At 71.9% G+C, this 115,343-nt stretch carries 100 protein-coding genes and 3 pseudogenes (2 of these 103 cut by a window edge); 65 read left to right on the top strand and 38 right to left on the bottom strand.

Annotated features, from left to right (window positions below):
* On the top strand, positions 1 to 246 hold the 3' end of the coding sequence (locus tag ACFFIA_RS26215; RefSeq protein WP_377255030.1) for a hypothetical protein. 309 nt of this gene lie to the left of the window's left edge; only the last 246 of its 555 coding nucleotides appear in the window; its start codon lies beyond the left edge, outside the window; the stop codon is at positions 244 to 246.
* 161 nt (positions 247 to 407) lie between these two features.
* Here the strand turns inward: ACFFIA_RS26215 and ACFFIA_RS26210 are convergent, their stop codons facing one another.
* Positions 408 to 1,094 carry an iron-dependent transcriptional repressor DtxR gene (locus ACFFIA_RS26210; RefSeq protein WP_377255028.1) on the bottom strand — a complete coding sequence of 229 codons (687 nt, stop codon included), beginning with the start codon at positions 1,092 to 1,094 and terminating at the stop codon, positions 408 to 410.
* Positions 1,095 to 1,181: 87 nt separating this feature from the next.
* Here ACFFIA_RS26210 and ACFFIA_RS26205 point away from each other — a divergent pair, with 87 nt between their 5' ends.
* The 4 genes from ACFFIA_RS26205 to ACFFIA_RS26190 all read left to right on the top strand — a co-directional run bounded on the left by ACFFIA_RS26205 (position 1,182) and on the right by ACFFIA_RS26190 (position 6,831).
* Complete coding sequence (locus tag ACFFIA_RS26205; protein ID WP_377255025.1) at positions 1,182 to 2,015, top strand: sulfurtransferase; 834 nt, start codon at positions 1,182 to 1,184, stop codon at positions 2,013 to 2,015.
* A gap of 293 nt (positions 2,016 to 2,308) precedes the next feature.
* Complete coding sequence (locus ACFFIA_RS26200; protein WP_377255022.1) at positions 2,309 to 3,490, top strand: acetoin utilization protein AcuC; 1,182 nt, start codon at positions 2,309 to 2,311, stop codon at positions 3,488 to 3,490.
* Positions 3,487 to 5,994: a bifunctional acetate--CoA ligase family protein/GNAT family N-acetyltransferase gene (locus ACFFIA_RS26195; protein ID WP_377255294.1), complete on the top strand. Its 2,508-nt coding sequence runs from the start codon at positions 3,487 to 3,489 to the stop codon at positions 5,992 to 5,994. Before ACFFIA_RS26200 ends, ACFFIA_RS26195 begins: the two co-directional genes overlap by 4 nt.
* Before the next feature lie 51 nt (positions 5,995 to 6,045).
* Positions 6,046 to 6,831 (top strand): methyltransferase domain-containing protein, encoded by a 786-nt coding sequence (locus tag ACFFIA_RS26190; RefSeq protein ID WP_377255019.1) that lies wholly within the window; start codon positions 6,046 to 6,048, stop codon positions 6,829 to 6,831.
* Between the two features lie 3 nt (positions 6,832 to 6,834).
* Here the strand turns inward: ACFFIA_RS26190 and sigB are convergent, their stop codons facing one another.
* A complete protein-coding gene (sigB, locus tag ACFFIA_RS26185; protein WP_377255016.1) occupies positions 6,835 to 7,800 on the bottom strand; it encodes an RNA polymerase sigma factor SigB in 966 nt (321 codons plus the stop codon).
* A gap of 252 nt (positions 7,801 to 8,052) precedes the next feature.
* On the opposite strand from sigB, the gene ACFFIA_RS26180 reads away from it, so the two are divergent.
* A complete protein-coding gene (locus tag ACFFIA_RS26180; protein WP_377255291.1) occupies positions 8,053 to 8,841 on the top strand; it encodes a sporulation protein in 789 nt (262 codons plus the stop codon).
* A 343-nt stretch (positions 8,842 to 9,184) separates the two neighbouring features.
* On the opposite strand, the gene dtd is transcribed toward ACFFIA_RS26180, so the two are convergent.
* From dtd to ACFFIA_RS26155, 5 genes are all read right to left on the bottom strand, one after another.
* Positions 9,185 to 9,607: a D-aminoacyl-tRNA deacylase gene (gene dtd / locus ACFFIA_RS26175; RefSeq protein ID WP_377255013.1), complete on the bottom strand. Its 423-nt coding sequence runs from the start codon at positions 9,605 to 9,607 to the stop codon at positions 9,185 to 9,187.
* 4 nt (positions 9,608 to 9,611) lie between these two features.
* Positions 9,612 to 11,075 (bottom strand): DUF7782 domain-containing protein, encoded by a 1,464-nt coding sequence (locus ACFFIA_RS26170; RefSeq protein ID WP_377255010.1) that lies wholly within the window; start codon positions 11,073 to 11,075, stop codon positions 9,612 to 9,614.
* Positions 11,076 to 11,495 carry a cupin domain-containing protein gene (locus tag ACFFIA_RS26165; protein WP_377255007.1) on the bottom strand — a complete coding sequence of 140 codons (420 nt, stop codon included), beginning with the start codon at positions 11,493 to 11,495 and terminating at the stop codon, positions 11,076 to 11,078.
* 77 nt (positions 11,496 to 11,572) lie between these two features.
* The gene (locus tag ACFFIA_RS26160) at positions 11,573 to 12,700 is read right to left on the bottom strand and encodes a PQQ-dependent sugar dehydrogenase (protein WP_377255004.1); all 1,128 of its coding nucleotides are present in this window, start codon (positions 12,698 to 12,700) and stop codon (positions 11,573 to 11,575) included.
* Positions 12,701 to 12,763: 63 nt separating this feature from the next.
* The gene (locus ACFFIA_RS26155) at positions 12,764 to 13,300 is read right to left on the bottom strand and encodes a helix-turn-helix domain-containing protein (RefSeq protein ID WP_377255001.1); all 537 of its coding nucleotides are present in this window, start codon (positions 13,298 to 13,300) and stop codon (positions 12,764 to 12,766) included.
* Positions 13,301 to 13,508: 208 nt separating this feature from the next.
* Here ACFFIA_RS26155 and ACFFIA_RS26150 point away from each other — a divergent pair, with 208 nt between their 5' ends.
* Positions 13,509 to 14,090: an HhH-GPD-type base excision DNA repair protein gene (locus tag ACFFIA_RS26150; RefSeq protein WP_377254999.1), complete on the top strand. Its 582-nt coding sequence runs from the start codon at positions 13,509 to 13,511 to the stop codon at positions 14,088 to 14,090.
* A gap of 9 nt (positions 14,091 to 14,099) precedes the next feature.
* On the opposite strand, the gene ACFFIA_RS26145 is transcribed toward ACFFIA_RS26150, so the two are convergent.
* Both ACFFIA_RS26145 and ACFFIA_RS26140 read right to left on the bottom strand, forming a co-directional pair.
* Positions 14,100 to 14,411: a YlcI/YnfO family protein gene (locus tag ACFFIA_RS26145; protein ID WP_377254996.1), complete on the bottom strand. Its 312-nt coding sequence runs from the start codon at positions 14,409 to 14,411 to the stop codon at positions 14,100 to 14,102.
* Positions 14,408 to 14,695 carry a hypothetical protein gene (locus ACFFIA_RS26140; protein ID WP_377254994.1) on the bottom strand — a complete coding sequence of 96 codons (288 nt, stop codon included), beginning with the start codon at positions 14,693 to 14,695 and terminating at the stop codon, positions 14,408 to 14,410. The genes ACFFIA_RS26145 and ACFFIA_RS26140 overlap by 4 nt, the downstream gene beginning before the upstream one ends.
* 78 nt (positions 14,696 to 14,773) lie before the next feature.
* On the opposite strand from ACFFIA_RS26140, the gene ACFFIA_RS26135 reads away from it, so the two are divergent.
* The gene (locus ACFFIA_RS26135; RefSeq protein ID WP_377254992.1) at positions 14,774 to 15,145 is read left to right on the top strand and encodes a DUF3099 domain-containing protein; all 372 of its coding nucleotides are present in this window, start codon (positions 14,774 to 14,776) and stop codon (positions 15,143 to 15,145) included.
* Between the two features lie 25 nt (positions 15,146 to 15,170).
* Here ACFFIA_RS26135 and ACFFIA_RS26130 read toward each other — a convergent pair whose 3' ends face one another.
* Positions 15,171 to 16,043 (bottom strand): carbohydrate kinase family protein, encoded by an 873-nt coding sequence (locus tag ACFFIA_RS26130; RefSeq protein WP_377254989.1) that lies wholly within the window; start codon positions 16,041 to 16,043, stop codon positions 15,171 to 15,173.
* Positions 16,040 to 16,945 (bottom strand): pseudouridine-5'-phosphate glycosidase, encoded by a 906-nt coding sequence (locus tag ACFFIA_RS26125; RefSeq protein ID WP_377254986.1) that lies wholly within the window; start codon positions 16,943 to 16,945, stop codon positions 16,040 to 16,042. Before ACFFIA_RS26125 ends, ACFFIA_RS26130 begins: the two co-directional genes overlap by 4 nt.
* A 22-nt stretch (positions 16,946 to 16,967) precedes the next feature.
* On the opposite strand from ACFFIA_RS26125, the gene ACFFIA_RS26120 reads away from it, so the two are divergent.
* The 3 genes from ACFFIA_RS26120 to ACFFIA_RS26110 all read left to right on the top strand — a co-directional run bounded on the left by ACFFIA_RS26120 (position 16,968) and on the right by ACFFIA_RS26110 (position 19,685).
* Positions 16,968 to 17,240, top strand: a complete 273-nt coding sequence (locus tag ACFFIA_RS26120) for a DUF3039 domain-containing protein (protein ID WP_377254984.1) — start codon at positions 16,968 to 16,970, stop codon at positions 17,238 to 17,240.
* A gap of 9 nt (positions 17,241 to 17,249) precedes the next feature.
* A complete protein-coding gene (locus ACFFIA_RS26115; protein WP_377254981.1) occupies positions 17,250 to 17,855 on the top strand; it encodes a trimeric intracellular cation channel family protein in 606 nt (201 codons plus the stop codon).
* 114 nt (positions 17,856 to 17,969) lie between these two features.
* Entirely contained in the window at positions 17,970 to 19,685 is a 1,716-nt protein-coding gene (locus ACFFIA_RS26110) for a DEAD/DEAH box helicase (RefSeq protein WP_377254978.1), read from the top strand.
* Between the two features lie 192 nt (positions 19,686 to 19,877).
* Here the strand turns inward: ACFFIA_RS26110 and ACFFIA_RS26105 are convergent, their stop codons facing one another.
* Positions 19,878 to 20,117: a DUF7455 domain-containing protein gene (locus ACFFIA_RS26105; RefSeq protein ID WP_173041975.1), complete on the bottom strand. Its 240-nt coding sequence runs from the start codon at positions 20,115 to 20,117 to the stop codon at positions 19,878 to 19,880.
* 246 nt (positions 20,118 to 20,363) lie between these two features.
* Positions 20,364 to 21,971 (bottom strand): RNA polymerase sigma factor, encoded by a 1,608-nt coding sequence (locus ACFFIA_RS26100; protein WP_377254976.1) that lies wholly within the window; start codon positions 21,969 to 21,971, stop codon positions 20,364 to 20,366.
* A 342-nt stretch (positions 21,972 to 22,313) separates the two neighbouring features.
* On the opposite strand from ACFFIA_RS26100, the gene ACFFIA_RS26095 reads away from it, so the two are divergent.
* Positions 22,314 to 23,129 carry an inositol monophosphatase family protein gene (locus ACFFIA_RS26095; RefSeq protein WP_377254973.1) on the top strand — a complete coding sequence of 272 codons (816 nt, stop codon included), beginning with the start codon at positions 22,314 to 22,316 and terminating at the stop codon, positions 23,127 to 23,129.
* Between the two features lie 2 nt (positions 23,130 to 23,131).
* Here ACFFIA_RS26095 and ACFFIA_RS26090 read toward each other — a convergent pair whose 3' ends face one another.
* The gene (locus tag ACFFIA_RS26090) at positions 23,132 to 23,653 is read right to left on the bottom strand and encodes a LytR C-terminal domain-containing protein (RefSeq protein WP_377255289.1); all 522 of its coding nucleotides are present in this window, start codon (positions 23,651 to 23,653) and stop codon (positions 23,132 to 23,134) included.
* Between the two features lie 311 nt (positions 23,654 to 23,964).
* On the opposite strand from ACFFIA_RS26090, the gene ACFFIA_RS26085 reads away from it, so the two are divergent.
* The gene (locus ACFFIA_RS26085) at positions 23,965 to 24,261 is read left to right on the top strand and encodes a DUF4193 domain-containing protein (RefSeq protein ID WP_173055318.1); all 297 of its coding nucleotides are present in this window, start codon (positions 23,965 to 23,967) and stop codon (positions 24,259 to 24,261) included.
* Positions 24,262 to 24,274: 13 nt separating this feature from the next.
* Positions 24,275 to 25,051, top strand: a complete 777-nt coding sequence (locus ACFFIA_RS26080) for a hypothetical protein (protein ID WP_377254970.1) — start codon at positions 24,275 to 24,277, stop codon at positions 25,049 to 25,051.
* A 178-nt stretch (positions 25,052 to 25,229) separates the two neighbouring features.
* Here the strand turns inward: ACFFIA_RS26080 and ACFFIA_RS26075 are convergent, their stop codons facing one another.
* The gene (locus tag ACFFIA_RS26075) at positions 25,230 to 25,688 is read right to left on the bottom strand and encodes a DUF3093 domain-containing protein (protein ID WP_377254967.1); all 459 of its coding nucleotides are present in this window, start codon (positions 25,686 to 25,688) and stop codon (positions 25,230 to 25,232) included.
* 107 nt (positions 25,689 to 25,795) lie between these two features.
* Between ACFFIA_RS26075 and dut the strand changes: the two genes are divergently transcribed.
* The 4 genes from dut to ACFFIA_RS26055 all read left to right on the top strand — a co-directional run bounded on the left by dut (position 25,796) and on the right by ACFFIA_RS26055 (position 28,183).
* The gene (gene dut / locus ACFFIA_RS26070) at positions 25,796 to 26,266 is read left to right on the top strand and encodes a dUTP diphosphatase (RefSeq protein WP_377254964.1); all 471 of its coding nucleotides are present in this window, start codon (positions 25,796 to 25,798) and stop codon (positions 26,264 to 26,266) included.
* Positions 26,263 to 27,024 (top strand): DUF3710 domain-containing protein, encoded by a 762-nt coding sequence (locus ACFFIA_RS26065; RefSeq protein WP_377254962.1) that lies wholly within the window; start codon positions 26,263 to 26,265, stop codon positions 27,022 to 27,024. Before dut ends, ACFFIA_RS26065 begins: the two co-directional genes overlap by 4 nt.
* Positions 27,025 to 27,146: 122 nt before the next feature.
* Positions 27,147 to 27,527: an OB-fold nucleic acid binding domain-containing protein gene (locus ACFFIA_RS26060; protein WP_377254959.1), complete on the top strand. Its 381-nt coding sequence runs from the start codon at positions 27,147 to 27,149 to the stop codon at positions 27,525 to 27,527.
* Positions 27,528 to 27,529: 2 nt separating this feature from the next.
* Positions 27,530 to 28,183 carry a DUF3159 domain-containing protein gene (locus ACFFIA_RS26055; protein WP_377254956.1) on the top strand — a complete coding sequence of 218 codons (654 nt, stop codon included), beginning with the start codon at positions 27,530 to 27,532 and terminating at the stop codon, positions 28,181 to 28,183.
* An 8-nt stretch (positions 28,184 to 28,191) separates the two neighbouring features.
* Here the strand turns inward: ACFFIA_RS26055 and ACFFIA_RS26050 are convergent, their stop codons facing one another.
* Both ACFFIA_RS26050 and ACFFIA_RS26045 read right to left on the bottom strand, forming a co-directional pair.
* Complete coding sequence (locus ACFFIA_RS26050) at positions 28,192 to 28,989, bottom strand: potassium channel family protein (RefSeq protein ID WP_377255286.1); 798 nt, start codon at positions 28,987 to 28,989, stop codon at positions 28,192 to 28,194.
* Complete coding sequence (locus ACFFIA_RS26045) at positions 28,884 to 29,549, bottom strand: potassium channel family protein (protein ID WP_377254954.1); 666 nt, start codon at positions 29,547 to 29,549, stop codon at positions 28,884 to 28,886. Before ACFFIA_RS26045 ends, ACFFIA_RS26050 begins: the two co-directional genes overlap by 106 nt.
* A 92-nt stretch (positions 29,550 to 29,641) precedes the next feature.
* On the opposite strand from ACFFIA_RS26045, the gene ACFFIA_RS26040 reads away from it, so the two are divergent.
* Positions 29,642 to 31,639 carry an APC family permease gene (locus ACFFIA_RS26040; RefSeq protein ID WP_377254951.1) on the top strand — a complete coding sequence of 666 codons (1,998 nt, stop codon included), beginning with the start codon at positions 29,642 to 29,644 and terminating at the stop codon, positions 31,637 to 31,639.
* Positions 31,639 to 32,877 (top strand): class I SAM-dependent RNA methyltransferase, encoded by a 1,239-nt coding sequence (locus ACFFIA_RS26035; protein ID WP_377254949.1) that lies wholly within the window; start codon positions 31,639 to 31,641, stop codon positions 32,875 to 32,877. Before ACFFIA_RS26040 ends, ACFFIA_RS26035 begins: the two co-directional genes overlap by 1 nt.
* A gap of 93 nt (positions 32,878 to 32,970) precedes the next feature.
* Here the strand turns inward: ACFFIA_RS26035 and ACFFIA_RS26030 are convergent, their stop codons facing one another.
* Positions 32,971 to 33,198, bottom strand: a complete 228-nt coding sequence (locus ACFFIA_RS26030) for a hypothetical protein (RefSeq protein WP_377254946.1) — start codon at positions 33,196 to 33,198, stop codon at positions 32,971 to 32,973.
* Between the two features lie 346 nt (positions 33,199 to 33,544).
* On the opposite strand from ACFFIA_RS26030, the gene dxs reads away from it, so the two are divergent.
* The 8 genes from dxs to ACFFIA_RS25990 all read left to right on the top strand — a co-directional run bounded on the left by dxs (position 33,545) and on the right by ACFFIA_RS25990 (position 43,480).
* Positions 33,545 to 35,512 (top strand): 1-deoxy-D-xylulose-5-phosphate synthase, encoded by a 1,968-nt coding sequence (gene dxs, locus ACFFIA_RS26025; protein WP_377254943.1) that lies wholly within the window; start codon positions 33,545 to 33,547, stop codon positions 35,510 to 35,512.
* Between the two features lie 162 nt (positions 35,513 to 35,674).
* Positions 35,675 to 37,000: a hypothetical protein gene (locus tag ACFFIA_RS26020; protein WP_377254940.1), complete on the top strand. Its 1,326-nt coding sequence runs from the start codon at positions 35,675 to 35,677 to the stop codon at positions 36,998 to 37,000.
* 137 nt (positions 37,001 to 37,137) lie between these two features.
* Positions 37,138 to 38,433, top strand: coding sequence for an outer membrane protein assembly factor BamB family protein (locus tag ACFFIA_RS26015; RefSeq protein ID WP_377254937.1), 1,296 nt, complete (start codon positions 37,138 to 37,140; stop codon positions 38,431 to 38,433).
* Positions 38,434 to 38,473: 40 nt separating this feature from the next.
* Positions 38,474 to 39,739, top strand: coding sequence for a PQQ-binding-like beta-propeller repeat protein (locus ACFFIA_RS26010; RefSeq protein WP_377254934.1), 1,266 nt, complete (start codon positions 38,474 to 38,476; stop codon positions 39,737 to 39,739).
* A gap of 2 nt (positions 39,740 to 39,741) precedes the next feature.
* The gene (locus ACFFIA_RS26005) at positions 39,742 to 41,082 is read left to right on the top strand and encodes an outer membrane protein assembly factor BamB family protein (RefSeq protein WP_377254931.1); all 1,341 of its coding nucleotides are present in this window, start codon (positions 39,742 to 39,744) and stop codon (positions 41,080 to 41,082) included.
* Positions 41,083 to 41,167: 85 nt separating this feature from the next.
* Entirely contained in the window at positions 41,168 to 41,827 is a 660-nt protein-coding gene (locus ACFFIA_RS26000; protein WP_377254928.1) for a response regulator transcription factor, read from the top strand.
* Positions 41,824 to 43,029, top strand: coding sequence for a sensor histidine kinase (locus tag ACFFIA_RS25995; protein ID WP_377254925.1), 1,206 nt, complete (start codon positions 41,824 to 41,826; stop codon positions 43,027 to 43,029). Before ACFFIA_RS26000 ends, ACFFIA_RS25995 begins: the two co-directional genes overlap by 4 nt.
* A 55-nt stretch (positions 43,030 to 43,084) precedes the next feature.
* Positions 43,085 to 43,480: a VOC family protein gene (locus ACFFIA_RS25990; protein ID WP_377254922.1), complete on the top strand. Its 396-nt coding sequence runs from the start codon at positions 43,085 to 43,087 to the stop codon at positions 43,478 to 43,480.
* Between the two features lie 93 nt (positions 43,481 to 43,573).
* Here the strand turns inward: ACFFIA_RS25990 and ACFFIA_RS25985 are convergent, their stop codons facing one another.
* The 3 genes from ACFFIA_RS25985 to ACFFIA_RS25975 form a co-directional block, all read right to left on the bottom strand.
* Complete coding sequence (locus ACFFIA_RS25985) at positions 43,574 to 43,990, bottom strand: NUDIX domain-containing protein (RefSeq protein WP_377254919.1); 417 nt, start codon at positions 43,988 to 43,990, stop codon at positions 43,574 to 43,576.
* 183 nt (positions 43,991 to 44,173) lie between these two features.
* The gene (locus ACFFIA_RS25980; protein WP_377254916.1) at positions 44,174 to 45,511 is read right to left on the bottom strand and encodes an amidohydrolase family protein; all 1,338 of its coding nucleotides are present in this window, start codon (positions 45,509 to 45,511) and stop codon (positions 44,174 to 44,176) included.
* A 25-nt stretch (positions 45,512 to 45,536) separates the two neighbouring features.
* On the bottom strand, positions 45,537 to 46,265 hold the full coding sequence (locus ACFFIA_RS25975; RefSeq protein ID WP_377254913.1) for an Atu4866 domain-containing protein: 729 nt from the start codon (positions 46,263 to 46,265) through the stop codon (positions 45,537 to 45,539).
* 130 nt (positions 46,266 to 46,395) lie between these two features.
* On the opposite strand from ACFFIA_RS25975, the gene ACFFIA_RS25970 reads away from it, so the two are divergent.
* Complete coding sequence (locus tag ACFFIA_RS25970; RefSeq protein WP_377254910.1) at positions 46,396 to 47,223, top strand: helix-turn-helix domain-containing protein; 828 nt, start codon at positions 46,396 to 46,398, stop codon at positions 47,221 to 47,223.
* Positions 47,224 to 47,245: 22 nt separating this feature from the next.
* On the opposite strand, the gene ACFFIA_RS25965 is transcribed toward ACFFIA_RS25970, so the two are convergent.
* Entirely contained in the window at positions 47,246 to 47,764 is a 519-nt protein-coding gene (locus ACFFIA_RS25965) for a nuclear transport factor 2 family protein (protein WP_377254907.1), read from the bottom strand.
* A gap of 14 nt (positions 47,765 to 47,778) precedes the next feature.
* Positions 47,779 to 48,237 carry an Atu4866 domain-containing protein gene (locus ACFFIA_RS25960; protein ID WP_377254904.1) on the bottom strand — a complete coding sequence of 153 codons (459 nt, stop codon included), beginning with the start codon at positions 48,235 to 48,237 and terminating at the stop codon, positions 47,779 to 47,781.
* 890 nt (positions 48,238 to 49,127) lie between these two features.
* On the opposite strand from ACFFIA_RS25960, the gene ACFFIA_RS25955 reads away from it, so the two are divergent.
* From ACFFIA_RS25955 to ACFFIA_RS25945, 3 genes and pseudogenes are all read left to right on the top strand, one after another.
* Positions 49,128 to 51,656, top strand: a complete 2,529-nt coding sequence (locus tag ACFFIA_RS25955) for an ATP-binding protein (protein ID WP_377254901.1) — start codon at positions 49,128 to 49,130, stop codon at positions 51,654 to 51,656.
* 111 nt (positions 51,657 to 51,767) lie between these two features.
* A pseudogene (locus tag ACFFIA_RS25950) lies at positions 51,768 to 52,031 on the top strand (VOC family protein); the annotation flags it as partial.
* A gap of 130 nt (positions 52,032 to 52,161) precedes the next feature.
* Positions 52,162 to 52,821: a hypothetical protein gene (locus tag ACFFIA_RS25945; protein ID WP_377254898.1), complete on the top strand. Its 660-nt coding sequence runs from the start codon at positions 52,162 to 52,164 to the stop codon at positions 52,819 to 52,821.
* Positions 52,822 to 53,470: 649 nt separating this feature from the next.
* Here the strand turns inward: ACFFIA_RS25945 and ACFFIA_RS25940 are convergent.
* The 3 genes from ACFFIA_RS25940 to ACFFIA_RS25930 form a co-directional block, all read right to left on the bottom strand.
* A complete protein-coding gene (locus tag ACFFIA_RS25940) occupies positions 53,471 to 54,508 on the bottom strand; it encodes a HEAT repeat domain-containing protein (RefSeq protein WP_377254895.1) in 1,038 nt (345 codons plus the stop codon).
* Complete coding sequence (locus tag ACFFIA_RS25935) at positions 54,502 to 55,173, bottom strand: HEAT repeat domain-containing protein (RefSeq protein ID WP_377254892.1); 672 nt, start codon at positions 55,171 to 55,173, stop codon at positions 54,502 to 54,504. The genes ACFFIA_RS25940 and ACFFIA_RS25935 overlap by 7 nt, the downstream gene beginning before the upstream one ends.
* A 197-nt stretch (positions 55,174 to 55,370) precedes the next feature.
* Positions 55,371 to 56,174, bottom strand: coding sequence for an alpha/beta fold hydrolase (locus tag ACFFIA_RS25930; RefSeq protein ID WP_377254889.1), 804 nt, complete (start codon positions 56,172 to 56,174; stop codon positions 55,371 to 55,373).
* A gap of 70 nt (positions 56,175 to 56,244) precedes the next feature.
* On the opposite strand from ACFFIA_RS25930, the gene ACFFIA_RS25925 reads away from it, so the two are divergent.
* From ACFFIA_RS25925 to ACFFIA_RS25915, 3 genes are all read left to right on the top strand, one after another.
* Entirely contained in the window at positions 56,245 to 56,892 is a 648-nt protein-coding gene (locus ACFFIA_RS25925) for a winged helix-turn-helix transcriptional regulator (RefSeq protein ID WP_377254886.1), read from the top strand.
* A gap of 199 nt (positions 56,893 to 57,091) precedes the next feature.
* Entirely contained in the window at positions 57,092 to 57,934 is an 843-nt protein-coding gene (locus tag ACFFIA_RS25920; protein ID WP_377254883.1) for an alpha/beta fold hydrolase, read from the top strand.
* A 279-nt stretch (positions 57,935 to 58,213) separates the two neighbouring features.
* Positions 58,214 to 58,942 (top strand): hypothetical protein, encoded by a 729-nt coding sequence (locus tag ACFFIA_RS25915; protein WP_377254880.1) that lies wholly within the window; start codon positions 58,214 to 58,216, stop codon positions 58,940 to 58,942.
* Positions 58,943 to 59,238: 296 nt separating this feature from the next.
* On the opposite strand, the gene ACFFIA_RS25910 is transcribed toward ACFFIA_RS25915, so the two are convergent.
* A complete protein-coding gene (locus ACFFIA_RS25910; protein WP_377254877.1) occupies positions 59,239 to 60,027 on the bottom strand; it encodes an alpha/beta fold hydrolase in 789 nt (262 codons plus the stop codon).
* Between the two features lie 6 nt (positions 60,028 to 60,033).
* Between ACFFIA_RS25910 and ACFFIA_RS25905 the strand changes: the two genes are divergently transcribed.
* Entirely contained in the window at positions 60,034 to 61,095 is a 1,062-nt protein-coding gene (locus tag ACFFIA_RS25905; protein ID WP_377254874.1) for an alpha/beta fold hydrolase, read from the top strand.
* A 237-nt stretch (positions 61,096 to 61,332) separates the two neighbouring features.
* On the opposite strand, the gene ACFFIA_RS25900 is transcribed toward ACFFIA_RS25905, so the two are convergent.
* The 5 genes from ACFFIA_RS25900 to ACFFIA_RS25880 all read right to left on the bottom strand — a co-directional run bounded on the left by ACFFIA_RS25900 (position 61,333) and on the right by ACFFIA_RS25880 (position 68,450).
* Entirely contained in the window at positions 61,333 to 62,946 is a 1,614-nt protein-coding gene (locus ACFFIA_RS25900) for a cation:proton antiporter (protein WP_377254871.1), read from the bottom strand.
* The gene (locus ACFFIA_RS25895) at positions 62,943 to 63,725 is read right to left on the bottom strand and encodes an ABC transporter substrate-binding protein (protein ID WP_377254868.1); all 783 of its coding nucleotides are present in this window, start codon (positions 63,723 to 63,725) and stop codon (positions 62,943 to 62,945) included. The genes ACFFIA_RS25900 and ACFFIA_RS25895 overlap by 4 nt, the downstream gene beginning before the upstream one ends.
* 49 nt (positions 63,726 to 63,774) lie before the next feature.
* On the bottom strand, positions 63,775 to 65,829 hold the full coding sequence (locus ACFFIA_RS25890) for a 3-hydroxyacyl-CoA dehydrogenase NAD-binding domain-containing protein (RefSeq protein ID WP_377254865.1): 2,055 nt from the start codon (positions 65,827 to 65,829) through the stop codon (positions 63,775 to 63,777).
* Positions 65,826 to 67,028 (bottom strand): thiolase family protein, encoded by a 1,203-nt coding sequence (locus ACFFIA_RS25885; protein ID WP_377254862.1) that lies wholly within the window; start codon positions 67,026 to 67,028, stop codon positions 65,826 to 65,828. Before ACFFIA_RS25885 ends, ACFFIA_RS25890 begins: the two co-directional genes overlap by 4 nt.
* A 102-nt stretch (positions 67,029 to 67,130) precedes the next feature.
* A complete protein-coding gene (locus ACFFIA_RS25880; protein ID WP_377254859.1) occupies positions 67,131 to 68,450 on the bottom strand; it encodes a ribonuclease D in 1,320 nt (439 codons plus the stop codon).
* Positions 68,451 to 68,744: 294 nt separating this feature from the next.
* Here ACFFIA_RS25880 and ACFFIA_RS25875 point away from each other — a divergent pair, with 294 nt between their 5' ends.
* Positions 68,745 to 69,893 (top strand): S1C family serine protease, encoded by a 1,149-nt coding sequence (locus ACFFIA_RS25875; RefSeq protein WP_377254856.1) that lies wholly within the window; start codon positions 68,745 to 68,747, stop codon positions 69,891 to 69,893.
* Positions 69,894 to 69,977: 84 nt separating this feature from the next.
* Positions 69,978 to 70,880 (top strand): hypothetical protein, encoded by a 903-nt coding sequence (locus tag ACFFIA_RS25870; protein ID WP_377254853.1) that lies wholly within the window; start codon positions 69,978 to 69,980, stop codon positions 70,878 to 70,880.
* Between the two features lie 60 nt (positions 70,881 to 70,940).
* Here the strand turns inward: ACFFIA_RS25870 and ACFFIA_RS25865 are convergent, their stop codons facing one another.
* Positions 70,941 to 71,507, bottom strand: coding sequence for a DUF3000 domain-containing protein (locus tag ACFFIA_RS25865; RefSeq protein ID WP_377254851.1), 567 nt, complete (start codon positions 71,505 to 71,507; stop codon positions 70,941 to 70,943).
* 193 nt (positions 71,508 to 71,700) lie between these two features.
* Between ACFFIA_RS25865 and hemE the strand changes: the two genes are divergently transcribed.
* Positions 71,701 to 72,771, top strand: coding sequence for a uroporphyrinogen decarboxylase (gene hemE / locus ACFFIA_RS25860; RefSeq protein WP_377254848.1), 1,071 nt, complete (start codon positions 71,701 to 71,703; stop codon positions 72,769 to 72,771).
* Here hemE and ACFFIA_RS25855 read toward each other — a convergent pair.
* The gene (locus ACFFIA_RS25855; RefSeq protein WP_377254845.1) at positions 72,745 to 73,506 is read right to left on the bottom strand and encodes an SDR family NAD(P)-dependent oxidoreductase; all 762 of its coding nucleotides are present in this window, start codon (positions 73,504 to 73,506) and stop codon (positions 72,745 to 72,747) included. The two genes, hemE and ACFFIA_RS25855, sit on opposite strands and share 27 nt — an antisense overlap.
* Positions 73,507 to 73,623: 117 nt before the next feature.
* Here ACFFIA_RS25855 and ACFFIA_RS25850 point away from each other — a divergent pair, with 117 nt between their 5' ends.
* Together ACFFIA_RS25850 and hemQ are read left to right on the top strand one after the other, a co-directional pair.
* A complete protein-coding gene (locus ACFFIA_RS25850; protein ID WP_377254842.1) occupies positions 73,624 to 74,967 on the top strand; it encodes an FAD-dependent oxidoreductase in 1,344 nt (447 codons plus the stop codon).
* Complete coding sequence (gene hemQ, locus ACFFIA_RS25845; protein WP_377254840.1) at positions 74,964 to 75,671, top strand: hydrogen peroxide-dependent heme synthase; 708 nt, start codon at positions 74,964 to 74,966, stop codon at positions 75,669 to 75,671. Before ACFFIA_RS25850 ends, hemQ begins: the two co-directional genes overlap by 4 nt.
* 67 nt (positions 75,672 to 75,738) lie before the next feature.
* Here the strand turns inward: hemQ and ACFFIA_RS25840 are convergent, their stop codons facing one another.
* A complete protein-coding gene (locus ACFFIA_RS25840) occupies positions 75,739 to 76,176 on the bottom strand; it encodes a GNAT family N-acetyltransferase (protein WP_377254837.1) in 438 nt (145 codons plus the stop codon).
* Positions 76,177 to 76,290: 114 nt separating this feature from the next.
* Here ACFFIA_RS25840 and ACFFIA_RS25835 point away from each other — a divergent pair, with 114 nt between their 5' ends.
* From ACFFIA_RS25835 to ACFFIA_RS25765, 17 genes and pseudogenes are all read left to right on the top strand, one after another.
* Complete coding sequence (locus ACFFIA_RS25835; RefSeq protein WP_377254834.1) at positions 76,291 to 76,566, top strand: isoamylase early set domain-containing protein; 276 nt, start codon at positions 76,291 to 76,293, stop codon at positions 76,564 to 76,566.
* Between the two features lie 262 nt (positions 76,567 to 76,828).
* Positions 76,829 to 77,170, top strand: a complete 342-nt coding sequence (locus ACFFIA_RS25830; protein WP_377254831.1) for a WXG100 family type VII secretion target — start codon at positions 76,829 to 76,831, stop codon at positions 77,168 to 77,170.
* 31 nt (positions 77,171 to 77,201) lie between these two features.
* Entirely contained in the window at positions 77,202 to 77,495 is a 294-nt protein-coding gene (locus tag ACFFIA_RS25825; RefSeq protein WP_377254829.1) for a WXG100 family type VII secretion target, read from the top strand.
* Positions 77,496 to 77,609: 114 nt separating this feature from the next.
* Complete coding sequence (locus ACFFIA_RS25820) at positions 77,610 to 78,593, top strand: hypothetical protein (protein WP_377254826.1); 984 nt, start codon at positions 77,610 to 77,612, stop codon at positions 78,591 to 78,593.
* A gap of 11 nt (positions 78,594 to 78,604) precedes the next feature.
* Positions 78,605 to 80,632 carry a hypothetical protein gene (locus tag ACFFIA_RS25815; RefSeq protein ID WP_377254823.1) on the top strand — a complete coding sequence of 676 codons (2,028 nt, stop codon included), beginning with the start codon at positions 78,605 to 78,607 and terminating at the stop codon, positions 80,630 to 80,632.
* Positions 80,629 to 81,192: a hypothetical protein gene (locus tag ACFFIA_RS25810; RefSeq protein ID WP_377254820.1), complete on the top strand. Its 564-nt coding sequence runs from the start codon at positions 80,629 to 80,631 to the stop codon at positions 81,190 to 81,192. Before ACFFIA_RS25815 ends, ACFFIA_RS25810 begins: the two co-directional genes overlap by 4 nt.
* Positions 81,193 to 81,226: 34 nt before the next feature.
* Positions 81,227 to 82,366, top strand: coding sequence for an HNH endonuclease (locus tag ACFFIA_RS25805; protein WP_377254817.1), 1,140 nt, complete (start codon positions 81,227 to 81,229; stop codon positions 82,364 to 82,366).
* Positions 82,367 to 82,460: 94 nt separating this feature from the next.
* Complete coding sequence (locus tag ACFFIA_RS25800) at positions 82,461 to 83,342, top strand: SseB family protein (protein ID WP_377254814.1); 882 nt, start codon at positions 82,461 to 82,463, stop codon at positions 83,340 to 83,342.
* 231 nt (positions 83,343 to 83,573) lie between these two features.
* Entirely contained in the window at positions 83,574 to 83,996 is a 423-nt protein-coding gene (locus ACFFIA_RS25795) for a YbaB/EbfC family nucleoid-associated protein (RefSeq protein WP_377254812.1), read from the top strand.
* A complete protein-coding gene (locus ACFFIA_RS25790) occupies positions 83,980 to 84,339 on the top strand; it encodes a hypothetical protein (protein ID WP_377254810.1) in 360 nt (119 codons plus the stop codon). Before ACFFIA_RS25795 ends, ACFFIA_RS25790 begins: the two co-directional genes overlap by 17 nt.
* Positions 84,340 to 84,343: 4 nt before the next feature.
* Entirely contained in the window at positions 84,344 to 85,258 is a 915-nt protein-coding gene (locus ACFFIA_RS25785; protein WP_377254807.1) for a hypothetical protein, read from the top strand.
* 20 nt (positions 85,259 to 85,278) lie between these two features.
* On the top strand, positions 85,279 to 85,947 hold the full coding sequence (locus tag ACFFIA_RS25780) for a hypothetical protein (protein WP_377254804.1): 669 nt from the start codon (positions 85,279 to 85,281) through the stop codon (positions 85,945 to 85,947).
* Between the two features lie 21 nt (positions 85,948 to 85,968).
* Positions 85,969 to 95,064 (top strand): annotated as a pseudogene (locus ACFFIA_RS42610) (toxin glutamine deamidase domain-containing protein); the annotation flags it as partial.
* Positions 95,065 to 95,461: 397 nt separating this feature from the next.
* The gene (locus ACFFIA_RS42605; RefSeq protein ID WP_512700724.1) at positions 95,462 to 95,773 is read left to right on the top strand and encodes an SUKH-4 family immunity protein; all 312 of its coding nucleotides are present in this window, start codon (positions 95,462 to 95,464) and stop codon (positions 95,771 to 95,773) included.
* Entirely contained in the window at positions 95,743 to 102,435 is a 6,693-nt protein-coding gene (locus tag ACFFIA_RS42600) for an ADP-ribosyltransferase (protein ID WP_512700723.1), read from the top strand. Before ACFFIA_RS42605 ends, ACFFIA_RS42600 begins: the two co-directional genes overlap by 31 nt.
* A 37-nt stretch (positions 102,436 to 102,472) precedes the next feature.
* Positions 102,473 to 103,348, top strand: coding sequence for a hypothetical protein (locus ACFFIA_RS25770; RefSeq protein ID WP_377254799.1), 876 nt, complete (start codon positions 102,473 to 102,475; stop codon positions 103,346 to 103,348).
* Positions 103,349 to 103,430: 82 nt separating this feature from the next.
* On the top strand, positions 103,431 to 104,408 hold the full coding sequence (locus ACFFIA_RS25765) for an ADP-ribosyltransferase (protein ID WP_377254796.1): 978 nt from the start codon (positions 103,431 to 103,433) through the stop codon (positions 104,406 to 104,408).
* Here the strand turns inward: ACFFIA_RS25765 and ACFFIA_RS25760 are convergent.
* Positions 104,392 to 104,898, bottom strand: coding sequence for a hypothetical protein (locus ACFFIA_RS25760; RefSeq protein WP_377254793.1), 507 nt, complete (start codon positions 104,896 to 104,898; stop codon positions 104,392 to 104,394). The genes ACFFIA_RS25765 and ACFFIA_RS25760 overlap by 17 nt on opposite strands.
* Positions 104,899 to 104,956: 58 nt before the next feature.
* Between ACFFIA_RS25760 and ACFFIA_RS25755 the strand changes: the two genes are divergently transcribed.
* The 6 genes and pseudogenes from ACFFIA_RS25755 to ACFFIA_RS25730 all read left to right on the top strand — a co-directional run bounded on the left by ACFFIA_RS25755 (position 104,957) and on the right by ACFFIA_RS25730 (position 109,874).
* Positions 104,957 to 105,517, top strand: coding sequence for a hypothetical protein (locus ACFFIA_RS25755; RefSeq protein ID WP_377254790.1), 561 nt, complete (start codon positions 104,957 to 104,959; stop codon positions 105,515 to 105,517).
* A gap of 61 nt (positions 105,518 to 105,578) precedes the next feature.
* Positions 105,579 to 106,838 (top strand): S8 family serine peptidase, encoded by a 1,260-nt coding sequence (locus tag ACFFIA_RS25750; protein ID WP_377254787.1) that lies wholly within the window; start codon positions 105,579 to 105,581, stop codon positions 106,836 to 106,838.
* A 96-nt stretch (positions 106,839 to 106,934) separates the two neighbouring features.
* Positions 106,935 to 107,060 (top strand): annotated as a pseudogene (locus ACFFIA_RS25745) (IS5/IS1182 family transposase); the annotation flags it as partial.
* A 99-nt stretch (positions 107,061 to 107,159) separates the two neighbouring features.
* Positions 107,160 to 107,867, top strand: coding sequence for a TetR/AcrR family transcriptional regulator (locus ACFFIA_RS25740; protein ID WP_377254785.1), 708 nt, complete (start codon positions 107,160 to 107,162; stop codon positions 107,865 to 107,867).
* On the top strand, positions 107,854 to 109,374 hold the full coding sequence (locus ACFFIA_RS25735; RefSeq protein WP_377254783.1) for an FAD-dependent monooxygenase: 1,521 nt from the start codon (positions 107,854 to 107,856) through the stop codon (positions 109,372 to 109,374). Before ACFFIA_RS25740 ends, ACFFIA_RS25735 begins: the two co-directional genes overlap by 14 nt.
* 254 nt (positions 109,375 to 109,628) lie before the next feature.
* Entirely contained in the window at positions 109,629 to 109,874 is a 246-nt protein-coding gene (locus ACFFIA_RS25730; RefSeq protein WP_377254780.1) for a hypothetical protein, read from the top strand.
* Positions 109,875 to 110,056: 182 nt separating this feature from the next.
* Here ACFFIA_RS25730 and eccB read toward each other — a convergent pair whose 3' ends face one another.
* Together eccB and eccD are read right to left on the bottom strand one after the other, a co-directional pair.
* Positions 110,057 to 111,454, bottom strand: a complete 1,398-nt coding sequence (gene eccB, locus ACFFIA_RS25725; RefSeq protein ID WP_377254777.1) for a type VII secretion protein EccB — start codon at positions 111,452 to 111,454, stop codon at positions 110,057 to 110,059.
* A 6-nt stretch (positions 111,455 to 111,460) separates the two neighbouring features.
* Positions 111,461 to 112,867, bottom strand: coding sequence for a type VII secretion integral membrane protein EccD (gene eccD / locus ACFFIA_RS25720; RefSeq protein ID WP_377254774.1), 1,407 nt, complete (start codon positions 112,865 to 112,867; stop codon positions 111,461 to 111,463).
* A gap of 456 nt (positions 112,868 to 113,323) precedes the next feature.
* Here eccD and eccCa point away from each other — a divergent pair, with 456 nt between their 5' ends.
* A protein-coding gene (gene eccCa / locus ACFFIA_RS25715; protein ID WP_377254771.1) for a type VII secretion protein EccCa crosses the window boundary here: on the top strand, positions 113,324 to 115,343 show its 5' portion. Its footprint extends 1,946 nt past the window's final position; only the first 2,020 of its 3,966 coding nucleotides appear in the window; the start codon lies at positions 113,324 to 113,326; the stop codon falls past the right edge of the window.

The following is a 115,343-nucleotide window of genomic DNA, read 5'->3' as shown; positions in this document are numbered from 1 at the left end:
TTCCAGGAGGAGCTGACGCCCGAGGGCGCGGCCGCCGTCAAGGGCCTGGGCAAGGCGGCCTACCGGCAGATCCGGGGCGCCGGCGGCACCGCCGGACCCGGCGTCGAGGTGGGGTGGCTGACCGCCGACGCGCGGCTGATCGTGCTGCGCTACACGTCCGCCCAGGGCGAGCCGAAGTCGACCGCCGACGCGCTCGCCCCCAAGCTGGTCGACCTCGCCAAGGAGATCAACCAGACCAGCGTCTAGCAAGATCCGTTTCACGAGATTTGAGCTGCCGCGATGCCCGTCGCGGTCCAGACCGCTGCTCCCGCAGCCTCGCCCTCCGCGGTTTCACGATCCACTAATGGCGGGCCGGGAGATACATCGGGCCGGCCCGAAGGCCGCCCCGAGGAGAGCTTGGCGAGCGGCTAGCGAGCCGCCACGAAGACGCGTGAGGCCACCTCGCGCGGGAGGCGGACCTTGTCGCCGGAGCGGTCGATGGTCACGCCGTCGCGCTCCTGAGCCACCGTCACGGTCACGCCGGGGTCGACGCCCGCCGCGTGGAGCTGGCGGAGCACATCGGCATCGGTCTGAACACTCTCGCAGATGCGCCGGACCACGACCTGGCCGGTGAGGCCAGGGAACGCGAGATTGCGCTCGCCACCGTCGTCACCGCCGACGGCCGGGAACGCGCCGTTGCCGAGTGCGTCGAGGCCCGGGATCGGGTTGCCGTAGGGGGAGCGGGTGGGGCGGTTGAGCAGCTCGTAGACCTTCTTCTCCACCGTGTCGCTCATGACGTGCTCCCACCGGCAGGCCTCCTCGTGGGCCTCCTCGTAGGGCATGCCGATCACGTTGACCAGCAGGAGCTCGGCGAGGCGGTGCTTGCGCATCACCGAGACGGCGTGGAGACGACCGGTCTCGGTGAGCTGGAGGTGGCGGTCGCCCTCGACGGTGAGCAGCCCGTCGCGCTCCATCCGGGCGACGGTCTGGCTGACAGTGGGGCCGCTCTGGTGGAGCCGCTCGGCGATGCGCGCACGCAGCGGTGGAACACCCTCCTCTTCGAGCTCGAGGATGGTCTTCAGGTACATCTCAGTGGTGTCGACCAAGTCGTTCACAGTGCAGCCCTCCCTGCACCATGCTACCCCTGCGCGACGGCGCAGCCTGTCCCGCAGCGCGGCACTCGCGGTGGTTGACTGGACCGCGTGACCGTACCCGAGGATCTTATCGCGGACCCAGCCCTCCTCGCGACGGAGCTGAGGTCCGATATTCCCCCAACGCTGATCGATGTCCGGTGGCGTCTGGCCGGCCCACCGGGCCGCGATGACTACGCCGCGGGCCACCTGCCCGGCGCCGTCTTCCTCGACCTCGACGCCGACCTGTGCGGCCCGCCGGGCGACGGTGGGCGCCATCCGCTGCCCGACCCCGCCAACCTCCAGCGCGTGCTGCGTGAGGCCGGGGTGCGCGAGGGTCACCCGGTCGTGGCATACGACCTCGGCGACGGCCTCTCCGCCGCCCGCGCCTGGTGGACCCTGCGCTGGGCGGGGCACGCGACTGTGCGGGTGCTCGACGGTGGCTACCCGGCGTGGGTCGCGGCCGGGCTGCCGGTGACCACCGAGGTGCCGAGCCCCGAGCCGGGCGACATCACGGTGCGCCCGGGCGGCCTGCCGGTGCTCGACGCCGAGGCGGCCGGGCGGCTGGCCAGCGAGGGCGTGCTGGTCGACGTACGGGCGGCGCCCCGATACCGGGGTGAGGTGGAGCCGGTCGACCCGGTCGCCGGGCACATCCCCGGCGCGGTCAACCTCCCGACCACCGACCATCTCGAGGCCGACGGCCGGTTGCGCGCCGCCGGCGCCATCCGGTCGCGGTTCGCCGAGGCCGGTGTCGACGAGGGGGTACGGGTCGGCGCGTACTGCGGCTCAGGGATCACCGCGGCGCACACCGTACTCGCGCTCCACCTGGCCGGTCGCACGGACGCCGCGCTCTACGTGGGGTCGTGGAGTGAGTGGATCACGGACCCCGACCGCCCCGTGGCCTGAATCCACGGGCGCTTTCGCCCGCGTCCGCGCTACGGGGTGCGGCTGCTCGTAGCCGTGCGACGATGAGCCGCATGAGCGGGAGTCGCGAGGCTACGGGCCTTGGGCGGGACGGTGGACGAGCGCCGAGCGACGGAGCGGGGTGGGCATGAGCGGGAGTCGCGAGGCTACGGGCCTTGGGCGGGACGGTGGACGAGCGCCGAGCGACGGAGCGGGGTAGGCATGAGCGGGAGTCGCGAGGCTGCGGGCCTCGGGCGGGACGGTGGACGAGCGCCGAGCGACGGAGCGGGGTGGGCATGAGCGGGAGCACGGTGGTGGTGTGGGACGAGGCCCTGCTGGGATACGACATGGGCGATCACCCGCTCGACCCGGTGCGCGTGGAGCTGACCATCGCGCTCGCCCGTGAGCTGGGCATCCTCGACCGCGCCGGCGTGCGCGTCGTGGCGCCCAAGCCGGCCGACGACGCCGCGCTCACCCGCGTGCACCGTCCGGACTACGTCGCGGCGGTGCGGGCCGCGCCGGACGACCCGTTCTTTACCGGCTGGGGGCTCAACACGCCGGACAACCCGATCTTCGACGGCATGCACGAGGCGAGCGCGCTGGTCTGCGGCGCCACGCTCGCGGCCGCCGAGGCGGTGTGGCGGGGTGAGGCGAAGCGGGCGGTCAACGTCGCCGGCGGGCTGCACCACGCGATGCCCGCGCGGGCGGCCGGCTTCTGCGTCTACAACGACCCCGCCGTCGCCATCGCCCGCCTGCTCGACCTGGGCGCGGAGCGGGTCGGCTACGTCGACATCGACGTACACCACGGCGACGGAGTGCAGGCGGCCTTCTACGGCGACCCGCGCGTGCTCACGGTCAGCCTGCACGAGACGCCACTCACGCTCTTCCCCGGCACCGGCTTCCCCGAGGAGACCGGTGGCGAGGGGGCCGAGGGCACCTCGGTCAACGTCGCCCTCCCGCCGGGCACCGCCGACCCGGGCTGGCTGCGCGCCTTCCACGCGGTGGTGCCGTCGGTGCTCCGCGCGTTCCGGCCGCAGGTGCTGGTGACCCAGTGCGGCGCCGACAGCCACCGGCTCGACCCGCTGGCCGACCTGCGCCTCTCCGTCGATGGGCAGCGCGCCGCCCACCTCGCGCTGCGCGAGCTCGCCGAGGAGCTGTGCGAGGGGCGGTGGGTCGCGACCGGCGGTGGCGGATACGCGCTGGTCGAGGTCGTCCCGCGGACCTGGACGCACCTGCTGGCCACCGCGACCGGCGACCCGATCGCGCCGGCGACGCTCACCCCGCTGGAGTGGCGCGCGCTGGCCAAGCGCCGGCGGCCGGAGCGCGAGGTGCCGCTGCGGATGACCGACGACGCCGACGTGTCGTACCTGCCGTGGCAGCCGGGGAGCGAGCCGGACGCGGTCGACCGCGCCATCGTGGCGACCCGCAAGGCGGTGTTCCCGTTGCACGGCCTCGACCCCCACGACCCCCGGGACTGACCACTGTGGACCGCGCCGCGGACGTGTTGCTGAGCGACGGCGGGGCCGTCCACCTGCGACAGATCCAGCCGGAGGACGCTCCCGCCATCGTCGCCATGCACTCGCGCTTCTCCGAGCGCACGCGATACCTGCGCTACTTCTCGCCGTACCCCCGGATCCCCGAACGCGACCTGCGGCGCTTCGTCACCGTAGACCACGACGCGCGTGAGGCCTTCGTGATCGAGACGGGCGACCGGATCCTGGCGGTCGGCCGGTACGAGCGGCTCGGCCCGGAGTCGCAGGACGCCGAGGTGGCATTCGTGGTGGAGGACGCACACCAGGGGCGGGGGATCGGCTCGGTGCTGCTGGAACACCTCGCCGCCGCGGCCCGGGAGGCGGGCGTGCGCCGGTTCGTGGCCGAGGTGCTACCCGAAAACTCGGCGATGCTCCGGGTCTTCGCCGACGCCGGCTACCAGATCCAGCGCCAGTACGCGGACGGCGTCGTGCACCTCGCCTTCCCGATCGAGCCGACCGAGCAGTCGCTCGAGGTGCAGTGGCGGCGGGAGCAGACGGCCGAGGCGCGGTCGATCGCGCGGCTGCTCAGCCCGCGCGGCGTGGTGGTCTACGGGGCCAGCGCGAGCGGCCACGGCATCGGCGCGGCGATCCTGGGGCACCTGCGCGACGGCGGCTTCACCGGTGCCGTACATCCCATCCATCCCACCGCCGACCTCGTCGGTGGCCTGCCCGCGCTCCGGTCGGCGCGGCTGGCCGAGGGCATCGACCTCGCGGTGGTGGCGGTGCCGCCGCCGGCGGTGCCCGGCGTGGTCGACGACGCGGCCGCCGCCGGCGTCCACGGCCTCGTCGTGGTCTCGGCCGGCTTCGCCGAGACGGGTACGGAGGGCGGGGCGGCCGCCGAGCGGGAGCTGACCCGGGCGGCGCACGCGGCGGGCATGCGGGTCGTCGGCCCCAACTGTCTCGGCGTGGCCAACACACACGAGCAGGTACGCCTCAACGCCACGCTCGCCCCGCGGCTGCCGCGGCCGGGGCGGGCCGGCTTCTTCAGCCAGTCGGGCGCGCTGGGCGTGGCGCTGCTGGCCGAGGCGGACCGGCGCGGCCTGGGGCTGTCGACCTTCGTCTCGGCGGGCAACCGCGCCGACGTCTCCGGCAACGACCTGATGCAGTACTGGGAGGACGACCCCGCGACCGACGTGATCCTGCTGTACCTGGAGAGCTTCGGCAACCCGCGCAAGTTCGCCCGGCTGGCCCGGCGGATCGGGCGTACCAAGCCGATCGTGGCGGTCGCCTCGCCGGCCCGGCCGCCCGGCGGGGCTGGTCCCGACCGGGCAGGTGTGGCGGCGCTCTTCGCCCACGCCGGCGTGATCCGCGTGGACACGGTGGTCGAGCTCTTCGACGTGGGCGTGCTGCTGGCGCACCAGCCGCTGCCGACCGGCCGCCGCGTCGGCATCGTGGGCAACTCGACCGCGCTGACCCAGCTCGCCGCGGCCGCCTGCGCGGATGGCGGGCTGGCGGTCGCTCCGGGCTACCCGCGCGACGTACCGCCCCAGGCCGGCGCGCACGACTTCGGCGACGTGCTCGCCGAGGCGGCCACCGACGGGGGAGTGGACGCGCTGGTGGTGGCCGTGGCGCCGCCCGTACCGGGGCAACTTTTCGATGAGGACGCCGACTTCGCCACCGCGCTGGCGAGCGTGGCGCTGGCCGGTGACAAGCCGACGGTGGTGACGTCCCTCGTCGACCGGATGCCGGCCGGCCTGCCCGCGTACGCCACCGTGGAGGAGGCGGTGCGCGCGCTGGCCCGCGTCTCCGCGTACGCCGACTGGCTGCGCCGTCCACCTGGGACGGTGCCCGAGGTGGCCACAGTGGACTCGTTCGACGTGCTGACCGCATACGGGATCGAGGTGGTCCCCTCGCTCCCGGCTGAGTCGGCGCAGGAGGCGGTGGCGGCGGCGGAGCGGCTGGGCTACCCGGTGGCGCTCAAGTCGGCGGGGGAGGCACTGCGGCACCGCCTCGACCTCGGCGCGGTGCGGCTCGACCTGGCCGACGGGTCAGCGGTCTCCCGGGCGTACACGGAGATGGCCGAGCGCTTTGGCAGCGGCGTGCTGGTGCAGGCGATGGTGCCGCCGGGCGTCGCGTGCGTGGTGGAGCTGGTGGAGGACCCGGCGTTCGGGCCGGTGGTGGGCTTCGGGCTGGGCGGCGTCGCCACCGAGTTGCTCGGCGACCGGGTCTGGCGGCCGGCCCCGCTGACCGACCGGGACGCGGCCGCGATGCTCGACGAGCCGAGGGCGGCGCCGCTGCTGCGCGGCTACCGGGGCGCGGGGCCGGTCGACCGGGAGGCGCTGGCCCGGCTGCTGATCCGCGTGGGCCGGCTGGCGGACGACCGGCCCGACGTACGCGAGCTGCGGCTCAACCCGGTACTGGCGCGGGTCGACGGGCTGTCGGTGCTGCACGCCGAGGTGGTGCTCGGGCCGCCCGCCGCGCGCCCCGACACCGCCCCGCGCCGTCTCTGATACTGAGACGGCTCTCCCAGATTCTGGGCGGGCGGCGATAGCGTGCTGGTCATGGCGACGTACACGCACGGCCACCACGAGTCGGTCCTGCGCTCCCACAAGTGGCGCACGGTGGAAAACTCCGCGGCCTACCTCCTCGACCACCTCGCGCCCGGGCTCGCCGTGCTCGACGTCGGCTGCGGTCCCGGCACGATCACCGCGGACCTGGCGAGGCTGGTCGCGCCCGGGCGGGTCACCGCGGTCGACACGTCCGAGGCGGTGCTGGACGAGGCGCGCCGGACAGCCGGCCTCGCCAACGTCGAGTTCGCCGTCGCCGACGTGCACGCGCTCGACTTCCCGGACGGCTCCTTCGACGTCGTACACGCCCACCAGGTGCTCCAACACGTCGGCGACCCGGTGCGCGCGCTGGCCGAGATGCGGCGCGTGTGCCGGCCGGGCGGGATCGTGGCCGCGCGCGACTCCGACTACGCGGCGATGACCTGGTATCCCGAGGTGCCGGAGCTGGACGCCTGGCTGGCCCTCTACCGCGACGTGGCCCGGCGCAACGGCGGCGAGCCGGACGCCGGGCGGCGGCTGCACGCGTGGGCGCGGCAGGCCGGCTTCCGCGAGGTGGCCGTGACGGCGTCGGTGTGGTGCTTCGCCTCTGACGAGGATCGCGGCTGGTGGGGCGGCATGTGGGCGGACCGGGTCACGCACTCGGCCATCGCCGGCCAGGCGCTCGCCGCCGGGTACTCGCGGGAGGAGCTGGAGCGGATCTCCAGCGGATGGCGGAAATGGAGCGCCGTGGAGGACGGCTGGTTTGCCATCCTCCACGGCGAAGTGCTCTGCCGGCCCTGAGGGTCAGCTCGCGTACGCCTCCAGGCGCTTGGCGCGCGAGGGGTGGCGCAGCTTGAGCAGCGTGACCTTCTCGATCTGGCGGATCCGCTCGCGGGAGAGGCCGAACTCGCGGCCCACCTCGTCGAGCGTGCGCTGGCGGCCGTCGTCGAGGCCGAAGCGGAGGCGGATGACCGCCTGCTCGCGCTGGGAGAGCGTGGCGAGCACGATCTCCACCTCGCTGCGCAGCTCGCCCTGCGCCACGCTGTCGGCCGGCTCCTCGCGCGGGTCGATGCCCGCCACGAAGTCACCGAGCGCGCTCTCGCCGTCTTCGCCGACCGCCTGGTCGAGGCTGACCGGCTCGCGGTCGTACGAGATCAGCTCGATCACCTGGAACTCCGGCACGCCCATCGCCTTGGCCACCTCGGCGATCGTGGGCTCGCGGCCGAGCGAGGTGCTGAGATCGCGGCGGGCGCGGACCATCCGGTTGACCTGCTCGACCATGTGCACTGGGATGCGGATGGTGCGGGCCTGGTCGGCCATGGCGCGGGTGATGGCTTGGCGGATCCACCAGGTGGCGTAGGTGGAGAACTTGTAGCCCTTGGTGTAGTCGAATTTTTCGACGGCGCGGATGAGGCCGAGGTTGCCTTCCTGGATGAGGTCGAGGAAGGCCATCCCACGCCCGGTGTACCGCTTGGCGATGCTGACCACCAGCCGCAGGTTGGCCTCCAGCAGGTGGTCCTTTGCCGCGCGACCCTCGACCGCGACGGTCGTCAGGTCTTCGCGTACGGCCGGCGGAAGCGCGACATCGGCGAGCTTTTCCTCGGCGAAGAGCCCGGCCTCGATACGCTTGGCGAGTTCGACTTCCTGAACGGCGGTGAGCAGCTTGGTGCGGCCGATTCCGTTGAGGTAGGCGCGGACCAGATCGGCCGAAACTCCCCGCTCGTCGGTGGCGTCGAGGTCGGTAACCAGGCTGAGCTCGTTGTCGTTCATTTGCAGGACCACCTTTAGTCGCCTCCCCGCGTCGACAAGTGGCACGCGTCCCAGCGGCCGGAGTGGCGCTGGTGGGAAAAGCTTGACGGTCGGGGCGTGAAGCGGGAGTGAGGCGAGCGTCCCGTGGCACTAATCCGGTAGTTGAATAGTCCCGTTTAACCCATTCGAGGGAAATGTCGACGGTTGCCGGGCCGGTCTACTGTGCTGGCGTTGCCATTCCCAATCAGCGATACCCCGGTCCGGGAGGACGACGTGGTCTTCAAGCGCATGTTGCAGGCGATGGGCGTGGGAGGCCCGTCCGTCGAGACGGTGCTCAGCAACCCCAACTGCCGTCCCGGTGGCTACCTGGAGGGCCAGGTGCACGTGGTGGGAGGCGACCACCCGGTCGACATCGAGTACCTGGCCGTGGGCCTGGTCACCCGGGTCGAGGTGGAGAGCGGCGACTCCGAGTACGAGACGAACCAGGAGTTCCACCGCCAGCGCCTGACCGGCTCGTTCCGGCTCAACCCGGGCGGGCGCCACGACGTGCCGTTCCGCTTCGACGTGCCGTGGGAGACACCGATCACCGAGCTGTACGGCCAGCACCTGCACGGCATGACGATGGGGCTGCGCACCGAGCTCGAGGTGGCCCGCGCGGTCGACAAGGGCGACCTCGACGCGGTGGCCGTGCATCCGCTGCCGGCCCAGGAGCGCATCCTCGACGCGCTGCTCCGCCTCGGTTTCCGCTTCAGCCGGGCCGACGTCGAGCGGGGGCGCATTTACGGGGTACAGCAGAGCCTGCCGTTCTACCAGGAGATCGAGTTCTATCCGGCGCCGCAGTACGTGCGGGCCTTCAACCAGCTCGAGGTGACCTTCCTGCCGACTCCGCACCAGCTCCAGGTGGTGCTCGAGGTGGACAAGCGGGGCGGGCTCTTCACCGAGGGGCGCGACGCGTTCGGGCGCTTCACCGTCGACTACGCCGGTGCCGAGCGGGCCGACTGGGCCGGCCAGTTGGACGCCTGGCTGCGCCAGTCAGCTCAGCGTCGCGGCCTGTTCTTCTAGGTCTTTTCGCGGTCGAGGTTCGCGCTTCGCGTTGGGGTCCGCGTTTGGTGTGACAAAAGGGGAGCTGCCGCGATGCCCGTCGTGCGCCTGACCGCTGCTCCCGCAGCCGCGTCCTCCGCGTCCCCACGATCACGACCCAGCCCGGCACGGGCCGCGATCGAGGCCGACCATTTCGTGGAAACGGTGTTGGTCGTGACAGGCAGCCCGCGAGGGTTGTGTCGGGGACATAGCCGCTCGCGGGCGGTTTGTACGGGCTGTGTCCCTGACGTTGCCCACTCGGCCCGCCCCGGCGCGGCGCCCCCGCCCGACCCTTGGCGCGGGATCGCGGTCGACCGGTCCGGGGTCAGAGTTCGAGCAGGATGGTGCGCGGGCCCACGTTGACGCTCTCCACGAGCATGTGGGCCCGAAACCTTCCGGTCGCCACCGTCGCGCCCCGGCCCTCCAGCGCCTTCACGAACGCGGTGACCAGCGGCTCGGCCACCTCGGCCGGGGCCGCCGCGCTCCAGGACGGGCGGCGGCCCTTGCGGGCGTCGCCGTAGAGCGTGAACTGGCTGACCACGAGCACCGGCGCGTCGGCGTCGGAGGCGGACCGCTCGTCGTCGAGGATGCGCAGCTCCCACACCTTGCGGGCCATGGTGTCGGCGGTCGCGGGCGTGTCGGAGTGGGTCACGCCGAGCAGCACCAGCAGCCCGTCTTCGACGGCGCCGACCACCTCGCCGTCGACCGTGACGCTGGCCCGCCCAACGGTCTGCACCACCGCGCGCACCGCGTCAGCTCCCCGCCGGGAGCAGCACGCCGCGCTCCACGAGGCGGGCCACGATCGGTACGGCGGCCTCGGCGAGATCCGCCTCGGGGACGTCGTGGGCCACCGCGAGCACGGCGACCTGGTCGCGCAGCGGCACCTGCCCGTCGCAGCCGCCCACCAGCGCGAGCACCAGCGGGTCGATCTCCTCGCTCCAGCGCAGCCCGCCCGCCATGGCCAGCACCTGCCGGTCGACCGCCCAGCCCTCGTCGCCCATCGTGGCCTCCTGCCGGAGCTGGAGGCCCTCGGCGGCCCGGTAGCGCTCGGCGAGGAGGCCGGCCGCGTCCCGTACCCGGAGGAAGCCCTGGCGGTCGAACCAGGCCGCGATCTGCGCGCCGAGCGACCCCGCGACCTGCTGGCGGAGGTCTTCGACCCGGACCACCTGGTCGTCGGCGCCGGACCGGCGGAGCGTGACCAGCCCGAAGCCCACGGCCTCGATCTTGTTGGCGTCGAACCAGTCGAGCCAGATCGCCTTGTCGGCCGGGTCGTGCGCGTCGCCCGCGTCGCTGAACCAAAGATCCACATAGGACACCGGATCGGCCACCTCGCGCTGGATGATCCACGCGTCCAGGCCGGTGCCGGCGACCCAACCGGCGACCCGGTCGGCCCAGTCTTCGCCGGCCACGTGCGCCCAGTTGGCGAGGTACTGCATCGTGCCGCCCTCGGTGAGCAGCGCGGGCGCGAGCGCGGCGAGGTCGGCGCTGATGGCGTCGCCCGGACGGCCGGAGTCGCGGTACGAGTGCGCGGTCGTGCCCGGGCCCACCACGAACGGCGGGTTGCTCACCACCAGGTCGAAGTGGCGCCCCGCCACCGGCGCGGTCATGTCGCCGTGGAGCAGCTCCCACTCCAGGCCGTTGAGCGCGGCGGTGGTGGCCGCGAAGCTGAGCGCCCGTTCGCTCACGTCGGTGGCGGTGACGCTGGTGGCGTGCTGGGAGAGGTGCAGCGCCTGTACGCCGCAGCCGGTGCCCAGGTCGAGCGCGGCGCCCACCGGCCGGCGGATCGTGGCACCGGCGAGCATGGCGGACGCCCCGCCGACGCCCAGCACGTGGTCGAACGCGACCGGCCGGCCGGGGTGGGCGGCGGCGGGCAGGTCGGCGAGGACCCACCACGCGTCGCCGTACGCCTCCAGGTCGAGCCCCTGCCGCAGCCCGTCGCCATCCGGCACCACCAGTTCGGCGGCCAGCGCCTCGGCGAGCGGCAGCGGCGCTAGCGCGGCCTCGACAGCCGCGGTGGGCTCGGTCTGCGCGCACACGAAGAGGCGGATCAGCGTCGCGAGGCGGTCACCGTCGGCGGTGGCGCGCAGCGCGGCCCGGAAGTCGTTGCGGGACAACGCGGCGGTGGCCGCCGGACCGAGACGGTCGGCGATGCCGCTGGCGGTGTATTCGGTCAGGGCGGAGCGCAGTTGCTCGACGCCCCTTTCGGTGAAGAGCATTCAGTCCATCCGGAAGTCGGCGAAGTCGAAGCCGGGCGCCACCACGCAGCTCACCAGCACGGGCTCGGCACCGGCCGGCGCGGCGGACTGCCACACCCCGCCCGGCACGAGCACCTGTGGCCGCTGACCGGCGGCGATGTCGTTGCCCAGGAGGGCGGTCTCCTCGTGCTCGCGGCGTGTGCGCAGCGCCAGCGGGCCGCCCGCGTGCCACAGCCACAGCTCGTCGGAGCGGACCACGTGCCACCGCGACTCCTCGCCGGGGTGGAGCAGGAAGTAGATCGCGGTGGCGGCCCGGCGCGGCCCGCCGTACCCCTCCGGCTCGAAGGCGTGTGCGCTGCGCCAGGTCTCCCGGAACCAGCCACCTTCCGGGTGGGGCGCCAGGTCGAGCCGCTCGGCGAGCGGCGGTCGCGGTGTGGCCACCGGGACATTCTGGCGGTTGGGCCCTGCCTCATGAGGCAGGACCCGGCCTTCGCTCGACCGACCGTGTGACATATGCCCTAACGCTGGGCGGGGTGGCGCAGGACGCGGTCGTCGCCGCCCCGTACGTCGCCTCGGCCGTCGCGGTTGGACGTGCTCAGCCACAGTGCGCCGTCGGGGGCGACCTCGACGGTGCGCAGGCGGCCGTACCGGTCGACCAGCTCCGCGCGCGGCTCGCCGGGCTCACCGTCGTTGAGCGGTACGGTCCACAGCCGCTCGCCGCGCAGCGCCGCCACGTAGAGCGTGTTGCCGGCGACCGTCGCGCCGGAGGGGGATGCCTCGTCGGTCGGCCAGGTGACGATCGGGTTGGTGTACCGCCCGCCGTCGGTGTCACCCTCGCCCTCCACCTCCGGCCAGCCGTAGTTGCGCCCCGGCTCGATGCGGTTGACCTCGTCGAGGCGGTTCTGGCCGAACTCGATGCCGTACATCCGCCCGCCGCTGTCCCACGCCAACCCCTGTACGTTGCGGTGGCCGAGCGTGTACACCGGCGAGCCGGCCCGGGGGTTGCCCGGCGCCGGCTCGCCCTCGGGCGTCAGCCGCAGGATCTTGCCGTTGGGGCTGTCGGCGTCCTGCGAGAGGTCGGTGTCGCCGGCGTCGCCCGTGCCGGCGTAGAGCATGCCGTCGGGGCCGAACTTGATCCGCCCTCCATTGTGGTTGTTGCCTTTGCGGATGCCGTCGAAGATGACCTCCGGGCGGCCGCCGCCGAGCTGGAAGCGGACGATGCGGTTGTCGGTGTCGCTGGTGTAGTACGCGTAGACCCAGCGGTCCTGGGCGTAGCCGGGGGAGACCGCCAGCCCGAGCAACCCGCCCTCACCGACCGCGTCCACGCCGGACACCTCGTACACCTCGCGGGCCTGGCCGCCGCCCGGTGACACCTGGACGACGCGGCCGGTTTCGCGCTCCGCGACGAGGGCGTCGCCGTCTGGCAGGAAGGCCATGCCCCACGGCACGTCCAGCCCGCTCGCCACCTCCTGCGGCGCACCGAGGTCGGGCGTGCCACCGGGCGTGCTGGTGGCGCCGCCGGAGGCGGTGGGCGTGGGCACGCTGGGCGAGGGCTGGACCGGGGTGCCGCCCTCGCCGTCGTCACCCGCGCCCGTGCAGGCGGTCAACGTCGCCACCAGGGCCAGTGCCAGCACGGTCTTGCGCACGCTTCACCCCTACTCGTCGGCTGTGCCGATCGCACCAGAGCGGGGCGAAAGGCCGAAGAAAGATTACTGCCGGCCGATGGCGTGTCCCTGCTGGCGCAGCCGCCGGGCCCATCCGGCGACCGTGTGCCGGGGTACACCGAAATGCTCGGCCACCGCGGTGATCGAGCCGGTCTGGCGGTAGACATCCATGACCTGGTCCGCCTCGGGCATCCGCCGGTACGCGCGCGTGCCCCCGCCCTCCGCGGCCTCCTTGGCGGCCCGGCGGCCGGTGGTCTTGGTGGCTTTCGCCGCGGCCTTCTTCGCGGCGGTCTTGCGGGGCCTGCGGCGTGCGGTCGGCACGGCCTCGACCTCTTCGACCGGCTCGGCCGCGGCCGGGAGCGCCGGCGGTGGCGTCGGGGCGGCGAGGGCGCGGACGAGCAGATCGAGATCCACGGGCGGCAGGTCGGCGGGGGCGAGCCCGCCACCGCTGGCTGCCCGTACGGTCAGCTCGGTGATCCGGGTCTGGCCGGTGGAAATGTCCACGTGCACCGTGGTGTGTGCCGTGTCGGCGCCGGCCGCGCCGTCATTGTCCGGCGTGATGGTGATGACGTATTTGCTCACGGGAGCCTCCTGTCCAGTGGTCCGCCATCCACACGTTTGACCGCCGCGCCCCCGCGCATCCGGCGCCCCGCAACCCCTTGGTGGGACGACCTGCCACATTTGTCGACTGCGTGAGATTACCTCTCCGAGATCGGTGGCTGTGGTCTCCTGGCGCTTTCCATAGTGGAGTGGGTCCCGATCGCCAAGAGCATCGGGCAGGATGGGGCGTATGACGCTGTCGCTGCCCATCGACCCCGAAGCCAACAACCTGCTCCAGCGCGACCCGTTGGCTCTGTTGATCGGCATGATCCTCGACCAGCAGTTTCCGCTCGAGCGGGCGTTCGCCGCGCCGTACGAGCTGACGAAGCGGCTGGGCCACGAGCCGACCGCGCGGGAGCTTGCCGACTTCGACCCCGAGGCGCTGACGGCCATCTTCGCCACACCGCCGGCGCTGCACCGTTTTCCGAAGGCGATGGCGGCGCGCGTGCAGGAGGCGTGCCAGATCCTTGTCGGCACGTACGACGGTCGCGCCGAGAAGGTGTGGCTCGACGCCGCCGACGGCAAAGACCTCCTGAAGCGGGTCGGCGCACTCCCCGGGTTCGGCAAGCAGAAGGCGCAGATTTTCGTGGCGCTGCTGGGCAAGCGCTTCGACGTGCGGCCGGAGGGCTGGCGTGAGGCGGCCGGTGCCTACGGGCCCGACGACGCCTACAAGTCGGTGGCCGACATCATCGATCCCGCGTCGCTGGTCAAGGTCCGCGAGTACAAGCAGGCGGCGAAGGCGGCGGCCAAAGAGGCCGCGGCGAAGAAGTAGCCCGAGCCTTCAGGCGGCGTGGGGGTGGGCCAGCGCCGCTATCGCCCGCCGCACGTCGGCGAGGGAGACGGTCGCCGACTCGTCGAGGTCGGCCAGGCCCGCCTCGATCCACTGGCGCATGAGCGTGGTGACGCCGATGCCGCGCGCCTCGGCGGCCTCGCGCACGCGCTCGTAGGTGTCTACCGGCAGCCGCACTGAGCGGCTCACCATCGGCACGTCACTGTCAGGAGTGGGCAACTCGGCGGGCTGTCCCTCGTCGATCAGCTCGGCGAGCCGCTCGCCGCCCTCGTGAAAATGCTTGATCGCGTCGCTTCTGTTCATCGTCGCCACCCCTGCTGTGCCTCGTCGTACCGCTTGGACTCGACGTCGGTCAGGTCGCGTGCGGACAGGACGTCCCAGTCGTTGTCGCCGCGGTCGGCCTCGACGAGCAGGATCGCCAGCCGCCGCCCGCGCCCGGTCGCCGCGTAGACCACCATGACGTCATCGCCCAGGTGCCGGATGATCCGGCGCGTGCTGTGCAGTGCCTCCCAGACCTCGCCGGGAGCCACCTCGTAGAGCCGCAGGTTGCTCAGGCCCTCCGCGGTGAAGCTGAACCTGCTTCCCACGCGGGCAGCGTACCACGCACGTAACACGACGGGCTGGGCGAAAGCGGGGGCCGTACGGGCGAGTGGAAGGATGGGCCGGTGAAGCGAAAGGCCCAACGGCCGATCCTGATCACCGACGCCGACCGCAGCCAGGCTGACCAGTTGCGCAGCCGCAAGGTGCGGTACGTCCTCATGATGTCCGTCCGTGGGGTCTGCCTGCTGCTCGCCGCGATCCTGGTGGGCGTCAAGGCGCCGTTGCTCTGGCTCTGGCTGCCGCTCTGCCTGCTCGGCATGGTGCTCGTACCCTGGCTCGCGGTGCTCCTCGCCAACGACCGCCCGCCCAAGGAACAGCACCGGTTCCGCCACAAACCGCAGGACTCGGAGCCCGTGCGCGAGTCGCTGCCGGCCGCGGCCCCGCCCCGCACCATCGACGCCGACCCACCCTCACCGCGTGACCCCGAGGTGAGCTGACCACCCGGCCTCTCGCGGGCGGGGATTAGGGCCGGGCGCCGAGCTGTCGTACCGCCTCGGCGCCCAGAGCCACCGCCCGGGCCAGCGCCTCCGCCGGGCTCGCGCCGCCGGTCCAGGCCGCGAGCAGGCCGGCTGCGAAGGCGTCGCCGGCGCCGGTCGGGTCGACCACCGTGGCGGGTCGGCCGGGCGCCTCGGTCACGCCTTCCGGCCCGGCCCACACGGCGCCCGCCGGGCCGCGTTTGACCACCGCGTTCGTCGCGACGGTGGCGAGCGTGCGGGCCTGCGCGACCGGGTCGGTGCCGCCAGCCAGCACCGCGGCCTCATCGGCGTTGGCGAGGACGAGGTCGGCGTGTCGTACCCAGTCGAGGAAGGCCGCGCCCGCGCGCCGCAACGGACCCGCGGAGGCCACGTCGACGCTGGTGGAGAGCCCATGTTCGCGGGCGGCGGCCAGCGCGCGCAGCCCGGCCTCGCGGGAGGCCGGGTCCAGGAGGGGGTACGCGGAGACGTGCACATGCCGCGCGGGCGGCGCGCCGGTGAGCGCGGCGTCGACGTCGGCGGGGGAGAGCAGCAGGCTGGCGCCGCGGTCGTTGATCATCGTGCGCTCGCCCGCCTGGGTGAGGACGATCACGGTGCCGGTGGCGGCGCCGGCGTGGGCGCGTACGGCGCAGCGGACCCCGGCGGCGGTCAGCTCGGCGACCCGGGCGGCGCCGGCGTGGTCGTCGCCGACCGCGGCGACGAGCGTGACGGGCGTGCCGAGGCGGGCCAGCCACGCGGCGGTGTTGGCGCCCTGCCCGCCGCCGGCGAAGCTGATCCGCGCGGCGGTGTCGGTGCCCGTGGTGGGCGGGCCGTCGAGCGCGGCCACGACGTCCGTGACCAGGTCGCCCACGACGACGATCAAGTGGCGGCCGCCACCGCGATCCGTGCGGCCAGGTCGGCGTTGCGCAGGATGATGCGGATGTTGACCGCCAGGCTCGCGCCCTCGGTCGCGGCGTGGAAGTGCGCCAGCAGGAACGGCGTCACCGCCTTCCCGGTGATCCCCTCGCTCCGCAGCCGCGTCAGCCCCTCGGCGAGCGTGCGGTCGTGCAGCTCGGGGTCGAGCTGCTCGGCGAGCGGGAGCGGGTTGGCGACCACCAGCCCGCCGATGTGCACGCCCTGGGCGCGCTGGGCGGCCATCACCGCGGCGACCTGCTCGGGCGTCTCGACCGACCAGTCGAGGTCGAAGCCGGCGTCGGTGATGTAGAAGCCGGGGAAGCGGCGCGTGCCGTAGCCGAGCACCGGCACGCCCAGCGTCTCCAGCCGTTCGAGCGTGGCGCCCACGTCGAGGATCGACTTCACGCCGGCACAGACCACGGTGATGGGGGTGCGGGCGAGCGTGATGAGGTCGTTCGACTCGTCGTACGCCTCGCGGTGCACCCCGCCCAGCCCGCCGGTCGCGAAGACCCGGATGCCGGCCGCGACCGCGACCGCGCTGGTGGCGGCGACCGTGGTGGCCCCGTCGACGGCGGCCGCGGCGGCGACCGGGAGATCGCGCACGGAGAGTTTGGCCACACCGTCTGCGGTGGCGAGGCGGGTCAGTTGGGCGTCGTCGAGCCCCACGAGCAGCTCGCCGTCGATCATGCCGATGGTGGCCGGCACGGCGCCTGCCGCGCGTACCGCCTCCTCGATCTCGCGCGCCACGCGAAGGTTTTCCGGGCGGGGCAGGCCGTGTGCGACGATTGTGCTTTCCAGGGCCACGACGGGCCGGCCGGCGCGCTGGGCCTCGGCGACCTCGGGGCCGACCCGGATGTGAAGGTCCGTCACGATCACTACCGTATGTGGCGCGATGGACCGCCCGGCGCCGAGGTGGGAAACTAGGCGGCTGGAGGTGTTTCCTGACGTGAGCACTGAGGTTCTTGAGCGTCCCGACCTGAAGGACGCCGATACTGGTCCTGAGATGTTCCACTATGTCCGTAAAGAGAAGATCGCCGAGAGCGCTGTGATGGGCACTTTCGTGCGGGCCCTCTGCGGCGAGACCTTCCCCGTCACAAAGTCGCCCAAGCCGGGCTCGCCGGTCTGCCCGCAGTGCAAGGAGATCTACGACTCGATGGGCGCGTGACGGCCCACCTTGCTCGTCGCTGACCTGGTCGGGGTGGCCGTCTTCGCCGCCTCCGGAGCGTCCGCCGGCGTGGCCAAGCGCCTCGACCTGTTCGGTGTGATCTTCGTCGGGTTCGTCGCCGCACTCGGCGGCGGGATCCTCCGCGACCTCGTGATAGGCGCGGTGCCACCGCTCGCGTTCGAAGACTGGCGATACGCCACCGTCGCCGCCGTGGTGGCCACCGCGACCTTCTGGCTCCATCCCCAGCTCGCCCGGCTCCGCCGCACCGTACTCGTGCTCGACGCGGCCGGGCTCGCGCTCTTCACCGTCACCGGCACGCTCAAGGCGCTCGACGCCGGCGTGCCCCCGGTGGGCGCCTGCCTCATCGGCATGCTCGTGGGCATCGGTGGCGGCCTCGGGCGCGACCTGCTCACCGGCGAGATCCCGGTCGTGCTGCGGCGCGAGATCTACGCGGTGGCCGCCCTCATGGGCGCGGTCGCGGTGGTCGCGCTGGAGCGCCTGGGCCTGCACCACGATCTGGTGCTCCTCGCGCCAGCCGTCCTCATCTTCGGCATCCGGCTGCTCGCGCTCCGCCGCAGGTGGTCCGCCCCGCTGGCCGCTCCCGACGCCCGTTGACCGCGGTGTGACCCGTGTGGCGAGTGGGGCGCGCAGGCCGCTCCGGAGGTTATGCTGAGGGTCGCCTTCGCGCCGTCGCGCGGGGGCGATTTCGTGTGTCAAGGGGGGTGTCGGGTGCGGCTGGCGTTGGACGACTTTCCACCGCTTCGGGCCTGGCAGCGCAAGGCGATGGTGGAGTACCTGCGCCGTCGCTCCGAAGATTTCATGGCCGTGGCGACGCCCGGCGCCGGCAAGACCACGTTCGCGCTGCGCATCGCGGCCGAGCTGCTGGTCGACGGCACGGTCGAGGCGGTCACCGTGGTGGCCCCGACCGAGCACCTCAAGACCCAGTGGGCGACCGCGGCGGGGCGCGTGGGCATCCAGCTGGACGCCTCGTTCCGCAACGCCGATGTGCACTCCTCGTCCGACTTCCACGGCGCGGTGGTCACGTACGCCCAGGTCGGGGTCGCGCCCCAGGTGCACCGCCGCCGCACCATGACCCGCCGCACGCTGGTGATCCTCGACGAGATCCATCACGCCGGCGACTCCCGCTCGTGGGGCGACGGCGTGCGAGCCGCGTTCGAGCCCGCTGTGCGGCGCCTGATGCTGACCGGCACGCCCTTCCGGTCCGATGACAACCCCATCCCCTTCGTGACGTACGAGCGGGGCGCTGACGGCCTCCAACGGTCCCGCTCCGACTCGGTGTACGGCTACTCCGACGCCCTCCGCGAGGGCGTCGTGCGGCCGGTGATCTTCCTGGCGTACTCCGGCGAGACCCGGTGGCGCACCAGCGCGGGCGACGAGTTGGCGGCACGGCTGGGCGAGCCGATGACCCAGGACCTCGTGGCGCAGGCGTGGCGCACCGCGCTCGACCCGGCCGGCGAGTGGATGCCCCAGGTGCTGCGGGCCGCCGACGCGCGCCTCCAGGTGCTGCGCGCGGGCGGCATGGCCGACGCGGGCGGGCTGGTGATCGCGACCGACCAGCAGGCCGCCCGGGCGTACGCGCGGCTGATCGAGCGGGTGACCGGCGAGAAGGCGGTCGTCGTGCTCTCCGACGACCAGGGCGCCTCGGCGCGCATCGCCGCGTTCTCGGCCTCTGAGCAGCGGTGGCTGGTCGCGGTGCGGATGGTCTCCGAGGGCGTCGACATCCCGCGGCTGGCCGTCGGCGTGTACGCGACAAGCGCCTCCACGCCCCTCTACTTCGCCCAGGCGATCGGCCGCTTCGTCCGCGCCCGCCGCCCCGGCGAGACCGCCACCGTCTTCCTGCCGAGCGTGCCCCACCTGCTGGGGCTGGCCAGCGAGATGGAGGCCGAGCGCGACCACGTGCTGGGCGAGCCCCGCTCCAAGGACGGCTTCGACGACGACCTGCTCGAGCGCGCCCAGCGCAACGAGCAGGCGAGCGGCGAGCTGGAGAAGCGGTTCGAGGCACTCTCCGCGACGGCCGAGCTCGACCAGGTCATCTTCGACGGCGCCTCCTTCGGCACGGGCGCGCAGGCGGGTACGCCCGAGGAGGAGGAGTACCTGGGCCTGCCCGGCCTGCTCACCGCCGAGCAGGTGGCGGTGCTGCTCAACAAGCGCCAGGCCGACCAGCTGGCCGCCCAGCGGCGGATGAAGGCGACCGCGCCCGCGGCCACGGTGCCGCCCCAGCCCGCCGGGCCGAGGACGGCGGGGGAGCGCCGGATCGCCCTCCGCCGCCAGCTCAACTCGCTGGTCAACGCCCACCATCACCGCACGGGCCTGCCGCACGGGAAGATCCACGCCGAGCTGCGGCGCCTGTGCGGGGGCCCGCCCAGCGCCCAGGCCACGATCGAGCAGCTGGAAGAGCGCATCGCGACGGTGCAGACCCTGTAGGTCGCCGCTCGCCGGCGCGCCTTAAGTGCGACGAGGCCGTGCCCGGCGGGACAAACGTGACGCGAGTGCCCAAAAGGACAATCTCGAGCCCGTGTTCGCTCCTAGCGAAACGGCCCCAGGGAACACAGAACCGGCCGGAGGCACACCTCCTCCGGCCGGTCTACGTCTGTGTCGTGCGGTTGTCGAACCTGGTCAGTTCGGGTTTGCCATGAGTTCAGCGCCGCGCCAGGTGAACTCGGGGTCGGACACGAACTGCACCGTGATCTTCACGAGATCCTCGGCGTACTTGTTCGCGTGGTGCCCGCAGAACACCAGCTCGCTCCCGCCGGCCAGGGTGATGCGCAGCTTGCCAGCCGCGTTGCAGCGGTCGCACCGTTCATCGGCGGCTGGCGGAGCCGCCGTTTCGGGCGGCGGCGTGAGGGTCGGGGTCATCGCCTTCCTCCTCTGGTCGTCACCGATGAACACTGTCTTCGGTCCTTGCTCACCTATCGTCCAACACCCACAGGGGGTGCTGCCTTCCCGGAGTGCCCTCTGGGGACCGAGGTCACACCTGGGTACCGACAGTGTGCCGTGCGACAAGGGTGCCACGTCAACGATCACAACGAGGCAACGGCGACATGACCACGTCGTGATGTACGCGTGGTGTTCAAAGCGACACGCTCTGTTGACGAATGTCCCTCAATCGAGGTAATCGCGGAGCACCTGGGACCGCGACGGGTGTCGCAACTTTGACATCGTCTTCGACTCGATCTGACGAATGCGCTCGCGTGTCACGCCGTACACCTGGCCGATCTCGTCGAGCGTGCGCGGCTGGCCGTCGGTGAGGCCGAAGCGCAGCCGGACCACGCCGGCCTCCCGCTCGGAGAGCGTCTGGAGGACCTGCTGGAGCTGATCCTGCAGCAGCGAGAAGCTGACCGCGTCGACCGCCACCACGGCCTCGGAGTCTTCGATGAAGTCGCCGAGCTGGCTGTCGCCCTCGTCGCCGATGGTCTGGTCGAGCGAGATGGGCTCCCGGGCGTACTGCTGGATCTCCAGCACCTTCTCCGGTGTGATGTCCATCTCCTTGGCCAGCTCCTCCGGGGTGGGCTCGCGGCCCAGATCCTGGAGCAGCTCACGCTGGATGCGACCGAGCTTGTTGATCACCTCGACCATGTGCACTGGGATGCGGATGGTGCGGGCCTGGTCGGCCATGGCGCGGGTGATGGCTTGGCGGATCCACCAGGTGGCGTAGGTGGAGAACTTGTAGCCCTTGGTGTAGTCGAATTTTTCGACGGCGCGGATGAGGCCGAGGTTGCCTTCCTGGATGAGGTCGAGGAAGGCCATGCCCCGCCCGGTGTACCGCTTGGCGAGCGAAACCACGAGCCGCAGGTTGGCCTCGAGGAGGTGGTTCTTGGCCCGCTCGCCGTCGCGCCCGATCCAGCTCAGGTCGCGGTGCATCTGGGTGGGGAGCTTCTCCTCGCCGTCCTCGGCGGCGCGCAGCCGCTCCGCCGCGTACAGCCCGGCCTCGATGCGCTTGGCGAGCTCGACCTCCTGCTCCGCGTTGAGCAGGGGGACCTTGCCGATCTGCTTGAGGTAGGCGCGGACCGAGTCGGCGGAAGCGGTGAGCTCGGCGTCGCGGCGAGCCTGCTTGAGCGCCTCGGACTCCTCGTCGTCCCACTCGAAGTCGTTGCTGTCGGCGGTGGCGTCGGCCTGCGCCGCCTCGGCGAGCTCGGCCGGCTCCTCGACCACGACGTCTTCGATCTCGGCGGCCAGCGCCTCGGGATCGATGTCTTCGACCTCGCCCTCGGGCGCGGCGCCGTCGGCGGGCTGCTCGCCCCCGGGCGCGGCCTTGGCCCCCTTGACGGCCTTCGCCGGGCCGTTCTTCGGGGCTTCGTCGGAAGCGGGCTTGGCGGCCTTTGCCGCTGGGCGGGCCTGGGCGTCGGCCGCGGGCGCGGCCTTCTTCAGCGGAGTCACGGTGGCCTCCTCGGCGGGTGCCGGCTTGGGCACCGGCGCCTTCTTGGCCGCCGTCTTCGTCGCCTTCGCGGTCGTCACCTTCGACGCCGGCGTCACGGACCGCGCGGCGGAGACGCGGCGGCGGGTGCTGACGGAGCCGTCCCACACCACGGTCACGCCCTTCTCGGCGAGGGCGCGCAAAATCTTCTTGGCCTCAGCCGGCGTCACCGCGGCGGCCTCCACGGTCTGCGTGACCTCAGCGGAGGTCAGCTGGCCGCCGGCGCGCTCGGCGTGGGCGATCAGTGAATCGGTGATCGAGCGAACGTCGGCGCCGGTGTGGCGAGGCTCTGTCACGAATGACCTTCCGGAGGCGATGAACGAACGCGGGCCGACCGGCCAGCACAGCACGACGTGACGAACTGGCCGGTTTGTGGGAGCCCCCGTCTCGCGGGCCGTCCGGGCGGTGACGGTCCGCGTCGCGGTGGGCAGCGTGAATTGTAACGCTGTCTGCGGCGATCATCCCGCGGCGCACGCCGGGGGAGCGGCTCCGGGGGCCGCCGCAAAGGGTCTTTTCGAGGCTCTGACAGGATGATACGGGCCAGGCAAGAATTTGTCGGGCCGGTCCCGCCGACCTTCCACGGTCGGGGGCGAGGCCCGGCCGTCGCCGCTGACGGAGATCCAGGTAGGGGGTAGGGGATGCCGGACGCGGCGCAGTTGCTGGCGATCGCCGTGGAGATCGTCCGGGAGGCGGGCGAGACCGCGCGCCGGATGCGCGCCGAGGGGGTCTCCGGCGTCGCCACCAAGAGCACCGACACCGATGTCGTGACCGCCGCGGACCGCGCCGTCGAGCGCCAGGTGGTCGACGCGCTCCGGGTACGGCGGCCGCGCGACGTGGTCCTCGGCGAGGAGTACGGGGCGAGCGGGGCGCGCGGCGAGGTGCGGTGGATCCTTGACCCGATCGACGGCACCGTCAACTACCTGTACGACATCCCGCAGTACGCCGTCTCGCTGGCCGCCGAGGTCGACGGTCGCGTGGTCGCCGGCGTTGTGCACAACCCCGCCACCGGCGTGGAGTGGACCGCGACGCTGGGCGGCGGCGCCTACCGGGCCGTAGCCGGGAGCGGCGCCCGGGAGCGGCTGGGCGGCTCGCCGCAGACCGACCTGGCCCAGGCGCTGGTGGGCACCGGCTTCGGCTACGACTCGAGGCGTCGTGTGTACCAGGCCGGCGTGCTGCACGGGCTGCTCGGGCACGTACGCGACATCCGCCGCTTCGGCTCGGCCTCGCTCGACCTGTGCGCGGCGGCGGGCGGGCAGCTCGACGCGTACTACGAGAAGGGGCTGAACCCCTGGGACCACGCCGCCGGCGGCCTGGTCGCGACCGAGGCCGGCCTGATGGTCGCCGGCCTCTCCGGTGCACCTCCGGGGCTCGACATGGTGGTCGCCGCCCCGCCCGCGCTCTTCAAGCCGCTGCACGACCGCTTGGTGGAGCTGGACGCGGCCGGCGGGCCCTGACCTCAGGCCCGCGCCTTCTCCGTGCAGGTGCCCGGCGGGAGCTGCGGGCTGCCCAGGTCGACCAGCGACTGGTTGACCTCGGTCGGCGTGGCCAACTGCTGGAACTGGGAGCCGAGCACCACGTCGACCACGTCGTCCTGACGGTTCGGGTCGTACTCCGTCTCGGCCTTGTCGAGGAAGAACGCCCGGATAACCTGGGACGAGCCGAGCCCTTTCGGCCCGTATCGGAGGAGGGCGACGCCGTCGACGCCCTTCTTCTTCGGGTCGTTGCCCTTCTTCTGCACCTGAAACTCGCGGCCCGCGAAGTCGTCCGCCACCGACTCGGCCAGGCCCTGCGTGTCAGTCGCGTTGTAGACGTTGATCTTGATGTCCTTGGACTCGCGGAGCACCATGTCAGCGCGGGGCCAACCCTCGGGGCAGTTGGCCGACGGTGCCTCGCCGCCCTGCGAGTCGCGCACCAGCGCGACCCCGACAAAGACCAGCGCGAACACGACCAGTACGCCGACAACGACGAGTGCTCGCACTCGGGCAAAGGTCATGCCGGTGAGGTTAGCGCCTGGTGGCCCATCCCGCGGACGGAGGCGCGCAAAGCCGCGAATCAGGTCGAGTCGCCGGTGTGTTGACGGTGTGCCGAAGCCGGGTACCCCTATCTTCGTGTCGCCTGAGTCACATTGGGAACAACTTCGCGCGCGGGGGCGTACATGCATCCCACAGGGGCGGTATACATGCCTCGCCTGCGGGGCGGTAAGGTACGCCGCCCACAGAGTTGGGCACAGAAACATCGTCGTCCGGGTTACAACCGGAAGCGACACCACGAACGGGAGAGTGACAACCGATGGCCACCGACTACGACGCACCGCGTCGCGACGAGGTCGACCTCGGCGAGGACAGCCTGGAGGAGCTCAAGGCACGGCGGGTCGACTCACAGTCGGGCGCTGTGGACGTGGACGAGGCCGAGGTCGCCGAGAGCTTCGAACTGCCTGGTGCCGACCTCGCCGACGAAGAGCTGACCGTCAAGGTGCTGCCGATGCAGCAGGACGAGTTCCGCTGCGCCCGCTGCTTCCTGGTGCACCACCGGAGCCAGCTGGCGTACGAGCGGAACGGCGAGCTGATCTGCACCGAGTGCGCCTGACCTGGGCTGTGCCGTGACCGACGGGCGGCCGGAGTCCGGAGTGGACCCCGAGCTGAGCAAGGCGATCGCCGAGCTCAGCGAAGACAGCGTGCCCACGGCCGAGCGAAAGCGGCTGCTCCGCCGCGTCGCCGGCCAGATGCCGTTACGCCGGATCGGGGCGATGTTCCGGCCGAAGGCGGTCGTCCGCTGGATGGCTGACACGGTCGCCGACGTGGCGCCGCACATCCCGGTCCGCGACCTGGAGACGCTGCGGCGGCACCACGGCGGCCTCGACGGTGAGGCGCTCGCCGACCGGCTCGTCCGCAACGCCAGCCGGGTCACGGCCGGCGTGGGAGCCGCCGGCGGCGGGATCGCCGCCGTCGAGTGGGCGGCGACGCCCACGCTGCTTACCGCGCCGGTGCTGCTCGCGGCCGAGACGGTGGCCGTGGTCGCCGTCGAGATCAAGCTGATCGGCGAGTTGCACGAGGTGTACCGCTTACCCGTGCCCGGTTCGGGCGCGCAGCGGGCGATGCACCTGGTCCACGCCTGGTCCCAGCAGCGCGGCTTCAACCCGCTGACGCCGGGCGTCGGCATCGGTGCCGTGCTCGGCACCGCCGCCCGCAAGGAGCTGCGCGACCGGCTGCTGCGCCGCTTCGGGCGCAACCTCACCACGCTCGGCCCGCTGCTGACCGGCGCGGCGGTGGCCGGCTACCTCAACCGGCGGGCGACCCAGTCGCTGGGCGACCGCATCCGGGTAGACCTGCGCCGCCAGGGGCGCCAGGCCATCGCGGGCGAGGTCGTCCCCGACTAGGGCCTGTTTTCTAAGGGCATGGCCGGCCTGCGGCGGGCCCAGACGATGCCCGGCGGCACCGGACGAAAGGCCACATACAACACCGGTATGCGACCTTCCGCCCGGCACCACCGGACTCCGCCTTGACTCCGCCTCGGCTCGACCGACGCTCATGAAACACGCCCTAGAGCCAGACCGCCTACACGCGGGCCGCGTCGCGGGCGGCCAGGAGCGCGGCGGCCAGCTCCACAGGGCGGCGGGAGCTGACCACCCAGTACGGCGTGGGGTCCTCCGGGTCGTCGAGCACCACCTGCACCGCGCCGCCGATCCACGGCCGCTGCACGACGAAGGCGAGCGGGTCGGCCCCCACGCCCAGCACCTCGCGGCGACCGGCGACGTCGAGCGGCACCACGTCGGCCACGAAGCGGACCGGCAGGTGGGCGTCGTCGACGTGCAACTCGTCACCGGCCACGCGGATCCTGATCCGGCCCAGCCACCACAGCCCAACGGCCGCGAGCGGCAGCAGCACGACGAACGGCAGCCACGCGCGCACCCCGTCGGAGCCCATCCAGATCTCGGCCGCGAGGAGGGCGGCGCCGCCCAGTCCCGGCAGCCACAGCCACCACGGGATGGTCAGGCGTTCGGCATACTCCTCCACGGAGGTGAGGGTACGTCCCCGCCGCCGAGCCGGACACGGCAGGAGGCAGGATGGAGGGACCACCCCGAGCCTCCCCCCGCATACCCACGCGAACGAAAGAGACAGACGTGACCGACGCTGTGCCCGTACCGGTGCGCCGGCTCGACCCGGACCTGCCGCTGCCCGCGTACGCCCATCCGGGGGACGCGGGCGCCGACCTCGTGGCGGCCGAAGACGTGGAGATCGCACCGGGCACCCGGGCGCTCGTCCGCACCGGCGTGGCTGTCGCGCTCCCGGAGGGGTACGTGGGGCTGGTGCACCCGCGCTCGGGCCTCGCCGTCCGGTTGGGCGTGACGGTGCTCAACGCGCCCGGCACGGTCGACGCCGGATACCGGGGCGAGATCATGGTCAACCTGATCAACCACGACCGCGTCGCCACCGCCAAGATCTCGCGGGGCGACCGGATCGCGCAGATGGTGGTGCAGCGGGTCGAGCGGGCCGCGTTCCAGCCCGTCGACGAGCTGCCCGATTCCAGCCGCGGCACCGGCGGGCATGGCTCCACCGGCGGCCACGCGGGCCTCGTAGAGGAGGTGCGTTGATGTTCTCGCGACGGCGAGAGGGCGGGCGCCACGCGCGCGACAACAGCCAGCGCCGCGCCCGCGTCGACCCGCAAGCCGACGTGCCGGCCGAGCCGGAGTCGGCGGCGCCGAGCGTCGGGCCGTACGACGTGGCCGACGCGCCCGCCGGCGTGCAGCGGCTCGACCTCGGCAGCCTGCGGATCCCGGCGGTCGACGGCGTCGAGGTGCGGGTGCAGGCAAACCCCGACGGGGTGGTGCAGCAGGTCGTGCTCGTACACGGCGAAAACGCCCTCCAACTGGGCGTCTTCGCAGCACCGCGCAGCGAGGGCATTTGGGACGAGGTGCGCGCCGAGATCCGAAAGTCGCTCTTCGACGACGGCGTGGCCGCCGAGGAGACCGAGGGTGAGTACGGCACGGAGCTGCGTGCCCGGGTCCGCACTCCGGAGGGCCTCACCGACCTGCGCTTCGTCGGCATCGACGGCCCGCGGTGGATGGTCCGCGGCGTCTTCCAGGGCGGCGCGGCGGCCGACCCGTCCGGCGCCGGCCCGCTGATCGACTGCCTGCACGGGCTGGTCGTCGACCGCGGCCAGGAGGCCAAGCCGGTACGCGAGGCGCTGCCGCTGCGCCTGCCGAAGGAGCTCGCCGCCCAGGCGCAGGCCCAGGGGGAGGCGACGGCGCAGCAGGAGGCCCCACCGAGCCCGCCCCAGCCGCCGGTCAACGGGGCGGGGCCGGAGCAGCCCTCGCGCCGCCGGCCGTCCCCCCGCCCGCGCCGCACCTGAGCGCACCGCGCCCGAGCAGCGCACGGAGAGAAACATCGATCGACGGGCCGGGCGCGGGCGCGTACCCTGGGACGGGTCGGCGCTTGATCGCCGGCCCGTCGAGGAGGCTGACACCCGAGGTCATGGCGACCGACCACACGGCATCACCAGTTCGCCGGTTCTTCCAGCGGCTGACGGCGAGCGAGGCCGAGCTCGACGCGGAGGAGCTGCAGCGGGAGAGCGCGGAGTCCGGTGCCACCCTGGCCGGCATGTGCCGTCGGGGGCAGCTCGCATCGGTGTCCGGCCGGTTGCGTACCGTGGTCTACACTCCACGGACCAACCTGCCCACCCTGGAGGCGGATCTGTACGACGGCAGTGACGTCGTGACGCTGGTGTGGCTCGGCCGCCGGCACATCGCCGGCATCGAGCCCGGCCGGCAGTTGACCGCGCGCGGTCGCATCGCGGTGCGCGATGACCGCAAAGTCATCTACAACCCGTACTACGAGCTGGAAGCGCCTCGATAAATATGCAGCCGCAGCCGGAGGACGACGAGGAACGCCTGCCCAGCTTCGCCGAGCAGATGGCCGACCAGCTGGGCGGCTGGCGGGGTCTGGTCGAGTCGAGCGTGCCGGTCGTGGTGTTCGTGGTCGTCAACATCGTCGGCGACCTCAACCCGGCCATCGTCGCCTCGGTGGGCGTGGCGGTGGCGATCGCCGTCCTCCGCCTCATCCAGCGCCGCCCCATCCGCCACGCGGTCAACGGGCTGTTCGGCGTGGGCATCGGCGCGTTCATCGCGTGGCGCACCGGCGACGAAAAAGACTTCTACCTGCCCGGCATCCTGTACGGCATCGGCTACGGTCTGGCGCTCCTCGCCTCGGTCGCGGTCCGGCAGCCGCTGGTGGGGTGGATCTGGTCGGTGATCGTCGCGGGCGGCAAGTCGGAGTGGCGCTCCGACCCCAAGCTGATCCGCCTGTTCAGCCGCCTCACCGTGCTGTGGGGCGTGGTGTGGCTCGCCAAGGTGGGCGTGCAGGCCGCGCTCTACCTCGCCGACCAGGACACCGCGCTCGGCGTCGCCCGGCTGGTGCTCGGCTACCCGCCGTACCTCCTGCTGCTCGCCCTCACGGTCTGGGCCGTGCGGCGCGCGACCAGGACGCCGGAGACAGAGGCCGCGCCCGCCTGACCGGCGGCTCAGTGCCCTTCGCGGGTGCGCTCCACGCTGTCCGGGCCGAGGATGACCGCGCGCACGGTGTCTTCCACCTCGGCCGTGCACACGAAGATCAGCTCGTCGCCGGCCTCGATCGGGTCGTCGGGCGTGGGCACGAGCACGCGCTTGCCACGCAGGATCGCCACCAGGGCGGCGTCGCGGGGAAGCGGGACCGCGTGCACGGGATGGCCGACGTAGGGCGCGGTGGGCGGGAGTGTGATCTCGACCAGGTTGGCCTCGCCCTGCCGGAACGTCATCAGCCGCACCAGGTCGCCGACCGTCACCGCCTCCTCGACCAGCGCGGCCATCACGCGCGGCTTGCTGACCGCCACGTCGACGCCCCACTGCTCGGTGAAGAGCCACTCGTTTTCGGCCCGGTTGACCCGGGCCACCACGCGCGGCACCGCGAACTCGGTCTTGGCCAGCAGCGACACCACCAGGTTGACCTTGTCGTCGCCGGTGGCGGCCACGACCACGTCACAGGTGGCGAGCGCCGCCTCCTCGAGGCTGGCCAACTCGCAGGCGTCGGCGAGGATCCACTCGGCGGCCGGTACGCGCTCCGGGCGGAGCATCTTCGGCTGGCGCTCGATGAGCATCACCTGGTGGCCGTTTTCGATCAGCTCCTGGGCGATCGAGCGCCCCACGTTGCCGGCTCCGGCGATCGCGACCCGCATGGCTACCGGCTCCCTTCCGGGGCGGTGCTGGCGATGGTGCTCACGTGCTCGGCGATGTCGTCGGTGACCAGCATGAACACCTGGTCGCCCTCCTGGAGGATGGTCGATGCGGTGGTGAGCGTGCCGATGCCGAAGCGGGTCAGGTAGGCGATCCTGGTGCCGGTGTTGGCCTCCAGCTCCTTGACCGGGTGGCCGAACCAGTCCTTGTGCAGCGGCACCTCGATGATCGAGACCGTGCTGGTGGGGTCGCGGAAGATCTCCAATGTGCCCTCGGGCACGAGCTGGCGCAGGATGCGGTCGGCCGTCCACCGCACGGTGGCGACGGTGGGGATGCCCAGCCGCTCGTAGACCTCGGCCCGCTTCTGGTCGTAGATGCGGGCGACCACGCGGGAGACGCCGAACGTCTCGCGGGCCAGCCGGGCGGAGATGATGTTGGAGTTGTCGCCGCTGGAGACCGCGGCGAACGCGTCGGCCCGCTCGATGCCCGCCTCGCGCAGCACGTCGCCGTCGAAGCCGATGCCGGTCACCGTGATGCCACCGAACTCCGGGCCCAGCCGCCGGAACGCGTCGGCGTTCTGGTCGATCACCGCGACGGTGTGGTCGCGTGCCTCCAGGTTGTGCGCCAGGGTCGAGCCGACCCGCCCGCAACCCATGATCACCACGTGCACCCCGTGACTCTCCTCTCGTTCCAAGGAGAAGGGTCGCACGTGATCGCCTTCGGCGCGGCGCCGACAACGTCGTCACCGTACGATCAGCGCTTGTGGCCCGTCCCACCTCACTGCTGAAAAGGCTGCTCGTCGGCCGGCCGTTCCGGTCCGACCGTCTTCAGCACACGCTTCTGCCGAAGCGCATCGCGCTGCCGGTGTTCGCCTCGGACGCACTCTCCAGCGTGGCGTACGCGCCGGACGAGATCCTGCTCACCCTCTCGATCGCCGGTGCCGGCGCCTACATCTACTCGCCGTGGGTCGCGGTGGCCGTGGTCGTGGTGATGCTGACGGTGGTGGCGAGCTACCGGCAGACCGTGCACGCGTACCCCTCCGGCGGCGGCGACTACGAGGTGGCGACCGTCAACCTGGGCCCGAAAGCGGGCGTGGGCGTGGCCAGCGCGCTGATGGTCGACTATGTGCTCACGGTCGCGGTGTCGGTCTCCTCCGGCGTGGCCAACCTCGGCTCGGTCATCCCGTGGGTCGCCGAGCACAAGGTGGCGGTCGCGGTCGGCGCCGTGGCGCTGCTCACCGCGATCAACCTGCGTGGCCTGCGCGAGTCGGGCAGGGCGTTCGCCATCCCGACCTACGGCTTCATGATCGTGATCATCGGCATGCTGCTCACCGGCGTGATCCGCATCTTCGTGCTCGGCGACGACCTGCGCGCGCCCAGCGCCGACCTGCTCATCGCCGCCGAAGACGACCATCTGACCGGCTTCGCGATGGTGTTCCTGCTCCTGCGAGCGTTCTCCTCGGGCTGCGCGGCGCTCACCGGCGTCGAGGCGATCTCCAACGGCGTGCCCGCGTTCAAGCCGCCCAAGAGCCGCAACGCCGCGACCACGCTGCTGCTGCTCGGCACCGTCTCGGTCACCATGCTGGTCGGCATCGTCTGGCTGTCCCGCCTGACCCACCTCCAGTTCGTGGAGGACCCGGCGTTGCAGATCGTCGAGGGCCCGCCCGGATACGAGCAGAAGACCGTCACCACGCAGCTCGGCGAGGCCATTTTCGGGTCGGGGATGCTGCTGTACGTCGTGGCCGCCGCGACCGCACTCATCCTCTTCCTCGCCGCGAACACCGCGTTCAACGGCTTCCCGGTCCTCGGCTCGATCCTCGCCCAGGACCGCTATCTGCCCCGACAGCTGCACACGCGGGGCGACCGGCTGGCGTTCTCCAACGGCATCATCCTGCTGGCGCTCTTCGCGATCGTGCTGATCGTGGCGTTTCAGGCAGAGGTCACGCGTCTCATCCAGCTGTACATCGTGGGCGTGTTCGTCTCCTTCACGCTCTCCCAGGTCGGCATGATCCGCCACTGGAACCGCCTGCTGCCCCGCACCCGCGACCCCGACCAGCGCCGCCGCATGATCCGCTCGCGGGCGATCAACGCCTTCGGCGCGGCCCTGACCGGCACCGTGCTGGTGATCGTGCTCCTCACGAAGTTTCTGCTCGGCGCGTGGATCGCGATCGCCGCGATGGCGGTCATCTACGTGACGATGCTGGCGATCCGCAGGCACTACGACACCGTCTCGCGGGAGCTCACGCCCGACGACGGCCGGCAGGTGCTGCCCGCCCGCAACCACGCGATCGTGCTGGTCAGCAAGGTGCACCTGCCGACACTGCGGGCGCTCGCGTACGCCCAGGCGACCCGCCCCGACACGCTCACCGCGGTCACCGTCAACGTCGACGACAAGGACACGCGGCGGATCCAGGAGGAGTGGGAGCAGCGGGAGATCCCGGTGCCGCTCACCGTCGTCGACTCGCCGTACCGGGAGATCACCCGTCCGATCATCGACTTCGTCAAGTCGGTCCGCCGCACCTCGCCGCGAGACGTGGTCACCGTCTTCATTCCGGAGTACGTCGTGGGAAAGTGGTGGGAGCACCTGCTGCACAACCAGAGCGCGCTGCGCATCAAGGGGCGGCTGCTCTTCGAGCCGGGCGTGATGGTGACGAGTGTGCCGTGGCAGCTCGCCTCGACCGCCGCCAAGGATCTCGACCGCCTCGACCGCGACCTGACCCGCGGGCCGGCGCGCGGTCCTCGTGATCGGACGACCCAGTGATGAGCACTCTCCACTCCGCACCGGGCGGAGCCTCGACGCGCAGCGACGGCGTTCCACAGGGTTCGTTGGTCTTCGAGCGCGTCACGCTGACGGTGGGGGCGGTGGCCCACGGCGGGCACTGCGTCGCGCGGATCGGCGACCCGCCGGGACGTGTGGTCTTCGTGCGGCACGCGCTGCCGGGCGAGCGGGTGATCGCCGAGATCACCGAGGAGCATCCGGGATACCTGCGGGCCGACGCGATCGAGGTGCTGGAGCCCTCGCCGGAGCGCGTGCCGGCGCCCTGCCCGTACGCCCGTCCCGATGCCTGCGGTGGCTGCGATCTCCAGCACGTGGCGCCGCCCGCGCAGCTGGAGTGGAAGGCCGCCGTCGTGCGCGAGCAGCTCGCCCGGCTCGCCGGGCTGCCCGATTTCCCGGTACGCGTGGAGCCGCTGCCCGGTGGCCCGCTGGGCTGGCGCACCCGGGTCCGGTACACAGTGGACGCCGCGGGGCGGCCGGGGCTGCTCAAGCACCGTTCGCACGAGGTGGTGCCGATCGACCGGTGCCGCATCGCCCACGCCGCGATCCAGGAGCTGCCGGTGACCGCGACCGCGTGGCCCTCGGCGTCCACGGTGGATACCGTGGCGCCCGCGGTGGGGCCGGCGCTGGTGGGCCCCGACGGCATCTTCGACAGCACGGTGGTCGAGCGGGCCGCCGGCCGGGAGTGGACCCTGCCCGCGGGCGCCTTCTGGCAGGTGCATCCCGACGCCGCCGACACGCTCGCCGGGGCGGTGCTCGACCTGCTCGAGCCGAGGCCGGGCGAGTCGGCCTGGGACCTGTACGGCGGCGCCGGCCTCTTCGCCGCCGCCCTCGCCACGAAGCTCGGCCCGGACGCCCCGATCACGCTGGTCGAGTCGGCGCCCGCGGCCGTGGCCGCCGCCCGTTCCAACCTCACCGACCTGGCCGGCCTGCGCGTGGTGTCCGCTCGCGTGGAGGCCGCGCTGGCCGGCAGGTTGCGCGGACCGGTCGACCTGGTCGTGCTGGACCCGCCACGCACCGGCGCGGGCGCGGCGGTGACCCGCGCGGTCATGGCCGCCGGGCCGCGGGCGGTGGCCTACGTGGCGTGCGACCCGGCCGCGTTCGCCCGCGACGTACGCACGTTTCGGGATGGGGGATGGCGGCTCGCGGCGCTACGGGCCTACGACCTGTTTCCGATGACGCACCACGTCGAATGCGTGGGGCTCCTCGTCCAGGAGGGCTGAGATTCAGGGGGCTCTGGGCGGTGTCCGCGGCCCAGGCAGCGTCGGCGCGGCCGGGCCGTCCGGTCCCGGCGCGGCGGATCGTGGAGGCGGGCCCTAGGCGGCCGGCGGCTGGACCATGGGCGCGGGCTGCGTGAGGCTCGCCGGCTGGTGGGCGGGCCGGTCGGTGGTGAGCCGGTCGCGCACGCGGACGACCGCGATGACCACGAGCACAAAGGGAAGAAGAGGGAGAAACAGCAGCAGAACAGCGAGCATCGCGATCGCCTGACCGGCGGCGAAACCGTCCGTGCGGAGCGCGCGATGTACTGCGGACGTGGCGGACATGTCACCGAGAGTACTCGGAATGCTGGCCAACCTGTCCGTTTCATAACTCTTATGGGGGAAAGTGTCCTGGTCACGACAGGCATCTACCCGTGACCAAACCGCGTGCATCGGTGTTGAGGACGCTCCTCGGGTCATGGGCGGCCGGGATCGCACGTCATCGATGGTTGTGGCCGCGCGGGCGGCGGACGGCGCATTACTCCCGGCGGGTGATCGCCGTACGCCGCACGGCTGACCAGCCAATCAGCGTCGGCGAGCCTCTGACCTTTGCAATCCACCCCGAAAGGCTTGTACTTCTTCACCACCGAGCCGGGCGCGGCGCTGTGCCGGCTCGATAGACTCGGCGGTCATGAGCGAGCGAAGCGAGCCAGTCAGGCGCAGTGCTGAGTCCGGTTTCCTACGCACGGTCCGTGGTCCCCAGGATGTCAAGCGCATGACGCCGGACGAGCTGGCGCTCCTCGCCGCCGAGATCCGCGACTTCCTGGTGGCGAAGGTCTCCCGGACCGGCGGCCACCTCGGGCCCAACCTCGGCGTTGTGGAGCTCACGCTGGCGATGCACCGGGTCTTCGACTCGCCGCGAGACAGGTTCCTCTTCGACACCGGCCACCAGGCGTACGTACACAAGGTGGTCACCGGGCGCCAGGCCGGCTTCGACCAGCTTCGGCAGCGCGGTGGCCTCTCCGGCTACCCCAGTCAGCAGGAGAGCGAGCACGACATCATCGAAAACTCGCACGCCTCCACCGCGTTGTCGTACGCGGACGGCCTCGCCAAGGCGTACGCCCTGCGAGGTGAGGCGCGGCACGTCGTCGCGGTGGTCGGCGACGGCGCGCTCACCGGGGGCATGTGCTGGGAGGCGCTCAACAACATCGCCGCCGCCAAGAACCCACTGGTGATCGTGGTCAACGACAACGGCCGCTCGTACGCCCCCACGATCGGCGGGCTTGCCGAGCACCTCTCCAGGCTGCGGCTCAACCCGGGCTACGAGAAGGTGCTCGACGCGGTCAAGGACACGCTCGGCGCGACCCCGATCGTGGGCCGCCCGGTGTACGAGGTGCTGCACGCGGTCAAAACGGGCATCAAGGACGCTGTGGCGCCGCAGGCGATGTTCGAAGACCTGGGGATCAAGTACGTCGGCCCGATCGACGGCCACGACGTCGTCGCGGTCGAGTCCGCGCTCCGCCGGGCCAAGGGCTTCGGCGGTCCGGTGATCGTGCACGCGGTCACCCGCAAGGGATACGGCTACCGCCCCGCGGAGGACGACGAGGCCGACTGCCTGCACGGGCCGAGCAGCGCGTTCGACGTGGAGACCGGCAAGCTGCTCGCCGCGCCGTCTTTGAAGTGGACCAACGTCTTCGCCGACGAGTTGGTCGCGATCGCCGACGAGCGGCCCGACGTGGTGGGCATCACCGCCGCGATGGCCGAGCCCACCGGCATCGCCACGCTCGCCCGCAAATACCCCGAGCGTGTGTACGACGTGGGAATCGCCGAGCAGCACGCCGCCACCTCGGCCGCCGGGCTGGCGCTCGGCGGGCTGCACCCGGTCGTGGCGGTGTACGCGACGTTCCTCAACCGGGCCTTCGACCAGGTGCTGCTCGACGTGGCGATGCACAAGCTGCCGGTGACGTTCGTGCTCGACCGGGCCGGGATCACCGGGCCGGACGGGCCGAGCCACTACGGCATCTGGGACATGTCGGTCCTCGGGGTCGTGCCCGGCCTGCGCATCGCCGCCCCCCGCGACGCCGCCACCCTCCGTGAGGAGCTGCGCGAGGCGCTCTCCGTCGACGATGGCCCGACGGTGCTCCGCTTCCCGACCGGCGCGGTCGCCCCCGACCTGCCGGCGGTCCGCCGCGTGGGCGTGGTCGACGTGCTTGTGGAGTCGCCCGCGCGCGACGTGCTGCTGGTCGCGGTCGGCGCGTTCGGCCAGCTCGGCGCCGAGGTGGCGACGCGCGTGGCCGAGCAGGGCTACGGCGTGACGGTTGTCGACCCCCGCTGGATCCGCCCGGTGCCCGCCGAGCTGGTCGCGCTCGCCCGTGACCACCGCCTCGTGGTGACCGTGGAAGACGGCGTACGCGCCGGTGGCGTGGGCGACGCGGTGGCCAAGGCGCTCCGCGACGCCGACGTCGACGTGCCGTTGCGCGACCTTGGCGTGCCGGTCGAGTGGCACGCGCACGGCAGCCGCGCCCAGATCCTGACCGACCTGGGCCTCACCGCGCAGGACGTGGCCCGCGAGGTCACCGGCTGGCTGACCCGTCTCGATGCGCCCGCCCCCTCGTTCGGCGCCGAGCGCGTGCTCGACCGCGAGTCCTCCGCCAACTGACCCGCCGTTCCGGCCGTCCGCCAGCTCCTACCGACCAGCGGGAACGCGTACCGTACGGGCGCCGTGACGGTCGGAGGTTGGCACGTCCTGATCGTGTCCCGTAACCACGGTCCGATCAATCGCCGGTAACGTCCTGGGCTGTCAACGGCGAGGGGAGGCGCGGTGGCGTACGAGCGGACTGTCGCTGGTGGTCGGGCGACGCTGGATGCCGCACTGGAGCGGTCGGTCCGGCGGGCCTCGGTGATGCGGCAGGGCTTCTACGTGGTGGTGCTGCTGGTCGCGCTGGCGGGCCAGGTCTCCGGCGCCGTCGAGGCGCTGGACATCCCGGTGGCCGCCGCGATTCCGGCCGTGGCCGCGCTGGAGCTGGGCGGCATCGTCGTGCTCGCCAACGCCGACGTCCGCCGGCGGTTGGGCGAGCGGGCGATCGGGTCCCGGCTGCTCTCGGCGGCGATCGCGGTGGGCGCGGTGGCGTTCAACTGGCTGGCCCACTCCGACCACCTGCTCGGTGGCTTCTTCGCCGGCATGTCCGCGCTCGGCTACCTCGTGTGGCTGACGCACACCGAAAACCAGCGGCGCGACCGGCTGCGCGCCATCGGCGACCTGCCGCCCACCACACCGGCGTACGAGGTCTTCGGCCACTGGCTGCGCCATCCGCTGCTGACCATGCGGGCGAAGTCGCTCGCCAAGGCCGAGCCCGCGCTGGGGCTGTACGGCTCGATCGCGGCCGCCCGGGCGGAGACCCGGCGCGAGCGGCGGCAGCGGGCCATCGCCAAGGTGCTGCACCGCAAGATCCGGTCGGCGATCGACCCGAAGACGGCGGATATCGCGCTCGCCGTGTACGACCTCGACGAGATCGCCGGCCGCCTCGCCCGCCGCGCCGACTACGACGGGCTGACCGACCTGATCGCCGCCGACCTCGCGCCCGCGCGGCTGGCCGGGCTGGGGCCGGGCGAGGAGCTGCCGGCGCGGCCGGTTCCCGAGCCGCTGGTCGAGGTGGCGCCCCCTGAGCCGGCGCTGGTCGAGCCCGTTCTGGTGGAGGTGGCCCCCGCGGAGCCGCCGGCCCGCCCCGCGGTGCCGTCCGCGGCGCTGACCGAGCCGAGCGAGGAGTTCCGGGTCATCGAGGCGGTCCGGCGGGAGTGGGAGGAGTTGCAGCGCCCCAGCCGGGCCGCGACCAACGAGGCGCCGCGCCGGCGTGCCCGGGCCAACACCGCCACGGCCCGCGTGCCGGTGCAGCCGGCCCAGGAGCCGGTCGCCGCCGTCGAGCCAGCGGCCACGACCGGGCGGCGCGACGGGTCGCTGCGCAGCCGCGTGCACGACGCGCTCGACCGCCACGCGCCCGCCGAGGCCCGCGACGACAGCAACCAGCTGGTCGACCTGGTCACCGATGTGCTCAAGCTCGACGACGTGGAGCGGATCTCGGCGGCGACGTACGTGCAGACCTGGCAGCGCGACAACGCACGCGTGCCGCAGCAGGCCGGTCGCCCATAGGGTCTGCTTCATAGGGACATGGCCGGCCCGCGGCGGGCCCAGACGACGACCGGCGGCACCGGCCGCCGCCTCGGCGCGGCCCTCATGAAACAGCTAGCCCGCCAGGGGTACGCCCGGGGCGTGGCAGGCTTGTCCGCATGGTGATCGATCTGGGGCTGGAGCGGGAGCCGCCGGTCCAGCGGTTGCGCGACTGGGGTCGCCGGCCCAAGCGGTGGCGCCCGCTCGCGCTCGCCCTGGTCGCGGCGCTGCTCCTGGCCGTCACCGGGTCCGGCCCCGCGCCCGCACCGCGGCTCGCTCTCAACGCGAGCCTCCCGCTCGACCGCCACACCGACTTCGTGGTGCTGGGCGACCGGCTGTACGTGTCGACGGCCGACCCCGAGCCGGACCGGTCGCCGGCGGAGCACCGCTGGCGGCTCTCCGCGTACGAGCTGCCCGGTGGACGTCCACTATGGACAGCACCGTACGCCTCCAGCGTCGAGCAGTTCGTCGACGTGCAGCACGCCGACGGCATGGTGCTGGTCACCGGCCTGGTCAGCGGCGACGGCATCGCCACGCCCACAACCGCCGTCGAAGCCGCGACCGGCCGACCACTGTGGACACTGCCGGCGCGTGTGGCCGTGGCGGACGACCGGCGCACCGGGCTGGTCAGCGGCTGGACGCGACCGGGCGAGCCACCGGGCCCCGCGGTCCGCGCGGTAGACCTGGCCACCGGGCGGGACCTGTGGAAGGCCGACTTCTCCCAGGCGGCGACCGTCCGGCCCGTACCCAATGGTCTGGCTCTTGTCGTGATCGGCGGTGACGCCGGCGGTCGCGCGGAGGTGCGCGACGTCCGGACCGGCGCGGTGCGGGCGTCGCGGGATGTGCCCACGCCGGCGAGCGGCCCGGCCATCGCCGTGTCGGTGGGCGACTCGCTGCTGCTGGGCTACCAGGACGGTGGTGGCGCGCGGGGGATCGCCGCGTACGCCGCCGAGACGCTGGAGCTGCGCTGGCGCCGCACGATCACCGAAGACGACGTACGCCGCTTCGGCCCCTGCGGCTCGCTGGTCTGCACGCCCGGCATCGGCGGCGTCCAGGCGATCGACGCGGTGACCGGCGAGCTGGTGTGGCAGACCAGGGGCGTCGAGCTGGTCGTCGACGTCGGCGGGATCCTGGTGGCGGACGGGCTCGTGGCCATCGACCCGGAGAGCGGGCGGACGCTCTTCGGGCTGGAGACGTTGCAGACAGGGCTGAGTCCGCGCCCGGAGCACGGCTTGGTATCGGTCGGCCGCGCGGTCGGCGAGGAGCGCAGCTGGCTCTCCATCGCCCGGCCGCACACGGCCGCGCCCCGCCCGCTGGGCGCCGTTCCCGTCCGGGTAACCGACTGCGCCGCCGGTGAGCGGAGCGTCGTGTGCCGCGTGCCGACCGATAGACTGAGCATCTGGACATACCGCTGATCAGGCGGAACTTTCGCGGGGCGCCGGGGATCGGCTTCGTATGGTGATCGACCTGGGGGAGTTGCGCGACGAGCCGGAGCTGCCCGCCCGGCCGTTGTCGCCGTGGCACCGGCGGGCGCTCGGTGGGGCGGTCGCGATGGTCGCGCTGCTGGCGTCGGGCGGCGCCGCGGCCCCGGCGCAGCCGCCGCTGGTCGCCCAGACCATCCAGGCGACCGCCGCCGACGAGATCGTGGTGGAGAGCGACGCGCTCTACCTCATGCGCCCGCACCGCGGAGTGGTCCGCGCGGGCCTGCGCTCCGTCACACGCTATCGCCTTCCGGAGGCGGTGCGGGAGTGGGAAGCCGAGCTCTACACGCCCGGCCCCGTGCACGCGATATCCATTGTGGACGGCATCCTGCTGGCAATCGCGGACGGGCCGGCGGTGCAGACCATCGCGGTGCGGACCGACACCGGGCAGGAGGTGTGGCGCCGGGCCGGCTGGTGGCAGCGGACCGCCGGCGGCCACGCACTGCTCTTCGACCATTCGCGCCCCGAGCGGCTGCAACTCTTCAGCGTCGCCCTGGAGACCGGAGACGTGCGCTGGTCGATGATGTTCGCGCCGGACGAGCCGGTGTATCTCGACCGAGGCCGGTTCGTCCACTGGAGGCACACCGGTCACGCCTTCGTCTACGACGAGGACACCGGCGAGTTGCGCGCGTCCGCCCAGGTGCCGGCCCCCGACCCGGAGCAGATGGGGCTGGTGGCGGGCGGGCTCCTGCTGGTGCCCGGTCGGGCGGCCGGCGGGCCGGTGCTCACCGCGTACGGCCTGGACCGCCTCGACCGCCGCTGGACCGTCGAGCTCGACCTGACCGTGGAGTACATCAACGACGGGTGCGGCGACGCCCTCTGCGTCGGCCGCGGCGACGGGGTGGACGGTACGCGGCTCATCGACATCGCGACCGGCCGCACGCGGTGGTCCGCGCCCGGCTGGGGCTACGTCTACCAGGTCGGCCCGCATCTGCTCGCGTACGGCCGGACCGAGCGGGACAGCAGCCCGCGGCTCGCCTTTCTCGACCCGGCCGACGGTCGCGTGATCGCCGACTTCGGCGAGTGGACCGGCTCGCTCGCCGGAGACGACGGGCGCATGCTGGCCGTCCGGGAAAACGGCCCGCGCGCCATCGTCGCCCGCATCGACCCGCTCGCCCTCGAACTGCGCGTGCTCGGTGTGGTCGACGGCGTATTCCAGTGCCAGCCCGGCCCGCTGGCGGTGGTCTGTCGCAAGGCCGGCGGATCTATCGGAGTCTGGTCACCGCGGCGCAGACTGTAACGGTGACGGTCACCGGCGTCATCGACCTCGGCGAGATGCGGCACGGTCCCGAGGCGGTCGTGCCGGAGCCGGTGCGCACGTCGTTCCGGTGGCGGTTCACCTGGGCGCTGGCCGGGCTGGCCGCGCTGGTCGTGACGCTTGGGCCGGCGATGCCCGAGCCGGTGGGACTGACCGAGAGCACCATCCCGGCCCGGCTGGGCGACACCGCCTTCGCGGTGGGCGATCGGTTCTACGTGGTCACCTCCGACCGCACGGAGCTGGCCGGGCCGCGCACCATCACGGCGTACGGGCTGCCCGACGCCACTCGCCTGTGGGAGGCGCCGCTGCCGCTGGTCGGGGCGCTGCGCGGGGTCGGCGCCACCGCCGGGCAGATGCTCATCAGCACGCAGCCGGAGCTGCTGGAGCAGGTTGAGAGCCTGTCGATCAAAGAGGACACCGGCCAGATCATGTGGCGGCGCCGGGCGCTCTTCGAGGGCGTGACGCCGGTCCGTGGCCACGTGCTGCTCTGGACCTCGCCGGACGGCACGCCCACCGCCAGCACCGGCCGGGAGGTGCTGGAGGCGGTCGACCCGGTGACCGGCGCGGTCCGCTGGTCCTACCGCGTGCCCACCGGGGCCTGGCTCTCCTACCGGTACGTGAGCCAGGCGCCGACCCACGTCGTCACGCTGCTCCCCTCCGGGCGGGTCGAGGTGCGCGACGCGGAAGACGGTCAGGTGCTCACCGCCGCCGACCTCCTGCCGGCCCGGCCGCCCGAGGTGCCGGCGAGCTACGTCCAGTTCGCCGGCGACCTGCTGCTGGTGCGGGGCGGGCCGACGGTCACCGCGTACGGGCTGGAGCGCCTCGACCGCCGGTGGACCGCCACCATCGACCTGGCGACCGAGTACGTCGCGCCGACCTGCGGCGAGACGCTCTGCGTGGTCTCGCACATCGGCGGCGTACGCGTGGTCGACCCGGCCACCGGGCGTGTGCTGTGGTCCGATCCGGCGCGTACGTTCGTCCGGCGGGCCGGCGACCTCCTGGTGGCGGAGGTCCGCGGGCGGGATGGCCTCACCGACCTCAGCGTGCTCGACCCGCGCACCGGCCAGCAGCTCAACGAGCTGGGCCAGTGGGCTCTGATCGCCCCGCCGGGCGACGGCGATCTGCTCGCGATGCGCACCGACCTGGCCACCTCGCGCGCGTGGCTGGCCCGTATCGACCCGGCCACCGGAGCCGTGCACTTTTTCGGCGTGGTCCGCAGCGTCGCCGGCGACTGCGAGGTGCGGGCGGGCGCGGTCCTCTGCCGCCGCCTCAACGCCACCATCGGCGTGTGGCGACCCGTCCCCGAGTCGGCGCGGAAGAGCTGACCTCGCAGGTTACGTTGGCCTCACGTCAGCTTCACGTGCCTCGGGGCAGGCTGGCGCCGGGCAGATGAACGGGAGGTGGGCCGCCGTGCGGGTCCTGGTGGTCGAGGACGAGCGCAACCTGGCCGACGCGATCGTGCGCGGGCTGCGCCGGCAGGGCATGGCGGTGGATGTGGCGTACGACGGCTCCACCGGCCACGAGATGGCGTTCGTGACCCGGTACGACGTGGTGGTGCTCGACCGCGACCTGCCCGGCGTGCACGGCGACCAGATCTGCGCCGACCTGGTCGCCTCCGGCGCCCTGACGCGAGTGCTGATGCTGACCGCCAGCGGCACGGTCGCCGATCGGGTCGAGGGGCTCCAGCTCGGCGCCGACGACTACCTGCCCAAGCCGTTCGCCTTCGACGAGCTGGTGGCCCGCGTGCAGGCGCTCGGCCGGCGGGCCACGCCCCCGGCGCCGCCGGTGCTCTCCGTCGCCGACCTGGTGCTCGACCCGGCCAAGCGGGTCGCGACCCGCGGTGGGTCGCCGCTCGACCTGACCCGCAAGGAGTTCGGGGTACTGGAGGAGCTGCTCAAGGCGCGCGGCGGCGTGGTCTCCAGCGAGGAGCTGCTGGAGCGGGTCTGGGACGCCAACACCGACCCGTTCACCACGACGGTACGGGTGACCGTGATGACGCTGCGGAAGAAGATCGGCGACCCGCCCCTGATCGAGACGGTGGTCGGCGCCGGCTACCGGGTGACTCAGTGACCGTGTACTCGGGGCGGCCCGGGCGCCACCGGCTCCGCCCCACGCTCCGCCTGCGCCTCACGCTGCTCAACGGCGTACTGCTGGTGGGCGCCGGCGCGATCCTCGTACTGCTCGCCTGGCTGCTGGTCGGCGACGCGCTGCACCCCGCCGACCAGCTCCGCATCGGCACCACCGTCGAGCTGGCCAACGGCACGCGGCTGGACGCCCGCGACTGGCAGGACCAGGTGGTCGAGGCCGCCTCGCGGGAGCTGCTCGCCAAGGGCCTGGTCGCGTTGCTCGCGATCAGCGTGGTCGGGGTCGCCGGGGCGTACGCGGTGGCCGGTCGCGCGCTCCGCCCGCTGCACCAGGTCACCTCCACCGCCCAGCGGCTCGGCGAGGAGACGCTCGACCAGCGCATCCGGTACTCCGGGGCGGACGACGAGGTGGCCGAGCTGGCCGCCACGTTCGACGCGATGCTCGACCGTCTGGGGGAGGCGTTCGAGACGCAGAAGCGGTTCGTGGCCAACGCCTCGCACGAGCTGCGTACCCCGCTGGCCGTCATGCGTACCGAGATCGACGTGACGATGGCCGACGACGAGGCGGACGTCGCGGAGTATCGGCGGATGGCGATTGTCGTGCGGGACGCCTCGGAACGCGCCAACGGCCTCGTCGACGCGCTGCTCGTGCTGGCCCGCAGCGAGGCCCAGTCCGGCCGGCGGCTGGCCCGCAAGGTCCCCACCGATCTCGCGACCGCGGCCACGACAGCCCTTTCGGCCGTACGCGGGGAAGCCGACCGCCTCAAGCTGACCGTGACCACGTCGCTCGAGCCGGCGCCGGTCGTCGGCGACCCCAGCCTGCTCGACCGCCTCGCCGGCAACCTCATCGAGAACGCGATTCGCTACAACCACCTGCACGGCAAGGTCTGGGCGCGCACCGGCTCCGACGCCGCGGCCGCGTGGCTGGTGGTGGGCAACACCGGCTTCGAGGTCGACCAGGCGGACGTGCCGGGGCTGTTCGAGCCGTTCCGGCGGGGCGGGCGGGAGCGCACCGGCGCCCGCGGCTCGGGGCTGGGCCTCTCGATCGTGCGGGCGGTCTGCGACGCCCACGGCGGCACGGTCACCGCGGCCGCCCAGCCCGGCGGCGGGCTCGAGGTCACCGTCACGCTGCCGGCGGCCGACACCACGCCGGTGGTGGCCGCCACGGCCGCCGTACCCACGCACTGATCACCGATTCCGGTGCCGGCCGGATATTGCCTTGATCGACGTGAGAGGTTGGGGCATGGCATCGAGAGTGCGGTGGATCGACTTCGACTGTGCCGACCCGGACAAGGTCGCCAATTTCTGGAGTGAGGCGCTGGGGCTGCGCCGCGACCCGGACGACAAGCCCGACGACGACGAGTGCGCGGTGCTGACCGGCACGGATCCGATCGAGGGCGGTCTGCTCTTCCAGCGCGTACCGGAGGGCAAGGTGGGGAAGAACCGTGTACACCTGGACCTCCAGCCGACCGACCGCACGCGCGACGAGGAGATCGAGCGGCTGAAAGGGCTCGGCGCGACCGAGTATGAGGATCACCGCAAGCTCGATGGCACGGGCTGGATGACGATGGCCGACCCGGAGGGCAACCTCTTCTGCGTCGAGCGCAGTGCCGCGGAGCGGGGTAGGCGGTCGTCCTAAACGTCCTTTGTTGATCAGTGTCCGCGCGGCAGGCCGACTGCGGACGTCCTCTCATGGCCGATGAGCGTGCACCCCCTGGCTTCCGGAGCAACGTCACGTGGCGAGCACGGCGGTGAGCATCGAGAGATAGGACTCGTGGGCGAGACGCAGGCTGTCAAGGTCGGACGTCTCGAACCACGCCACAGCGTCGTGCTCGTCCGGCGCGGCGTTGACGGGTATCCCGGTCCACCTGTCGACCAACCAGATCTGCATGTAGAACGTCGCGGTCCGGATCTCATGCATCGGCGGGCTGGGCGGCTCCGACGCCGTGATTCCCAACTCCTCCCGAAGCTCGCGGACAAGGCTCTCCTTCGGATCCTCCCCCTCTTCAACATGACCGCCCGGCAGGTCCCACACGTCGGGATACCAACGGCGTTTGGCGCTTCGATGACACAGCAACACCCGATCGCCGTCCCGAAGTATGGCCGTAACAATCCGGACCGGACTGGAGTCGTCAGCGGAGATCGTCATCGGCACATTCTGACCCATGCGGGTGCGTCAGTCGGAACGGCGACGCAGCTCAGCGGGGGATACGCAGCTCGACTGCACGACGGCAGGCGTGACGCTGCCCGCGAGAGGGCTGCGCCACGCTGTCCTGATCGCGTCGGCCAAGGCCATGCCTGCCGAGGGCACGAATCCGACGTACTGCCGAGATCAATCCTTGGCGACGGCCTTGCGGATCGCGTCGCGGGATTCGGTCACCTGCCGGCGCAGCTCGTCCATGTCCACGCCGACGAGCTGCCCGTTCCTCTTGCGCACCTGGCCGGCCACCACGACGGTCTCGATGTTGCGGGCGTCGGCCCCGAGCACCAGCGTGCCGACCGCGTCGTTGAGCGGCATCGTGTTGATGTCGTCAGCGGCGACGACCAGCAGGTCCGCCTGCTTGCCGGGGGTGAGGGAACCGGTGACGTCACCGAGTCCATTGGTCCGGGCGCCCTGCGCCGTGGCGAAGTCCAGCACGTCGCGTGAGGTGATCCGGTACGGCGTGGTGTCCGTGCCGTACGCGGCGTTCACCGCACGCATCCGCTGGATCGCGTGCAGGGTACGCATCTGCGTGAACATGTCGCTGGCCAGCGCCACCTCCACGTCGATGCCGAGTCCAGGGCGGATACCGACGGCCAGCGCCTCATCGATCGCGGGTACCGCCGTCTCCAGGCCAATCTGCGCCTCGGAGGTCGGCGCCAGCGACACGGTGACCCCGGCGTCGCCCATCGCCCGCCACGCCTGCGGGGTGAGGCCCGTGGCGTGGATCAGGGTCAGGTCCGGGCCGAGCAGCCCGTCGGCGGCCCAGCGCAGGATCGCCGCCGACGACGGCATACCGAACACCGCGTCCACGCTGACGCCGAGGTCGAGATCGCGGGCGACGGCCGCCAGCTCCGGCCCGTAGGCCAGGGCCGGGCCGGCGATCTCGTCGGTGGCCAACGCCGCCAGGCGCAGGGTCACCAGGCCGCCGTTCGCCCCCTGGTACGCCCCGCACAACCGCGCCAGGTCGCCGGGCCACTGGCGGTCCCACTCACCGAAGTGCGGCCCCATCGACGCGTGCACGCCCCGGATGCCGGTGTCGATCAGCGCCCGGATCGCCGCGTCAGAATGCGCCGCCGAGCGGGAGTTGTGCGAGAAGTCGAGCATCGTGGTGATGCCGGCGTCGAGGGCGGTGAGCGCGGCGAGCCGGGTGCCGACGTACATGTCGTGCGAGGTGTACGCGGGTGCGATCCCGGCCAGCGTCGACATCACGTACTCGCCGAGGTCGTTGACGTCCGGGATGCTGCGGCGCAGCTGCGCCTGCCAGGCGTGCCGATGCGTGTCGACGAATCCGGGGCTGACGATCCGGCCGGTCGTGTCGATCACGGCTGCGCCCGCCGCCTCCGGATGCGACCGCAGATCCGGGCCAACCGCGACGATCCGGTCCTCACGGACCAGCACGTCACCCCGATCCAGGTCACCGATGGCCGGGTCCATGGTGACGACCGTGCCGCCGCTGAACAGCATCATCGGAGGCTCCTCTCGCTGTCTGTGGTCACCGGCGCCGCAGGACGTAACCGGCGTGGTGAAGCACCCCGTCGACAAACCGGCCGTACGCCCAGAAACCCAGGTCGTCGCGGTAGACGATCCGGTCGCCGTCGATCCAGAACGCCCCCTGGTACGCGTGCGGCCGACCGCCCCGCGTCTCGTCGTACCGGCCGTCGGCGGTGAGTTCCTGGTGCAGGAAACCGGTCTCGTCGATCCACATGCCCAGATAAGGGCTCTCGACCGACCTCGGTCCCGGCTGGGGCTCGATCGGAGCGGGCGTGAGTCGGCGGCCGTTGACCAGCGCGATCTCGCCGTCGACGACAATCGCGGCGGCCTGCGCCGGACGCCAGACGATCATCTCCAGCACGGACCTGCCGGATGTCGGGCCGGCGACCAGGGCGAAGGTGGCCGGGTTTCCGGGAGTGAGCGCGCCGACCCGGTCGGCCGGACGAACACGCAGGCCGGCGACGGCGACACCGTCGACTACCGCGGGCACGATGGCCAGACCGGTGCAGTCGACCACGATCGCGCCGTCGTCCTCGGCTGCGGTGTGCAGGCCGGTGCCGACCGCGACGATCTCGTTCGTGCCGATCAACAGGTCGGCGGCGGGGAAGTCACCGATCACCGGGTCGAGCGTGTGGATGGCGGCGTTGACGAACATCAGTGGCCGGTGCCGGTCGCCGGTGTTCCCGGCGATCTCCGCCAGTACCGCCTCGTCGAGCATCGGGCTGCTCATGGCGTACCTCCCTGGGGTTGGGGTCTGTGTCTCCCACCGTCACCGGCGGCGGAGTCGGCAGCCAGGCCGGACCGAACCAGGGTGTGACGCACCCTGCCTGGCCGGAGCCCGCACGGTTACCGTTGGTGGCATGCCGACGACCGCGCTCGGGGCGTTCCTCACCGCCCGACGCGCCCGGTTGACCCCGGGCGACGTCGGCCTCGTCTCCAGTGGCACCCGGCGCGTCGCCGGGCTGCGGCGCGAAGAGGTCGCGGTGCTGGCCGGGGTAAGCATTGACTACTACACCCGGCTGGAGCAGGGCCGGGAGCGCAACCCGTCGGCGTCGGTGCTGGCCGCCGTGGCCCGGGCGCTCGACCTCGGGCCGGACGCCCACGACCACCTCTTCCGGCTGGCCGGAGTCTCGCCCGGCGCCGCGCCGACCCCCGGCCGGCCCCGGGTCGGGCAGAGCCTGCGGGAACTGCTCGACGCCTGGCCGGACACCCCGGCCGTAGTCATCGACCGGCGGCTCAACCTGCTGGCCGGCAACGCGCTGGCCGACGCGTTCTACGCGGACTTCACCGAAGCGGACAACCTCGTCCGGATGACCTTCCTCGACCCGGCCGGTACGACGTTCTTCGCCGACTGGCGTCGCGCCGCCGAGGCGTGCGTGGCGAACCTGCGCCTGGCCCTCGGCCATGACCCGCACGACCGGCGGGCGCGGGAACTGGTCGAGGAGATGGGCGCCGCGAGCGCGGAGTTCCGCCGGCTGTGGGGGCGGCACGACGTGCAGGGCAAGACGCACGAGGCGAAGACGTTCCGGCACGGCGCGGTGGGCGAACTGACGCTGGCATACCACGCGTTCGACGTACGGGACGCGCCCGGCCAGCAGTTGATCGTGTACCGGGCGGAGCCGCACAGCCGCAGCGCCGAGGCACTGCGGCTGCTGGGCACCCTGGCCGTCAGTCGCTGGCTCCGCTGACCCCCAGGCTCGTACCGCCGACTCAGGTCAGCTCGACGCGCTCGATGAGTTCCCGCACCGCGATCATGTCCAGGAAGGCGTGGCAACGCACGACCTTGCCGCCTCGCATCTGCCAGATCCAGCAGTACTCGTTGTGGTAGTCGACGCCGTCGGTGGCCGTCGCGTCACCGTCGAACCGGATGATCACGGTTTCACCGTCGGTCCACATATCCTTGATCGTCATCCTGAGGATCGTCGCCAGCCGGTCCAGGATCGGTGCCGACCCCTCCGCCAGAAACTCGGCCTTGGAGGTGTAGGTGCGACCGTTGACGATCGTCCATCGGACGTCGTCGTGGAGGATCTCGTAGATGTCGCCACCCGCATTCTGCCGCGCGAAGGCACGCAACACCGCCGCCCGGTTGCGGCCCTCCTCGCCCGGCTTCCCAGGGCCGCGCCCGCCGGCCCGTTCGGCAGGGGCCGCCGAGGCCGCGCCAGCCCCGGCCAGGGCCGTCAGCCCACCGGCGACTCCTGCGGTCAGGAGCACCCGCCGGCTGTGCTGCATGGCACTCTCCTTCATCATCGTTCCTCCCTGGCTTGCCGATGCGCGTCGCTGCCCTCGCGGTAGAAGACGTATCCCGCGTGGTGCAGCACGTCCTCGTCGAAGGTGCCGTCCGCGCTGAATCCGGTGTCGTCGACGTACTCGATCCGGGTCCCGAGGATTTGGTAGGAACCCGTGTAGGCGCTCTCCCGCTCGCCACGGGCCTCGTCGTACCGGCCGTTCGCCAGCAGCATCTGCCGGATGTGGCCGTCGGCCGTCACCCACATCCCGACGTACGGGTGCGGCGACACGTCACCGGCCCCCGTCGGTGGCGTCGCAGACTGTGTGGCAGTCGCCGACGGCGTGGACGTCGGACCCCAGTGCGGCGCCGCGTCGTCGGAAGCGGCACCACCGCTGCCTGCCTCGGCGGAACAACCCGCGAGCAACAGCACGCCGCACGCCGCGCCGAACAGAGCCCCTGGTCTCGAATTCGCCATGTCGACCACGGTAGGTATCCCGTCCGCCGACAGCCTGGTCCCAGTACTCCCAGGAAGAGGCCACCCTGCGTGCTCATCGCACGCCCTGGCGTCACGACGATCGCCCACAGCCCGGCGCGCGCGACCGGCGCCCGCCAGGTCTCCCCGGCGTCCTTGCTGACCAGGGTAAGCAGCGCGGCCTTCGGCAACCGCCACACCGCGTTGCGCACGATGACCCGCAGGATGCCTGTCGGTCCGATCGCGACAACAGGAGCTGGCGACAGGCGCCAGCCCTTGTTGCTGACGGTCAGCTCAGCTTGGCTTGGCGGTACGGGCTTGGTCGGCTTCGTTGACGCGGACGGCGAGTGCGGCAAGTTGCTCGGCGACGTACTCGCTGTCGTGCTCGTGTAGTCGACGTAGAAGCGGCGCGGGTCGTCAGGTGTCGCGTACCGACCCGGCCTGGTGGAACGGCACGCCGCCGGCCGCCAGTTTGCACCGCCACGACCAGCTGCCGTCCGCGACAGCTCGACTCAATCATCTCGCCGCGCTGATCGCGCCCTGTGGTTACTGATCCGACTCGGCGATGTCGCTCGCTCTCGGAAGTGAACCCGGGGTACGGGCGGGTTGGCCAGCGCTTCAGGAGACCGGGAGGTCGACCCGCCGTCCCGTTGCGTCCGGAGCGTCGTCAACGGTGACCATGGCGAACATCCCGGTCGGCATACCGCCGAGAGTCGCCGCCCGCGAAGCGGCGGCCAGTAAAGAGCGACCGGCGTCCTAGACATCGGTCTGACCCACCTGGTGGCCCGGCGGTTGGGCACAGCCGCCCAAGGCGTCAACTCGACGCGTGTCGCTACTGTCAACCTGTCGCCGCGTCTGGAGCGTCGGTCGTCGGGAGGCGCGAGGAGGTCGGCATGGACGGCGTGCGCCAGGGAGCAGGCGAGGCACGCGAACTGGTCATCGGGCTCAGGTCTGACGCCGGAGTTGACCCGGCCCTCGCGACAAGCCCTGAGCAGTACGTGATGCTGTTGCGGCGGGTCCGCGACCAGTCTGGACTTAGCTACCGGGCGATCGCGCGGCGAGCACGCGTACACGGGAGCGTCCTGCCGGCCAGCACGCTGGCCACGATGCTGAGCCGTGCCACGCTACCGCGACGTGAACTGGTGACCGCGCTGCTTACCGCCTGCGAGGTGCCGATCGACCGCCAGGCGGCCTGGCTGACTCAGTGGCATCGACTCGCCGGCGGACAGACCATCCCACCGCAGACCTTCACCCACGACCCGGGCCTGATCGCTAGTGCGGCTGCCTGGCCGGTAGCCGACGTCGCACCGGCGCGTGCGGTGTCGGTGCCCCGCCAGTTGCCGGCCCGGCCGGTACTGTTCGCTGGGCGGGACACCGAGTTCAGACACCTCACCGACCTGTTGGACTCGAGCGGCACGGTGGTGATCTCGGCGATCACCGGTACCGGTGGAGTGGGCAAGACCTGGCTGGCGTTGCGGTGGGCCCACGAAAACCTCGACCGGTTTCCGGACGGGCAACTGCACATCGGCCTGCGCGGGTTCGACCCGTCTGCTCGGCCGATGCGGCCGACGGAGGCGGTGCAGACGTTCCTCCAGGCGCTCGGCGTGTCACCCGCGGCGATCCCGGTCGGTCTGGACGCGCAGGTTGGCCTGTACCGCAGCCTGGTGGCCGGCAAGCGCATGCTGATCGTGCTGGACAACGCCCGCGACGCCGAACAAGTCCGCCCGCTGCTGCCCGGATCGGCCGAGTGCATGGTCATCATCACCAGCCGCCACCAGCTGACCAGCCTCGTCGCCACGGACGGCGCGCACCCCTTGACGCTGGACCTTCTCAGCCCCACTGACGCCCACCGGCTACTGGCGCGGCGCTTGGGCGAGGACCGCGTTACGGCCGAGCCCGCGGCCGCCGCCGACATCATCTCCCGATGCGCCCGGCTCCCCCTCGCCCTCGCCCTGGTCGCGGCCCGCGCCGCCATCCATCCCCGCCGGCGCCTCGCCGCTCTCGCCGACGAGCTGCGCGACGGCTACCACCGGCTCGACGCCCTCGCCGGCGACAGGGCCACCGACATGCGGGCCGTGCTCTCCTGGTCCTACCAGGCCCTCACCACGGACGCGGCCAGGCTGTTCCGGCTGCTCGGCCTGCACCCCGGCCCGGACATCAGCGTGCCGGCCGCCGCGAGTCTCGCCGGCGTGCCCGTCCGCCAGGCCCGGGAACTGCTGGCCGAGCTGACCTGCGCCCACCTCACCGCCGAACACCTGCCCAGCCGCTACACCCTCCATGACCTGCTGCGCGCGTACGCCACGGAGCAGACACACGCCCACGACAGCCACGAGCAGCGCCGCGCCGCCATCGCTCGCACGCTGGACCACTACGTGCACACCGCCAACACTGCCAGCCTCCTGCTCGGCCCACACCGGGATCCGATCACGCTCGCTCCGCCCACCCCCGGCGTCACGCCGGAGCCGCTCACCGACCACGACGAGGCGCTGGACTGGTTTACCCGGGAACATCCGGCAACGGTGGCGGCGATCCATACCGCTGGCGACGCCGGCTTCGAGACCCACACCTGGCAACTGGCCGACGCTCTCGGCCGGTTCTTCAACCGCCGCGGACACTGGCACGACTGGCACAGCAGCGCCCAAGCAGCGCTCTACGCGACGCAGCGCGTACACGACCACCGTGGGCAGGCCAGCGCGCACTGCTCGCTCGCCGAGCTCTACGCCTGGATCGGCCGCCACGACGACACCAACATCCACCTTGATCACGCCCGCCAGCTCTACGACCAGATGGCCGACACGGCCGGCCTGGCCTACATCCACCTCTGCCGCGGCTGGATCCACGAGCCTCAACACCGCTACCGGGAGGCACTCCACGACGCCCAACAGGCGCTGCACCTCTACACGGCCGCTGGACACCTACTCGGGCAGGCCAACGCCCTCAACAACATCGGCTGGTACCACGCCCAACTCGGCAACTACCAACAGGCGATCGCCTACTGCGAACAGGCCCTCACCAAGCAGCAACAACTTGGTAACCGCAGCTGGGAGGCCCGCACCTGGGACAGCCTCGGCTACGCCCACCACCACCTCAGCCAGTACCAACAGGCCACCACCTGCTACCAGCACGCGCTCAGGCTGTTCCGCGACCTCGGCAACCGCTACTACGAAGCCAAAGTCCTCAACCGCCTCGGCGACACCCAGCACGCCACAGGTAAACCTCACGCCGCGCACGACACCTGGCAACTCGCCTGGGGCATCCTCCATCAACTCGACCACCCCGACGCACCCACCATCCGTACCAAACTCACCCGCCACCACGAGCCTGAGCGCTTCACTCGTGATGAACAACCTCGAACAGGGGCGAACACTTGGTCCATTGCCGGCACCCCCTTTCACCGAAGTTGGCCAGACCCTGGCCGCTGAGGGTGAAGCTCGCGGCCTGGACGGCGGCGACGGTTGGCGGCAGCGGCGCCAGATCAGGGTCTGTGCGAGCGGTGCCGTCCGGTGGGCGGGGGTTGGTAGTGGTGGCGGCGCCAACGGCAGTGTGCACAGCACCGCCCAGCGCAGAAACGACTCCAGCGGCGCGGACAGATACACCGCCGCCGACACGCCGGCCAGCGCGGCGATGAACGAGCCGAGCAGGGGAAGAACCGCGTACACCTGGACCTCCAGCCGACCGACCGCACGCGCGACGAGGAGATCGAGCGGCTGAAAGGGTTCGGCGCGACCGAGTATGAGGATCACCGCAAGCCCGATGGCACGGGCTGGATGACGATGGCCGACCTCCGTCTCGGATGATCCTGGTCAGCGCGCCGCGACGTTTCCGAGCGGAGGACCAGTTCCGGAAAGGGCTCCAGCCAATTGTGGCGACGACGCTCATCCGTACAGCCGATCGACCGTCACCGGGCTCATTGCTAGCTTTTTGAACGTGCATGCTTCGGATTGGCTGGCCCTTGCTGCAATCGTGGTGGCGGTAATCTCGGCGATGTTTTCATTTGCGCAGGCTCGTTCTTCTCGCATTCAGGCTCACGCAAGCCTTGAGGCAATAAAACTGAGTGCGAAGTCCTTGGCGATCGAACGTAGACGCTTTCACCAAGAAATGAAACTGAGTGCGGAGGCCTTGGCGATAGAACGCAGGCGCCTTCGCCAAGAATCGATTCCCAAGATTGAGATGGTGGCTAGCGAAACGTCTCGCCGCTCCGCCCGGATCACGCTCCGTTTTGGCGGGCCTGTAGACTACTTGCGGAATGTCTCGTACTCACTTCTTCAACCCACTCTCTGGGAGATTGTAGAGGGTGCTCGCGTTGACAATATGAGTATCGGACATACTCATTCTTTGTGCCTCTCGCACCCAAGAGTAGGTCTTCGAAACGCGGCGCGAGCCTGGCGGGGCGATGCAGGACCGATGTGGCTGCGAGCTCTGCTCTGGTACACCGCTCCGTCGATGATCGTCCTCGACGCGCTGGAGATTAACACGCGGGCGGCAGGGTCGAGTCTTTTAATCGATTTCATTCTCAAGATCGACGCTGATACCCCTGATGGCTCGATCACGGTCGCGCTCCCTATTTCCCAGAGACCGGAAAAGTGAGTCATCTGTCATTCTGGTCGCTGTAGCCGGTATTCGTATTCTCCGCGATCGCGAGGAGTTCTTGAAGCGGTGCGGTGGGTTGTCCGACTCGATAGAATGTCGACGAACGTCCTTGATCTTGGCGGGAAAGACGGATCGGTCGCCAAAATCAGTGTCGCGATCAGTGCGGTGCTGATCGCGAGATCGGATTGCACGCTCATGCTGCCGACGACCGGCGCTGGCTAATTTGGCGCCGCGGTGTGGCTCACGAGGAGTCGAGATCACCGTGTTCCGAGAGCTGAGCTCGCGCCTCCTGCACTTCGCGCAAGGCCGTAGTCAGGGAAGATCGAAAGGGCGTCTGCCCGCGTCTCGGGCCGCGTTGCTCCCGTCTCAGTGAGGGGAGGCCCAACGAATCAAGAACCGATGTCGGGTTCCCGGCGGTGGCTGCGCAGCGGTGATTGGCACGCTGCGATGAATAGCAGGCGGTGTTGCCCACTGCGGGAGAAGATCATGCGTTCCTCGTGTCCTGGCTCGTTCGGATCGTCGGGGTTCTTGACACACCAGGACGGCGTGCCACCAGCGGGACGAAGCGTACGGGTCAGCGCAGTCCACGGTTGTGTCCGGATCGGCGGGCCGATCTCCGTGAAGACGCGGTGGACCGAGTCGACGTTCAACCCGTTCGCGGCGCCCTGGTTTCGTCGTTCGGCCGTTCTTGGAGCACCTTCACGAGGCCCGAAGCGATGAGGGCCACGGGCCGATGATCGTCGTGGGTCAGTTGCCGCAGGACGTTCAGCGCGATGGTCCCCGGCATCTCCGCGAGTGCCTGGGTCAGTCGCATCCGCACCGCCGGGTCTGCGGTGTGCGCGGCGAGTTCGTCGACCAGCGCACTCATGATCTGGCCTGCCCAGTCTGCGTTCCGCGCCAAGGCGCCCAGCAGTTCAGCCGCCTCGACGTCGTTCGGGCCCTCGACCACCATGCCGAGGAGCGTCGGCACGGCTTGGGTCACGCCGCGTGCGCCCAGTGTGAGAGCGGCATGTCCGCGGATCGTGGTGTCCGTGTCATCGAGCGCACCGGTGAGCATCGCGGTCGCCTCGTCGTCGGTTAGCTCGGCGAGCGCCAGGACCGCGCGGCGCCGGACGTCGACGTCGTCGGAGGCCATGCCGGACGCCAGGATCGCGATGCCGTCGCCGCCTCCCCGCGCGAGGGCCCACCGCAGGGCCCCGGCAACGTTCGGATCGGATTCGGTGAGGACCGCCCTGGCCAGCGCCTCGACGGGTATCGACGCGTGCTCGGCCTGGGCCAGGACGGCCTGCTGACGCCGCGCGGCACTTTGCGAACCGAGTCCGCGCAGGAGTTCGACGATGCGCGCGACGTCCTGCCAGCCGGCGGGCTCGGCCGCATCGACCGTTCGCAGCCGTTCGAGGAGTTCGTGCTCCCGGTTCAGTCGTTCCTCGGTCCCTCGGATGAGGTGGCCGACCAGTGTGGACGGGGTGAATCCGGGGTCGTCGAGCGTGCGTGCGATCTGGCGCAGCGACAGTCCCAGGGATCGCAGACCCTCCACGTAGAAGATTCGCCGGATGTCTTCGAGTGTGTACTCCCGGTAGCCGCCTACAGTGCGGCCCGTCGGCCGTGCCAGGCCGAGGGAGTCGTAGTGCCGCAGCATCCGGGCGCTCACCCCCGAGCGGCGCGCCACCTCGCCGATCAGCACCCGGTTTTCTCCTCCCGTTCCGGACCGAGCGCGACGACCCGTCTGGCTTCATTCAAGGCGAGATCGAACCCGGCATCTGGGTCGTGCAGGAGCCGCTCCGTGGCGCTGGCATGCGTACGCACCGCCGGGTCGTGGTGTGTCATCGCTGTTCGTAGGACCGGCTCGACCACGTCGCCGAGCGCGACTAGGGCACGGCTCAGACTCAGCCGTACTTCCCGGTCACCGCGAGCGAATTGCGTGGCCAGTTCCGTAGCCAGCGCCTGCTTCTCCCCGTCGGGCACGAGAACGACGGCAGCGCGCCACGCACTCCGTGCGACGTCATCGTCGGCGTCGTGCAGCAATGACCGCGTGATCGCCGGCCACGCGGTTCTGTCTCCGATCTTGGAGAGAGTATGCAACGCCTGGCTACGGGCTTGTGCGCTCCCGGAACGCAGTTCCATGCGCAGCCTCGGCACCGTGATCTGCGGCGGAAGACGGGTCAGCGCCCACGTGAGCATGTCGCGCACGAAAAAGTCCGGCTCGATCGCGCACCTGCCCACGAGCACATCGACGAAACCGGGCTCCGGATGCGTACCGATTGCCAGGGCCGCCTTCAGCCGCGTCGACGAGTTTCCACCCTCCAACGCGTCGAGCAGACGCGTGTCCTGCACATGTGCCGAACTCATGGGGCACCACCTCCGACACCCCAGTCAAAACCCTGTCACAGTGACAATGTCAAGCTCACGGGCCGACTCCGCGGACGGCGGGGCGACGTCGGTGACGGGGATCAAGGCGCTGCTGGCGGAGGTCGAGACGGACACGATGAGCGAGTGGCAGCCTTGTCAGGTGCGGATGGTGGTGGCGCGGCTGTCTGTGCTTGTGTTCAGCCCGTGTAGAACCTGGTGAGCATGGGTCCGAGCACGGCGGGGCCGGGGACATGCCCTGCGACATCGAGCGTCGCCCGTCGCCCGTTCGGAAGGCTGGCGGCTGCGGCGTCGGCAGCGGCACCGAAGAAGTCGGTGGGCAGTCCCGCGGAGTGGGCGTCCATCGTCACGCTGGTGGTCAGGAGCACCGGTTGGGTCACGGCGGCGAGTTGTGCGGCGGGAGGTCGGCCATCGCCGAGGCACGCGGCGTCGTAGCGCAGCGTGGGCGCGAGCGCTCGCAACTCCGACCAGACCGGTGCGGCCTCGGCGGCCGTGATCTGGTCGTCGGTGGAGCCGGCGAGGCGCATGAACAGTCGCAGCGCATGGTCCCGGTCGCCGGCGTCGAGCGCCGTCGCGAGGTCGGCCGTGTAGGCACGCCAAGCGGCGAGCATCTCGTCGCCGAGCAGATACGGGACCTCGTGGACGGCGACCCGGTCGACGGGCAGCCCGGCGGCGGCCGCTTCCAGGGCGAGCGCTCCACCAGAGGAGGCGCCGAACAGATGCGCCCGTCCGCCGGTCGCGTCGATGACGGCGGCGAGGTCCTCGACCTCGCGCTGCACCGCGTACGGCTGCGTGTCGCCGCTGTCGCCCCGCCCGCGCCGTCGGTAGGCGATGACGGCGAACGTGTCCGCCAGGTGCTGTCCCAAGGGGATGTTCTCGGTGCCGTCGTCCAGCCCGCCGCTGACGAGCACCACCACAGGGCCTTCGTCGCCGAGCCGGTCGTATCCGATGGCGGTGCCGTCGGCCGATGTCGCATGCGGCATGATCCACTCCTTCGCTTATCTACTCCTACTTTAGGAGTAATTAGTGTCGGAGGGGAAGTAGATTGAGTGGGTGCGTACCTATCGTGACCTGTGTGGGATCGCCCGGGCCCTCGACGTCGTCGGCGAGCGGTGGGCGCTGCTGGTGGTGCGGGAGCTGCTGTTCGGGCCGAAGCGGTTCGCCGACCTGCACCGTGGGCTGCCGGGCATGAGTCAGAACGTGCTGACCCAGCGGCTGCGTGAGCTGGAGGAGTCCGGTGTGCTGACCCGGCGACGTGGCCTGCCGCCGGTCACCGGGCTGGTTTACGAGTTGACCGGTCGCGGCCGGGATCTCGAACCGGTGTTGCTCGCGCTGGGCCGCTGGGGCAGCCCGCTGCGCCCCGGACCGGACTCGGCCAGCGAACTCAGCCCGGACGCCCTGGTGGTCGCGCTGCGCACGACCTTCGACCCGGACGCGGCCGTGGGCTTGCACGCGACGGTACAGCTTCAACTCCCCGGCGACGCCTTCGTTCTCACCGTCCACGATGAGCGCCTGGATGCCGCCCGAGGAAGTGGCCCGGCCGACGCCGCTCTCGCCGGCTCCGTCCGTACGATCCAGGATCTCGTCTTCGACAAGCGGCCCCTGGACGACGCCCTCCGAAGCGGCGATGCCCACGTCGACGGCGACACCGCCCTCCTGGCCCGCTTCATCGCGACCTTCGACGACCACCGCACACGCTAGTTACTGAGACACGGTGACATGTAGGTGGTCGAAGTGCCCGCCGGTGACGTCGCCGGCCCGCGAGTCAGCAATAGCGCTCCTTGTCGATATCGGTCGAGAGACAGGGCCAGGTCGTGATGTTCTTCCGGGGGTCGTCATAGCAGTGCGATGAGTTTCCGGGTGCTGATTCGTCTGAGTTGTTGACTCGGAAGGAGCGGGAATGCGGATCAAGGTCAACGGTGTCGAGTTGTGCGTGGAGACCTTCGGGGAGCCGGCGGATCCGCCGGTGCTGCTGGTTGGCGTCACCATGCTGAGCTGGCCGGGCGAGTTGTGCGCGGCGCTGGCCGGGCGGTATGTGGTGCGCTACGACCTGCGCGACGCCGGTCAGTCGACGTTTCTCGACCCGGACGCGCCCGGCTACGACCTGCGCGACCTGGTGACCGACGCGTCTGAGCTGTTGGTGGCGCTGGGTCTGGGGCGTACACACGTGGTCGGCATGGGCGTCGGCGGTTTCATCGCGCAGGTGCTCGCGCTCGACCATCCCGACCAGGTCGCGTCGCTGACACTGGTCTCCACCCGTCCGGTCGCGCCCGGTCCGGTCGATCCCGACCTGCCCGACCACGCGCCGGAGCTGATGGCGCAACTGTTCGGGCGTCCGGAGCCGGACTGGACAGACCGCGACAGCGTGGTCGACTACATGACCGGTACCGCGCGGCTGATGTCCGGGTCGCGGGGATTCGACGAGCAGGACGTGCGGGCGGCCGCCGGGTCGGTCTTCGACCGAGCGGGACGCACGGCGAAGGCTCAGCGTGCGAGCCACCTCGGCACCATGTTCGCGGCCATCAACTGCCAGCCGCGGTGGCGCGAGCGGCTCGGCGAGATCACCGCGCCGACGCTGGTGATACATGGAGACGAGGATCCGTTCTTCCCACACCGCAACGGAGTGGCGCTGGCCGCGGAGATCCCGGGCGCCACGCTGCTTACACTGCCCGGCATCGGCCAGAGCGTGCCGCGCGTGACGTGGCCGGCCGTCGTGGACGCCCTGTTACGCCACACCTCCTGACCGCCCAAGGGCGTGGGCGTCGAGGTGGTCGAGTGCGCCGTGATGACCGGGGCCGCCTCGGCCCGCGACCGGCCGGCATAAACGGCGCGATCACGGATGACCTCGCCGAGCATCGACCACCGGCGCCCCACCGGGCAGACGCTGGCGATGACACCTTCGTGGCTGTCAGAGCGGCTGATCAGCGCGTCGTCTCTTGAAGGGTGCGCGGATCTGCCGATGAGCGGATGTCGGTAGGACGCCAGTGGCCCTGCCCGGCCGTGGTGGCGGTAGGGTCCGGCCGTGGAGGTCGTGACTCGGGCGGACAGGCCGGATCTGCACGATACGGCCGCTGCCGTGTTCGAGGATCGTTGGCCGGAGTTCATATTCCACGACGAGATACCCAAGACGTACATGGGCCGGGTGAAGCAGTACTTCGGCCGTTTCGACGTCATGGTGATCGACCATGGCACGGTAGTTGCAGGTGGTTGGGGTGTACCGATTCCATGGAGCGGTGACACCGGCGATCTGCCGTCGGGCTATGACGATGCGCTGGTCAGAGCCGTACGGGCGTGGGAGGCAGCGATTCCGGCCACCACACTAAGCTTTATGGCCGTCGCTGTTGGATCAGCGTATGACAAGCGTGGGCTCGCCACTGTTGTCCTTCAGGAGCTGACACGGCGAGCCATCGAGGCCGACCTTGTCCATGTTGTTGCTCCGCTGCGGCCGACATGGAAGCACCGGTACCCAACGGTGTCCATGGAGGAATACGCCACGTGGGCACGCGCAGACGGGCTCTCGATCGATCCGTGGATCCGCACCCATCAGAGGATGGGCGCACGGGTGCTTGGCCCGGCACCAAGCTCGATGGTGATCGAAGGGACCGTCGCGGAGTGGGAGAGTTGGACCGGCATGGTGTTCCCTGTTACGCGAGAATACGTCGTCCCGGACGCGCTGAATCTGGTCTGGATCGACCGCGAGCGGGACCGCGGTGTCTACGTTGAGCAGAATCTCTGGGTGCAGCATCGCTGAATTCCAGCGTTGCCTACCGTAGTGCACGGGCCGCCGTCAGGAGCCATCTTTGGCCGTCATGGTCAAGTGCGCGGACCTGCCGCTGGTGCGAGCGCCCCGCGACGACGAGCATCCGCATGGCCACGGCGAGCGCGGCGCGAACGTCGGCTTTCGCTTATAGGTCCTTTACGCACGAGCCTGTGTTCGGCGCCACGGCAATGCCGTTTCGTATGCATGCCATGCCGGGAGGGGAGCGTTAGGGGTAGTCCGGCGGAAGCACCTCGCCCAACGCCGGCTGCTCGCGCCGAGGTTCACTGTCATCTGCGTGCTTGGCCCGCGGGCGTTGCGGTTCGGGTCTCGGCGGCGGTCTTGACGAACTGTGCCGCTTCGTCGGGGTGAGACACCATCGGGACGTGGCTGGCGGGGATTTCGATGGTGGTCGCGCTCATGCGGTTGGCGAACATGCGCTGTGCGTCCGGTGGGATCGCCTGGTCCTGCGTGGCGATCAGGTACCAGGACGGTAGTGATTTCCAGGCCGGGGCGCCCATCGGCTCGGTGAAGGCCGAGCTGGCGATTGGTTGCTGTGCGGCGTGCATCACCTTGGCCCGGACCGGGTCGACATCGGCGGCGAAGTGCTGGACGAAGTCCTCCTCCGGCTGCCACATGTAGCCCTCTTTGTCGGTGAACAGGTGCGCCAGCGCTGGCGGTGTGGGTCCTTGCGACAGCAGGGCGCTGAGCGATTCCCCTTGGTCCAGCCCGAAGGCGGCGATGTACACCAGCCCGACCAGGTTCGGTGCGTCGGTGCCGAGTGCGGTCATGATCTGGCCGCCGTAGGAGTGCCCGGCCACGATCGTCGGGCCGTCCTGCAAGGTCAGGACCTGGCGTAGGCGGGCGACATCATCGGCGGTCGAGGTCAGGGGGAATTGTGGCGCCGTCACGTGGTAGCCGTCGGCCTGTAGGCGCTCGATGACGCCGCTCCAGCTGGAGCCGTCGGCCCACGCGCCGTGGACGAGGACGACGTTCGGTCGGCTGTTCATGTGGCTTCCTTCCCTATCGGGTGAGGTGTTCGTTTCCGCCCATGCCGGACTGCGGGCGACGGCGAGCATCCGCACGTGACCGTGCCCGGCGTCATGACCATGTGCGGTCACGTTGCGGGGTACCAAATCGGCCCAGGCGTAAACATCTCGCCCCACAGCCTGGTCGCCCAGGCGACCCTGGTACGCACCGCGCGCTTTCAGGTGTACGAGCCCGGGGGTTGGGTAGCCCACGCATCGCGTGTGTCATCAGAGGGGGTGGCGATGGGCGGCGAGCGGATTCCGGGTTCCTTCACCGAGCAGACGGCGCGGGTCGGCGGCGTCACGATCAACTACGTCCGGGGCGGTCAGGGCAGCACACTGGTCCTGCTGCACGGCTATCCCCAGACGTGGTACATGTGGCGCAAGGTTCTGCCGGAGCTTGCCAAGCACTACACGGTCATCGCGCCTGACCTTCGGGGAGCCGGCGGCAGCGACGCCCCGGCCGCAGGCTACGACAAGAAGACCCTCGCCGGCGACGTGCACGGCCTGCTCACCCAACTCGGCCTCGACGGCGACGTCAGCATCGTCGGACACGACATCGGGACCATGGTCGCGTACGCGTATGCCGCCGCTCACCGCGACCGCGTGCGCAAGCTCGTGCTCACGGAAGCGCCTATCCCTGACCAGAGCCTGTACCAGGTTCCGTCACTGACGCCGAAGGGGCCGGGTTTCTGGAACTTCGGCTTCTTCAGCCTTCCAAACGGCCTGCCGGAACAGATCGTGGACGGTCGGGAGGCACTGTGGGTGGATCGGTTCACCGATTCGATGGAAGTCCAGAAGACCGGCATCGGCGATGACGACGTCCGCGAGTACGCCCGGTACCTGCGAGACGACGCTCACCTGCGGGCCAGCTTCGACTACTTCCGAGCACTGCCCCAGGATGTCGCCGACAACGCGGAGTACGGCAAGACGAAGCTGACCATGCCGGTTCTCGCACTCGGTGCCCGAGCCAGCCTCGGGGAGGCGGTACCTACCCAGGTCGCGCGGTACGCCACGACGGTAACTGGCGGCGTCATCGAGGACTCTGGCCACTGGATCTTCGAGGAGCAGCCGGCCGAACTCACCGCGCAGCTCATGCGATTTCTCCAACAGGCCTGAGCCGAACCGGCCTGCCTGTGGAAGGCGGGCCGGGGTTCCCCCTCAGCAGAGTCCGCCGCAGCCGCCCACCGGAGGTAGTGCGCGGTCACCGGGGTTGGGCATGCCGGGCACGTGCTCGGGCTGTGCGGTGGTGACCCTCGGCTCGGAGAAGTACGTGTTGTAGACGCCCGCCGTGTCGTCGACGTAGATGATGCCGCTGAGCCGGTCGAGGTTCGGCGCGACGCCGCCGGGGACGGCCTATGCGTCCACCGGGGTCGAGGCGCGGCGGGACAGTTCCCCGGCCAGATCCGGCGGTGCCGGCGGATGGAGGAGGGCGCCCTCCGGACCGCGGTACTCCAGCACCGGCGCGGGCGATGCCACGCCGGCGGTGCCCGACCACATCGGACCGTCGACGACGACGAGCGTGGCGAGGTGGGCCGCCGCGGCGTGGGCGACGCCGGCCGCCAGCGAGCGGTCGACGACCACCGCGCCCGCGCCGTCCACGCCGTGGGCGTTGGCCGCGGCCTCCAGGGCGCTGACCGCGGCGGCGTCGTGGGCCGGGTCCGACTCGCGGCGCAGGAGCACGGGGTGCACCACACCGCCGTCCGGCGCGGCGATCCGGGCCGCCACGCGGAAGACCTCGGGTGATGGGTCCACAGTCGACACCACGACCACGACGCGGCTGCCGAGCGGGCGGTCGGTGACGGACGGGCGAGGTACCCGGCGGACGAAGCGCCGCCCGGCGACCGGCGACACGACGAGGCTGACCAGGATCAGCACCAGCACGGCGTTGACGACCGTGGTGCCGAAGAGCCCGATGCGGTACCCGATGGTGGTGGACGCCAGCGTGGCGGCGGCCTGCGGCGCGGTCAGCGCGAACAGCACGCCCGCCCGCGCGCCGGAGAAGCCGAGCAGTACACGGGCCAGCCAGGCGGCGAGCACCTTGCCGCCCAGGCAGGCCACGACGAAGAGCGCGGCCAGCCCCAGCGTGCGCGGCTCGGCGATCACCCGAGGGTCGAGGATCAGCCCGACCGACACCAGGAAGACCGGGATGAAGACGGCGGCGCCGAAGAAGTCGATCCGGTCCATCAGCCGGCCCTCGTTGGGCACCAGGTGGTTGAGCGCGAGCCCGGCGAAGAACGCGCCGACGATGCCCTCGATGCCGAATACCTCGGCCAGCACGGCCGCCGCGAGGAAACCGGCGACCGCGACCAGGTAGCGCACCGTCCGCTCACCACCGAGGCGCCGGAAGCACCACCGGGCCGCGCGAGGCAGCGTGTAGAAACAGAATCCACCGAGTACGGCGAAGCCGGCGACCAGCCGCACCATCACTTCCCCGGTCGAGGCGTCGCTGCCGGACGTACCGGAGACGACCGCCAGCACGGTCAGCGCGAGCGTGTCGGTGAGCACGGTGGCGCCGACGGCAGTGGCGACCGCCGGGTCGGAGCCGAGGCCGGCGCCGCGCACGAGTGGATACACGATCAGCGTGTGCGAGGCCAGCAGCGAGCCGAGCAGGAAGGCGGCGGGCGCGCTCCAGCCCAGCGTGAAGCCGACCGCCGTGCCCGCGGCCATCGGCACCGCGAAGGTGAGCAGGCCGAAGGAGACCGCCGACCGCCGGTACGCGCGAAGCAGCGCGAGGTCCAGCTCCACACCGGCGACGAACATCAGGTACAGCAGGCCGAGCTGGCCCAGGTCGGGCAGCGTGTCGTTGGCGTGGCTGATCCAGCCGAGGCCGTTGGGGCCGATCGCGTACCCGCCGAGCAGCAGCCCGATGATCCCCGGTGCGCGGGCCCGCTCCAGCAGCAGCGGGCCGCCGATCACGACGACGAACAGGAGCAGAAATTCCCACGCCGGGCCGTGCGGAGCGCTCACCGGTGGCTCCGCAGGACCGGTACGTCGGCCTCGGCGTCACGCAGGTCGGCGCCGAGCCACCGCTTCCCGAGCCGGTCGATCGTGCCGTCGTCGGTGAGGGCGCGGATGGCCGAGTCGACCGCCTCGCGGTTGGGCGAGCCCTGCTGGAGGGCGACCGCGAGTGAGTCGTCCGAGTAGACCTGCACCGCCACGCGCAGCCTGCCGCCGGAACGGTCGGCGGCCACGAGCGCCACCGGCAGGTCGAGCAGCACCGCGTCCACGGATCCGGCGGCCAGGAGGACGAGGGCGGCCGGCTCGTCGGAGGTGAGTGCGGGTGGCGTACGCGGCCGGACGACGCCCTGGAGGATGGCCGCGAGCGTGGTGCCGCGCGTGACCGCCCACCGCAGGTCGCGGGCCGTGGCCAGGTCGGGGATGGCGTTGGGGGAGAGCCCGGTCGGGGTCGCGGCGAGGTACGGCGCCGAGAAGTCGAGCACGCGCTCCCGCTCCGGCGTGGCGGTGACCTGGGAGAGCGCGAGGTCGGCCCCGCCCAGGTCGCCGGAGACGATCCGCTCGAACGGCACCCGCACGACCCGCAGCCGGAGGCCGAACCGGTCGGCGAGTGCCCGCGCCAGCTCGTACTCGAAGCCGCCCGGCTCCTCCCAGAAGCCGGGCAGCGGCAGCGTGGCGGTGGCGACGGTCAGCTCGCCGCGCACCGCGGGCCGGAACCCGCCGGCCGCCGGTACCGCGGCTCCGCAGCCGGCCAGCAACACCACGACGAGCAGCGCCCCGATCCCGCGCATGTGATCACATTAGGCAGGACCGGGGCGCAAGCGGCTCAAATGCCGCGAATCACGGGAGGCTGGCCACCCCGCGAGGCAGGAAGCGCTGGCCGGTCACCCGCTCGGACGTGCCGGTGCGGTCCAGGTACGGCGTGATGCCGCCCAGGTGGAACGGCCAACCGCCGCCAAGGATCAGGCAGAGGTCGAGGTCCTGCGCCTCGGCGACCACGCCCTCGTCGAGCATCAGCCGGGCCTCCTGGGCGAGTGCGTCGAGCGCCCGCTGGCGTACCTGCTCGGCGGTGGACGGCTGGTCGCCGGTGACGAAGAGCTCGGTCGCCTCCGGGTTGAGCTCGTCGTCGACCAGCAGCGGCCGGCCCGACTCGGCGAGCCGGCGCAGGTTGTCGCTGACCGGGAAGCGGTCGGGGAACGCGGCGTGCAGGATGCCGCCCACGTGGTACGCGACCGCCGGCCCCACGAGCTGGAGCAGCGAAAGCGGGCGCATCGGCAGGCCGAGCGGGTCGAGCGCCTCGTTTGCCACGTCGAGGGGAGTGCCCTCGTCGACCGCCGCGAAGATCTCGCCGAGGAAGCGGGTCAGCAGCCGGTTGACCACGAACGCGGGCGCGTCCTTCACCAGCACGCAGGACTTCTTGAGCTGCTTGCCGACCGCGAACGCGGTGGCGAGCGTGGCGTCGTCGGTCCGTTCGCCCCGGATGATCTCCAGGAGCGGCATGACCGCGACCGGGTTGAAGAAGTGGAAGCCGACCACGCGCTCGGGGTGCTCCAGGTCGGCGGCCATCTCGGTGACCGAGAGCGAGGAGGTGTTGGTGGCAAGCACCGCCTCCGGCTTGACGATCTTCTCCAGCTCGGCCCAGACCTGCTTCTTCACGCCGAGGTCCTCGAAGACCGCCTCGACCACGAGGTCGGCGTCGGCGAAGGCGCTCTTGTCGACCGAGCCGCTGATCAGGCCGCGCAGCTTGGCCGCCCGGCCCGGGTCGAGCCGGCCCTTGGCGGCCAGCTTGTCGATCTCGCCGTGCACATACGCGACGCCCTTGTCGACGCGGGCCTGGTCGAGGTCGGTCAGCACGACCGGTACCTCCAGGCGGCGGGCGAAGAGGAGCGCGATCTGGCCGGCCATGAGCCCGGCGCCGACCAGCCCGACCTTGGTGACGTCGCGGGCCAGCGCCGGCGCGGGCGCGCCCGCCGGCCGCTTGGCGCGGCGCTGCACGAGGTCGAACGCGTACAGGCCGCTGCGCAGCTCCTCGCTCAGCACCAGGTCGGCGAGGGCCTCGTCCTCCGCGGCGGTGCCGGTGGCGAAGTCGGCATCGCGCGCCAGCCCGAGCAGCTCCAGCGCCCGGTTGGCGGAGGGCACCGCGCCGTGCAGCCGGTCGTCGAGCGTCTTCTTGGCGAAGAAGAGCACGCCGTCCCACATGTCCCGGTCGACCTCGGGGCGGGTGACGGTCACCTCGCCGCGCACCACGCCGGCCGCCCACTCCAGCGACCGCTCCAGGAAGTCGGCGGGCTCCAGCAGGATGTCGGCGATGCCCAGCTCGGCGGCCTGGGCCGGCTTGAGCATTCTGTTCTGGGTGAGCGGGTTCTGGATGATCACCTGCGCCGCGGGCGCGATGCCGATGAGGTTGGGGAGCAGTTGCGTGCCGCCCCAGCCCGGTACGAGCCCGAGCAGCACCTCAGGCAGCGCCAGCGCCGCCGCGCCCCCCGACAGCGTGCGGTAGTGGCAGTGCAGCGCCAGCTCCAGCCCGCCGCCCATCGCCGCGCCGTTGACGAACGCGAACGTCGGTACCGTGCTCTCCTTGAGCCGCGCGAAGACCCGGTGGCCGAGCCGCCCGATCTCCAGCGCCTGCTCACGTGAGGTGATCATCGGCAGGCCGGTGACGTCGGCGCCGACGCAGAAGATGTACGGCTTGCCGGTGACCGCCACGAACGCCGGGTTGGCCGCGAGCGCCTCGGTGATCGCCGCGTCGAGGCTCGCCAGCCCTTCGGTGCCGAGCGTGTTGGGCTTCTTGTGGTCGAACCCGTTGTCCAAAGTGATCAGTGCGGCTCGTTTTTCCAGCCCCGGCACCTCGACGAGCCGCAGCAGCGCCCTGGTGGCAACTTCCTGGTACGTCACTTGCCCTCACTCCTCGCGCTCGCCGCGGGATTTTCCCAGATGACCGTGCCGCCCATGCCGATGCCGATGCACATCGCGGTGAGGCCGTACCGGATCTCGGGGTGCTCGGCGAACTGCCGCGCGAGCTGCGTCATCAGCCGTACGCCGGACGAGGCGAGGGGGTGGCCGATCGAGATCGCGCCGCCCCACTGGTTGACCCGGGGATCGTCGTCGGCGATGCCGAAGTGGTCGAGGAACGCCAGCACCTGCACGGCGAACGCCTCGTTCAGCTCGAACAGCCCGATGTCCTCGATGGACAGTCCGGCGATGCGCAACGCCTTCTCCGTGGAGGGGATCGGGCCGTACCCCATCACCTCGGGCTCGATGCCGACGAAGCCGTACGAGACCAGCCGCATCGCCACCGGCAGGCCCAGCTCCCGGGCCACATCCTCGGCGGCGAGGAGGCTCGCGGTGGCGCCGTCGTTGAGGCCGGCGGCGTTGCCCGCGGTCACCCGGCCGTGCGGGCGGAACGGGGTCTTGAGCGTGGCGAGCTTCTCCAGGCTGGTCTCCCGGGGCGCCTCGTCGACCGTGGCGAGACCCCAGCCGGTCTCGGGGTCGCGTACGGCCACCGTGACCAGGTCGGGCTGGATCTTGCCGTCCGCGTACGCCTTGGCGGTCTTCTCCTGCGACGCGAGGCCGAACGCGTCGGCCCGGGCCTTGGTCACCCGCGGAAGGCGGTCGTGCAGGTTTTCCGCGGTCGAGCCCATGACCAGCGCCGACGGGTCGACCAGCTTCTCGGCGAGGATGCGCGGGTTGGGGTCGACGCCCTCGCCCATCGGGTGGCGGCCCATGTGCTCGACGCCACCGGCGATGGCCACGTCGTACGCCCCCATGGCGATGCCGCCGGCCACGGTGGTGACCGCGGTCATCGCGCCGGCACACATCCGGTCGATCGCGTAGCCGGGCACCGTCTTCGGCAGCCCGGCGAGCAGCGCGGCGGTGCGGCCGATGGTGAGGCCCTGGTCGCCGATCTGCGTGGTGGCCGCGATGGCGACCTCGTCGACCCGCTCCGGCGGCAGCTGGGGGTTGCGTCGCAGCAGCTCGCGGATGCAGCGGATCACCAGGTCGTCGGCGCGGGTGTTGGCGTACATGCCGCCGGCCTTGCCGAAGGGGGTACGGACGCCGTCGACAAAGACGACATCCCGGACTTGACGGGGCACGACGGGCCTCCTCGTGGGTTGGTCCTTCTGCCCACGGATGCTACCCGTCGGTAACTATGTCACGTGGTGTGGTGCGGGCCACTTTCCCGGCGACGGCCACTTTCACGGCGCCGGGTCGCGCAGCGCCACCGCCAGTCCTTCCCCGATCAGCCCCACCTGCCAGGCCCGGGCGCCGTACCCCCGAAGGGTGGCCGAGACCGTCTCCGGCGTGATCTCCTCCGGCGGCGTCCACGCCAGGCGGCGTACGGAGTCCGGCGTGATCAGGTTTTCCGGCGGCAGGTTGTACGTGGTCGCGGTCGTGGTGACCACCTCGCGGCAGCGGGCCAGCCGGGCGGCGGCCACCGGATCGCGCTCGGCCCACCGGTGCGGCGGCGGTGGCCCGTCCAGCGGCGGCGCGACCGGCAGCATGTCGTCGGGCAGCTCGCGGGCCTTGGTGAGCGCGTCGATCCAGGTGCGCGCCAGCCGGCGTACCGACCGCCCCCCGAAGCCGGGCAGGGTCAGCAGCGTGCGCTCGTCCTTGGGGTCGAGCTCGGCGGCGGCGATGATCGCGGCGTCGGGCAGCACGCGGCCGGGCGCCGAGTCACGCCGGGCGGCGATCTCGTCCCGCGCGTACCACAGCGCCCGGACCCGGGCCTGCGCCCGCGCGCCCCGGATGCGGTGGATGCCCGAGGTGCGCCGCCACGGGTCGGGGCGCTGGCGGGGCGGCTGGGCACCGGAGGCGACCAGCGCCGCGAACTCCTCGGCGGCCCACTCGTCCTTGCCCTGTGTCGCGAGCTCGGCCGCCAGCTTGTCGCGCAGGTCGGTGAGGAGCTCGACGTCCAGCGCCGCGTACGTCAGCCACGACTCGGGCAGCGGGCGGGTCGACCAGTCTGCGGCGGAGTGATGCTTCTCGAGCGTGTACCCAAGAAGCTGTTCGGTCAGCGCGGCCAAGCCGACCCGCTCGAATCCGGCCAGCCGAGCGGCCAATTCGGTGTCAAATAGGCGACGCGGTCGCAGCCCGAGATCGGCCAGGCACGGCAGATCCTGGCTCGCGGCGTGCAAAACCCATTCAGCGTCGGCGATGGCCTCGTCAAGCGCGCGCAGGTCACCCAAGGGGAGCGGATCGATGAGTACGCTGCCCGCGCCCGCCCGGCGCAACTGCACGAGATACGCGCGCTGCGTGTACCGGTAGCCGGAGGCGCGCTCGGCGTCTACGGCGACGGGGCCGGTGCCGGCGGCGAAGCGCGCCACGACCTCAGCGAGGTGGTCGGGCATCTCGATCGGAGCCGGGGTGCCCTCACGGGGCGCGGTCAGCGGTACGGGCCCGCCAGGCGTTGTCGGGTCGGGCCCCACGCTGTCGGTCGCCGGTGCGGGCCGGCTGTGTGGTCCGTCCCCTGCTTGGCGTTGCGCGGCCCGACGGCGCAGGGGTGGTTCGTCGGTCACCCGACAACCGTAGTGTGGTCGCCCGCCGGCTACGAGCAGCCGGTGCCCGGCGCGTCGAACCCGGCGCCGCCGCGGCCCCCACTCGCGCGTGCGGTCGAGGGGCCTCACGGGGTACGTCCGCCCTCGTCGTCGCGGCGCGGACCGGACGTCACGTACCTCGGCGTCCCGTGTCAGCATGAAGGAGACAAACGTCGTTCCCACAGGTACGGTCCACCGGTGCCGCCGATCGGCCCGGTGGGGTTGTGCCGAGATGCGACTGTGGAACGGGCGTCCTAGGGGAGGGGCGAGATCTCGATGACTGCTGGGTACGACCCGCTGTCCGCACAGCCCGGTGCACCGGTTCCCGGTCCGCGTCACTCGTACGACGACGAGGTTGGCGTGCCACCGGCGGCATCGGCGAGCATGCCCGGCGGTCCGTCGCGGGCTGACGACCCGGACGCGCTGTACCGGCCGGGGCCGACACCGCCCCCGCCAGGTCCGCCCGCTCCGGGCTACCCGGCGGTGCCGCAGCCTCCGATGCCGCCCTCGTCCGGGCCGGCCTACCCGCCGCAGCAGCCGCCGGCCTTCGCGGCGCCGGCCTACCCGCTCTCCGCACCGCCCCTGTCGGCCATGCCGGCGAGCGACCCGCACTACCCGGCGTACGGCCCGCCGTCCCAGCCGCCGCGCCGCAAGCCGTCCTGGCTCGGACTGACCGCGCTGGCACTGGCACTCATCCTCGGCATCGTCGCGGTCTTCCAGGCGATCCAGATCCGCGACCTGCAAAACCGGGTCGCCGCCGGTGACCGGGCGCTGGCCGAGGGTCAGGCCGCCGACCAGAGCCGGATGGACGGGCTGGAGGGGCGCACCACCGAGTTGGAGACCGAGGCGGGCAAGGCGTTCAACCCCGAAGCGATCTCGAGCGAGGTGCTGCCGAGCGTCTTCCGCGTGGCGGCCGGCCAGTTCACCGGCACCGCCTTCGCCGTGGGCAAGCAGACCGGCTCCAGCACCAACCTGTTCACCAACTACCACGTGGTGGAGTCGGTGTGGGACTCCGGCCAGCGCGAGGTCTTCATCGAGCGCAAGGATCAGCGGTGGCCGGCGACGATCGTGCGGGTCGACGAGGACGCCGACGTCGCCCAGTTGCGCACCAACAACAAGTTCACCGGGCTGGCGACCGCTCGCGAGGCGGCCAAGTCGGGCCAGCAGATCGTGGTCGTCGGCGCCCCACTGGGGCTGGAGGACACGGTCACGACCGGCGTGATCAGCGCGATCCGCAAGGACGAGGGCGGCTCCGGCACGGTGATCCAGTTTGACGCCCCGATCAACCCGGGCAACTCCGGTGGGCCCGTGGTCAACGCGGCGAAACAGGTGGTCGGCATCGCCACCGCCAAGGCCCGCGACGCGGAGGGCATCGGTCTCGCGGTGCCGATCAAGACCGCCTGCGACGAGTTCAAGATCTGTTGACGCGTCGCGGTGCGCCCGAGCGGCCCGAGAACCGCCGGGAGCGCCGCGCTCGAACCGGGCGGCCGAGCGCCCACAGGAGGAATGATGTCCTACCCCCCGAACGCTCCCGGCGGACCGTACCCGCCGCCGGGTGACCAACCTCCCACTCAGCCCTTGCCGGGCGGCAACGAGCAGGCGTACATGATCCCGACCGGCTCGGTACCGGCCGGCACGTACCCACCGGAGCCGAGTCCGGTGCCGCCGGCGCAGCAGCCGCCGTACGGCATACCGAGCCAGCCGGCCTCGCCCGCGTACCCGCCGGCGCAGCCGCCCACCGCCGCCTACCCCACGACGGAGCCGCCCGCCCAGCCGTACCCGGGCGTGCACCAGCCGCCGGCGCAGCCCGCGTACTCGCCGGCAGATCCCGGGTTCGCCGCCCCGCAGCCGGCCTACCCGGCCGCGTCCCCGTACGCCCCGGCCTCGGCGCCGCCCGGTCCGCTCTCCGCGGCGCCGTACTCCGGTGCGCCGCTTTCCGGCCCTCCGTCGTCCGGCCCGTCGTACGGCGCGCCCTACGGTGCGGTCCCGCCGCCTGCCAAGCGGGGGCAGGCGGCGCTGATCCTCGGCATCGTGGCGGCGCTTCTCTTCATCGGTGGCGGCGTGATGACCGGGCTCTACATCAGCAAGTCCGGTGACCTGACCCGCACCGAGGAGCTGATGAACGACCAGGTCAGCGAGCGCGACCAGACGATCGCCGCGAAGACCACCGAGGCCGACAACCTCAAGCGCGACCTCGAGGCCGCCAACGAGAAGCTCTCCCAGACCGAGCGCGACCTGACCGGTACACAGAACGCCAAGGACCAGACCGAGAAGGAGAAGGCGGTCATCGCCGACTGCCTCAACAAGGTCAACGACTTCCTGGCCGCGCTGGCGGCGGGCAACCGGGCGGCGGCCGACCGCGCGATCGACCAGCTCGAAGCCCCCTGCAACGAGGCCGAGAAGTACCTCTAGCTCCGACGTTGGTCCAGGGCATATCCGGTCGCGGATATGCCCTGGATCATGTTTGGGCGGCTACGCGTTGATGCGGCGCTCGTGCAGGGCGGTGACACCGGGCGGCGGGAGGCCGGCCGTCGAGGCCAGCAGCGCGCACCAGGCCAGCAGGTGGGCCCGGAGGTCGTCGCCGGTGGGAGTCCAGGAGGCGCGGATCTCGATGTCGGCGGCCGCCGGCGGGCCGGCCAGGTCGCCGAAGCGTGTCGAGATCGTCTGCGTCACCGTGCCGGCGATCGCCGTGTGCGGGGCGGCCTCGGCCTCGAGCGCGTCGGTGAGCCAGGTCCAGCCCACGGCGGGCAGCAGCGGGTCGGCGGCCAGCTCCGCCTCCAGCTCGGCCGTCACGTAGGTGACCAGCCGCATCGTGCCGTCCCACGCCTCGTGACCGGCCGGGTCGTAGAGCAAGATCAGGCGGCCGGTGGCGACCTCTTCGCCCTCGCGCATGACGACGGCGCTGACCGCGTAGGCGTACGGCGCGAGCCGCTGCGGCGCCGCGACCTCCTCAAGCTCGATCTCCGCGCGCGGCGTCGCGGCCTGAAGCCCGGCCACCGCCCGCGTGAAGATCTCCGGATGCCCATTCGGAGACGCCATGTCCCGCAGCCTAAGGCGCATGCCGCCACTGCGGGGGACCGCCGCGCCGACAGCGGGTGACGGACGCAGGTCGAGGCCGATGTCTCGCTCGGGATCATGGGGTATGTCACCTGGTATGGGTGGATTGTCACCACCAAGCATGCTCGATGGGGCAGGCCGAGCGGCACCTGGCGCGCGTGGCACGATGAACCCGATGACGACGACCTTGGAGGGCAGCGCCGCCCGCCGCGAGCAGCCCGCCGCCGACTCGGTGTTCGTGCGGGCCTGCCGGCGGCAGCCGGTGGCGCACACGCCGGTGTGGTTCATGCGACAGGCGGGGCGTTCGCTGCCGGAGTACCGGAAGGTGCGCGCCGGCATCTCGATGCTGGAGGCATGCCGGCGCCCGGACCTCGTGGCCGAGATCACCCTCCAGCCGGTGCGGCGGCACGGCGTCGACGCGGCGATCCTCTTCAGCGACATCGTGGTGCCGGTCGCGGCGGCGGGGATCGACCTCGACATCGAGCCAGGCACCGGGCCGGTGATCGCCGAGCCGATCCGCACCGAGCGCGACCTGGAGCGGCTGCGCCCGCTCACCCCGCCGGATGTGTCCTTTGTGGACGAGGCGGTGCGCCTGCTGGTGGGCGAGCTGGGCGCCACGCCGCTGATCGGCTTCGCCGGTGCGCCGTTCACGCTGGCCAGCTACCTCGTCGAGGGCGGACCGTCGCGCACGCACGGCAAGACCAAGGCGATGATGTACGGCCAGCCGGAGCTGTGGCACGCCCTCTGCGCCCGGCTCGCGGAGATCACACTGGAGTTCCTGCGAGTGCAGGTGGCGGCCGGTGTCTCGGCGGTACAGCTCTTCGACTCGTGGGCCGGCGCGCTCTCCGAGGCCGACTACCGGCGCTTCGTACTTCCGCACTCGGCCCAGGTGCTGAGCGGGCTGGCCGAGGCGGGCGTGCCGCGGATCCACTTCGGCGTGGGCACGGCCCAACTGCTCACCGCGATGGGCGAGGCCGGCGCCGACGTGGTGGGCGTCGACTGGCGCACCCCGCTCGACGCCGCGACCGCGCTGGTCGGGCCGGAGCGCGCGGTGCAGGGCAACCTCGACCCGTGCGTGCTCTTCGCGCCGTGGCCGGTGGTCGAGCGCGAGGTGCGCCGCGTGCTCGCCGAGGGGCGGGCCGCCCCCGGCCACGTCTTCAACCTCGGGCACGGCGTGCTGCCGGAGACCGAGCCGGAGGTGCTGACCCGGGTCGTCGAGCTAGTGCACGAGGCGAGCGCGCGCTGACAGGCGCAGCGCCTGCCAGGAGCCGTCGGCGTACCAGCCGCCGTCGACCGAGAGCGCCTCGCCGTTGACGAAGCCGCTCTTGGCCGGGTCGGCCAGAAACGCCACCGCCTGCGCGATGTCGTCGGGTGTGGCGAAGCGGCCCTGCGGCACGTGGTCGGTGATGTCGGCGTCGCCGTACGCCCCCTCGGCCTGGGACGCCTCGTCCATCTCGGTCTTCACCCAGCCGGGGCAGACGGCGTTGACCCGCACGCCCCGGCCGCCCCACTCCGCCGCCAGCGTGCGGGTCAGCCCGATCAGGCCGTGCTTACTCGCGTTGTACGCCGCGCGGTCGGCGACGCCGCGCAGCCCGGCGACCGAGGCGATGTTGACGATCGCGCCCGCGCCCGCCGCCAGCATCAGCCGCCCGAACTCGCGGCACATCAGGAACGGGCCGGTCAGGTTGACGTCGATCACCTGGCGCCAGTCGTCGAGCGTGGTCTCCTCCAGTGGGGTGATGAACGCGATGCCCGCGTTGTTGACCACCACGTCGACCCGCCCGAAGCGCTCGTCGACCGCCGCCGCGAACGCGATCACGTCGGCCTCCGCGCTCACGTCGCCCAGGACCGCCAGGTCGGCGGCGACCGGCTGCCTGTCCATCACCGCCAGCGCGTACCCCTCCGCGCTGAGCACCTCGGCCACACGGCGGCCGATGCCCTGTGCCGCACCTGTCACGACCGCCACCCGCTCACCTGTCATGGGCGGCAGTTTAGTTACGGTGGGGCCTGTGAAGCGCGAGGAGAGAGCTTCGACGGCCTGGAGGTCGCCGCGGTGCTCTGCCTGCGAGCCCCGCAGTCGCGAACGAAGGTAGGCACTGTGAAGAGACCGCCGAACGTCGCCGTGGTGGGGGGCGGGATAGCCGGACTGGCCGCCGCCCTGCGGCTGCGGGACCGCGGGCCCGAGGGCACGACCGTCACCGTGTACGAGCAGTCCGATGCGCTCGGCGGCAAGCTGCGCACCGGCGGGCTGGCTGGCTCGACGGTGGAGCTGGGCGCGGAGGCGTTCCTCGTCCGCGACCCCGACGGCGGCGACTCGCCCGCGGTGGCGCTGGCCCGCCGCGTGGGGCTCGGCGACGCGCTGGTGCATCCGGCCACCGGGCAGGCCGCGCTCGCGCTGCACGGCACGCTCGCGCCACTGCCGGGCGGCACGCTGCTCGGCGTACCCGCTGATCTGGAACGCGTGACGGCGGTGGCCCGGCCGGACGCGGAGCGTGACCGTGACGGCGGCCGTCCGCTGCTGGGCCCGGAGGAGGATGTCGCGGTCGGCGCGTTGGTGCGGCGGCGGCTGGGCGACGAGGTGGTCGACCGGCTGGTGGATCCGCTGCTCGGCGGCGTCTACGCGGGGCGGGCCGACGGGCTGTCGCTGGCCGCCACGATGCCGGGGCTGGCCCGGGCCGCGCGCGAGGAGCACACGCTGACCGGCGCGGTGCGGTCGGCGCTGGCCGCCGCGCCACGGCCGCCGGGCGTACCGGTCTTCGCCACGCTCCTCGGCGGAGTCAGCCGGCTGGCGGCGGCCACGGCCGAGGCGTCCGGCGCGGAGATCCGGCTCGGCGCTCCGGTGCGCGAGCTGACCAAGGTGCCCGGCGGCTGGCGGGTCGGATCGGACACTGTGGACGCGGTCGTACTGGCGCTGCCGGCCCGGCGCGCGGCCCAGCTGCTGGGCGTGGATCCGCTGCTCGACTACGCGAGCGTCGCGCTGGTGGCGCTCGCCCTGCCCGCGCCGGAGCTGCCGCCCCTGTCCGGCTTCCTCGTGCCGGCGGGCGAGGGCACGCTGGTCAAGGCGGCCACCTTCTTTTCCACCAAGTGGGCCCACCTGCGCCGCGACGACGGGGTGGCGCTGGTGCGCGCCTCGGTCGGCCGGTACGGCGAGGAGCCGGCGCTCCATCGCCCCGACCACGAGCTGGTCCATGCCGTCCACACCGAACTGTCCACATTGGTAGGCACGCGGCTGCCGGCGCCGGTCGACGCGCGCGTGCGGCGGTGGGGCGGGGCACTGCCGCAGTACCCGGTGGGGCATCTGGAGCGCGTGGCCGCCCTCCGCGCGACGCTCCACCCGACGGTGGCTCTGGCCGGCGCCGGATACGACGGCGTCGGCATCCCGGCCTGTGTGCGTTCCGGCGAGACGGCCGCCGACGATGTGATGAAAGGACTGTCGACATGACCACCAGCGAGCAGAGCAACGCGGCGCGCATCAAGGAGCTGAACGCCACCATCCGGTACACGATGTGGTCGGTCTTCCGCGCCGCCGAGCCGCTGCCGGCGCTGCGCGACCCGATCGCCGGCGAGGTGGAGTCGCTCTTCGAGCAGTTCGCCGCCAAGGACGTGGTCGTGCGGGGCAGCTACGACGTCTCCGGGCTGCGCGCCGACGCCGACCTGATGGTGTGGTGGCACGCGCCCACGGCCGACGCGCTCCAGGAGGCGTACGGCCTCTTCCGCCGCACCGTGCTCGGCCGCCACCTCGCCCCGGTGTGGTCGCAGGCGGCGCTGCACCGGCCGGCCGAGTTCAACAAGAGCCACCTTCCGGCGTTCCTGTCCGGCGAGGAGCCACGGGCGTATGTGTGCGTGTATCCGTTCGTGCGTTCCTACGAGTGGTATCTCTTGCCGGACGAGGAGCGCCGCGACATGCTCGCCGAACACGGTCGGCAGGCGCGCGGCTACCCGGACGTGCGCGCAAACACGGTGGCTTCGTTCGCACTCGGTGACTACGAGTGGATGCTGGCTTTCGAGGCGGACGAGCTGCACCGCATCGTCGACCTGATGCGGGACCTGCGGGCATCCCGGGCGCGCCGCCATGTCCGCGAAGAGGTGCCTTTCTACACGGGCCGGCGCCGCTCGGTGGCGGAGCTGGTGGCGTCGCTGCCCTAGCTGTGCCACCGGACCGCCGCCTGGACCTCGCCTCGCACCGACAAGATCCACCAGATGCTCCCTGGCGTCAGGCGGTGGTCGGCCGGGCCATCGGGATGTGCGGGATGCCGTCTTCGACGTATTCGGGGCCGGTCACCGCGTAGCCGTACCGCTCGTAGAAGCGCACCAGGTGGGCCTGCGCGTCGAGCACGCTGGGGCGGTCGCCGACCACGTCGAGGGCGGCCGCCATCAGGCGCTGCGCCGCGCCGGTGCCGCGCGCCGCCGCGGCCACCACGACCCGCCCGATCCGCGCGACGCCCTCGGGGTCGTCCAGGATCCGCAGGTACGCCACCAGCTCGCCGGCGCGGGAAAGCCACAGGTGGCGCGTGCCCGGCTCGGTGTCCCGCCCGTCCAGCTCGGGGTAGGCGCACTTCTGCTCCACCACGAAGACGTCGACGCGCAGCCGCAGCAGCTCGTACAGCGTGCGCGTGTCGAGGCTGGCGAAGGACGCGACATGCAGCTCCATGGCGCGATCTTCGCACGTCACCGGCAAATCACGGTGTGTCGCTTCCGCTCCCTGGCGAGCGCTCGGGCAAGGTTCGGGGCAAGCCCCGAACATTCCGTGCCACGGAGGAGCAAGGTGATCAAGAGAAACAAACTGTTCGGTACGAAGACGCGGGTGACGTTCTGCCTGCCGAAGGACTCGCCGCCCGGTGCGGTGAGCGTGGTGGGCTGCTTCAACGCATGGGAGCCGGGCCGCCACGAGCTGATCCCGCGCAAGGACGGCACTCGTACTGTGACCGTCAAGCTGGAACCGGGCCGTTACCGCTTCCGCTACCTCGCGAGTGGTGGCGTGTGGCTCGACGACGAGCACGCTGACCGCATCGACCACGAGGGTGGCGAGCTCGTCCTGTGAACCGGACCGGAGCGTCCCTCGTATTGGTGTGGCCAAGCCCGTCTGGGCAGGCAACATGAGGGACGCTCTGATCACGGTTGGGGATCAATGGCGGCAAAACCGACACATGCCGGCCCCGGGGTGGTCCGAGTGGACAAATGGCGTTACCTTCGGGTCGCGAGTATTCGGCGCATGGGTATCCATGCGTCCCAAGGGGAGGCTCCCCTGGGCGGGGGGCATTACAGAGGAGCGGGGTGAGTCCGCCTTGACAGCAACTCCTGGTGTGGGCAATGTGCACGCCACACAGGCTCAGCTCAACCAGATGGCCCAGCGCTGCCAGGACGTCCGTGAGCGCCTGGCCACGGGCATGGCGCAGTTGCTCGACCGGGTGACCGATCTCGGCGGCAGCGGCATGAGCGGTTCGGCCAACAGCGCCTTGCAGAACGTGTCGGCCGACCTCAACAACGGTCTGACGAAGATTCTGAACGCGCTGGACGAGCTTTCCGGCAAGATCAGCAACGCCTCGACGCAGTTCGGTGTCCAGGACGACGACGCCGCGTCCACCATCCGCAACGCGGCCGAAGGTACCGGCGACAGCGCCGTCATCACGGCCCTGCGCGGCTGACGTCCCCTACTAGTCGAGAGGCGAAATCACGATGACCGACATCCCAATCACCTATAACTTCGGCGCCATCGCCGACGTGTCGACCGCGATCGGCACGTACTCCGGCAACCTGGACGTCGAGCTGGGCGATCTGTACAACGACTTCAAGACGCTCTTCGCCAACGACTGGTCGGGTGCCGCGGGCCAGGCCTGCGACGCCGCCCAGCAGCAGTGGAACCAGGGCGCCAACGAGATCAAGGCCGCGCTGATGCGGCTCGGCACGGCGCTGGGCGGCTCCGCCGAGCGCATGCAAGAGGTCGACAACCAGATCTCCGCCGGCTTCTGACCCGTACGGCTCAGACGCCGATGGGTCCCGGCGAAGGCATGTCCTTCGCCGGGACCGGGCGTAACGGCCGCCGATCGGCTCTTGTTCGTTCACGCATAAACCGGGGGAGGCGCCGTGGTGAATCAGGAGGACTCCGGGGGGAGTTCCGCGCCGATCGAGTACGAATCGTTCGGCAGCAAGGTCAACGTCGAGGTCACCGACTTGGTGAGTTACTACCAAGAGATGAGCATGCTCTCCGGTGAGATCGGCACGGCCGCGGGTTCGGCGATGGGCGAGATGTCGATGATGATCTCGACCGGCCTGTCGCAGCCCGGCGACGACGCCGGCGCCTTCCCGGAAGGCCTCATGGCCGCGCGGAGCATGTCCAACCGTCTGAGTGACTTCCAGCACTTCATGACCGACCTGAACGAGGGCGTGCGCAACGTCGGCTCGGCCGCCGCGGTCGTGGCGGAGATCTACGAGAACGCCGACAGCGAAAACGGCGCCACGGTCGCCGACATCGGGTTCGTCTTCTCCGACCCGCGGGCGACGCCGCCAAGCGGCTTCCGCGACGTGAAGACGTTCAACGAGCTGGCCGAGGAGACCGGGCAAAACACGATGGCGCTCAGCGGCGACACGTCGACGGCCCGCGCGCTCTCCTACCCGTACGGCACCATCTACACGTTCCCGGACGGCTCGACGAGGCACGTCACGTGGAGCACGCAGGCGGCCGCCGGCCACAACTCCAGCCCGGTGTCGGTGACCACGACGACGATCCGCGACGCCAACGGCAACGTCATCTCGACGGTGACCGAGCGGTCGTACAGCAACCACATGGGCTACACCTACAACACCACGACGAACGTCACCGGCGACGACCGCAACAACCGGACGTCCACCACGACCACGGCCACGGCGCCGAGCGGCGACGTCACGGTGACCAACACGACGCAGTCGACGACCGATGGCAAGGCGGGCGAGCAGAACACCAGCACGACCACCGTGGAGCGCGACCAGCACCGCGAGGGCACGGACCAGGGTCCGGTGGAGACCGCCCAGCAAAACCTGGACACCGACGGCTCCGAGTACTTCGTCGGTGAGTACGGCCGGGGATACTGAGGGACGGAGCCATGGCCGGCGAAGAGGACTACTTCGACTACTCCACCGCGACCAACCAGCAGCTCCAGGACAACCGCCAGCTGGCCCGTCGCATGGGCGAGGACATCACGCGCTACCCACCGCCAAACAACACCTCGCCGTATCCGGATCCGACGATCAACTTCCAGGACGAAGACCTGGAGATGACCGACGAGATGCAGACGGCCTGGCTAAACGACACGATCGAGCGGATCCGGAAACGGATCATGGCGCAGGACGCGGTCGTGGTCGACCAGCTCGCCTGGCAGTGGTGGGAGGTCAAGCTGGTGCTTGACGACGCGCGCGAGCGAGTGCTGAGCGCGTCCACCAAGCTGAAGGAAGGCAAGGACGGCAGCGGTGGCTGGACCGGCGCCGGTGCCGACGCGTTCCTCGCCCGTGGCCCGGGCGCCACCATCAAGTCCATCGACGACTGGGAGACCGCGGCCGTCAACAACTGGCTCGGCCTGCTCTCCCTCGCCGGCGTCATCCGTGACCGGCAGGCCGAGATGGAGGAGCTGTACCGGCAGTACAAGGAGGACATGGTCGCCGTCAGCGAGCGGGAGCTGTCCTGGTACGGCGTGGAGTCGGAACGGGAACTCCAGGGCACGCCCGCCGCCGACGACTACATCGACACCTTGCGCCAGGAGTCGTGGCTGTACAACGAGCGGGCGCAGACGCTGCAGTACAACATGGCCCAGGACTACTACCAGGTCATGCGCGACGACCTGGCGGGCGGCAGCGCGACGGTCTACGAAGGACCGACCGACGCGGTGGTGGCCAACCCCGACTTCATCCAGCGCTACATGATGAACCAGTTCGGCACGCCCAACATCGGCACGCCGAATGTGACGCAGCCCAACATCGGCACGCCCGACATCACCCAGCCCAACATCACACCGCCGCGGATCAACCCGCCGACGGTCGACGCGCGGATCACCGATCCCAACATCAACACGCCCGACATCGACGCCCCCGACGTGGGCGACATCGACACACCGGACGCGGTCAACCCCAACATCACCACGCCGACGGTCGTACCGACGATCACGCCGCCGGTGCTGCCACCGGCGATCAACACGAGCCAGCTTCCCAATGGCGCGCCCGTGCCGAGGCAGGGCCAGGTGCCCACCGCGCCCGGCCAGGGGCTGATGCGAAACCTGCCGAGTGCCGGCGGGCCGGGCGTGCTGCGGGCCGGCTCGATCAACCCGCTGGCCGGGGAGAGCCTGCCGCCGGGTCTGCCACCGGGGCAGCGCGGGGCTCAGGCGCCACCGCCACCGCCGCAGATCAAGCGGCCGGGCGGCGGGCCCAACGCGCCGATGGCGCCGCAGGGCAGGGGCGGCGGTCGCCCCGGCGATCCCACCTCGGCCATCCCGGGCGCGCCGCGGACGGCCATGGACGGCAACCAGTTCGGCGGACCGCCCGGCACGCCGGCGTCGCCGGTGCTGCGCAACCCGCGTACCAACACGCCGGCACCGCCTGGCACACGTGGGGGTCCGCGCCGCGGCACCCCGGCCGTGCCCGGTGCTCCGGGGGGCGGCCCGTCCACGCCGCTGCGGCCGGACGCGATGTCACCGGTGCTCAACCGCCCGCAGCGGCCGGCGAGCAACGTGCCGTCCACGCCGGTCTCCCGCCGGCCCAGCCGCCCGGAGGTGCCGGGCGCCCCGCTCAACCCGCTGGCGCCCCCGCCTCCGCCGACGTCCAGCCCGGTCGTCGGGAGGGCCCGCCCAGCCGGGGCCTCGGGGCGTCCGCCCGAGCCGCCGAGCGGCGTCATGCGCGGGCGGCGCACCGCTGGTGCGGGGCTCGGCGTCGAGGGTCAGATCGCCTCGCGTCGCATGGCCAACGAGGCGGAGGCGCAGCGCGTCAAAAACCGTGACGAGGAGTTCGAGCGGATCCGCGCGCTCCTCGACCGCGAGGCGGCGTGGACCGTGGAGACCCCGGGCGGTGGCGTACTCGACAGCGGACCGCAGCAGCAGCGGGCGGTGACTCCGTCCTCCGAGCCGAAGCCGACCCTGGGCACATGACTCGCTGGGTCGTGCGCGGGCTGGTCCTCGCGGCAGTGGCCGTCGTCGCCGGGTGCGGCGGCGACGGCGAGCCCGAGACCGCGCCGCCGGTGGCGATCACCCCGTCGCCTTCCGCGGCGGCTTCCGCCGGCCCGGTGTACGCGCTCGCCGGCAACCTCTGCGGCGTCGCCGACCAGAAGCCGCTGGACGAGCTCTTCCCGACCGTCACCGGCAAGCCGATCGCCGACTCGCCCCGGCTCTGCGCGACCTCGCGCCGGTCGTCGACGGTGAGCGTGAGCCTCTCCATCGACGCCGAGCTGCTGCGTACCGAGCAGCAGGCCAAGCTCTTCCTCGACGCGGCGCGCCGCACCAACAAGGTGGGTACGCCGACCGACGTCCAAGGTGTGGGCACCGACGCCTACTGGGCCGGCGACCCGAAAGAGGTCAACCTGACCGCGTACGACGGCAACCTCGTACTGGAGCTGCGGATCGCGAGTGTGGGCGACAACCCGCTGCCCCAGGGCGTTCCCGAACGGCTGGCCCGCGTCGCGGAGGGCACGTTCGCGAAGCTGGCGCCATGAGTGAGCGGAGCGAGCGAATCGTCAGGCTCAGCGCGTGTGGAGGCTCGTGGCCGCCCGCAGCGAAGCGAGGACGGCGATGAGCGGCGGCGGGGCAGACCTGGCGCCGGGCGCGCGCTTCGCGATGAGCGTGATCCATCCGGGCTCGCCGACCCTGCAGGTGCGCTACCGGCAGGGCGTGCTCGTGACCCCGTGGGGCTTCCCGGACTGGCCGCTCTGCGCGCGGGCGGTGGTGGAGCTGCCCGCGCCCGATCCGGCGTTGACGCTGGAGGAGCAGCGGATCCTCGACGTACTCGCGGCGAACGCGGCCATGGCCCTCACCGCGGGCGAGCCGGACGGCGATCCACTGTGGCCGGTGACCGGCGCGGGCGGGCCGATCCGGGCCGGTGGGAGCGGAGCGGTGCCGACCCCGGCCGGCTGGTGCTGGGCGCACGTGGGCGGGCCGGAGGTGACGCGGCTGCTCGCGCTGGTGCCGACCGAGCTGCACGGCTCGTTCCGCCACGCGGGCGGGGTACGCCAGCTGCCGGCGGCCGCGGACGGGCTGCGCGCCGAGGCCGAGCCGGTGGGGGTGCGGCCGGGCGCCGGCGACGCCGTACCCGATGATCTTTTGGAATTGCTGGAGGGCGCGCTGGGCTGGCCGCTGCCGCCGGTCTACCGGAGTTTTCTGGCCGCGACCAACGGTGCCGGCCCGGCGGTGCCCGCGGTGCTGCCACCCTTCGGCTTCGTCGCCGACCAGCCGCTCTTCGGCATCGCCCGCGACGACCGCCACCAGGATCTGTCCTATGTGGTCGAATGGGTGCGCGACCGGCTGACCGTCGACTTCCTGCCGATCGGCTACGTGCAGGGCGGGCTGCTGGCGGTCAAGGTCTCCGGCGACGACCTGGACTCGGTCTGGTACCTCGACGACGACGATCCACGCGACCGCGAGGCGTTCGGGTCCGAGGAGGTCTGCGCCCACCTGCTGCACCGGTGCGCGGACAGCGTCGACGACCTGTGGGCCCGGCTCGTGCGCCCGCCGGCGGCGCTGGTCGAGCTGGCCGCGGGGTGGGCGGGGCAGGCGGTCCAGGTGCGCGACGGGATGGTCGGCGCCGGGCTGCCCGCGCGGATGAAGGCGCCGTGGCAGCCGCCAGCGCGGCCCGGTCGCGATCCGGTGGCCTCGTTGTTCGAGGCGGTGTAGGCATGGCTGTGCTTCTCTCGCGTGACGGCGCGCTCAGGCCCCGCGGCCACGCCGCCGTGTGTGGCGTTGCTTTCGCGTCGAGGAGGTGGGGTCGGTGACGGAGGCCGAGGAGACCAGCGCCTGGACGCCCTCCAACGACGTGGAGCGGGAGCTACAGGAGGCGGTCGCCGACGGCGACACCGGGGCGGTGATGCGCATCCTGGCCCTCGCGCCACTCGTGGTGCCGGGCTTCCGCGACGAGCCGGACGGCCAGGAGGGCCGCCAGCGGCTGCTCACGCGGGAGCGCGACGGCGTGCCGTATCTGGTGGTCTTCACCTCGCCGGAGGCCCTCTACCGCGCGGTGCCGGCGGACGGCTGGCGGGCGACGACGCTGACCGAGGTGGTCTCCGGCACCCCCGACGGCTGGGGGCTGGCGATCAACCCGGTCACCCCGATCGGTGTGCTGGTCAAGCCCGAAGACGTGCCGGAGCTGGTGCCGACCCACAAGATCATGCGCGACTTCACCCCGGCCAACGAGGTGGAGCGGCTGCTCCGCGACGCGCTGGTCGCGCCGGATGCCGAGGTGCTGCTCGACGTGCTGGTCACCGCCCAGGTGATGGTGCCGACCCAGGCGCTCGAGATGGACGGCGTGCTGGTCGTGCCGGTCTTCACGTCGGTCGATCGCTACGAGGACTGCCTCGGCGGGCACGACATCGACATCCCGGTGGTGACGCTCGACTTCATCTCGGTGCTGCGCCAATGGCCCGGCGACGACCACCGGCTGGCTGTCAATCCAGGTTCGCCGATCGGCATCACCCTCCCCGGGGAACGGGTCCGGGACCTTATCGCGCACGCGGAACAGTTGGTGCGGCGCCGGATCGGTGACACTCCGCCACCGCCACCACCACCGCCGGTCCTGCCCTTTTCCGACCTGGAGCCACCGCCGCTCCACCTGCCGCCGGGCGGTATCGGTGGGGCGCTGCGAGGTGAGGGCTGATACCCGATCGATGCGTGAATCATCTATTGTCGGAACAGGTCTGGCGAGGCCAGAGCCTGTCCGTTGGATCTCGCGGGCGCGAGGCGGGGAGCAGACGGTGATCCGGGGGTGCCGGGCGAAAGATCGCATACCGGTGTTGTATGGGCCTTTCGTCCGGCGCCGCCGGTCGTGGTCAGGACCGCCCGAGCCTCACGCGAGATCTGCCGGACGGGCTGAGGGGAGGTGAGACGCATGGAGCGACCGCAGTGGTCGGCGATCCGCGGTGTGATTGACGACCTTCAGCAGACGATCGAAAACGCGGCGCAGACGCGGCAGCAGATCATGGAGATCACCGGCACGGCGTGGTCCGACGACCGGCTGGTCAAGGCCGTGGTCGGCCCGCGCGGGCAGCTCATCGAGCTGGAGATCGATCCGCGCGTCTACCGCACGCCCAATTCCAAGGCGTTGGCCGCGACAATCATGTCGACCGTGCGCGCGGCCGTCGAAGACGCCAACGAGAAGACGAAGGAAATCGTCGAGAAGGTCATGCCCAAGGATCGTGGATTGGGCCTGATCGGGAAGACGGATTTCGACGTATTGATGGAGAGTCACGACGCTGACCTGTCGAAGGCACTGAAGAAGAACGAGGAGGACGGCCGTGGGTTCCTACCTTGACATTCAGGACGACCCCAACGAGGTGACCGGCACCGGCGCGATCCTGCGCTCGATCGGGACCTCGTTCCAGACCCAGGCGCAGGGCATTCTCGCCGAGATCAACGGGGTCAACGCCGAGCGCCCGTGGGGCAACGACGAGTACGGGCAGGCGTTCGAGCAGACGTACAACACGACGCCCGAGGGGAGCGACGGGCCGCTGCGTGACGCCGTCGACGACGGGCTCAGCCGCGCCGGCGAGCACCTCATCAAGATCGGCGACAAGACGGTCACGGCGATGACCGAGTACCAGGGCGTCGACGACGACAACCGCATCCAGATCGACCAGACCAACATCAGCATCTAGGTCGATGGCAGACACCGTCGAGATCTACGTCAAGTACGCCGGGCCGGGTCAGCGGCTCGCCCACCAGGTGGCCCAGCTGCTCGACCTGCGCGGCTACTTCTTCAACGGGAGCGGCTTCGTGCTGCCCGTCGACGCCAAGCCACTCGTCGGCGTCGAGGGGTGGGCACACCTCGACCTCAAGCTCACCGACCTGGGGGCTGACGGTGACCCCGGCCTGTCGGCGGGCACGGCCTACGAGCCGTACGAGTTCGAGGTGAGCGTGGAGTTTCGCGGGCCGCGCGAGCAGTTGGGCCGCGCGGTCTTCGACCGGCTGACCACGCTCGATCTCCCGATGGCGTACGGCGACGACAGCGACATCTTCGCCGACTACCTACCAGGGCGGGGCGTGCGCGAGTTCTCGCCCGGCACACGGGTGGAGGAGCCGGGGCGCCTGTTGTGGCGCGAGCCGGGGCTGACCGCCGAGCGTTCCCCGGCGCCGCCGTGGCAGGTGGGCGACGGCGCGGCGATCGTCTGCGAGACCGAAGGGCTGTTGCAGGTCGTACCGGTCGTCGGCACGCGCTGGCTGCGCCCGGTCGCCTCGGTGCGCACCTCCGCCGGCGCGGTCGACATCGGCCTGCTCCTCGCCGCCACGCTCGACACCGCCGACCGGCCGGGGCGCGACGACCGTGACGAGGTGGTGGCTGAGTTGGCGGCGGCGCTGCGGCTGCCGACCGGAGACTTTCTGCGCCGCGCGGTCTCGTTCGAGCTGCGCGTGGTGGGCGACGAGGTGGTGGCCACCGCGCACGCCGCCCACCGGGACGGTGCGCCGGGCGCGGTCGAGGAGCTGACCGGGCGGGTCGCGGTGGCGAGCGGTCCGGAGGCGCTGGGCGCGCTGGTGCTCGATCTGGTCGGGGCGTTGCGGGCGCGCGTACCGGCGTAACAGTGGACGGGGGAGAACGAGTGGACTGGGATCGGTTGGTCGCGGCCCTGGAGCGGCACGTGCTGGCGCCGGGCGAGCAGATCGAGGAGCGGCGCGACTGGCCCGAGGCGTCGACGTTCATGGTGGGCGACTACGGATACGAGGCGCGCTCGGCTGACTGGCTGATCGGTCAGGCACCGTGGGTCGACGCCGTGGTGCGCGTGGTGGCCGACCGGTTCATGGACAACTTCGCGATCACGTACGGGCTGCTCTTCACCGGAGACGAGGCGCTCTTCCTCAACGACCCGGCGACGATCCGCGACCTGGGGCGGCGGCTGGGCGCCGACCTCGACCCGCTGGCGTACGCGGAGGTGCTGGCCGAGCTCTACTCCGGCCAGCGCGTCGACGGCCCCACCGTGCTGCCCTTCTCCGCCACCGGTGCGCACCGGGCCGGTGTGCTGGTGCGCGACAAGGCCCAGTTCGCCGCCGAGTACGAGTGGGTCGACCCCACCCTTGTCTCCGCCCCGGTGGTCCGCGCCTCGGCCGGCGGCGTCGAGCTGGAGTTCAGCTCCGTCCACTACTTCCTCACCGAGACCAAGTCGGCCGTCGACGTTCTGCAGTGGACGGTCGTGGGCGGCGGCGGGCGGCCGGCGTCGTGGTCCCGCCGCTATGTCGCGGAGCGCGTCGAACGCGCGTACCGGGTCAGCTGAGCCTGCCGGGGGGAGGGCCAGATGTCCGGGAACGTCGCGGGAGACGCCGCCGATGCCGCGTTGGAGGCGGTGCGGCAGTGCTTTATCAAGATCGACGAGTGGATCCCGGTCCTCGGTGACTTCCTCGAGATGATCACGCAGTGGCCGGAGGCCCGCCACGATCGTCTCTTCGACCTCTCGGACTCGTACAAGTCGGCCGCTGAACTCTACGTCGACCACCTCGAAGAGGTGGCCGACTACATCAACGACCTGGCGGTTTGGCAGGGCGACGGCGCCGCCCAGCTCGTGCGAGACGGGCTGCAGGGCTACATCGACGAGACCTCGAGCATGGCCGAGGCGCTCGGCGCGATGCAGCAACTGGTCCACGGCAAGGCGCTCGAGATCGAGACCATGAAGTGGATGGCCGTCATCACGCTCGTGATGATGGCGGTGGCTCTGATCCAGGCCATCATCACGGTCTGGACAGGTATCGGTGCCGCGGCCGGCGCCGCCGCGATCGCCGCCGGCCGGGCCACCATCTACACCGTCGCCCGGGAGCTGCTGCGCAAGCTGTGGCAGGAGACCATCAAGGCGGGCGTGCGGCGCTTCATCCAAAGTGGAATGCGTGGCGTGGCAACGGCCGCGCTCCGCGGTGGCCTCGCGTACGCCGGCTTCATGGGCGCCATGAAGGGCGGGATCCTGCTGATCCAGGCCCTGGAGGGGCATGACCCGTTCACCGAGGGGTGGGCCGGGCGGTTCGGCATGGAGTTGGTCGACAGCTTCATCGCGGGCGCGATCGGTGGCCCGCTGATGTTCGGTGTCCACAACCGCTTTACCGAGGCGTTCGCCTTCGGCATCGGGCAGGTCGGCGACAACTTCCTCCAAATTGGACGCGATCGCCTGCTCGACGCCATGGGTCTGACGGAGTGGGCCCAGCGTAACGGCGTCTACAGTGGAATGACACTGGACCAGGCGTGGAACTCCGTCACGCCGACCGCGCTCCTCTCCGAGATCATGAGCGAGCCGGGCGGTCGGCGCCGGCCAAACGTGGTGACGCCGGCACTCAACCAGGGGGTCGGCAACCTCTTCGGCAACGAGGGCGGCAACGCGCCGCTCAACCAGGGGCAAAACAGCAACCTTGGCCTCGGCAATCCTCTCCTCGCGCCGGCCGGCAACCCGGCGGGCCTGGCGGGCGGGCTGCCGGGGCAGACGGGCGCCAACACGGGGGCGACCGGCTCGACGGGCTCGACCGGTTCCTCTTCCTCCTCGTCCTCCTCCTCTTCGTCTTCGTCGTCTTCCTCGTCGGGTTCGGGGCAGGGCGGGCGTGGCACGACCACGACGACGGGCGGATCGACGTCCACGTCGTCCTCTCCCTCGTCGTCCACGCCGGGCGGGCAGCGCGAGTCGTCGTCCGGCACTTCGACGGCGCCTCCGGTGACCGGCGACGGGACGACGGGCACTGGCACGCCGAGCGACGGGCGCCCCACCGACGGGTCCACATCGGACGGCACGCCGTCGACCGGTACGCCGGTGCCCGCCACGCCCACACCGGGCACGCCGGTGCCAGCCACGCCCGACGCCGGCACGCCAGACGGCGGTACGCCCGGCTCGCCCACACCGGCCGCGCCGACGCCGGTGGTCGATGGCGGCACACCGGCTCCGTCCACTGGGGACGGCTCGACGCAGACGCCGCCGACGACAGGTGAGGGTGCCCGCCCCGAGGTCACATCACCCTCGTCCACCGCGGCGCCCTCGCCACCGGCTTCCTCGACCGGCACCGGGACGCCGACCCCGACGGCGGATGGCAGCACCACGCCGGACAGCTCCACATCGGACGGCACCGCCACCACCGGCACGCCGCCGGTGACCGGCGACGGCACCACGCAGCCCGACGCGTCGACGGCCGACGGCGACGGCTCGGCCACGCCCGACGGCACCACCACCGGCGATGGCACGACGAGCACCGCCGATTCGGCCGCGCAACAGGGCCAGCCCGACGGCACCACCTCCGACGGCGGTCCCGACGGAGACGGCGACGGCACGACGGCCACACCACCGCCCGCGGTGCAGCCCGACGGTGCCTCGGGGCGCGGCGACGGCGCATCGGGCCGTGCTGACGGTGCCTCCGGCCGCGCGGACGGTGCCGGCGGGCGGCAGGACGGCTCGACCTCGCCCGGCGATGGTGCGCCGCGCCGCGAGGAGCCGAAGTGGTACGAGTGGCGCAAGCGCATCGAGCAGCGGGTCAGCGCCGACTACGCGCAAGGCGTGGGCGAGATGTTCGGCCCGCGGTCGGAGGGGGGCGACGGCACCAACGGCCAGAACGCGCCGCTGCTGACGCCCGACATGGTGCAGCACGCCCTGAACACCAGCCCCGACAGCCTCAACGACTACGGGCGGCGGCTGCGGTCGTTCCTGGAGACCAACTTCACCGACATCGACGGCAGCGGCAACCGCACGCCGATGAGCCAGGATGCCATCGCCCACCGGCTGGAAGAGCTGCGGGCTGGCACGGTGGTGCCGCCGCTGACACCTCCCGCGCCTTCGGCTGCGCCGCCGGCATCGCCTTCGTCCTCGCCTGCTGGGCCTTCGTCCTCGTCTTCGCCGGGGTCGCGGACGCCGGTCGCGCCGACGCCGGCCGGGGTGGGGCCGCAGACCCCGCCGGGGGCGGTGGCGCCAGATTCGACGCTGGCGCCGACGGGTCCGGATGGTGCCCGGACCGATGGCGGCGCGCGGATGCCTGATGGGCCGGCGCCCGATGGCGCGCGGACGCCGGACGAGGCGACGCCAAATGGTGCGCGCACACCGGACGGGTCGACGCCGGATGGGTCTACTCCGGACGGTGCTACGCCGGATGGTTCGCGGCCTGACGGGGCGACTCCCGAGAGCGCGACGCCGGATGGCACGCGGCCTGATGGGCCTGCTCCGGACGGTGCGACGCCGGATGGTTCGCGGACGGATCGGTCTACTTCGGAGGCTGCGACGCCGGATGGCGCGCGTCCGGATGCTGCGACGCCGGATGGCACCACGCCGGATGGCACCACGCGCCCGGATGGCACCACGCCTGACGGCGCGCGCCCGGATGCTGCGACGCCCGACAGCACCACCCCGGATGGTGTGACGCCTGACGGCACGCGTCCGGAAGGCACGACGCCTGACGGCGTGACGCCTGACGGGAGCACGCCGGATGGGCCACCTCCGCCGGATGGGGACGGGAGCCGGGACACCGACGCGATCGATCCGGAGCTGGCGCCAACCACCAACTTCTCGCCCAACGTCACGCGCACCGGCGCCGACCTGCCGCGCCAGATCCACGAGCTGGTCGACCGGGCGCGGGCCAACCTCCTCGACCGGTACTCGCCGGACGCCGTCGCCAACCGCCTCGCCGACCTCGATAACATCCGTCAGCGGGCCGACCGCCTCCAGGCCGCCGCCGACACCGCCCGCCGTACCGGGGAGATGGGCGACCTGGTCCAGCAGGTGCGCGACCTGAGCCGGGCGGTCAACTCGTACGCCGACACGTACCGCGACTGGCGTGACTTCGACCGCGGCGGTGAGCGCGCGGACGCGGGCTGGCGTGACCTCGATGGCGTCGACCCGCTCAACTCGGTCGAGATGGCCAACCGGGCCGCGAGCATCGACCCGGCGACCGGGCGGTTCGACCCGATCTCGCAGGCGATCGCGATCGCGAAGATCGGCGATGTGATGGGGCCGGAGTTCGAGGCGCACGCGGCGCGGCTCTTCGACCGTACGGTGCCGATGGACATGGCCTCGCTCAACACGATCCTGCCCGACGGCTCGATCACGCAGGCGCTGCGCGACCAGGTGAGCGCGGGGCCACGGGGGTTCTACGACCCGCGGCTGGGCACGATGTTCATCAACCCCAACACGCCCAGCGGCGATCCCCGCTCGCTGAGCGCCATCGCCACCACGATGGTGCACGAGGGGATGCACGCGCTCCAGCCCAACAACGCGCTGCTCATGCGGGCGGTCAACGCCAACGTGCCGCCCCACCTGCGCGCCGAGGCGGTGGCCCAGCTGCGGTTGGAGCGGGAGTTCCAGGCGTTCACGGTGCAGCAGGAGTTTCTGCGAGGACTGGCCGGCCACCGCTCGCCCGATCCCACCGCCGACCCGCGAATCCCCAACTCCGACGGCTACCGTGAGCTGGCCGGCCTCACGCCCGAGCAGTTGCGCGTCGAGGTGATGCGCCGCTACAACGTCTCGCCCGACGCCATCCCCGACGGCGTGCTCAACACCGACCCGGACGCGATCGTAAGCCAGGCGCGTACGGCGATCCTCGACTCGATGCACCCCGACCCGGCCCAGCGCCAGCAGGGTGGGCTGATGGGGCCGCTCAGCCAGCACGTGGCCAACACCCACGGCATCGACCTCGACGCCCTGCGGCACAACCAGGGCCAGATGAGCTTCCCGGACCTCCACGGCCCGGGCACACCTTCATCTGGTACGGGCACGGCCCAACCCGCCACGAGTCCCTCACCCGAGGCGACCGGCCAGCCCGACGCCACGCGGCCGGAGGGCAGCCAACCCGAGGCGACGCAGGATGGCGACGGCGGGCGGGAGAGCGAGGACGGCCCGCCGCAGGACCCCAACGACGTACCGCCCGAGCACTTCGATGGCGTCAACCCGGAGGAGCCCGGGCCGCTGGGCGACAAGTACCGGCAGGGCGTGACCGACGCGTACCGGGGCACGGAGGAGGGCTTCGACGCCAAGGAGCGCAACACCGCCAACATGCGTGCCGATGAGGGTCGGCACGTCACCCGCCTGCCGCGGCATCCGGACTTCTCGCAGGGCTACAAGTCGATGGAGGCGCTGGAGCGTACGGGGCCGGACGACCCGGGTACGCCGGTGGAGTACAAGGAGGTCGGCGAGAACACTCGGCGCGCCATGGACCATCAGCTCAAGAACGGCGTCGACAAGTTCAAGGTGCAGCCGGACGGCAGCCAGAACCAGGGCGACGTCGTGATCGACGGGCGGGCGAGCGGTCTCTCGTACGACAACGCGGTCAACTCCCTCCGCTCCCGCCTGGGTCGCATGCTCGCCGCCGGTGACGTGCGGCTCGACCCGATCGGCAAGATCGAGGTCTACCTAGGCGACGGCAGCCGGGTCGTCTACGAGGGCGGCCGCATCACGCACGCCACCAGCGAGGGCACGCGCGTGGTCGGCGAGTGGGACGCGGGCAGCCGCCGGTTCGTGGCCCCACCGCCGGACGGTGCCACGCCGGACGCGCCGACGCCACCGACCCCGCCGACGCCTCCGACCAGCATGGCGGCCACGCCCACACCGACATCGGGCACACCGCCGGCCACCCCGACCGCCGACACCACTCCACCGTCCGACACCACTCCACCGTCCGACACCACTCCACCGTCCGACACCACTCCACCGTCCGACAGCACGCCGCCGCGGGATGGCGCGACGCCGGAAGAGGGCGCGCCACCGCCGGACGGCACGACCGGTGCGGACGGCACCACACCGGCGGACAGCACCGCGCAGCCGGACAGCACCGCGCAGCCGGACAGCACGACCGGAGCGGATGGGAGCACGACGCGGCCGGACAGCACGACCGGCGCGGATAGGACCACAACGCCGGAGGACACCGCCCGTCAAGAGGGGGCCACGCGCGACGAGGGGGCTACCCGCGACGAGAGGGCTACGCCTCAGGACAGCGCGGATGGGACCACGCGCGCGGACGGGAGCACGGCGCCGGATGGGACCACGCGCGCGGACGGGAGCACGGCGCGGGAGGGGAGTACCCCCGAGGACGGCGGCGCGCGGGATGAGGGGGCGACGGCGCAGGACGGGAGCACTCCCGATCCGAGGGCCAGCGAGCAGCGATACATCGACGAACTCAAGGCGCACGAGCGCGCGCGGATGGAGGAGGCGCTCCGCGATGCCGTACCGGTCGCGGAGCGGATGCGCAGTGACCTCGACGCCGTGGCGGATGCGCTGCGCCAGCAGTTCGGCGACGGCAGTGTGCGCGTGGAGGGCAACGGCGAGCACGACGTCAAGAAGCTCGGCTCGCTGGCCCGCAAGTACCTCATCGAGGGCAAGCGGTTCGGCCTCAACTGGTTCATGGAGAACGGCGCCAACGACCTCGCCCGTTTCTCGCTGAGCGTGGTGGACGGGCCGCGCTACAACGAGATCGTCGCGACCGCGATCGACCGGTTGCGGCAGGCGCCGTACAACTACCGGTACGACCCCGGCAACGACAAGAGTTTCTGGCGGCCGGGCAACCGGTTCCACGGGCGCAACGTCACGCTGTACACGCCGGAGGGGCACCCGGTCGAGTTGCAGTTCCCCACCGGCGCGTCGTGGGACGTGGGCAAGCTGACCCACCGCGACTACGAGATCTTCCGCCTGGAGGGGCGCGACCCGGTCACCGGCCAGGAGTACCCGGTGCAGGAGCGGGTACAGGCGTTCCTGCGGATCCTCAAGGCCAACCAGCCGCTGGCCGACCAGATCCCGGGCGGGGTCGACCCAGCGCAGTCGAAGAACACGAGCTTCGCCAAGTGGGTCGCGGACCGGCCGAGCCAGTGGGCGGAGTACCAGTCGTGGCTGGAGTCGCAAGGCCGCACGTTCGCCGACGAGGTGCGGGATCATGGGCTGAGCCGGGCGGACTTCCCGATCGACCCGAAGCTGGTCCCGGCCGACCCGACGGTGCCTCAGGAGGGCAAGCTCGATGAGCAGACGCTTCACCTACTACGCTCTCTACCCCCGCCCGGACCGGACGGCACCGCCGGTGGGCCTGTTGGCGGAGGGACGGGCGGACCCGGCACTCCCGCACCGCGCGGTGGGATGGGACCACTCGGAACAGGCGTGGACGGAGGCACAGGCGTCGCTGGGCGCGATCCTGACCAATCCGGACTACGAGGGGCTGACGGAGATCGTGGACCGCTCGACGGCGGAGCGGATCGCTCGGGAGAGCCTGGGCGCGGAGCTGCCGACCGAGGAGCAGATGCAGGAGATCGGGGACCGGGCAGCGGCGGCCCACGACCAGAGGCGGACGGGCCACTAACCGACACCACCACGCCCGACGGCTCGACCCCGGACAGCACCGCGCCCGAGGGCACGACGCCAGGCACGGCACCGGACGGCTCAACCCCCGAGGGCACGACGCCCGACGGCACCACGCCCGACGGTGCGACCCCGGACAGCACGACCGCTGAGGGCGCAAGGCCCGAAGACAGCACCACGCCCGACGACGGTGCCACGCCGGACGAGTACGAGCTGGAGCAGGACCTCACGCGCGACACCAGCTCGGTCGAGCAGGCGTACGTCGACGAGCTCAGCACCGCCGAGCGGGAGGCGCTGGAGGGCGCGCTCAGCCGCGCCGAGCCGGTCGCCGAGCGGATGCGCAGTGACCTCACCGAGGTGGCGGACGCGCTGCGGCGGGAGTTCGACACCACCGATGTCGAGGTCATGGGCAGCCGCGACAACGACGTCAAGAAGCTGCCCTCGCTGGCGCGGAAGTTCCTCATCGAGGGCGACCGCACCGGTGTCGACACCTTCCTCCGCGACGACGCCAACGACCTGGCCCGCTTCTCGCTGCGCGCGCCGGAGGGCGCCAACTACGACGCGGTGGTGAACTCGGCCCTGGACAGGCTCCAGGCCGAGCCGTACAACTACCGCTACGACCCCGCCAACGACAAGAGTTTCTGGCGGCCGGGCAACCGCTTCTACGGGCGCAACGTCACGCTGTACACGCCGGAGGGGCATCCGGTCGAGGTGCAGTTTCCGACCCAGTCCTCGTGGGACGCGGGCAAGCACACCCACACCGCGTACGAGCGGGTGCGGCTGGAGGGCGCGGACCCGGTCACCGGCCGCGAGTACCCGGTGCACGAGCGCTTCGGGGCGTTCCTGGACATCCTGCGGGTCAACCACTCGTGGCAGCTCGCCGACCGCATCCCAGACGGGGTCGATCCGGCGCAAAACAAGGACACCAGTTTCGCCAAGTGGATCGCGCAGCGGCCGGAGCAGTGGGCAAGCTACCAGTCGTGGCTGGACTCGCAGGGGCGCACCTTCGCCGACGAGGTGCGCGACCGCGGGCTCGGTCGGGAGGACTTCCCGATCGACCCGAAGCTGATCCCGGCCGACCCGACGGCGTTGCAGAGAGGCCAGCTCGATGTCGACACGATTCACCTACTACGCTCTCTACCCCCGAGCGGGCCGGACGGCCTCGCCGGTGGGCCTGCTGGCGGAGGGACGGGCGGCCCCGGAGCTACCCCACCGAGTGGTCGGTTGGAGTCACCGACACCAGGGGTGGACGGAGGCACAGGCCTCGCTGGGCGCGTTCCTGACCAACCCGGACTACGAGGACCGGACGGAGATCGTGGACCGCTCGACGGCGGAACGGATCGCCCGGGAGAACCTGGGCGCGGAGCTGCCGACCGAGGAGCAGATGCAGGAGATCGGGGACCGGGCGGCGGAGGAGTACGCCCGGAAGCGGACGGCGCAGTAACACCGCCGAGCGAAACTCCGTTCACCGACCCGACCGGGCTGGCGCCGAACGTACCGGCGCTGGACACCACGCGCGTCACCGGGCCGCGCAACCTCGCGCCGATCGAGGACCCGCAGTTTCAGCGGGACCTGGCGCAGAGCCTCGACACCGGCGCCGGTTACGCGGTGGGCGCCGACCCGTCCACGCACCCCTACGGCCGCCTGGTCAACGACGGCGGGCCCACCGTGCCGGGCCGGGGCAACAACTGCCTCGACTCCTCGCTGGCGGGTCTGTCCAGCTTCTACGGTGACCCGCAGGTCTCCGCGCCGCGCTGGGCGGACCAGCGGCCCAACGGCACCGTCGACCGGCTCACCGGCGAGGCGATCGGCCTCCAGCGCGCGGCCGCCTGGCTCGGCGGCACCTGGACCCAGGCGAGCGGGCCGCCGCTGCCCGGTGATCCCGCCGGGCGCGCCCCTGCGGTCGCCGACCACTACGCCCAGCTGCACGCGCAGATCGCCGCTGCCGGGCCGGGCGCCTCCGCGCTCGTGGTGGCCAACTGGACGGCCGTCGATCCGGCGACCGGCCAGCCGGACCTGGACGCCAACGGCAACGTCACCGCCCGCGGCGCGCACGCCTTCGTGATCGTGTACCCGCAGGGCGCCAGCGGGCCGGTGTGGTGGGACCCGCAGAGCGGCCGGACCTGGTCGTCGCCGCCCGCCGCGTACGTGGCCAACAGCCACAGCATGTACTGGATGCGCGGCGACCGGCTGGCCGCACCGCCACCGCCGCCCGCGCCGCCGACCACGATCACACCGCCACCGCCACCGATTACGCCGCCGCCGACGCCGATCACGCCGCCGCCACCGCCTGCGCCGCCGACCACGATCACGCCGCCACCGCCGCCGATTACGCCGCCGACGCCGATCACGCCGCCGCCGCCTGCGCCGCCGACCACGATCACACCGCCGCCGCCACCGATTACGCCACCGCCGCCGCCCGCGCCGCCGACGCCGATTACGCCACCGCCGCCGAACACGGCGACGATCGCCAACACGTCCACCACCAACCAGGGACCGACACATGGCTCAGGAACGCCAGATAACCGAGGACGAGGCTCGGGAACTCATCACCCGGCTCCTCGGGACGGGCACGCAGATAGCACTCCACCCGTTCGACCACGGATGGCTGGCGATGGAGCTTCTCACGGAGGAGGAGCGAGCCGAGGGGATGGACATCGGTCAGGGGAGCTACATCATCGACCGGACCGGGGTGATCACGGCCCACGCCAGTTTGCCGATTCGCGTGGTGATGGCGGAGTACAGCGAGGCCAGGAACGAGGGGCAGATCATCGGGCGCCGGATATGGCCCGAACCGACGCCACCTATGGGCTGACGACCGACCAGGTACGCATCGCGGCCGCCTGGCTGACGCCGCAGCAGTTCGGCAACGGGCCGGTCGTCGACGTACGGCCGGACGGGCCCAACGTGCGCGTCACGCTCGACGACGGCCGGGTCTACCACTTCCGCGCCGAGTCCGGGTACGGCGGCTCGACCGTCCACTCCGGAGCGCCGCACGACCCGCATGTCATCCGGATCGACCGGAACGTGCCGCCGCACCACCTCAACCACGTGCTGGTCAACGAGATCGCGGACGCCATCCAGCAGCGGGTCGCCACCGAGCGGGCGGCGCAGGGCTTCGGGCGGCGGCTGCTCGACCGGATCGGCCGCTTGTTCGGCTTCGGCGGCCGGCCGTCGCCGCACTTCCCGCCGCAGCCGCCGGTGCTCAACTACCCGCCCGTGTCGCGCTTCGCGCCGGCCCCGCCGCCGCGGTACGTGCCACCGCCGCCGCCCCCGCGCTACACGGCGCCCCCGCCACCGCCGGCACCGCGGCACGTTACACCGCCCCCACCGCCCCCGCCTCCGCCGAACCCGTGGGCTACGCCGCCGCGGACGGCACCGCAGCCGCCTCCGTACGCGCCGCGGCACGCACCGCCGTCGCCCGCCCCGCCACCGCCGCCGCCGACTCCGCGGCACGCGGCTCCGCCGCCGCCGACGTACACACCGCCGCCGCCGGCGCCCGCGCCGGAGCCGTCGCCAACCGACCGGTCGCCGACCGTCGACCGGGACACCTCGCGGGTCGTATCCGATGTGGATGGTGGAACGGCGCGGCCGGAGCCGACGACGGAGCCGTCGCACGACGGGCACTGGAACGACCCGCCCTGGCGGCGCGAAGGGCGACCGCCGTCGCTGGACGAGCTGCTCCCGCAGACCGACGCGGAGGTGTCGCGGTGGGAGAGCGCGGTCCGCGAGGAGTTCGCGCGCCTGCTCGACGGCCGTGAGTTCGGCGGGATGCGGGTGCGGGTCGACCTTTCCGACCCGCACGCGGTGAGCGTCTACCGCAATGACGTGACCGTACGTCTGGACGTGGTCCATCCGGAGCACGGGCAGGTGGGGCGGATCGTGCGTGTGTTCCGCCGCGACCCGGATGGCGGCATCTCGGTCGAGCACGTGACGCTGAAGCTCAGCGACAGCGCGCAGGGGCGGGGCTTCGCCGCCGAGTGGAACCGGTTCATGGAGGGCTGGTACCGCTACTCCGGCGTTTCCCACATCGAGATCCACGCGGCGTCCACAGTGGGCGGTTATGCGTGGGCACGGGCCGGCTACGACTGGGCGCCGGGGAGCCAGCACCGGGCCGAGGCCGTCTTCGACCGGCTGCGCACCGAGATGCGCCGGGTCCAGGCGGACGCGCGGGCCGTCTCCCAGTGGGCGGCCGGCGACTCCACAGTAGACATCGACGCGCTGCGCAGCAGGTACGGCCAGAGCGACCCCGACGCGCTGCTCGGCGAGATGCGGCGGCAGCACGAGGCGGGGCAGCAGATCCTGGAGCGGGCGGCCCGGAATCCGTTCGGCAGCGGCGACTACCCGACGCCGTACGACGTGGCCCGCGCCGGCTGGAGTGGCCAGCACGGCCGGGACGCCACCTGGATCGGCAAGGACGCGCTGCTCGGCTCCAACTGGAAGGGCGTCAAGCCGGTCACCGACGGCGGCCCGTTCCACGCCCGCGGCGAGACGGCGAGGCCGGACGCCGCGACGCCGCCACCGCCGCCGGAGATGCTGCCGCCGCCGGACGCGGCGACCCGCCGCCCCGACCCGCCGCCGCCGGCCACCGAGCGCCTGGACGGCTCGACGCCGGCCGGCGAGCGGCCGGACGGGGAGTCGCCGCCCCTCGACCCGCGCGAGGCGGAGCGGCGGCTGCTCGACGAGCTCGACCCGAGCGACCGCCAGGCGCTGGTCGACTCGGTGGCGCAGGCCCGCCCGGTCGCCGACGCGGTCCTCGCCGACCTGCACGACGTGACCGGCCGCTTGGAGGGTTTCTCCGACGCGGACCAGCCGCGGACGGTCGACGAGCAGTACCGGGTCAAGGAAGTCGCCTCGCTGGCCCGCAAGTTCACCGACGCGCAGGACGTGAAGAACCTCGACGTCACGGCCGCGGACTTCCTGGCGGAGGTCAACGACCGCGTGCGCTTCTCCGTGCTCACGCCCGAGCACCGGTACGGCGAGGTCGTCACGACCGTGCTGGACAGCCTGGCCGCGCGCGGATACCAGGTCGCCGACGTGAAGAACTTCTGGCAGCCGGGCAACCGCCACAACGGCGTCAACGTGACCCTGCGTACGCCGGACGGCTTCACGCTGGAGGTGCAGTTCCCGACCGCCGCGTCCCGCGCGTTGGGCAAGCAGACCCACGCGCTGTACGAGGTGGTGCGCCTGGAGTCGGCCTCGGCGGCCGACCGCGTCGCCGCGCTCCTTTCGATCCTGCGGCTCAACAAGCAGGCCGGGATCTCGCACGACATGCCGACCGGGCTGGACCGGCTGCCGGAGCCGATCGACACCAGCTTCGAGAAGTGGGCGCGCAAGAACCCGGACGTCTGGGAGCCGTACCAACGCCGCCTGGCCGAGCAGGGTGTTACGTTCGCGGATGTCGTGGCGGGGTACGGGCTCGGGCCCGCGGACTTCCCGCGCGGCGAGAGATTGGGGCTGGGAGATGGTGACGTTCGGCTACCACGTGGTCTTCCGGGAGAAGGCACCGGGGCCGATAGTCAACGTGATCGCGACCTGGGTGGATCTCGACCAGCCCCTCCGGGCGTTGCTGTGGAGCGGCCGGAAGGGGAGATGGATCTACGCTCCGGGACCGGCGGCGAGGCTCCTCTACGACGACCTGAGGCTGGAGGAGCACGCCCCGGTGGACCGGGCGACGGCGGAGCGGGTCTCGCGGGAGAGCCTGGGAGTGGAGCTGCCGACCGAGGAGGAGCTGCACCGGATGTTCCTGGAGGGGGCGACCGGCGACCGGTAGACGACGGGCCGCTGCCGGAGCTGGCCGACCCGCCGGGCGCCGACCCGGTCACCGAGCTCACCGCCGACCAGGTACGCACGCTCACCAAGCTGCTCGGCACCGCGCACACCGTCGCCGACCGGGTGATGGGCGACCTCAACAACATCGCCGCCCGGATGTCCCGCGCGCTGGAGAGCCAGGGTCATCCGTCGGGCGAGGTACGCCTGCTCGGCGAGGACCACCGGGTCAAGGAGTTCGACTCGCTGGCCCGCAAGTTCCGGGACGAGGGCATCGCGGTCGGCCAGAGCGCCGCGCGGTTCGCCGAAACGGTCACCGACGCGGTCCGCTTCTCGCTCCAACTGCCCACCGGTGCGGCGTACACGCCGGTGCTGGACGCGGTCCTCGCCGACCTTGGCGCGCGTGGCTACACGCTGGTCGAGGTGGAGAACTACTGGGCGCCGGGTAACACGTTCCACGGCCTGAGCACGACCCTGCGCGCGCCTGGCGGCCAGCTTATGGAGCTCCAGTTTCCGACCGCGCGGTCGTGGGAGGCGAGCCGGGCGACGCACGGCTTCTACGAGGTGGCGCGGCTTCCCACCGAGACGCCGGTGGCCCGGGTCGAGGCGTTGCTGGCCGACCTCGGATACCTCGAGAGTGTCGGGCTGTCCCGCCAGGCCCCGCCGCCCGGGCTGGCTGACCGGTGGCCGCCGTACGACCTCAGCCTCGCCGCGTGGGCGCGGGACAACCCGCAGGTCTGGCGGGCGTACGGCGAGTCGCTGGCCGCGCAGGGCCGTACGCTCGACGACGTCGCCGCCCAGTTCGGGCTGCGCGGATCGGACCTGCCGGACCTGCCGGCGGTCGACCAGGTGAGGGCAGAGGATGCTGGCGTACTACGCGATCCACGAGACGAGGGACCGCTCGGGCCCGGCGAAGGGCATCTGCGTCCTGGATCCGGTCCATGGGGGCGCCCTGATCTGGGATCACACGCAGGGGAAGTGGCAGTACAACCCGGACCTGGTCAATCGGCTGATCTTCGACCGGACGCACCGGGGCCGCACGGAGGCGATCGACCGGCCGACGGCGGAGCGCCTGGCACTGGAGATCACCGGGACGGAGTCGCTGCCGGCGGAGACGGCTATATCCCGCATCCTCGAGTCGATGCGGACGGCCCCACCGACCTGACCGGCGAGCCGGACAGCTTCACCGGCGGCGCGATCCGCCCGCGTGACGAGATGGCCGCCTGGGAGTGGGCGGAGCAGGCGTACGACCGCTTCCGCGCCGACGACGCCGACGTGCCCGACATCGCCCGCCACCTGGCGGACGTCGAGCGGCCGGACGGCACGCGCGGATACACGCCGGAGGAGATCGCGCGGATCAAGCAGCACCTGATGCGCGACGAACACCTCATCGAAGACTACGACGAAGGGCTGGTGCGCCGGCGGTTCGACGCCTCGCCGGACATCGCCGAGGCGTGGATCCGGCTGCGCGAGGGGCGGGCGCTCCCCTCCGACTTCGTGCTGCTGGAGCACGAGCGGGCCGAGGCCGACTACATGCGGGCCAACCCCGGCGTCACGTACCGTGAGGCGCACGCGTACGCCAACCAGCGGTACAACTGGGAAGCGGAGATTCCCGGGCGCACCGGGGAGAGCCTGGAGGTTTCGTGGGGGTCCGATGGCGGTGCTGATCGACTTTCAGAAGGTCCGCGAGGACGGTCGGGAGGTGGAGTACATGTTCGGGTTCGCGGAGAGCATGGACCGCCGCCTGGTCATCCTGAAGGAGACCCAGGAGGGGCGCCCGCTGGATGGGGACCGGAACCCGGCGTTCGGCGCGGTGCTGGTGAAGATAGTGCGCCACTACCGCAGCAAGGCGAGCTGGCCGGAGCGGGGAGTGTACGCGGCGTAGACGCGCCGGCCGGCGTTCCCGTCCCGAGCGGGCCGAGGCACACGGCGAGCCCGATCGCGTACACCGACTTCGTGCCGGACGGGCGCGCCGGGCACGTGCCGGACGTGTCGCCGGAGGAGTTGCGGTGGGCGGCCGGGCGGGTCGACCCGACGTACTTCCGAGGCGAGGGCGTGGTCCGCGTCGTGCCGGAGGGCGACCTCGTCCGCGTGGACACGGCCGACGGGCGCTCGGCGTATTTCCGTCCCCTGGTCGGGCAGGGCATCCCCAACGTGGCGGAGACGACCGTGCGGGCCGGCACGCCGGACGACCCGCATGTCACCGTCGTCAACCACCGGGTCGCGCCGGAGCAGCTCACCCGGGCCTGGGTCCACGAGATCACCGAGACCATCCACGTACGGGCGGCGCTCGACCAGCAGCGGCCGCACGGTGTGGTGCGCCGGCTGGTCGACACGATCCTGCGAGCGTTCGGCCGGGAGGTGCCGGCGCCCCACCCCGACGTTACGCACGGCGACGGGCACGTGCGGGCCCGCCTCAATGAGCGGGAGCTGCTGCTGCGGCAGTTCCACGCCACGCGTTCGACGGCGGAGCAGCTCGTCATCCGGCAGGAGCTGATGGGGATCGACCGCGACCTCGCGCGGCTCGGATACCCGTCGCACACGCTGCCGTTCCCGGCCGCCGGTCCGCGTACCTCGCCCGGACCGGTCCCGGCCCCGCCCGCGCCACGCGTCCCACCGGGCCCGTGGACGCCCCCGCCTCCGCCGCCTCCTTCTCCGTCCGTGCCTCCGCCTCCTTCCGTGCCGGCGCCGCGGACGCCCACAATGGACGGTTACACCACCGGAGAGCACGCGCCACGGCATGCCGTCCCGGATCCGGGGCCGCCGCCGGGTCCGCACCCCGCGCAGTACGGCCACCTCAACCAGAACGGCGTCTGGGAGTTCGACAGCGACGCCGCCGGCGAGGCGTTCGGGGAGGACCTGCTCGGGCAGGACTTCAACCGCCTCCCGCCGGACCAGCAGGCGGCGATCCGGGAGTACACGCGGCACTCGTGGCCGTACAACACGATCTCCCGCACCAACGACGCGGCCGGCGTGCTCCAGGGCTGGTGGGACAACGCCGGTACGGCCGACTTGGTGCGCGGCCTTTTCGGCGGCCACATCCCAACACTGTCCGATGTGTACGCTCGCGCCCAGCGTGACCCCGCGCCGGGCACCCTGGAGCGGTGGCTGGTCGACCGCGTGCTGAGCGAGCCACCGGCCCGGCAGGCGGCGGTGCTGCACCGGCTCGCCACCGACGACGGCGTGCGCGGAATGCTCATCCGCACCTTCGGCGGGCGCTTCCCGACCGAATACGACATCCGGGCCCGCATGGACCTCATCGACCAGGCGATGGCGGCCACGCCCCTGCGGTACGGCGTGCAGGCGCACCGCGGGCTCCAGGAAATCAACTTCATGCGCGACCCCGCCGGCAACCCGATGAACTTCCGGCAGGACGAGGGCGGGCGTTGGCTCAACGAGTACGGGCAGCCACTCACCGTCGAAGACATCGAGCGCCGCCTGGTGGGCAGTACCCAACCGGCGAACGGGTACATGTCGACCTCGCTCGGCGCCACGGCCGCGTTCAGCGGAGAGAGCCATCCGTTCCGGCTCGTACTGGACGTCCCGCGGGGCAACCCGGCGATCTGGATGGGGAGCAACAGTGTCTATCCGGACCAGCGGGAGCTGATCCTGCCCCGGGACGCGCAATACACCATCGTGGGCGTACGACGTGGACCGGGCGGCATCTTCGAGCTCATCGCCACGGTCCAGCGCCCGGTGGTGCCGTAGGGTTGCGTACGCGCGTCGAGGCGAAGGAGACGGAGCGATGAACGGGGACGGCAGGCAGAGCGACGGCTACACCCCACCGTGGGACGTGCCGCCGCCCCCGCCGCCGCCCGGCATGGTCTCCGAGCCGTACCCGCACGGTGGCTACCGGGCGCTGACCGACGGCGCGATCCAGTACGTGCCGGTGCTGCGTGACGGCGAGACCGTCGGCTACCTGTGGGCCGCTGTTGCCGACGACGCGGCGAGCTTCCTTCGCGTGCTGGAGGAGCCGCTCGACCGCTCCCTCGACGCGGCCATCGCGTGGAGCCGGCGGCTGCGCGAGGCCGAGGCCGAGGGGCTGACCCCGCAGCAGGCGCTGCGGCGGTGGATCGGCGCCCCGCCAGACCCTGAGGCGGGGGCGATCCCGGCCGATGCGGTCCCGCGGGAGGCGCCGAGCAAGCGGGCGCTCGGTGAGATCGCCAATCCCGGCTCGCCGCCGGACATCACCGAGTTGCCGCCCGCGCCGTACGGGTACCTGCCCGACGGCACGCCGCTCGACCGCTCGCAGGGCTGGGAGCCGAAGATCGCCACGTCCAGCCCGCGCCTGCGCCCGCGCTACCGCACCGTCACCGAGGCGCCGGTGCGCTACCTCACGGTGGTCAAGGACGGCCGCACGATGGGCTACCTGTGGGCGTCCACCACCGACGACGCCGCCTCGTACGAGCGGCGCGGCTTCGACGTCGAGGACAACGACGTGTGGGGCGCCTGGGTCGCCCGGCTCGAGGAGGCGGCCCGCGAGGGGGTCGCGCCGCTGGAGGCGCTGCGCCGCTGGGCCGGGCAGCCGGCGGGCGGCGCGGGCGAGGCGGGCACCGAGGAGCGCGAGGCGGCGAGCCTCGACGCGCTGAAGGAGATCGCCCGCACGCCGGAGGGCGCGTGAGCGGCGCGGTGCGGTCCGCGGCGGCACGGCGCTCGACCGGCGTGGCGGGCAGCTCCACCGGCCCGGCCAGCCGGAAGGCACCGTGAACCGTTGGGGTGACCCGAGGTTCCGCCCGGTCCAGCTGCCCGACCGGTACGCGGAGGCGGCCACCGGACCCGTGGCGTACCTGCCGGTCGCGCGCGGCGACGAGACGCTCGGCTACCTCTGGGCGTCTGATGTGGACGGTGCGGCCGGCTGGGTCGAGCGCGGCGCCGCCGGACCGGCCGGCTGGAATGCGGGCACGCCGTGGCTGCGCCGCCTGTCCGCGGCGAAGGCGGCCGGCCGCGCGCCGGGCGAGGCGCTGCGCGAGCTGGCGGAGCTGCCGGACGACCCGCGGGCGGGGCGGGCCGCCGCCGCGCCGGTACGCGCGCTCGGCAGCCTCGCCGAGCTGATCGAGCTGGCCGGGCCGGTGGGGCTGCCCGCCACGCCGGTCGAGCCCGCCGCGCCGCCGCGGACCGGCTCGCCGCCGGCCGGGCTCAACACCGTGCAGCAGGCGGCGTACGACTACACCCGTGCGCCCGACGTCCACAATGGATTGCTTCAGGACGGCGACCCGCCGGCACTGCTCGCGCGGCTGCTGGCCGACCCGGCGCGCGCGGCCGATCTCGCCGGGATATTCGGTTCGCCGCCCCGGTACGGGGACTTCGTCGAGCGCTACCGCCTGCTCGACCAGGCCGTGTCGGCGCCGCTGCCGGAGTCGCTGGAGACGCTGCGCGGCGTCGAGCACATCCGGCACGTGGCGGGCGGCGTGGCCGACGTGCGGGCGCTCGCCGGCAGTACCCACACCGAGCCCGGCTACCTCTCCGTGTCGCTGGGCGCCACGCCCGCGTACCACACCGGCTGCTGGCTGCGCCTGGTCGCGCCGAAGGGCACGCGGTCGCTGTGGATGGGGCGGCAGAGCCACCATCCGAACGAGCGCGAGCTGATCCTGCCGCGCGGGCTCACGATCCGGATCGACGACGTGTACCTGCGCGACGACCGCGTGCAGCTCGCCGCGACGATCGTCAGCGCAGCGACCTGAACTTCTCCCCGGCGTAGCGGCGGAGCGCCTCGGCGACCTGGTTGTGCGTCTCCCGGATGTTGTCCATCTCCGCGATCACGTGCCCCTTGCGGCCGTTGCCCTGCGGCGGGAACGATGGCGCGTGCCGCATCGGGACCTCCTCGGCGACCCAGAGCACGAGCAGCGAACGCGAGAGCGGCGGGCTTCCCACCGGGACGGTCTGCTCGATGCTGATCCCGTCGACCTGGCTCCACGGGCCGGCGAAGCGGTGCCCCTCGGACTCCACCACCAGTCCGGTGTCGCTCAGCGCGATCCGGAAGGGACGCAGCGATCCGGTCAGCAGGATCAGCCCGAGCACGAAGAAGAACAGACCGGGGACCCAGACGACGAACGACACCAGCCAGACACCGGCGATCGCGAAGGCGCCGCCGACGGCGAAGCTGGCCAGGCCGTAGACAAGACCGACGAGGGCCAGCTTGCGGTCGCCCCCGCCAGCGCGATGCAGCTCCACGGGGAGAAGCTAGCATCGGTTAGATTTACGAGCGCTGGTCTGTCACGGGGAGGTGCACATGGCGCTGCCAGTCGTCCGCACGCGGGACGAGGCCCACCTGTACATGGACCTGCACCCCTGCGAGCGCTGCGGGAGCGTCGAGGTCGCCTGGGAGAGCGGGCTGACCGACGACGGGGGCGAGCCGGCCCGGCGATACAGCGGGGTCTGCGGGGGTTGCCAGGCGCCGCGTGAGTTCGTCTTCCGGCTGCCCGAGCGGCCGAGCATCCCCGGCCCCGACGACGCGGTGTTCTTCGGCGGCCCGGAGCACTCCCAGCTGCTCGACCCGGGGGAGTGGCGGCTCATCGCCGACCTCGGCATCCAGGACGGTTCGTCGCCGCTCTCCGGCGACCCGGCGGTCGACGCGGAGCGCAAGCGCTCGTTCGTGTTGGCGGTGGCGGCCTTCGGCGAGGTTCTCAAGTTCATCCCCGAGGGCGGCGACGCGGTGCCGGAGTCCTCGTTCTGGACCCCGCACGGCCGCGCGGCCTACGAGGAAAATCCGGCGCTGTTCCGCCGCGAGCAGCTGGAGCGGTCTCGGCGCAACTTCGCGGACGAGCTGGAAGACCGCTTCCGCGATCTGTGACCAGAGGGGGACCGATGGCGCCGGAGATGGCCCGCGTGCACGACGAGCGGCGGTGCGGGGCGTGAGCCGCTTCGCCCGTACCACCGCTGTGCTGTGTATCGCGGCCGCGATGGTCGGTGCCGGCGCCGTCCCGGCGGTGGCCGCGCCGCGCGCGCCGGCCAACCAGCGGTGCGTCGAGCCCGGCCCCACCGTCGCCGAGGTGCCGTGGCCCCAGCGGATGCTGGGGCCGGAGCGGGTCCGCCCGTTCACGCGCGGTGGCGGCCAGATCGTGGCGGTGCTCGACTCCGGTGTCGACGCCAGCCATCCGCAGCTCGGCGGGCGGGTGCTGGCCGGCTTCGACGCGGTGGCGGGCAGTGGCCCGGCCGATGACGACTGTCTCGGCACCGGCACTCAGGTGGCCGGCGTGATCGCGGCCGGGCAGGAGCAATCTGTCGGGTTTATCGGACTGGCCCCGGATGTGTCGATTCTGCCGATCCGGGTCGTGGCCGAGCGCTTCTCCAGCAGCCCCGGCACCGAGCCCCAGGTGCTCGCGCGCGGCATCAACGAGGCGGTCGAGCGGGGGGCCAGCGTCATCGCGGTCTCCACGATCACCTACAAGGACAGCCCCGTCCTGCAGGGTGCGGTGGCCAGCGCTCTCGCCAAGGGCGTGGTCGTCGTGGCCGCCGTGGGCGACCTCGGCGACGAGCGCGGGCTGGTCCCGCCGTCGTACCCCGCGGCCTACGACGGTGTGGTCGGCGTCGGCGCGATCCGCGAGACCGGCGTGCTGTGGCCCAAGTCCCAGCGCGGCGAAGACGTCGACCTGGTGGCGCCCGGCGACAACGTGCTGACGCTCACCCGCGCCGGCGGGATGGGCGTCACCAGCGGCACGGGCGTGGCGTGCGGCTTCGTGGCCGCGGCGGCGGTGCTGGTGCGTTCCCGCCGCGGCAACATGCGGGACACCGGCGGCATCGGGAGCCAGCTCGAGCGCACGGCCGTCCCCTCGCCCGGTGGAGCCGGATACGGCAGCGGCGTCGTCGACCCGTACGCGGCGGTCACCGCGCGACTGGCGCCCAGCTCGCCGCAGGCCCTGCCCAACCTGCCCGACCCGGTGTCGGACGAGTCACCGGCCTGGGCCCGCGCCCGCCAGCTAGCCCTGATCGGCACCGGGATCGCGGTCGCGGTCGTACTCATCGTGCTGGTCGTCGCGCTGGTGGGCCCGCGTGGCCGGCGACGCTTCTGGCGTTCGACCGTCACGCCTGCGCCGATCCAGGAGGTCGAGCCGGAGGAGCCCGGTCCGCCGGTGCAGCTCTTCCCGCCCCAGCAGAGCTATCCCCAGCAGTAGCGCTCCGCTCGCCGTCGACCGCGGGCGGCTCGCTATTTCCAAGGGACAGATGTGGGCTGCCGCGATGTTCGTCGTGATCCGGACCCAATGCCACTCAGCAACAGCCTGCTCAAGACCACGTTGAAAGCACTGTGCAACATCAGCGTCTGCCCCTGGAAGATCGGCGCCATGGTCGCCGCAGCCCTGGTCATCCTCCACATCGAACACGACCGGACCACCTAAACCCGGCACTACATACAGTCACAGCTGAGCGCACCTGCTGGCCAGGACCGCTTGCGCCGCGTGCTAAAAATAAACCGTCGGTCGGTTTATGGAGGCGATGTGGTCCGGACGGTCAATGAGCGTGACTACGCCGCGCGGCGTGACGCGATCCTCACCGCTGCCTATCGGCTGATCGCGGTCAAGGGCTACCAGCAGATGACCATTCAGGACCTGCTGGACGATCTCGGCATCTCCAAGGGCGCCTTCTACCACTACTTCGACTCCAAACCGGCGCTGCTCGACGCGTTCATCGACCGTGCGATCGACGCGTTCGAGCAGCGGTTGGCGCCGATCGTCGCGGCCGACGACCGATCGCCGCTGGACCGCCTCGGGCAGGTTTTGGCAGTGCTGGCCGGCGGCAGGATCTGTGACCGGGCGTTCCTGTCGGCGCTGCGGGTGCTCTATTCCGATGACAACGCCGTGGTGATGCAGCGGTCCCGGGTGGCCGGTGTCCGGCGGTTCGGGCCGCTGCTCGCGCCGATCCTCGCGCAGGGCACCGCCGCCGGTGTCTTCCGGGTCGAGCATCCTGAGCCGGTCGCTGCCGCCTTGGTGGCCATCGTGCAGGACATGGTCGACGCGACCGGGCGGCTGCTGCTCGACCATGCGGACCTGCCGGCGGTCGACGCTGTGGTGAGCGCCTACACGGACATCGTCGAACGCACCCTGGGCGTGCCGCCGGGGTCGATGGAACTGCTCGACCGCCACGTGCTCGGACAATGGATCGGGGAATTCGGACAATGGATCGGGGAATACCGTGGACACCGATGACCCGATGGAGACTGCGGTCGTCGTGGCGGGGATGGGTCCTGTTGGTGCGCTGCTGGCCACGCTGCTCGGCAGCCGGGGCGTGCCGACCACCGTGATCGAGCCGCAGGACCAGCCGTACCCCAAGCCGCGCGCCGCCGTGCTCGACATCGAGGCGATCCGCGCGCTGGCGATGGTGCCCGGCCTGCCACCGCTCGCGCAGTGGGCGACGCCGGTGGCCCGCAACGGCGCCGTCGGCCCGGACCACCGGCCCCTGCTCATGATCGAGCACACTGCGCGGGCGTTCGGGCATCCGCAGCTCGTCCGGCTGGACCAGCCCGCGCTGGAGGCCGGGCTGTGGACTGCTGCCGCGGCGACCGGCCACGTCCGGATTCACGCCGGGCGCAGCGTACGCGGCGTCGAGCAACACGGTGACCGGGTCACCGCGCTGCTCGACGACGGCCGCCGCGTGACCGCCCAGTGGCTGGTGGGCTGCGACGGCGCCGGCAGCACCGTGCGCGTCGAGACCGGCATCGGCTTTCCCGGCGAGACGTACCCGCAACCGTGGCTCGTCGTCGACGCCGCAGTCCGGGCCGGCGCCGGCCCGGCACGGGGCGTGGGCGGCGCCGTGGACGCGGGACCGAGCATCGCGTTCGTGCTCGACCCGGCACGCCCGCTCGTGGCCATGTCCCAGCCTGATCGGTGGCGGTGGGAGTGGATGCTGCTGCCCGGCGAGGACCCGCAGACCATGGCCGCGGCCGAATCCGTGCGGGGGCTGATCGCCGACTGGGTGGAGCCCGGCGACCTGGATGTCGAGCGCGCCACCGTCTACACCTACCACGCCCGCACCGCCGACCGATGGCGCGACGGGCGTGTCCTGCTGGCCGGCGATGCCGCCCACACCATGCCGCCATTCGCCGGTCTCGGTCTCGGCATGGGGATCCGCGACGCTGTCTCGCTGGCCTGGCGGCTCGCCGACGTGGTCAACGACGCCGCCGATCCGCGGCTGCTCGACAGCTACGAACGTGAACGCCGGCCCGACGTCGAACGCACCATCGCGCTGGCGCTGCGGATCGGCCGGCTCGTGCAGACCCGCAACCACACCACCATGCGGCTCTCCCGGGCGGTACTGCGGATCGTGGGGGCGCTGCCCGGGATCAGCACCCGCCTCGGCGGCCGACCCATGCCCGCCCGCCGGCTGCCCCGTGCCGTCGCGGGACCGCTTCCAGACGCCGGCCGGATGCTTCCCAACCCCCGCATCACCGTCAACAGCGGGCCACCGACGCGCTTGGACGACGTCATCGGATACCGATGGGCCTACATCGGCCACGGTTGCGACCCACGCACCGTCGCCACCGACATCCCACCCGACGCGGTCCTGCTCGCCCTGCACCATCCGGACACCGCACCGGGCTGCCTGCCGATCACCGACCTTGACGGACTCCTGCCCGGGCGGCCCGGTACGGTCACGCTGGCCCGCCCAGACCGCTTCCTCCACGGAACGCTGCACCACCGCGCGCAGGCATCATGATGAGCATTCGAGCGGCTGACGGCACGACGGTGGTGGCGACCACCGACGGTGCCGCCACTCCTCACCGACGCACCGCTCGGCGCTGCACGGTCAGGGCCACGGCGCCAACCTCCGCGCGCCGGACCAGGTGGCCCGCATCGTGGCAGCCTTCGCCGACCGGTGCTGCGCTGATGCTCACTATGCCGGTGCTGGAGTGTGTCTCCCGATCCTGGTCATGAAGCGCCATGGGTCTAGTCGCCAAGAAAGGACCTGCCGTGATCCCGACGCTAATCCTGTTTGGCCTCATATTCGGACGCTGGTGGCGCTCGACGCTCGCCGCCGCCGCTGTAGGCTGGCCGGCCGTACTCGTCGCTTCCGACGCCATGAGCATCGAGGCGGAACTGCTTGGTGCGTCCGCGCTCGCCATTGTCAACGCCGCCGCGGGCGTGTTATCCCACCAGGTGATCTTACGAATCGTCCGGCGACTGCACCCTTCTGGATCATCGCATTCGGATACTTGAGACCGTCGCTGCGCGTTGACGGGTCGCCACTGAGGCTTTCTGGGTAACGCTCTGAACACACCTCGCTTTCGGTGTCGGGGCGAGGACGGGCGGGGTTGTGGATCGCGGAGGGTGCGGCTGCGGGAGCAGCGGCCTGGACCGCGACGGACGTCGCGGTAGCCCGGATCTGTCTCTTGAATCCTCTAGGACGCCGCGGACTTGACGGCCTCGAGGGGGTCGAGCGTCGGTCCGGTCGGGAGGCGTTGCAGCAGCGCGCTGGGCACCTCGATAGCTTCGGCGGCGGGGTAGCCCAGCAGCTCCAGCACCTCGGCGCTCGGCACCGCGTACTTGATGCCGGTGTCGGTCACGACGAAGTAGCCACCGGTCTCGGCGGTCGGCGAGGCGAGCACGCGCACGGTCGCGACCCGGCCGGAGGGCACCAGCACGGCGTTGGCGAGCGGGTCGCCGTTGGTGGCGGAAGCCTGCGTCGGCGCGGCCGTGTCCAGGCCCTCGACGGTGCCTCCCACCAGGAAGGAGGGGGGAGTGCGGCCGTCGGAGGTGACGGCGCAGATCTGCTCGCTGCTGGCCGGGACGAGCGTCGGCGCGGACTGCGGGGCCGCGCCGGCGTCGTTGGCCGGCGGGCGTAGGCGGCTGCTGGTCGGGGCGCTGTTGATCTCAGAGACCGGCACGTCTTCGCGCTTCAGGCCGGCCTGCGCGCCGAGGATGGCGAGCTGGAGCGGCGTGATGCCGGCGATGCCGTCGTCGAAGACCAGGTAGTGCGCCTCGCCCGCGGCGGTCTGGGCGGTGAGCACCTCACCGATCTCCCGCCCCGGCATCTCGCTGGAGGACTTTCCGCGATCGGGCACGACGATGGTCTGGATCTCGTTGCCGGTCGGCAGCGCGTTGATCCACGCCGACCCGACCGGCGCGATGCGCACCTCGCCGAACATCGCCCGCACGAGGTTGGCTGGGTCCTGGACCAGGTGTCGGCGGCCGCGGTAGATCAGGTAGGTGGTGCGCTCGACACTGTCCTGCACGAGTACGCCCTCGGTCTCCGCGAGCTGGCGACCGCCGGTGACACCGCGCCCGACCGCGAGCCGCACCACCGTGATGGCCCGGCCGGCGTCGTCGGTGCGGGGCGTGGTGCAGACTGTCCACGGTAGACCGATGCGCTTCTTGACGGCCGGCAACGAATCGGGCGCGCCCGGGATGCCGACCGTGTTGCCCCGCGGCACCTCGCTCAGCGAGTTGCCGGAGACGCGGAAGACCTGTGAGCTGGGGCGGCCGGCGGCGAGCTTGGCGGAGGCGAAGTTGAGCGTAGGGTGCAGCACGCCCTGGACGTAGACGAAGCTGGCACCGGTCTCCTTTTCGATGACCACGGCGCCTTCGGTCTTCCAGCCGTCGCTGCCGACCTTGGTGAGGATGCCGTAGATCCCGAAGCCGGCGGCCACCAGGATCGCCACCATCACCCCGCCGAAGACCGCGCCGACGCCCCGGCGCAGCGGGGACTGCTGCGGGTCGGTCTCGCGCATTACGAACGCGGAGATGACCCGCTGGGTCAGGAACTGGTACGAGTGGAGCTGATCCCGCCGCGTCGCCATCGCACGTCACCCGCCGATCGAGGCGAACAGCCCCTGGATCGCGCCGAACAGGCCGATCACGGCGCACGCCAGCGGGATCAGCGCCATGATGGCGAGCACGTCGATGATGTCGGCGCCCCGGCCGAGGTAGGGCGAGGGAGCGCGGCGGCTGTACACGAGGCCCGCCGCGAGCACGCCGCCCGCCACGAGGATGGCGATCACCAGCACCAGCAGCCGGCCGCCCGCCTCCGCGTCGACCGCGAAGCTGAACAGCAGCAGGGCCATGCCGAGGATGCCGCTCGCCAGCAGCGGCACGCGCTGCTGCGGCAGGGCGAAGAGGCGGGCGCGGAGCAGCAGCGCGGTCGCGGCCGAGAACGTCAGCAGGTTGGCCGCCACACCGCTGTCCTGGAGCACCAGGTAGAGGATCGCCACGGTGGAGCTGATCGCGGCGGCCAGGTTGAGCCCGCTGAGCAGCTCGGTGGCGCGGGCCACCGCGGAGAAGACGTCGGCGCGCTTGGGCACCGGGCGGTCTTCGAGGATCGCCTCCGGCTTGTCGGGCAGCTCCGGCACCGGCAGCCGCCCCATCCCACTGGAAATCAGCGGGTAGCTGGGGAGCAGGCCGATCACCGTGGTGAGCGTGACCGCCGCGGCGCCCTGTGGAGAGGCGCCGGCGAGGCAGATCAGCGCGCCCAGCAGGCCGGCGAGGCTGGTGGCCAGCCCGGCCATGAAGAGGCGCTGCACCGCGGCCACACCGGTGTATCCGATGACGCTGAAGACGAGCAGCGCGCCGGAGCCGAGCAGCACGCTGGGCGCACCCATGTCGGTGAGCGCGGTGTCACTCGGCGCACCGAGCACCGCGCCGCCGACGAACGCGTACGGCAGACCGGCGGCCGCCACCACCGCGCCGGCGGAAGCGTCGGCCATCGCCCGCGACAGCAGGATGCCCAGGACCGCCAGCACACCGGCGACGCCGATCGCGACGCTGCCGGGCAGGACCCACGACGGGCCCGACATCAGGAGCACGACCAGGCCGGCGAGCAGGATCGCGCTGGTGACCGCCAGCCCGCAGGCACGCGTGGCCGGCCCGCCCCAGGAGCGGCCGGCCCGGCGGGCACCGCTCGCGATCACCTCGACGACGTCGTCGTATGCCAGCTCCGGCCAGTCTTCCCGGCGGGGCGCGAGATGCAGCAGCTCGCCGTCGCGCACGCCCTGGACGGACAGGTTGCGCGTCGGCTCGAGCACGGCGCCGGTGGCACGGCGCAGGACCCAGCCGCCGTGCCGCTCGCCGGCGTCGCCGAGGTCGTCGCCGGCATGCCGCAACAGGTGCGGGAGCAACTCGGCGACGATGAGGTTGTCGGGCAGCGCGACGTCCATGCGTCTCTTCGGCGCCGCGACCGTTACCCTGGCCAGACTGAGGCCGCCCGGGGCCGTCACGCTGGTCACCTCCCCGTCACCGTGCGAACAGCGCGCTCAACCTAACATGTTGGCGCCGCCCGGAACGGGGCCTGCCGGTCAAGCGGGAATCACGACGGCGGATGCATTGCTGGGCGACGGAGCGTAGCGGGAGCAAGCGTTCGGCGTGACAGCGAGCGCGGGTCGGGCGACGGAGCGTGGCTTCGGCCTTCGCGGCTGGGCGGCAGGGCTTGCGCGCGGTGGTGGACGCGCGCTGGGGCGACGGAGCGTGGCGGCGGAGAGCGGGAGTTGCGAGGCTACGGGCCTTGCGCGCGGCGGCGGATGCGCGTCGAGCGACGGAGCGTGGCGGCGGAGAGCGGGAGTTGCGAGGCTACGGGCCTTGCGCGCGGCGGCGGATGCGCGCCGAGCGACGGAGCGTGGCAGGCAGGGTGGCGTCGGTCTATAAGATTGACCGGCGGACTACGGGGAGGACGAGCGGTGTCATCGGTGATTGTCAAACGGCCTCCGCGCCGTGCCGCGCCGCTGCTCCCGAGCGGTGAGGTCGTCCTCGACCCGCCTCCCGAGGTGCCGCAGGCGTCCGGCAAGGCGTGGACCCGGATGCTCATGATCCTGCCCATGGCGGCCGGCGGTGCCGCGATGGGTCTGATGATGGCCGGTCAGCGGGGCGGTGGCGGCCCGCTGACGTACGTGGCCGGCGGCATGTTCGGCATCTCCATCCTCGGCATGATGGGGATGATGATGATGAATCAGTCCGGTCCGGGCAAAAAGGAAATGATCGAGGCCCGTCGGCAGTACATGCGCCGCCTCGCCCAGCTCCGCGCGCAGATCCGCGCCACCATCCGCCAGCAGCGCGAGGCCATCTACTACCGCCATCCCGACCCGGACGCGCTCTGGTCCTCCGCGACCGGGGGGCGGCTGTGGGAGCGGCGCCGGGCCGACGCCGACTTCAGCGTGGTGCGGATCGGCGTGGGCGCGCAGGAGGTGGCGACGCCGCTGGTGCCGCCGTCGACCCGCCCGGTCGACGAGCTGGAGCCCTTGTGCGCCATGGCGTTGCGCAAGTTCGTCGCGACCTACTCGATCGTGCCCGACCTGCCGGTCGCCATCGCGCTGCGCGACTTCTCCCACGTCTACCTGCGCGGGTCCGACGCCGTGGTGCGCGACCTGGTGCGGGCGACGCTGGCCCAGGTGGTCACCTTCCACGCCCCCGACGACCTGCTGATCGGCGTGTGCGCGCAGGACACGCAGCGCGGCCACTGGGAGTGGGCCAAGTGGCTGCCGCACGCGCAGCATCCGGCCAAGCTCGACGCGATCGGCCCGATCCGGCTCTTCGCGCCCTCGGTCACCGCGCTTGAGGCGATGCTCGACGACGTGCTGGCCAACCGGCCGCGCTTCGACCCCTCGGTCGGCAACGCCGTGGGCGGGCCACACGTGGTCGTGGTGATCGACGGCGGCTCGACGGCCGGCTCCGACCACCTGATGACCGACGGCGGCGTGGCCGGGGTCACCATCCTCGACCTCTCCAACCCGCCGCCTCGGCTGCTCGACGACACGTCGGTGGTGCTCGACGTCGAGGAAGACGGCACCATCTCCGGCACCACAATGGACGGCACCACGCAGGTCGGCAAGGCGGACACGCTCGACGTCCCGCAGTCCGAGGTGCTCGCCCGCCAGTTGTCGCCGCTGCGGCTCTCCGCCACGTCGTACGCCGACCAGTCCGGCGGCCCCACCATCGATCTGGGCCTCGCCGAGCTGCTCGACCTGGGCAGCCCGCGCGACTTCGACCTCGGCGCTACGTGGGCCAGCCGGCCCAACCGCGACCGGCTGCGCGTGCCGATTGGCGTGGGGCCCGACGGGCGGCCGATCGAGCTCGACCTCAAGGAGTCCGCGCAAGACGGCATGGGCCCGCACGGCCTGCTGGTGGGCGCCACCGGCTCCGGCAAGAGCGAGCTGCTCCGCACGCTGGTGCTCGCGCTCGCGGTCACGCACAGCTCCGAGATCCTCAACTTCGTGCTGGTCGACTTCAAGGGCGGCGCGACGTTCACCGCGCTTGACCGGCTGCCGCACACCAGCGCGGTCATCACCAACCTGTCCGAGGAGCTGTCCCTCGTGGACCGCATGCTCGGGGCGATCCAGGGCGAGCTGGTCCGGCGCCAGGAGCTGCTCCGCAAGGCGGGCAACTACGCGTCGCAGCGCGACTACGAGCGGGCCCGCGCGGCCGGTGTGCCGCTCGCGCCGCTGCCCAGCCTCCTGGTCATCGTCGACGAGTTCAGCGAGCTGCTGACCGCGCGCCCCGACTTCATCGACATGTTCGTCCAGATTGGACGGTTGGGCCGCTCGCTCGGCATCCACCTGCTGCTCGCCTCGCAGCGGCTGGAGGAGGGGCGGCTGCGCGGGCTGGAGACCCACCTGTCCTACCGGGTCGGCCTGCGGACGTTCTCCTCGATGGACAGCCGGGCCGTGCTCGGCGTGCCCGACGCGTACGAGCTGCCCCGCGCGC

Origin of the sequence: Phytohabitans kaempferiae, from assembly GCF_042433955.1 — a bacterium.
Lineage (GTDB): Bacteria > Actinomycetota > Actinomycetes > Mycobacteriales > Micromonosporaceae > Phytohabitans > Phytohabitans kaempferiae.
The sequence above is the reverse complement of the archived record's forward strand: the minus strand, read 5'-3'. Positions and strand labels throughout refer to the sequence as shown.

Bases quoted from the DNA above. Each gene is read 5' to 3' on its own strand.
- ACFFIA_RS26200 (WP_377255022.1), top strand. From the start codon at position 2,309: ATGAGCGGGAGCACGGTGGTGGTGTGGGACGAGGCCCTGCTGGGATAC.
- ACFFIA_RS26190 (WP_377255019.1), top strand. From the start codon at position 6,046: ATGGCGACGTACACGCACGGCCACCACGAGTCGGTCCTGCGCTCCCAC.
- sigB (WP_377255016.1), bottom strand. From the start codon at position 7,800: ATGAACGACAACGAGCTCAGCCTGGTTACCGACCTCGACGCCACCGAC.
- ACFFIA_RS26170 (WP_377255010.1), bottom strand. From the start codon at position 11,075: ATGCTCTTCACCGAAAGGGGCGTCGAGCAACTGCGCTCCGCCCTGACC.
- ACFFIA_RS26150 (WP_377254999.1), top strand. From the start codon at position 13,509: ATGACGCTGTCGCTGCCCATCGACCCCGAAGCCAACAACCTGCTCCAG.
- ACFFIA_RS26145 (WP_377254996.1), bottom strand. From the start codon at position 14,411: ATGAACAGAAGCGACGCGATCAAGCATTTTCACGAGGGCGGCGAGCGG.
- ACFFIA_RS26120 (WP_377254984.1), top strand. From the start codon at position 16,968: ATGGACCGCCCGGCGCCGAGGTGGGAAACTAGGCGGCTGGAGGTGTTT.
- ACFFIA_RS26105 (WP_173041975.1), bottom strand. From the start codon at position 20,117: ATGACCCCGACCCTCACGCCGCCGCCCGAAACGGCGGCTCCGCCAGCC.
- ACFFIA_RS26095 (WP_377254973.1), top strand. From the start codon at position 22,314: ATGCCGGACGCGGCGCAGTTGCTGGCGATCGCCGTGGAGATCGTCCGG.
- ACFFIA_RS26085 (WP_173055318.1), top strand. From the start codon at position 23,965: ATGGCCACCGACTACGACGCACCGCGTCGCGACGAGGTCGACCTCGGC.
- ACFFIA_RS26060 (WP_377254959.1), top strand. From the start codon at position 27,147: ATGGCGACCGACCACACGGCATCACCAGTTCGCCGGTTCTTCCAGCGG.
- ACFFIA_RS26055 (WP_377254956.1), top strand. From the start codon at position 27,530: ATGCAGCCGCAGCCGGAGGACGACGAGGAACGCCTGCCCAGCTTCGCC.
- ACFFIA_RS26035 (WP_377254949.1), top strand. From the start codon at position 31,639: ATGAGCACTCTCCACTCCGCACCGGGCGGAGCCTCGACGCGCAGCGAC.
- ACFFIA_RS26030 (WP_377254946.1), bottom strand. From the start codon at position 33,198: ATGTCCGCCACGTCCGCAGTACATCGCGCGCTCCGCACGGACGGTTTC.
- dxs (WP_377254943.1), top strand. From the start codon at position 33,545: ATGAGCGAGCGAAGCGAGCCAGTCAGGCGCAGTGCTGAGTCCGGTTTC.
- ACFFIA_RS26015 (WP_377254937.1), top strand. From the start codon at position 37,138: ATGGTGATCGATCTGGGGCTGGAGCGGGAGCCGCCGGTCCAGCGGTTG.
- ACFFIA_RS26010 (WP_377254934.1), top strand. From the start codon at position 38,474: ATGGTGATCGACCTGGGGGAGTTGCGCGACGAGCCGGAGCTGCCCGCC.
- ACFFIA_RS25990 (WP_377254922.1), top strand. From the start codon at position 43,085: ATGGCATCGAGAGTGCGGTGGATCGACTTCGACTGTGCCGACCCGGAC.
- ACFFIA_RS25985 (WP_377254919.1), bottom strand. From the start codon at position 43,990: ATGACGATCTCCGCTGACGACTCCAGTCCGGTCCGGATTGTTACGGCC.
- ACFFIA_RS25980 (WP_377254916.1), bottom strand. From the start codon at position 45,511: ATGATGCTGTTCAGCGGCGGCACGGTCGTCACCATGGACCCGGCCATC.
- ACFFIA_RS25975 (WP_377254913.1), bottom strand. From the start codon at position 46,265: ATGAGCAGCCCGATGCTCGACGAGGCGGTACTGGCGGAGATCGCCGGG.
- ACFFIA_RS25970 (WP_377254910.1), top strand. From the start codon at position 46,396: ATGCCGACGACCGCGCTCGGGGCGTTCCTCACCGCCCGACGCGCCCGG.
- ACFFIA_RS25965 (WP_377254907.1), bottom strand. From the start codon at position 47,764: ATGCAGCACAGCCGGCGGGTGCTCCTGACCGCAGGAGTCGCCGGTGGG.
- ACFFIA_RS25960 (WP_377254904.1), bottom strand. From the start codon at position 48,237: ATGGCGAATTCGAGACCAGGGGCTCTGTTCGGCGCGGCGTGCGGCGTG.
- ACFFIA_RS25955 (WP_377254901.1), top strand. From the start codon at position 49,128: ATGGACGGCGTGCGCCAGGGAGCAGGCGAGGCACGCGAACTGGTCATC.
- ACFFIA_RS25935 (WP_377254892.1), bottom strand. From the start codon at position 55,173: ATGAGTTCGGCACATGTGCAGGACACGCGTCTGCTCGACGCGTTGGAG.
- ACFFIA_RS25930 (WP_377254889.1), bottom strand. From the start codon at position 56,174: ATGCCGCATGCGACATCGGCCGACGGCACCGCCATCGGATACGACCGG.
- ACFFIA_RS25920 (WP_377254883.1), top strand. From the start codon at position 57,092: ATGCGGATCAAGGTCAACGGTGTCGAGTTGTGCGTGGAGACCTTCGGG.
- ACFFIA_RS25910 (WP_377254877.1), bottom strand. From the start codon at position 60,027: ATGCTCGCCGTCGCCCGCAGTCCGGCATGGGCGGAAACGAACACCTCA.
- ACFFIA_RS25895 (WP_377254868.1), bottom strand. From the start codon at position 63,725: ATGCGCGGGATCGGGGCGCTGCTCGTCGTGGTGTTGCTGGCCGGCTGC.
- ACFFIA_RS25875 (WP_377254856.1), top strand. From the start codon at position 68,745: ATGACTGCTGGGTACGACCCGCTGTCCGCACAGCCCGGTGCACCGGTT.
- ACFFIA_RS25870 (WP_377254853.1), top strand. From the start codon at position 69,978: ATGTCCTACCCCCCGAACGCTCCCGGCGGACCGTACCCGCCGCCGGGT.
- ACFFIA_RS25865 (WP_377254851.1), bottom strand. From the start codon at position 71,507: ATGGCGTCTCCGAATGGGCATCCGGAGATCTTCACGCGGGCGGTGGCC.
- hemE (WP_377254848.1), top strand. From the start codon at position 71,701: ATGACGACGACCTTGGAGGGCAGCGCCGCCCGCCGCGAGCAGCCCGCC.
- ACFFIA_RS25855 (WP_377254845.1), bottom strand. From the start codon at position 73,506: ATGACAGGTGAGCGGGTGGCGGTCGTGACAGGTGCGGCACAGGGCATC.
- hemQ (WP_377254840.1), top strand. From the start codon at position 74,964: ATGACCACCAGCGAGCAGAGCAACGCGGCGCGCATCAAGGAGCTGAAC.
- ACFFIA_RS25840 (WP_377254837.1), bottom strand. From the start codon at position 76,176: ATGGAGCTGCATGTCGCGTCCTTCGCCAGCCTCGACACGCGCACGCTG.
- ACFFIA_RS25825 (WP_377254829.1), top strand. From the start codon at position 77,202: ATGACCGACATCCCAATCACCTATAACTTCGGCGCCATCGCCGACGTG.
- ACFFIA_RS25815 (WP_377254823.1), top strand. From the start codon at position 78,605: ATGGCCGGCGAAGAGGACTACTTCGACTACTCCACCGCGACCAACCAG.
- ACFFIA_RS25810 (WP_377254820.1), top strand. From the start codon at position 80,629: ATGACTCGCTGGGTCGTGCGCGGGCTGGTCCTCGCGGCAGTGGCCGTC.
- ACFFIA_RS25795 (WP_377254812.1), top strand. From the start codon at position 83,574: ATGGAGCGACCGCAGTGGTCGGCGATCCGCGGTGTGATTGACGACCTT.
- ACFFIA_RS25785 (WP_377254807.1), top strand. From the start codon at position 84,344: ATGGCAGACACCGTCGAGATCTACGTCAAGTACGCCGGGCCGGGTCAG.
- ACFFIA_RS42605 (WP_512700724.1), top strand. From the start codon at position 95,462: ATGGCTCAGGAACGCCAGATAACCGAGGACGAGGCTCGGGAACTCATC.
- ACFFIA_RS42600 (WP_512700723.1), top strand. From the start codon at position 95,743: ATGGCCCGAACCGACGCCACCTATGGGCTGACGACCGACCAGGTACGC.
- ACFFIA_RS25770 (WP_377254799.1), top strand. From the start codon at position 102,473: ATGAACGGGGACGGCAGGCAGAGCGACGGCTACACCCCACCGTGGGAC.
- ACFFIA_RS25755 (WP_377254790.1), top strand. From the start codon at position 104,957: ATGGCGCTGCCAGTCGTCCGCACGCGGGACGAGGCCCACCTGTACATG.
- eccB (WP_377254777.1), bottom strand. From the start codon at position 111,454: ATGGCGACGCGGCGGGATCAGCTCCACTCGTACCAGTTCCTGACCCAG.